The 115,343-nt window shown below is 73.3% G+C and carries 83 protein-coding genes, 2 tRNA genes and 3 pseudogenes (1 of these 88 cut by a window edge); 44 read left to right on the top strand and 44 right to left on the bottom strand.

From position 1 onward, the window contains the following. A protein-coding gene (locus OYE22_RS12460; protein ID WP_277320488.1) for a protein kinase crosses the window boundary here: on the bottom strand, window positions 1–1,743 show its 5' portion. Its footprint begins 603 nt before the window's first position; only the first 1,743 of its 2,346 coding nucleotides appear in the window; the start codon lies at window positions 1,741–1,743; the stop codon falls past the left edge of the window. Between the two features lie 570 nt (window positions 1,744–2,313). On the opposite strand from OYE22_RS12460, the pseudogene OYE22_RS12455 reads away from it, so the two are divergent. Beyond that, window positions 2,314–2,898, top strand: a pseudogene (locus OYE22_RS12455) (hypothetical protein); the annotation flags it as partial. A gap of 665 nt (window positions 2,899–3,563) precedes the next feature. Here OYE22_RS12455 and OYE22_RS12450 read toward each other — a convergent pair. After that, a complete protein-coding gene (locus tag OYE22_RS12450; RefSeq protein WP_277324107.1) occupies window positions 3,564–3,926 on the bottom strand; it encodes a MerR family transcriptional regulator in 363 nt (120 codons plus the stop codon). Between the two features lie 274 nt (window positions 3,927–4,200). Here OYE22_RS12450 and OYE22_RS12445 point away from each other — a divergent pair, with 274 nt between their 5' ends. After that, the gene (locus tag OYE22_RS12445) at window positions 4,201–5,541 is read left to right on the top strand and encodes an MFS transporter (protein WP_277320487.1); all 1,341 of its coding nucleotides are present in this window, start codon (window positions 4,201–4,203) and stop codon (window positions 5,539–5,541) included. A gap of 70 nt (window positions 5,542–5,611) precedes the next feature. Here OYE22_RS12445 and OYE22_RS12440 read toward each other — a convergent pair whose 3' ends face one another. Further along, window positions 5,612–6,793: an NAD(P)/FAD-dependent oxidoreductase gene (locus OYE22_RS12440; RefSeq protein ID WP_277320486.1), complete on the bottom strand. Its 1,182-nt coding sequence runs from the start codon at window positions 6,791–6,793 to the stop codon at window positions 5,612–5,614. Between the two features lie 279 nt (window positions 6,794–7,072). Here OYE22_RS12440 and OYE22_RS12435 point away from each other — a divergent pair, with 279 nt between their 5' ends. Then, window positions 7,073–7,711, top strand: coding sequence for a GNAT family protein (locus tag OYE22_RS12435; protein ID WP_277320485.1), 639 nt, complete (start codon window positions 7,073–7,075; stop codon window positions 7,709–7,711). Between the two features lie 68 nt (window positions 7,712–7,779). Here OYE22_RS12435 and OYE22_RS12430 read toward each other — a convergent pair whose 3' ends face one another. Beyond that, the gene (locus OYE22_RS12430) at window positions 7,780–8,457 is read right to left on the bottom strand and encodes a pyridoxal 5'-phosphate synthase (protein ID WP_277320484.1); all 678 of its coding nucleotides are present in this window, start codon (window positions 8,455–8,457) and stop codon (window positions 7,780–7,782) included. A 39-nt stretch (window positions 8,458–8,496) separates the two neighbouring features. Beyond that, window positions 8,497–9,378: a hypothetical protein gene (locus tag OYE22_RS12425; protein WP_277320483.1), complete on the bottom strand. Its 882-nt coding sequence runs from the start codon at window positions 9,376–9,378 to the stop codon at window positions 8,497–8,499. A 742-nt stretch (window positions 9,379–10,120) separates the two neighbouring features. On the opposite strand from OYE22_RS12425, the gene OYE22_RS12420 reads away from it, so the two are divergent. Beyond that, window positions 10,121–11,338, top strand: coding sequence for a S8 family peptidase (locus OYE22_RS12420; RefSeq protein ID WP_277320482.1), 1,218 nt, complete (start codon window positions 10,121–10,123; stop codon window positions 11,336–11,338). 729 nt (window positions 11,339–12,067) lie between these two features. On the opposite strand, the gene OYE22_RS12415 is transcribed toward OYE22_RS12420, so the two are convergent. Then, complete coding sequence (locus OYE22_RS12415) at window positions 12,068–12,715, bottom strand: TetR family transcriptional regulator (protein ID WP_277320481.1); 648 nt, start codon at window positions 12,713–12,715, stop codon at window positions 12,068–12,070. Window positions 12,716–13,138: 423 nt separating this feature from the next. On the opposite strand from OYE22_RS12415, the gene OYE22_RS12410 reads away from it, so the two are divergent. The 4 genes from OYE22_RS12410 to OYE22_RS12395 all read left to right on the top strand — a co-directional run bounded on the left by OYE22_RS12410 (window position 13,139) and on the right by OYE22_RS12395 (window position 17,424). Then, entirely contained in the window at window positions 13,139–13,954 is an 816-nt protein-coding gene (locus tag OYE22_RS12410) for a VOC family protein (protein ID WP_277320480.1), read from the top strand. 281 nt (window positions 13,955–14,235) lie between these two features. After that, window positions 14,236–14,523: a response regulator transcription factor gene (locus tag OYE22_RS12405; RefSeq protein ID WP_277320479.1), complete on the top strand. Its 288-nt coding sequence runs from the start codon at window positions 14,236–14,238 to the stop codon at window positions 14,521–14,523. A 971-nt stretch (window positions 14,524–15,494) separates the two neighbouring features. After that, a complete protein-coding gene (locus tag OYE22_RS12400) occupies window positions 15,495–16,463 on the top strand; it encodes an isocyanide synthase family protein (protein ID WP_277320478.1) in 969 nt (322 codons plus the stop codon). A 163-nt stretch (window positions 16,464–16,626) separates the two neighbouring features. After that, complete coding sequence (locus OYE22_RS12395) at window positions 16,627–17,424, top strand: class I SAM-dependent methyltransferase (protein WP_277320477.1); 798 nt, start codon at window positions 16,627–16,629, stop codon at window positions 17,422–17,424. A gap of 141 nt (window positions 17,425–17,565) precedes the next feature. On the opposite strand, the gene OYE22_RS12390 is transcribed toward OYE22_RS12395, so the two are convergent. Continuing rightward, window positions 17,566–18,048, bottom strand: a complete 483-nt coding sequence (locus tag OYE22_RS12390; RefSeq protein WP_277320476.1) for a MarR family transcriptional regulator — start codon at window positions 18,046–18,048, stop codon at window positions 17,566–17,568. A 265-nt stretch (window positions 18,049–18,313) separates the two neighbouring features. On the opposite strand from OYE22_RS12390, the gene OYE22_RS12385 reads away from it, so the two are divergent. From OYE22_RS12385 to OYE22_RS12375, 3 genes are all read left to right on the top strand, one after another. Continuing rightward, entirely contained in the window at window positions 18,314–18,973 is a 660-nt protein-coding gene (locus OYE22_RS12385; RefSeq protein ID WP_277320475.1) for a hypothetical protein, read from the top strand. 416 nt (window positions 18,974–19,389) lie between these two features. Next, window positions 19,390–22,203 (top strand): PQQ-binding-like beta-propeller repeat protein, encoded by a 2,814-nt coding sequence (locus OYE22_RS12380; protein WP_277320474.1) that lies wholly within the window; start codon window positions 19,390–19,392, stop codon window positions 22,201–22,203. Window positions 22,204–24,197: 1,994 nt separating this feature from the next. Then, window positions 24,198–24,821 (top strand): hypothetical protein, encoded by a 624-nt coding sequence (locus OYE22_RS12375; RefSeq protein WP_277320473.1) that lies wholly within the window; start codon window positions 24,198–24,200, stop codon window positions 24,819–24,821. A 163-nt stretch (window positions 24,822–24,984) separates the two neighbouring features. Here the strand turns inward: OYE22_RS12375 and OYE22_RS12370 are convergent, their stop codons facing one another. The 3 genes from OYE22_RS12370 to OYE22_RS12360 all read right to left on the bottom strand — a co-directional run bounded on the left by OYE22_RS12370 (window position 24,985) and on the right by OYE22_RS12360 (window position 28,775). After that, window positions 24,985–25,170, bottom strand: a complete 186-nt coding sequence (locus OYE22_RS12370; protein WP_277320472.1) for a hypothetical protein — start codon at window positions 25,168–25,170, stop codon at window positions 24,985–24,987. Window positions 25,171–25,383: 213 nt separating this feature from the next. Next, window positions 25,384–25,632: a hypothetical protein gene (locus tag OYE22_RS12365; RefSeq protein ID WP_277320471.1), complete on the bottom strand. Its 249-nt coding sequence runs from the start codon at window positions 25,630–25,632 to the stop codon at window positions 25,384–25,386. A 221-nt stretch (window positions 25,633–25,853) separates the two neighbouring features. Continuing rightward, window positions 25,854–28,775, bottom strand: coding sequence for a BTAD domain-containing putative transcriptional regulator (locus tag OYE22_RS12360; RefSeq protein ID WP_277320470.1), 2,922 nt, complete (start codon window positions 28,773–28,775; stop codon window positions 25,854–25,856). Between the two features lie 1,153 nt (window positions 28,776–29,928). Between OYE22_RS12360 and OYE22_RS12355 the strand changes: the two genes are divergently transcribed. The 3 genes from OYE22_RS12355 to OYE22_RS12345 all read left to right on the top strand — a co-directional run bounded on the left by OYE22_RS12355 (window position 29,929) and on the right by OYE22_RS12345 (window position 32,157). Next, window positions 29,929–30,435, top strand: a complete 507-nt coding sequence (locus OYE22_RS12355) for a hypothetical protein (RefSeq protein ID WP_277320469.1) — start codon at window positions 29,929–29,931, stop codon at window positions 30,433–30,435. Continuing rightward, window positions 30,428–30,901 carry a hypothetical protein gene (locus OYE22_RS12350; protein ID WP_277320468.1) on the top strand — a complete coding sequence of 158 codons (474 nt, stop codon included), beginning with the start codon at window positions 30,428–30,430 and terminating at the stop codon, window positions 30,899–30,901. Before OYE22_RS12355 ends, OYE22_RS12350 begins: the two co-directional genes overlap by 8 nt. 182 nt (window positions 30,902–31,083) lie before the next feature. Continuing rightward, window positions 31,084–32,157, top strand: a complete 1,074-nt coding sequence (locus tag OYE22_RS12345; protein ID WP_277320467.1) for a hypothetical protein — start codon at window positions 31,084–31,086, stop codon at window positions 32,155–32,157. 16 nt (window positions 32,158–32,173) lie between these two features. Here OYE22_RS12345 and OYE22_RS12340 read toward each other — a convergent pair whose 3' ends face one another. Then, window positions 32,174–35,173, bottom strand: a complete 3,000-nt coding sequence (locus tag OYE22_RS12340) for a BTAD domain-containing putative transcriptional regulator (RefSeq protein ID WP_277320466.1) — start codon at window positions 35,171–35,173, stop codon at window positions 32,174–32,176. A gap of 627 nt (window positions 35,174–35,800) precedes the next feature. On the opposite strand from OYE22_RS12340, the gene OYE22_RS12335 reads away from it, so the two are divergent. After that, entirely contained in the window at window positions 35,801–37,567 is a 1,767-nt protein-coding gene (locus OYE22_RS12335; protein WP_277320465.1) for an APC family permease, read from the top strand. A gap of 204 nt (window positions 37,568–37,771) precedes the next feature. On the opposite strand, the gene OYE22_RS12330 is transcribed toward OYE22_RS12335, so the two are convergent. Further along, window positions 37,772–39,280 carry a CehA/McbA family metallohydrolase gene (locus OYE22_RS12330; RefSeq protein ID WP_277320464.1) on the bottom strand — a complete coding sequence of 503 codons (1,509 nt, stop codon included), beginning with the start codon at window positions 39,278–39,280 and terminating at the stop codon, window positions 37,772–37,774. Window positions 39,281–39,587: 307 nt separating this feature from the next. On the opposite strand from OYE22_RS12330, the gene OYE22_RS12325 reads away from it, so the two are divergent. The 3 genes and pseudogenes from OYE22_RS12325 (at window position 39,588) to OYE22_RS12315 (ending at window position 44,532) form a co-directional block, all read left to right on the top strand. Next, complete coding sequence (locus tag OYE22_RS12325) at window positions 39,588–40,442, top strand: TIGR03619 family F420-dependent LLM class oxidoreductase (RefSeq protein WP_277320463.1); 855 nt, start codon at window positions 39,588–39,590, stop codon at window positions 40,440–40,442. A gap of 169 nt (window positions 40,443–40,611) precedes the next feature. Further along, window positions 40,612–43,530 (top strand): bifunctional FO biosynthesis protein CofGH, encoded by a 2,919-nt coding sequence (locus OYE22_RS12320; protein ID WP_277320462.1) that lies wholly within the window; start codon window positions 40,612–40,614, stop codon window positions 43,528–43,530. A gap of 136 nt (window positions 43,531–43,666) precedes the next feature. Further along, window positions 43,667–44,532, top strand: a pseudogene (locus OYE22_RS12315) (AraC family transcriptional regulator). A gap of 188 nt (window positions 44,533–44,720) precedes the next feature. Here OYE22_RS12315 and OYE22_RS12310 read toward each other — a convergent pair. Further along, complete coding sequence (locus OYE22_RS12310; protein WP_277320461.1) at window positions 44,721–45,749, bottom strand: endo alpha-1,4 polygalactosaminidase; 1,029 nt, start codon at window positions 45,747–45,749, stop codon at window positions 44,721–44,723. A 440-nt stretch (window positions 45,750–46,189) separates the two neighbouring features. Here OYE22_RS12310 and OYE22_RS12305 point away from each other — a divergent pair, with 440 nt between their 5' ends. Further along, the gene (locus tag OYE22_RS12305; RefSeq protein ID WP_277324106.1) at window positions 46,190–47,284 is read left to right on the top strand and encodes an ADP-ribosylglycohydrolase family protein; all 1,095 of its coding nucleotides are present in this window, start codon (window positions 46,190–46,192) and stop codon (window positions 47,282–47,284) included. Between the two features lie 44 nt (window positions 47,285–47,328). Here the strand turns inward: OYE22_RS12305 and OYE22_RS12300 are convergent, their stop codons facing one another. The 4 genes from OYE22_RS12300 to OYE22_RS12285 all read right to left on the bottom strand — a co-directional run bounded on the left by OYE22_RS12300 (window position 47,329) and on the right by OYE22_RS12285 (window position 52,078). Further along, window positions 47,329–48,519 (bottom strand): PLP-dependent aminotransferase family protein, encoded by a 1,191-nt coding sequence (locus OYE22_RS12300; protein ID WP_277320460.1) that lies wholly within the window; start codon window positions 48,517–48,519, stop codon window positions 47,329–47,331. A 642-nt stretch (window positions 48,520–49,161) separates the two neighbouring features. After that, on the bottom strand, window positions 49,162–49,371 hold the full coding sequence (locus OYE22_RS12295) for a DUF397 domain-containing protein (protein ID WP_277320459.1): 210 nt from the start codon (window positions 49,369–49,371) through the stop codon (window positions 49,162–49,164). Window positions 49,372–49,713: 342 nt separating this feature from the next. Beyond that, window positions 49,714–50,589 carry a helix-turn-helix transcriptional regulator gene (locus tag OYE22_RS12290; protein WP_277320458.1) on the bottom strand — a complete coding sequence of 292 codons (876 nt, stop codon included), beginning with the start codon at window positions 50,587–50,589 and terminating at the stop codon, window positions 49,714–49,716. Window positions 50,590–51,322: 733 nt separating this feature from the next. Then, window positions 51,323–52,078 (bottom strand): GPP34 family phosphoprotein, encoded by a 756-nt coding sequence (locus tag OYE22_RS12285; protein WP_277320457.1) that lies wholly within the window; start codon window positions 52,076–52,078, stop codon window positions 51,323–51,325. Window positions 52,079–52,491: 413 nt separating this feature from the next. Between OYE22_RS12285 and OYE22_RS12280 the strand changes: the two genes are divergently transcribed. Beyond that, window positions 52,492–55,623: a D-alanyl-D-alanine carboxypeptidase gene (locus OYE22_RS12280; RefSeq protein WP_277320456.1), complete on the top strand. Its 3,132-nt coding sequence runs from the start codon at window positions 52,492–52,494 to the stop codon at window positions 55,621–55,623. Window positions 55,624–56,181: 558 nt separating this feature from the next. Then, a complete protein-coding gene (locus OYE22_RS12275) occupies window positions 56,182–57,924 on the top strand; it encodes an MFS transporter (protein ID WP_348652208.1) in 1,743 nt (580 codons plus the stop codon). A 75-nt stretch (window positions 57,925–57,999) separates the two neighbouring features. Here OYE22_RS12275 and OYE22_RS12270 read toward each other — a convergent pair whose 3' ends face one another. The 3 genes from OYE22_RS12270 to OYE22_RS12260 form a co-directional block, all read right to left on the bottom strand. Then, window positions 58,000–59,181 carry a 4-hydroxybenzoate 3-monooxygenase gene (locus tag OYE22_RS12270; RefSeq protein WP_277320454.1) on the bottom strand — a complete coding sequence of 394 codons (1,182 nt, stop codon included), beginning with the start codon at window positions 59,179–59,181 and terminating at the stop codon, window positions 58,000–58,002. Between the two features lie 262 nt (window positions 59,182–59,443). Next, on the bottom strand, window positions 59,444–60,742 hold the full coding sequence (locus OYE22_RS12265; protein ID WP_277320453.1) for a glycosyltransferase: 1,299 nt from the start codon (window positions 60,740–60,742) through the stop codon (window positions 59,444–59,446). Window positions 60,743–60,749: 7 nt separating this feature from the next. Beyond that, window positions 60,750–61,523, bottom strand: a complete 774-nt coding sequence (locus OYE22_RS12260; protein WP_277320452.1) for a MerR family transcriptional regulator — start codon at window positions 61,521–61,523, stop codon at window positions 60,750–60,752. A 270-nt stretch (window positions 61,524–61,793) separates the two neighbouring features. Here OYE22_RS12260 and OYE22_RS12255 point away from each other — a divergent pair, with 270 nt between their 5' ends. Continuing rightward, window positions 61,794–62,225 carry an OsmC family protein gene (locus OYE22_RS12255; protein WP_277320451.1) on the top strand — a complete coding sequence of 144 codons (432 nt, stop codon included), beginning with the start codon at window positions 61,794–61,796 and terminating at the stop codon, window positions 62,223–62,225. 174 nt (window positions 62,226–62,399) lie between these two features. Here OYE22_RS12255 and recQ read toward each other — a convergent pair whose 3' ends face one another. From recQ to OYE22_RS12240, 3 genes are all read right to left on the bottom strand, one after another. Beyond that, a complete protein-coding gene (gene recQ / locus OYE22_RS12250; RefSeq protein ID WP_277320450.1) occupies window positions 62,400–64,709 on the bottom strand; it encodes a DNA helicase RecQ in 2,310 nt (769 codons plus the stop codon). A gap of 158 nt (window positions 64,710–64,867) precedes the next feature. Further along, window positions 64,868–66,037 carry a hypothetical protein gene (locus OYE22_RS12245; RefSeq protein ID WP_277320449.1) on the bottom strand — a complete coding sequence of 390 codons (1,170 nt, stop codon included), beginning with the start codon at window positions 66,035–66,037 and terminating at the stop codon, window positions 64,868–64,870. 352 nt (window positions 66,038–66,389) lie between these two features. Next, complete coding sequence (locus OYE22_RS12240; protein WP_277320448.1) at window positions 66,390–67,238, bottom strand: SAM-dependent methyltransferase; 849 nt, start codon at window positions 67,236–67,238, stop codon at window positions 66,390–66,392. 411 nt (window positions 67,239–67,649) lie between these two features. Here OYE22_RS12240 and OYE22_RS12235 point away from each other — a divergent pair, with 411 nt between their 5' ends. Together OYE22_RS12235 and OYE22_RS12230 are read left to right on the top strand one after the other, a co-directional pair. After that, window positions 67,650–67,805, top strand: a complete 156-nt coding sequence (locus OYE22_RS12235; protein ID WP_277320447.1) for a hypothetical protein — start codon at window positions 67,650–67,652, stop codon at window positions 67,803–67,805. Then, on the top strand, window positions 67,802–68,515 hold the full coding sequence (locus OYE22_RS12230; protein WP_277320446.1) for a class I SAM-dependent methyltransferase: 714 nt from the start codon (window positions 67,802–67,804) through the stop codon (window positions 68,513–68,515). Before OYE22_RS12235 ends, OYE22_RS12230 begins: the two co-directional genes overlap by 4 nt. Window positions 68,516–68,530: 15 nt before the next feature. On the opposite strand, the gene OYE22_RS12225 is transcribed toward OYE22_RS12230, so the two are convergent. Further along, window positions 68,531–68,953 (bottom strand): arsenate reductase ArsC, encoded by a 423-nt coding sequence (locus tag OYE22_RS12225; protein WP_277320445.1) that lies wholly within the window; start codon window positions 68,951–68,953, stop codon window positions 68,531–68,533. Window positions 68,954–69,156: 203 nt separating this feature from the next. Between OYE22_RS12225 and OYE22_RS12220 the strand changes: the two genes are divergently transcribed. Both OYE22_RS12220 and arsB read left to right on the top strand, forming a co-directional pair. Further along, a complete protein-coding gene (locus tag OYE22_RS12220; protein ID WP_277320444.1) occupies window positions 69,157–69,465 on the top strand; it encodes a metalloregulator ArsR/SmtB family transcription factor in 309 nt (102 codons plus the stop codon). Next, window positions 69,462–70,580, top strand: a complete 1,119-nt coding sequence (gene arsB / locus OYE22_RS12215) for an ACR3 family arsenite efflux transporter (RefSeq protein WP_277320443.1) — start codon at window positions 69,462–69,464, stop codon at window positions 70,578–70,580. The genes OYE22_RS12220 and arsB overlap by 4 nt, the downstream gene beginning before the upstream one ends. Before the next feature lie 116 nt (window positions 70,581–70,696). On the opposite strand, the gene OYE22_RS12210 is transcribed toward arsB, so the two are convergent. Beyond that, complete coding sequence (locus OYE22_RS12210) at window positions 70,697–71,833, bottom strand: methyltransferase domain-containing protein (RefSeq protein ID WP_277320442.1); 1,137 nt, start codon at window positions 71,831–71,833, stop codon at window positions 70,697–70,699. A 433-nt stretch (window positions 71,834–72,266) separates the two neighbouring features. Between OYE22_RS12210 and OYE22_RS12205 the strand changes: the two genes are divergently transcribed. Further along, entirely contained in the window at window positions 72,267–73,166 is a 900-nt protein-coding gene (locus tag OYE22_RS12205) for a hypothetical protein (RefSeq protein ID WP_277320441.1), read from the top strand. Beyond that, entirely contained in the window at window positions 73,163–75,121 is a 1,959-nt protein-coding gene (locus OYE22_RS12200; RefSeq protein WP_277320440.1) for a DUF3883 domain-containing protein, read from the top strand. The genes OYE22_RS12205 and OYE22_RS12200 overlap by 4 nt, the downstream gene beginning before the upstream one ends. A 207-nt stretch (window positions 75,122–75,328) precedes the next feature. On the opposite strand, the gene OYE22_RS12195 is transcribed toward OYE22_RS12200, so the two are convergent. Then, the gene (locus OYE22_RS12195; protein ID WP_277320439.1) at window positions 75,329–76,798 is read right to left on the bottom strand and encodes an ATP-binding protein; all 1,470 of its coding nucleotides are present in this window, start codon (window positions 76,796–76,798) and stop codon (window positions 75,329–75,331) included. 709 nt (window positions 76,799–77,507) lie between these two features. Here OYE22_RS12195 and OYE22_RS12190 point away from each other — a divergent pair. Then, window positions 77,508–78,140, top strand: a complete 633-nt coding sequence (locus OYE22_RS12190) for a hypothetical protein (protein ID WP_277320438.1) — start codon at window positions 77,508–77,510, stop codon at window positions 78,138–78,140. A gap of 367 nt (window positions 78,141–78,507) precedes the next feature. Here the strand turns inward: OYE22_RS12190 and OYE22_RS12185 are convergent. From OYE22_RS12185 to OYE22_RS12175, 3 genes are all read right to left on the bottom strand, one after another. Next, window positions 78,508–78,583, bottom strand: a tRNA-Arg gene (locus OYE22_RS12185). Window positions 78,584–78,762: 179 nt separating this feature from the next. After that, a complete protein-coding gene (locus OYE22_RS12180; RefSeq protein ID WP_277320437.1) occupies window positions 78,763–79,152 on the bottom strand; it encodes a DUF4190 domain-containing protein in 390 nt (129 codons plus the stop codon). A gap of 27 nt (window positions 79,153–79,179) precedes the next feature. Next, complete coding sequence (locus OYE22_RS12175; RefSeq protein WP_277320436.1) at window positions 79,180–79,338, bottom strand: hypothetical protein; 159 nt, start codon at window positions 79,336–79,338, stop codon at window positions 79,180–79,182. A 216-nt stretch (window positions 79,339–79,554) separates the two neighbouring features. On the opposite strand from OYE22_RS12175, the gene OYE22_RS12170 reads away from it, so the two are divergent. Then, window positions 79,555–80,241, top strand: a complete 687-nt coding sequence (locus OYE22_RS12170) for a TetR family transcriptional regulator (protein ID WP_277320435.1) — start codon at window positions 79,555–79,557, stop codon at window positions 80,239–80,241. Window positions 80,242–80,320: 79 nt separating this feature from the next. Here OYE22_RS12170 and OYE22_RS12165 read toward each other — a convergent pair whose 3' ends face one another. Continuing rightward, window positions 80,321–81,892, bottom strand: a complete 1,572-nt coding sequence (locus tag OYE22_RS12165; RefSeq protein WP_277320434.1) for a M6 family metalloprotease domain-containing protein — start codon at window positions 81,890–81,892, stop codon at window positions 80,321–80,323. 1,097 nt (window positions 81,893–82,989) lie between these two features. On the opposite strand from OYE22_RS12165, the gene OYE22_RS12160 reads away from it, so the two are divergent. Beyond that, window positions 82,990–83,670, top strand: coding sequence for a TetR/AcrR family transcriptional regulator (locus OYE22_RS12160; RefSeq protein WP_277320433.1), 681 nt, complete (start codon window positions 82,990–82,992; stop codon window positions 83,668–83,670). A 151-nt stretch (window positions 83,671–83,821) separates the two neighbouring features. After that, the gene (locus tag OYE22_RS12155; protein WP_277320432.1) at window positions 83,822–85,330 is read left to right on the top strand and encodes an MFS transporter; all 1,509 of its coding nucleotides are present in this window, start codon (window positions 83,822–83,824) and stop codon (window positions 85,328–85,330) included. Between the two features lie 421 nt (window positions 85,331–85,751). Here OYE22_RS12155 and OYE22_RS12150 read toward each other — a convergent pair whose 3' ends face one another. From OYE22_RS12150 to OYE22_RS12140, 3 genes are all read right to left on the bottom strand, one after another. Continuing rightward, a complete protein-coding gene (locus OYE22_RS12150; RefSeq protein WP_277320431.1) occupies window positions 85,752–86,255 on the bottom strand; it encodes a MarR family transcriptional regulator in 504 nt (167 codons plus the stop codon). A 485-nt stretch (window positions 86,256–86,740) separates the two neighbouring features. Continuing rightward, window positions 86,741–88,006: a questin oxidase family protein gene (locus tag OYE22_RS12145; RefSeq protein ID WP_277320430.1), complete on the bottom strand. Its 1,266-nt coding sequence runs from the start codon at window positions 88,004–88,006 to the stop codon at window positions 86,741–86,743. A gap of 249 nt (window positions 88,007–88,255) precedes the next feature. Continuing rightward, a complete protein-coding gene (locus OYE22_RS12140) occupies window positions 88,256–88,693 on the bottom strand; it encodes a hypothetical protein (protein ID WP_277320429.1) in 438 nt (145 codons plus the stop codon). A gap of 810 nt (window positions 88,694–89,503) precedes the next feature. Here OYE22_RS12140 and OYE22_RS12135 point away from each other — a divergent pair. After that, window positions 89,504–90,505: a sigma-70 family RNA polymerase sigma factor gene (locus OYE22_RS12135; protein ID WP_277320428.1), complete on the top strand. Its 1,002-nt coding sequence runs from the start codon at window positions 89,504–89,506 to the stop codon at window positions 90,503–90,505. Between the two features lie 156 nt (window positions 90,506–90,661). Continuing rightward, a pseudogene (locus OYE22_RS12130) lies at window positions 90,662–90,966 on the top strand (IS110 family transposase); the annotation flags it as partial. 166 nt (window positions 90,967–91,132) lie between these two features. Here the strand turns inward: OYE22_RS12130 and OYE22_RS12125 are convergent. Both OYE22_RS12125 and OYE22_RS12120 read right to left on the bottom strand, forming a co-directional pair. Continuing rightward, a complete protein-coding gene (locus OYE22_RS12125; RefSeq protein ID WP_277320427.1) occupies window positions 91,133–91,366 on the bottom strand; it encodes a hypothetical protein in 234 nt (77 codons plus the stop codon). 668 nt (window positions 91,367–92,034) lie between these two features. Then, window positions 92,035–93,375: a P1 family peptidase gene (locus OYE22_RS12120; protein ID WP_277320426.1), complete on the bottom strand. Its 1,341-nt coding sequence runs from the start codon at window positions 93,373–93,375 to the stop codon at window positions 92,035–92,037. 352 nt (window positions 93,376–93,727) lie between these two features. Between OYE22_RS12120 and OYE22_RS12115 the strand changes: the two genes are divergently transcribed. After that, window positions 93,728–94,279 (top strand): AMP-binding protein, encoded by a 552-nt coding sequence (locus tag OYE22_RS12115; protein WP_277320425.1) that lies wholly within the window; start codon window positions 93,728–93,730, stop codon window positions 94,277–94,279. A 171-nt stretch (window positions 94,280–94,450) separates the two neighbouring features. After that, the gene (locus tag OYE22_RS12110; RefSeq protein ID WP_277320424.1) at window positions 94,451–94,636 is read left to right on the top strand and encodes a hypothetical protein; all 186 of its coding nucleotides are present in this window, start codon (window positions 94,451–94,453) and stop codon (window positions 94,634–94,636) included. Window positions 94,637–94,742: 106 nt separating this feature from the next. Here the strand turns inward: OYE22_RS12110 and mscL are convergent, their stop codons facing one another. From mscL to OYE22_RS12080, 6 genes are all read right to left on the bottom strand, one after another. Continuing rightward, window positions 94,743–95,273 carry a large conductance mechanosensitive channel protein MscL gene (mscL, locus tag OYE22_RS12105; RefSeq protein WP_277320423.1) on the bottom strand — a complete coding sequence of 177 codons (531 nt, stop codon included), beginning with the start codon at window positions 95,271–95,273 and terminating at the stop codon, window positions 94,743–94,745. A gap of 114 nt (window positions 95,274–95,387) precedes the next feature. Further along, window positions 95,388–96,089 (bottom strand): hypothetical protein, encoded by a 702-nt coding sequence (locus OYE22_RS12100; protein WP_277320422.1) that lies wholly within the window; start codon window positions 96,087–96,089, stop codon window positions 95,388–95,390. A 339-nt stretch (window positions 96,090–96,428) separates the two neighbouring features. Then, complete coding sequence (locus OYE22_RS12095; protein WP_277320421.1) at window positions 96,429–97,310, bottom strand: S-methyl-5'-thioadenosine phosphorylase; 882 nt, start codon at window positions 97,308–97,310, stop codon at window positions 96,429–96,431. Window positions 97,311–97,798: 488 nt separating this feature from the next. Then, window positions 97,799–98,164, bottom strand: a complete 366-nt coding sequence (locus OYE22_RS12090; protein ID WP_277320420.1) for an FmdB family zinc ribbon protein — start codon at window positions 98,162–98,164, stop codon at window positions 97,799–97,801. Window positions 98,165–98,230: 66 nt separating this feature from the next. Continuing rightward, window positions 98,231–99,655 (bottom strand): MFS transporter, encoded by a 1,425-nt coding sequence (locus tag OYE22_RS12085; protein ID WP_277324105.1) that lies wholly within the window; start codon window positions 99,653–99,655, stop codon window positions 98,231–98,233. Window positions 99,656–99,955: 300 nt separating this feature from the next. After that, window positions 99,956–101,692: a potassium/proton antiporter gene (locus OYE22_RS12080; RefSeq protein WP_277324104.1), complete on the bottom strand. Its 1,737-nt coding sequence runs from the start codon at window positions 101,690–101,692 to the stop codon at window positions 99,956–99,958. Between the two features lie 339 nt (window positions 101,693–102,031). On the opposite strand from OYE22_RS12080, the gene OYE22_RS12075 reads away from it, so the two are divergent. Further along, a complete protein-coding gene (locus tag OYE22_RS12075; protein WP_277320419.1) occupies window positions 102,032–104,800 on the top strand; it encodes a penicillin acylase family protein in 2,769 nt (922 codons plus the stop codon). 206 nt (window positions 104,801–105,006) lie between these two features. Here OYE22_RS12075 and OYE22_RS12070 read toward each other — a convergent pair whose 3' ends face one another. Next, on the bottom strand, window positions 105,007–105,621 hold the full coding sequence (locus OYE22_RS12070; protein ID WP_277320418.1) for a 5-formyltetrahydrofolate cyclo-ligase: 615 nt from the start codon (window positions 105,619–105,621) through the stop codon (window positions 105,007–105,009). 100 nt (window positions 105,622–105,721) lie between these two features. Between OYE22_RS12070 and galU the strand changes: the two genes are divergently transcribed. The 7 genes from galU to OYE22_RS12035 all read left to right on the top strand — a co-directional run bounded on the left by galU (window position 105,722) and on the right by OYE22_RS12035 (window position 111,893). Beyond that, window positions 105,722–106,624: a UTP--glucose-1-phosphate uridylyltransferase GalU gene (galU, locus tag OYE22_RS12065; protein ID WP_277320417.1), complete on the top strand. Its 903-nt coding sequence runs from the start codon at window positions 105,722–105,724 to the stop codon at window positions 106,622–106,624. Window positions 106,625–106,628: 4 nt separating this feature from the next. Next, window positions 106,629–107,957: a gephyrin-like molybdotransferase Glp gene (glp, locus tag OYE22_RS12060; RefSeq protein ID WP_277320416.1), complete on the top strand. Its 1,329-nt coding sequence runs from the start codon at window positions 106,629–106,631 to the stop codon at window positions 107,955–107,957. Between the two features lie 184 nt (window positions 107,958–108,141). Next, window positions 108,142–108,627: a cyclic pyranopterin monophosphate synthase MoaC gene (moaC, locus tag OYE22_RS12055; protein ID WP_277320415.1), complete on the top strand. Its 486-nt coding sequence runs from the start codon at window positions 108,142–108,144 to the stop codon at window positions 108,625–108,627. Next, window positions 108,624–109,319, top strand: coding sequence for a MogA/MoaB family molybdenum cofactor biosynthesis protein (locus OYE22_RS12050; protein ID WP_277320414.1), 696 nt, complete (start codon window positions 108,624–108,626; stop codon window positions 109,317–109,319). Before moaC ends, OYE22_RS12050 begins: the two co-directional genes overlap by 4 nt. 14 nt (window positions 109,320–109,333) lie before the next feature. After that, on the top strand, window positions 109,334–109,939 hold the full coding sequence (locus OYE22_RS12045; RefSeq protein ID WP_277320413.1) for a GNAT family protein: 606 nt from the start codon (window positions 109,334–109,336) through the stop codon (window positions 109,937–109,939). Window positions 109,940–110,089: 150 nt separating this feature from the next. Beyond that, window positions 110,090–111,727, top strand: coding sequence for a gephyrin-like molybdotransferase receptor GlpR (gene glpR, locus OYE22_RS12040; RefSeq protein ID WP_277320412.1), 1,638 nt, complete (start codon window positions 110,090–110,092; stop codon window positions 111,725–111,727). Between the two features lie 92 nt (window positions 111,728–111,819). Continuing rightward, window positions 111,820–111,893, top strand: a tRNA-Ala gene (locus OYE22_RS12035). 257 nt (window positions 111,894–112,150) lie between these two features. Here OYE22_RS12035 and OYE22_RS12030 read toward each other — a convergent pair. Further along, entirely contained in the window at window positions 112,151–113,800 is a 1,650-nt protein-coding gene (locus OYE22_RS12030) for a hypothetical protein (RefSeq protein ID WP_277320411.1), read from the bottom strand. 98 nt (window positions 113,801–113,898) lie between these two features. After that, window positions 113,899–114,810 (bottom strand): hypothetical protein, encoded by a 912-nt coding sequence (locus OYE22_RS12025; RefSeq protein WP_277320410.1) that lies wholly within the window; start codon window positions 114,808–114,810, stop codon window positions 113,899–113,901. Between the last annotated feature and the right edge of the window lie 533 nt (window positions 114,811–115,343).

Genomic DNA, 115,343 nt, shown 5'->3' with positions numbered 1-115,343 from the left:
CTGGTGCGGGTGCAGCCGCCAGCCCGCGGGCAGCGCCGGGCGCCCGGCGTCGATGGGGGCGGCCGTGGGCGTCGGGGTGGCGGTGGGGCTCGCGGCCGTGCTGGGCGGGGCGCTGGCCGGGGGAGCGGGGGCGGCCTCGTCGTCGCTGAGCGGGCCCGTGAGGAGGAAGACGCCCGCCCCGACGACGAGCACCAGCGCGCCCAGCGCACCCACGGCGACGCGGGGCCGAACCCCGCCCCACGGCCCGCGCTTGGCCGCCGCCGCGCCGTCCGGGCTCGCACCGCCGGCCGCGCCGGCCCCCCGCGCCGTCATGGGCACGGCCGGCGGCAGCGCGCCGGGCAGCCCGCCCGCACGGCCCGCCCCGGCCGCCTCGCCCGCGCCGCTGGACGTCCCGTACCCGGCGGAGTGCGGCGGCAGCGGCGCGCCGGCCCGGTCGTACGGAGAAGCCGCCGGGCCGGCGGCCGGGTGCCGGGCGGCACCCTGGTCGACCGGGCCCTGCTGGCTCGGTTGACCGTGTTGACCGTGTTGGTCCTGCGGGTTGGGCTGGTGGGGCCGTGCGGGCTGGTGGGCCGGGTCGGTGGGGCGGGGCCGGTTGCCGAGCGCGGTGAGCTGTTGGGTGTCGTCTGACCTGGGCGGGCGCTGGGGTTGCGACGGCGACGGTGACGGCGGCCGGGGCTCGGCCGCGGCGTCGGGGGCGGGGTCGCCCGGTCGCAGCGCGCGGAGCTGGATGGTGTCCATCGCCGACGGCTTGTGGGGCCGGTTGCCGGGCCGCGACCGCTGTGGCTCCGGCGCCGCCGCCAGCGCGCGCAGCGCCTCCTCCGCCTGCTCGGCCCCGGGCCTGGCCGCCGGGTCCCGCGCCAACAGCCGGCCGATCAGCTCGGTCAGCGGCCCGGTCCGTACGGGTGGGTGCGGCGCGGAGTCGAGCATCGCCGCCACCGTCCGCGCCGGGGTCTCGCGACGGAACGGAAGCACGCCCTCCACCGCCGCGTACAGCACGACACCCAGCGCCCACAGGTCCGCCGGTGCCGCCAGCGCGGCGGGCTCGGCGCCCAGCCGCTCGGGGGCGACGAACTCCAGCGCGCTCACCGGGCCGTGCGCCGCCGGCCCGGCCGCGCCCGTGCCGGGGACCGCCGCGCCGGCCGGGTCGCCGAGCGCCGCGCGCCGCTGCTGGTCCACCGCGTGCACCATGCCGAAGTCGGACAGCACGATCCGACGTGCGCCGTCGCCCGCGCCCGGGGCCGCGCCGGGGGCGCTCGCCGGGGCCGCCGGGCGCTGGCGGCCGAAGAGGATGTTGCCGGGCTTCACGTCACCGTGCACGATGCCCGCGGCGTGCGCCGCCCGCAGTGCGCCGGCCACCGCGAGCCCCACGTGCGCGGCCTGCCGCACGCCGAGGGTGGCGCCGCGCAGCGTGGCCGCGAGCGACCCGCCGCGTACCAACTCCATCACCAGCCACGGCCGGTCCTCGACGGTGAGCACGTCGTGGACGGTGATGACGGACGGGTGCTCGATGCGGGCCGCCGCGCGCGCCGCCTGTCCGAGCAGCGCGTACGCCCGCGCGCGCTGCTCGGGCGAGAGCCCCGCGGGCAGCCGGGGCTCCTTGACCGCCACCTCGCGGCCCACGAGTTCGTCGCTGGCCTGCCATACGGTCCCCAGCGCGCCGTCGCCGAGGTGGTCGCCGAGCCGGTAGCGGCCGGCGAGCAGCCCCCGGCCGCGCAACGGCCCCGGCCCCCCGCCCCGCCCCACCGGCGGCTGCTCCCCGACATCGCGCCCTCCCCTCCGTGCGTCATGTCGTCCATCATCGCGCGATGTTGAGACGTACGGGACACAAGGGGGCAGTCGCGCGCGAGGGCCCCGGGCGCGGGGAGCGGGCGGGCGGCTGGGCGACCGGGGGAGGGGCGTGCGCACGGTCGGGCGTCGTCACGGAGCGTCGATGCCGTGTTGTGTCCTTAGCGCGGCTCGTTACGCGGGGGAGTCGGCTTCGCCCTCCGGTACGCTCCGTTGGATGCGAGCTGTGCGGAGGCACGAGGACGCGGAGCGGGTCGCGACGGCGGCCGTGGCGGCGCGCCCAGGTGCTGCTCGGACGGGGCGTGCGGCCCTCGCGCGGGCCGTTGTTCGACTCCCCGCGATGTGCGTCGCACAGTATGTACCACCCATACTCCTTGGCGCTGGAATATGTCCGAAGTGCTTGGTGAGGTGACTGTACGTCAACCATGCTGTCTCGTTGTGGGGTCACGTTCCGTGATCCCGGAGAGGCGCGAAGCGATGTGTCCACCGGTTCGGATGGTGTGAGCGGTGCAGGTGCTTCAGGTACAGATGGAGGTCCGGCCAGACCCGGCCGAGGTGGGAAGGGCGCGCCGCTGGGCGCGGTCCCGCCTCGTTCGCTCGGGGGTGGCCGTTGACGAGCCGTTGGCAGAGACGCTCGTCCTGTTGATCTCAGAGCTAGTGACCAACGCCGTGGTGCACACGGGCTGCCCCGCCGTGCTGCGGATGCTCTTCCCCGCGCAGTGCGCGGACCCCGCGAGCGGCGGCCAGGGCCGCGCCCCGGCCGCCGCGTACGACGGGGCGGGCCTGGACGCGGCCGACCCGGCGGCGGATACGCCCGACGTGGTGCTGGCCGGGGCCGGTGCCGGTGTCAGTGTCGGCGCCCGGCCCGCGGCGCCGGCCGACGGGGCGTACGGGGCCGACCCGACGCCCGCGCCGGCCACCGGCGTTGACCCGCCCGCGGTGGCGATGGTCCGGGTGGAGGTCGCCGACGCGAGCGCCTGCCCGCCGCGCCCCCGGTGCGCCGACGACGACGACACCAACGGGCGCGGCCTGGAGTTGGTGGACGGCCTCGCGGACCGCTGGGGTTGGCAGCCGGAGGGCAACGGCAAGAGCATCTGGTGCGAGGTGGACCGACAGGGCGTCGCCGCGCCGTCCACGGCGTACTCCGGCGCGGACCTGGCCGTCCAGCCCGCCGAGGCCGCCTCGGTCGTGTCACCCGGGCTGGTCGGCGGCTCGACCCGGAGCGAAGCGGGCGGTTCCGAGGTGCTGGGTCCGGCTCCGGCGGCTGCCGGGACCGTGGCGGCCACCGGCACCGTGGCTGCCACCGGGACCGTGGTCGCCTTCGAGCGCGCGGTGTCACTGGCGGGCGCGTGCGCCACCCGGCGCCGCGCCGCGCGCCAGATGTGAATCAATAAGTCCAGACCAGGTGTTGACGTGACGTATTCGATTGATCACCCTTAGGTGCAGCGATGCGCCGTGAGGGGACGCCGAGGGCCGCTCGCGCCCGGGTGCGGTGAAGCCCGCGGCCTGGTCCTTGGCGAGAGCGGATCGCGATTCGGCGCGCTTCCAGGGCGGTGGCGTCGGATGGGCTGGCGGTGCGCGGTGCCGTGCTCGGGGCGCGCACGAGCGCACCGCCAAGCCAAGTCCCCCGCTCGGCACGGCACGTGGCCCGCCCGGCCGGTCTCCCCGGCGTGGGCGGGCGCCGGGCGCTCGCCCGGGGGTCGGGCGGGTCCCGCCGTACGGGCCGCGCGGTAGGCCCCGCCGTACGCACGCCTGTCAACGCGCCGTACGGGCCCCGGTCAGGGAGCGTGGCCGGGAGCGGCCTCGATGACCTCGTCCAGCAGCCGCCGTGACGCCAGGAGTTCGGCGACCTGCTCGTCGATCCGGTCCCGCTCGCGCCGCAGCTCGTCGGCCAGCTCCGGCGTGCACGGCCGCAGCACCCCGTCCCGCTCGCACACGCTCGGCAGCAGCCGGCCGATGACGGCGGTGGTCAGGCCGGCGGCGAGGAGCGACCTGATGTAGCGCACGAGCCGTACGTCGTCCTCGGCGTACACCCGGTACCCGTTGCCGAGCCGGCGCGGCCTGAGCAGGCCCTGTTGCCCGTAGTACCGCAGCAGCCGCACGCTCACCCCGGTGCGCTCGGCGAGCTGGCCGATGCGCAACGGCGGACCCGGCTCCGCTGCCGGCTCCGCCTCCCCTGTCGGCTCCGGCTCCGGCTCCGCCGACGTCGGCGTCGGCTGCGGGCCGGGGGCCGTGGGGCGCGCCGTCGTCGGGGTGGTGGCGCCTGGGGGGTGCCGGTCATCGCGGGTCCTCACGCGCACGTGCGTCATGTGCTCTCCTCCTCCGCCCGGTCTGCGTCCAGTCTCTCCGGTCCCGTGCGCCACTTGGTCACACTGTCTTGAGCATGCCACCGATGGCAGGCTCTATCGTCGCTCCATGGCCTACCGCGAACTCGTCACTCGCCCCGTGCTGAACTGGTCTTTCGTCGCCCTGGCGGCTCGTACGCCGGTCGCCATGGCGCCGCTCGCCCTGGTGTTCCTGGTGCGGGAACGGCCCGGCGGCTACACGCTCGGCGCGGTCCTCGCCGCCGCGTACGTCGTCGGCGAGGTGGTGGGCGCCGTCGCCCTGGGCGCGCGGCTGAACTCCGCACGCGCGCGCCCCCACCTCGCGCTCGGCCTCGCCGTCGGCGCCGCCGCCTTCGCCGCGCTGGGGTGCGCGGCCTCGGCGCACCCGGTGCTGCTCGGCGCCCTCGCGGTGGTCGCCGGAGGCGCGCCGGCCGCCGCCCCCGGCGGGCTGCGCGCGCTGCTGACCAGCCTGTTGCCGGAGCGCCTCGGCACGCAGGCGCTCAGCATGGACGCCATCCTCACCTACGCGGTGTGGACGGCATCGCCCGCGTTGGCGACCGGGCTCGCGCTCGGCGTGCACCCGGCGCTGCCGCTGCTGCTCGCCGCGGCGCTCGCGGCGTGCGCCGCGGCCGGCCTCTGGGCGCTCCCGGCGGGTTGGGACGCGGACGAGAGCGACCGCGAGGGCGCGTCCATGCTGCGCACCCTGGCCGCCGCCTGGCCGGTGTACGTCACCGGCGCCGCGGCGCTCTCGCTGCTCGCGCTCGCCGAACTCGTCCTGCCAGCCCTGCTCGAACAGCGCGGCATCGCGGTCGGTTGGGCCGGACCGGTACTCGCCGGCTACTCGGTCGCCGCCGCCGTCGGCGCCTTCCTCTACGGGCTGCGCAGGTGGCCCGGGTCGCTGGGCACGCAGAGCCTCGTGCTGCTGCTCGCGGTCATCGCGTGCGTGGCGGGCGCGGCGGTGCTGCCCGGGCTCGCGCTGATCGCGGGCGCCATGCTGTTGGCGGGGCTGTTCCAGTCGGGGGTGCAGGTGGCGCGCAACCTGTCGTTGCGCGACGCCCTGCCGCAGAGCGCGCTTGCCGCCGGCTACTCGATGCTGTACGCGGCCGTCGGCCTCGGGTACGCGACGAGCGCGACCCTCTCCGGCGTCATACAGAACGCGACGTCGCCGAGCACGGCCGTCCTCGGCGGGGCCGGGTTCGCGCTGCTGCTCACCCTGGCCGTGTGGGTCGGCGAACGACGTTCGGCCGCCACGCGCCGCCGCGCGACCCGCGCCGACCAGACCGTCGCGACGGTCTTCGGCGCGGCGGCCTCCGGTGCGACGGCCTCCGGCGCCGCGGATGCCGGCGCCGCCGATGCCGGCGAGGCGGCCCCCGGCGTGGCGGGGCGCGCGGTGAGTGGTCCCGGGGCCGAGGGCGGGGCCGGCGGCGGGTGACGGCTGGGAGTGCGGGTGGGTGAGGTGCCGGGGGCGTCCGACGGTGCGTCGGGCCACCGAGGCGGGTCGGTTACCGCAGGTCGCGGGCGATCCGCTGGGCTATCCGGCGGGACTCGGTGGCCAGCTCCCTGAGCATGCCGCTGGCCGGGTTGGCGTAGCCCGTGAAATACAGGCCGGGGGCCGCCGCCAGGCGGCGCGCGCCGTGCGCGCGCGGGAGGCCCCGGGCGTCGAGGACGTCGAGGTGGCCCACGAGGTCGTCGAGGCCGGGGCGGTAGCCGGTGGCGGCGATGACCACCTCCGCGTCGACGCGGCTGCCGTCCACCAGCACCGGCTTGTCGCCGTCGAAGGACTCGACCGCGGCGACGATCTCGACCCGGCCCGCCCGCACCGCGCGGACCAGCCCGGTGTCCCGCACCGGGACGGCGCCGGCCCGGGCGCGCGAGTAGAGCCCGGGAACGCCGACCGACGTGGGGCGGGGCAGCCCGTGCTCGGCGAGGTCGGGCGCGCACAGCCGGGCCCGGACGGCCGACACGCGGTCGGCCACCGGCACCGGCAACTGGCGGGCCAGCACCGCCGACCGCTGCGCCGACCAGCCGAGACGGGACCGGCGCACGACGTGCGGCACGGTCCGCACCGCGAGCCTGACCCGGCCGGCGCCGCCATCGGCGAGGTCGGTGGCGATCTCGGCGCCCGAGTTGCCGGCGCCCACGACGAGGACGTCCTTGCCCTGGTACGGGCCGGCGTTGCGGTAGTCGGCCGCGTGCAGCAACTCCCCGGCGTACTCCGTACGGCCCGGCCAGTCGGGGAGGTGGGGGGTGCGGCTGTACCCGGTGGCGACGACGACCGCCCGCGCGGCCAGCTCGCGCCCGCCGCTGGCGTGCAGCACCCAGGGGTTCGGCGGGGTGTCGCCGTCCGCCGCCGCGCGGGCCACGCGCGCGACCTCGACGCCGGTGACGCACTCCAACCGGTGGTGCTCGACGTACTGCTCCAGGTACCGCACCAGGTCGTCGCGCCCCACCCAGCGGCCGTACCCGCGCGGGATGGGCAACCCCGGCAGCGCCGACATCCGCCGGGTCGTGTGCAACCGGAGCCGGTCGTAGTGCGCGCGCCAGGCCCCGGCCACGGCGTGGCTCCGCTCCAGGACGACCGCGCGCACGCCCCGTTCGCCGAGCGCGGCCGCCGCCGCGAGTCCGCCGGGGCCGCCGCCGATGACGTACACGGGGGTGTGGGGGGCGGGAGTTCTGTCGGCCATACGCGTGAGCGTAGTCGGATCATTGACGGGTTTCGGTCAAACCGGTACCGAATCGGTTGCGGAAGGATTACGGACCGCGACCCGCCCGCCGCCGACGGCACGTCGGGACCGGGGGCCGGGCACCGCCCTGACGGCCCGTTACGCCGCCACCCGGCGCGGCGGGCCTGGGCCGGGCGGAACGGCCGCCCCCGGTGGGCCCGGTTCCCCCTCGGCGGTGTTGAATGCGGAGGCGGACGGACAGGCGGCTGCGGGCGGGGCGGCGTGCGAAGGGAGACGCGGATGCTGGAGCCGGTCGAGTTGGAGATGTACGGGCTGGTGCTGCGCCCCTGGGAGGAACAGGACCTCCCCGCCATCGAGCGTGGCCTGGCCGATCCGGAATACCGCCGCTGGAGCGCCGTCAACTCGCCCGCGGCCTACCCGGACGGCGCGTGGGACTTCCTCCGCACCCGCACCGAGGGCTGGCGGCGCGGCGACATGACCTCCTTCGCGATCACGGACCTGACGACCTCCCAGGTGCTCGGCAGCGTCTACGCCGGCACGCTCGACCTCGACCACCGCAGCGCCCGGGTCGGCTACTGGGTACTGCCCGAGGCCCGAGGCCAACGGGTGGCCGCGCGCGGCCTGGAGACGATGACCCGCTGGCTGTTCCAACACGTCGGCCTGCACCGGCTCGAACTCGGGCACGCCGTGGGCAACGACGCCTCGTGCCGGGTGGCCGACCGCTGCGCCTACCGCGTCGAGGGCATCTTCCGCGGCGCCATGGTGGACCTGTCGCGCACGCCTCGGGACATCCACGTGCACGCCCGACTGGCCACCGACCTGCCGCCGTACCGCTTCGGCCAGACCGCCGTCCCCTCGGCCGCGGACGCCGCCCGCGCCCACACCCCCGCCTGGGCGGCGCCCCACCAGCAACCCTGACCGCGCCCCCGGCAACGCTGACCGCGCCCTCGGCCCTCGCCGACCCGCGCCCCGCGCACCCGGGCCCGTCAGGGCCAGAGCAACTCGCGGGTCCAGCCGTCGTCGGTCGCGCGGTAGCGCAGCCGTACGTGCCGGCGGTGTTCGTCGCCCTGGAAGAACTCGACCTCCTCCGGGTCCAGGACGTACAGCGTCCACGTCGGGGCCGGGGCGTCCGGCTCGCGCTGGGCGCGCTCCCAGGCGGTGTCCGAGGCCCGGTCCAACTCCTCGTACGCGTCGAGCACCTCGCTCTGCCGGCCGACCAGGGCCGCGGCGAGCGCGCCCGGGGAGCGCCGACGCAGGTCGGCGGCGCTCTCCTCGGGCCCGGCCGGCACCACGCGGCCGGCCACCCGCACCTGGCGCCCCACCTCGGGCCAGTAGAAGACCAGCGCCGCGTACGGTCTCGCGGCCAGGTCGCGGCCCTTGCGGCTGGTGCGGTGGGAGGCGAAGTGCCAGCCGTGCTCGTCCACGTCGTGCAGCATCACCACCCGCGCGGAGGGCCGGCCCTCGCCGTCGGCGGTCGCCAGCGTCATGGTGTGCGGCTCCCGCGCCCCGGCGTCGGCCGCCTCGCGCAGCCAGCGGTGGAACAGCGGGAGCGGCTCGGCCGGCGTCGCCTCCGGGTCGAAGTGCGGCAGCCGGTCCTCCCAGACCCGCAGGGTCCGCAGCAGTTCGCGGAAGGCCCGCTGGTCGTCGTCGCTCATCGAGGTCATCACCCCTCCATACTCGCCGCCGCCCGGCCCGCGCGCCGGCTACTCGCCCGGCGGCTCGTCCGGGCGGGGGCCGGTGCCGCTGGCCACCGGGCAACCGCCGTCCGGGTGCGCGACCGGGCGCGCGTCGGGCAGCGGGCGGGCCGCGGCTATGTACGTGCGGGCCAGGGCGACGACCACCGAGGCGTACGGCGTCTCGCGACGGGCCGCGGTGAAGTGGGCGGCGCGGCCCGGGCCGTCGGCGCGGTAGACGCGCACGGCCTGGTCGGTGGTCTCCACCCGGCGGACGTCCCGCCAGGGCGTGGCGCTGCCGTCCAGGAACAGGGTGTCGGCGGAGAGCGCGAAGCGCCCGTATCCGACCGTCCCGCCGCGCCCCAGGCGGTGCGCCGTGCGCGGCAGCTCGTCGGCCGTCGCCACCTCGGCTATGCGCACCGCGGCCTCACCGCTCACCGCATACACCACCTGACCGCCCCGGTCCCTCACCTCGGTCCAGTCGACGGCCTCGCCCGGTGCGCCGTGCGGCGCGTACGCCCCCTCGCGGAACGAGCTGACCCGCGCCTCGGACCAGGGCAGCGCGCGCACCTCCGCGCCGTGCGTGAGCACGAAGCCGTGCTCGAAGCAGTGGAAGACCACGGGCGGCGGCCCCTTGAACTCCTGCCAGACCCTGGTGCCGATCGGCACCACCACGCTGAGCACCAGCAACCCGACGCCGACGAACCGACCGACCGTGCCCATGTCCCGGTCGGAGGCCACGCTCGCGGCGGTCACGATCGCGCCCAGCAGGAACATGAGCATGCTCAGGGTGCAGCCGAGGCAGGCCACCCCGTCGCGCTCCGTCTTCGCGCTCCCGACGAAGCGGCCGAAGTCGCGCCGGTCCGCCATGACCCGTACGTCGCCTTCGGGTAACTCCTTCGCCAGCTTCATGCTCGCCCCCGTCCCGCACCTCGGCTACCGGTTGTGATGCCGCGAGTACAGCAACATGTATAGCGCGCCCCACTGACAACCGTGGCACGCCCGCCAAAAGCCCTGGCAGCACAGGCCCGTTGGGGCCGAGGGCCCGCCGGGGAACGGCCGTCGCGCGAGCCGCCGCCCCGGCACGACCTCACGCGCGACGGCGTGGGTCGCCCCCTGAAGTGGCCTGCGGCGCACACCTGTTGAGGCCGCGCGTCCTCATTCGCCGCGCGCCCCGTACGCCGCGCCCTCCGTGCTCACCCGCCACCCCCGACGCGTTCGGCTCTCCAGAATCACCCCCTGCCGCACCCCTCGCCCCCACCGCGATGGTGTCCGTCGGAATAACCGGCGTCACCGAATGGGCACATCTCCCGCCGACACGCGAAAGCCGTGTGAATGACGTCACCATGAAGTGCCGTACGCCGATGCGAAATTGGTACGTACTAGGGGCGCGGGGCGGCGTCGAAAGATCAACGAACGGGTTCAAACGGGACCGGCCGTTAAGATCATCCGGCGGCAATTCCCGGGCTATGTCCACTTTTTGGGGCATTCGATATTGCCGCGCCCTGACGGATGTGTAACAGGGCGATCGGGTTATTGAAATGACCATGGAGAACCGGGCAGAGTCTTTGCAGGCGCAGCGGAAATCGTCCCGCTGCCAAGCGTGATTGCAACAAATTCCCCCCACAGCACGCACGCGAAGGGTCAACTCTTCATGGCATCTCACAAGCGCATGAGCAACCGTCGTCTCGCCCTGGCGATAGGCGCCGCAGCCGCGGTCGCCGCCGGGGCGTTCGTGGCCGTTCCGGCCGGCGCCACCGACGCGCCCGCCGAGGGCACGGTCTACGGCGCGAACGCCAAGGGCGCCGTCGACGGCAGCTACATCGTCATGCTCAAGGGCGGCAAGAGCGTCAAGGCCGCCGACTCGGGCAAGGACCTGGCCAAGGAGTACGGCGGCAAGCTCTCGCGCAACTACGACTCGGCCATCAACGGCTTCTCGGCCAAGGGCCTGAGCGAGACCGAGGCCAAGCGCCTCGCCGCCGACCCGGCCGTGGACAAGGTCGTCCAGAACAAGACCTTCAAGGCCACCGGCACCCAGGACAACCCGCCGTCGTGGGGCCTGGACCGCATCGACCAGACCGACACGCAGGGCGACTCCACGTACACCTACCCGGACAGCGCTGGTGAGGGCGTCACCGCGTACGTCATCGACACCGGCGTGCGCGTCACGCACAAGGACTTCGAGGGCCGGGCCACGCACGGCTTCGACGCCGTGGACGGCGACGACTCGGCGGACGACGGCAACGGGCACGGCACGCACGTCGCCGGCACCATCGCCGGTGCGGACCACGGCGTGGCCAAGAAGGCCAAGATCGTGGCCGTGCGCGTGCTGGACGACCAGGGTTCGGGCACCACCGAGCAGGTCGTCGCGGGCATCGACTGGGTGACCGAGAACCACCAGGGCCCGTCCGTGGCCAACATGAGCCTGGGCGGCGGCGCCGACGAGGCGCTGGACGCGGCGGTGCAGAAGGCCATCGCGTCCGGCGTGACCTTCGGTGTCGCGGCCGGCAACGAGTCGACCGACGCCAGCCAGGGCTCGCCCGCGCGGGTCCCCGAGGCCATCACGGTCGCCTCCAGCACCGACGCCGACGAGCAGTCGAGCTTCTCCAACTACGGCGACATCGTCGACATCTACGCCCCGGGCTCGGACATCACCTCCGCCTGGAACACCGGCGACGACGCCACCAACACCATCTCGGGCACCTCGATGGCCACCCCGCACGTCGTGGGCGCGGCGGCCGTCTACCTGGGCGCCCACCAGGACGCCACGCCGGACGCGGTGGCGAAGGCGCTGACCGAGGGCGCGACCCCCGACAAGATCAGCAACCCGGGCGAGGGCACGCCGAACAAGCTGCTCAAGGTGGTCGAGTAAGCCACTGAGACGTTCCCCGTACGCCCGCTGCCCCGTGGCACGCACCGGGTCGGGCCGGCCCCGGGCCGGAGCGGCCACCGGGCGGGTCGGGCGGCGGACGAGGGGAACGACGACCGCGGTTGACCGCTTCGGATGAGACCGGGTCGGGCGTGGTGGCCGTCATGATGACGGTCCGCCGCGTCCGGCCCGGATTTCCGTGCGGTATGCGGCGCTTGGCGGGCCGAACTCGCGAGCGGCGCGTTTTCCGCTGCGAATAGCGCGCCCTTGTCCGCCCGTGTGCGCCCCCTATTTCCGCGTCGGGAGTTGTCTTCCGGTGCCACCTATCGCACCGTCGGAAACAACGAACGGGCGGGCGGATAACCGGGCTTGGTCGCGCGGACGGCGGTCGCCCGCATTCGGGCTCGGGGCGGTGGAAAGTCGTGTGTGTGCCGTCGGAGTTGGGTCGCCGGTTGAGCGCACCCTGCCGAGACGGTCCGTCATTCCGACGAGTCCGGGAATGGATGCGCGCGACGTTCCAGGAGCCGCGTGCGTATGGCGCGTCGGGTGCCCGGGGTCGTGGTGGCCCGTCGGGAGGCGCGCGGTAGGTGGCGCGCGGACGCGGGGCGCGCGCGGTGGCGCGCTGTGGGGGAGGGGCGGCGCCCTTGGTGGACGGGCGGCGCTGGGGGCGGGTCGGGGCCCGGGATGGGCCGAGGGTGCCCGGGAGGGCCCGGGAGGCGGGCCGCTGGGCCGCTACTTGGTCGGCTTGCGGCCCGTGACGCCCAAGTGGACCAGGAGGGCCAGGTTGGTCTTCAGCTCGCCCTGCTTGACGCCCGAACTCTGGAAGCCCTTCTGGTGTGCGGCGACGGCGGCGAGCATCGCCACCAGCGAGCCGGCCACGGCCGCGGGGCTCACGTCCTTGTCCACCTTGCCCTTGGCCTGGAGCTCCTTGACGGAGTCGGCCAGGGAACTGGTGACGGCGTTGATGAGCTTCGTGCGGATCTTGTAGAACCGCTTGTCGCCCTCGGCGGCACCCAGGTCCACGACCCGCAGGATGGCATCGTTTTTGCGCCAGAAGGAGAGGAAGCCATCCACAAGCTCCTCGGCCGACTGCCAGCCCGACTTCCCCGCCCAGGAGCGGCCCGCCACGAGGTCCGTGAGGCCGGCGCCCTCCTGTGCCGTCTCCTCGGCGATCTCAAGGACGGCGCCCTCGACGTCGGGAAAGTACTGGTAGAACGTCGCGGGTGAGGTTCCTGCCTTGCGCGCGACATCGATGACCTTGACGTTTCTGTACGGCGAGGAACTGAGCATCTCGCTGAGGCAGTCGAGCAGCTTCTGCCGCGTCGCCTGTCCGCGGCGCCCGGCCACTCGGCCGTCAACCGTGCGAACTTGTCCTGTCATGCCGTCAGCTTACCGAGGGGTGATCAGAGCGCGATCCGGCTGCCTGCAAATGGGGTGCGGCCCGATCGGTTCGAGGAAAGGCCAGTTCAAAGGGGGTGGAGCGGCTATGGGGCGGTCGGTGGGTGGTCCGTCTACCGTGCGCTGAGGATTCGGCCGGACGGATGATTCCTGTTATCAACAGCCTGTGGATAACGTCGGTGGATAACTCGTGCCCGGCTTGTGGAGACGGTGTGTGCGACGCTCCTTCGCCTGCTGTTCGCCCTCCGTACGCACGCCGCCCGGACCCCGCTCGCCTCCCTGCCGTAGAGGAGTCTCCTTCACCGGTCCGCGTCGCGGGGCGGGCGGGATGGGCGCTGCGCCGTTAGCGTGGCCGATAAGGCACTTGCCGAGTGTCGATCACTCTGTACGGGAGGACACCGAGCCATGGCCGTATTCCCGGAAGGTGTGCCCTGCTGGGTGGACGTGGCGCTGCCCGACGTCGCGGCGGGCAAGCGCTTCTACGGTGAGCTGCTCGGCTGGACCTTCGGGCCCGCCGCGCCCGACTACGGTTCGTACACGCAGGCGTTCCACGACGGCAGGAACGTCGCCGCCCTGGTGGCCAAGCCCGACGGGCGGATGCCCACCGTGTGGAACGTCTACCTGGCCACCGCCGACGCCGTCGGGACGGCGGGCAGGGCCCGCGCCGCGGGCGGCACGGTCATCATGGACCCGGTGCGGGTGGGCGACTTCGGCACGATGGCGGTGCTCGCCGACCCCGGCGGCGCGGTCTTCAACCTGTGGCAGGCCGGCAGCCACGCGGGCTTCGAGGAGCAGGGGCAGCCGGGCTCGTACGGCTGGGCGGAGGTCTACACGCGCGCGCCGGAGCGCGTCGACGCCTTCTACGAAGAGGTGTTCGGCCTGCGCGCCGAGGTGGACGACGAGGCGGGGCGGCCCGACTTCGTGCGCTGGGTCCCACGGGGCCGGCCGGCGGGGGCGCGGCACGCGGTGAGCGGCCGGGGCCTGATCAGCAGCGGCTATCCGGAGGAGATGCCGGCCCACTTCCTGACCTACTTCGTGGTCGAGGACTGTGACGCGGCGGTGGCCGCCACCGGGCGGCTCGGCGGCCGGGTCGCCATCGACCCGGTGACCACGCCGCACGGGCGCTCCGCGGTGGTCGTCGACAACCAGGGCGCGAGCTTCGCCGTCATCGACACCAGGACCCGCGGCGACGCCCCCCACCCGGAGGGCCCGCCCGCCTGAAACCACGCCCGCACGTCCGGGCTCGGTGAGCGGAGCCCGCGGGGTTGGTCGCCGCGTGCGGGTGGCGCGTCGCATCGGGGTGGTGGCGGTGGGCAACGACACAGGCGCACTACTCATCCTGGACTACGCCACTTTGATGAGGTATCTCCCCTCAAAGGGTGGGCATGGCGGGTGGCTTGGGTCACTCATCGCCCGCTGGCCCGCCTCGGTGAGAGGAACCTCTGTTCTCATGGGGGGTACGAGTAGTTGACCCGGTTTGGTTAGGTCTTAGGGGAGGCCACGTGCACTCACGGGGGCAATCGATCAGCACGGGTGAATGGGGACGGCACGGGAGGCCGGGGCGCTCGACTCCCGACTTCTCACTGTTGACCAAGCGGGAGGTGGAGGTCCTGCTGTTACTGGCCGACGGGGAATCCAATCGTTCGCTTGCTCGCCAGCTCAACATCGCCGAACGCACGGTGCGGGCCCATGTGACCAGCCTGACGCGCAAGCTGGGGGCTCGCTCACGCGTCGAGGCCGCGTTGATGGTCTACAACCACCGTAATGCGCTGACAGTGGAAGCGGCATAGCTCGTTTGGATCATGCCTGGTTGGGCATAGCCGTTGCGGCATAGCCACAACGGCTATGCCGCAAGAGGCAATAGCGGTGATCTCGATTTGGCGTACACAGTAGGCGTGGCAGAGCGACCTGCCGCCCGGGTCCGGCCCGGCGGCCACCCCCCACGTCGGTCCCGAGCCGATGGCGGGAACGCGGTGGCGGTGCGTGCGTCTTGACGCGGCGACCGGTCGCGCAGGGGGAAATTGGGGAGGGAGAGCCGAATGCGCGCTCTGACGCGTCGAGTGGCTATCGACGGGGTACCGTTCGCGGCTTTCGTAGGCGTTTACTGAACTCGACCGGATGCGCCGACGCCCCACGACGCGCGTCACCTCGGGGCCGGGTACGCCGCGCGCCGGAACGCGCCACCGACGGGGGGTGTGGCGCTGAGACGGTCCCCCGTGGCGCGGGTCGGCGGTGATGTCGGGCACGGTGGGGTCGATGGACCGTTCGGTACTGACATCGATGCCGAGCGCGGGCGTCGGTCGCGGCGACCGGCGGCGCGCCGCCGTGCGCGGGCGCTCGCGGCTCACCGTGTCGCGGTGTCGCACGCGTTCGGCCGCCCCGCCGCGCCCGCCCGGGCCGCGCGGCCGCCGCCGTCCCGGCAGGGCGCCGCCCCGCCCGGTCGGTGGCCCGTACCGATATGTCACGCCGTCACATGCGGACTGGAAGCGGCCGTTCCCGGCACGTCCGCTTTCGAAGTCCCGTTCCTGGTCAGTTCTTTCACCGTTCGCACCAGTTCACGATCCGCGATTCCCGGGTTCGCGCAGGCTCTATGGGCGCCCCGGGGCTTTCGGGTTGGAGTAGTCGAGCAACAAGGTCCGCACCACCCGGTCCGGCGCCACCACGCGCGTCGACTCCCGGGCGTCGGACAGGCGCACCGGTCTCGTACGAGGCCGGATGAGTCACTCCCATTTACCCCTTTATAAATAGGCAGGAGAGTGCGGTGACGCAGGTCAAGCAGCAGGCGACCAGCACCGAGATCCTCAACCACGTCTTCCGTTTCCGGCGGTTGATAGCCGGCCCCGACGGGGGCTGCGCGGAAAAGCCGTGCGACGCGTGCCGCGCCCCGCACGAGAAGAAGGTGCAGAAGTTCCTCGACGCGGGCGAACCTCTGCACTTCGTCATTCCGGCCTTCCCCGCCAAGTCGCCCAACGGGCAGAAGACGCTGGGCGCGCTGCCCGACATGGGTGAGCGCCTGGCCCTGGAATTCCTCCAGTCCTTCTGTGATCACCTGTCGCATTACCACGCTCCGGGCGCCCGGGTCACGATCTGCTCCGACGGCCACGTCTTCGCCGACGTCGTCGGGGTCACCGACGAGGACGCCACCAGCTACCGGTCCGAGCTGGAGGCGATGGTGCGCTCCTTCAACGGCTCGTCGATCGGCTTCTACGCGCTGGCCGACGCTTACCACAGCACCGATTACGACGTGATTCGCGACGAACTCATGGGCAAGTACGCCGAGTCGCTGGAGAGCCTCAAGCACCGCGCCACGCAGGACGAGCAGGTGCGCGGGATGTTCAACGGCATCCACCGCTTCATGTTCGAGGACCGCATCGCGGTGAGCGAGGGCAAGAGCCGCTCCAAGGTCCGCGAGGAGGCCAAGCCGATCGCCTGGGAGGTGATCCGGCGCTCCAACGCCTGGAGCCGCCTGGTCGCCGAGACGTACCCGGACGCGCTGCGCCTCTCGATCCACCCGCAGCCGGTGCACTCCGAGAAGATCGGATTCCACCTGGTCCGCACCCGGGACCGCTGGCTGACCCCGTGGCACGGGGTGGCCCTGGAGACCGGTGACGGGATGTTCCTGACGAAGCGCGCCCACGCCGAGGAACTCAAGGCGTCGCTGGTGTGGCGCGGCAACCGGCCCAGCCACTTCGTCGCGCCCCACCTGACCCTCCAGGAGGTCATGTCGTGACGGTGCCGCGCGGCTTCGCCGGCCTGTCCAGGGAGGAGTTCGCCGACGGCGCCCGCCGCTGGGGACCTCGGCGCGTCCAGATCCTCTGACCGCCCGCCGCCGGCGCCCCGCCGTGGCGCCCGCCCCGTACCGCCGCCTGGTCCCGTACCGCTGGAAGGTCCCGATGCCCGTCACCACTGATTACGCGTTCGACAACCAGGCCGCGCAGGCGCCGTCGCGGCTGGGGGCGCTGGAGGCCGCGTACGACCCGATCACCATCGCCCGCCTCGCCGAACTCGACCTCCCGGCGGGCGCCCGCTGCTGGGAGGTGGGCGCGGGTGGCGGCTCCATCGCCCACCACCTGGCCGACCTGGTGCGGCCCGGCGGTGGCAGCGTGCTGGCCACCGACATCGAGCCGGCGCTGACCACCCCGGCGGCCGGGTTGGAGACGCGCCAGCACGACGTGCGCGGGCCGCTGCCCTCCGCCGACCGGTACGACCTGATCCACGCCCGCCTGGTCCTCGGTCACCTGCCCGAGCGCCGGGAGATCCTGGCCACGCTGGTCGAGGCGCTCGCGCCGGGCGGCTGGCTCCTGATCGAGGAGTTCGACGCGACCTCGCTCCAGCGCCCGCTGACCGTGCCGAGCGCGGCGGACGCGAGCGTCATCGACCGGGTCGTGGACCTCACCCAGCGACTCCTGGTGGCCAGCGGTGCCGACCCGGCCTGGGGCAACGCGGTGCACGCCGCGCTGGCCGGCGTCGGGCTCACCGACGTGCACACCCGGGTGCACGCCGAGAGCTGGTCGGGCGGCGGCGCCGGCGCGCGGCTGATGGCCCACAACACCGCGCAACTGCGCGACCGGCTGCTGGCCGCCGGCGCCACGGAGGCCGAACTCGACCGGATGGGCGAGCTGTTGGCCGACCCGGCCGTGGCCGTCACCTCGTGGCCGCTGGTCTCCACCCGCGGGCGGCGCGCCGCCTGACCCGCACCCCGCCAGCGGGGCACCCCGCACCACGTGGGCGGGCCCGACCCGCCGGTCGGGCCCGCCCGCCGTCGTCCGGGGGTGCGGAGGTGGGCGGGGCGCCGTGGGGTGTCAGGGATTACGGGGTGGGCGTCAGGGGCGTCAGGAGTTACGGGCGGGCGCCAGGGGTGGCGGGGGCTGGACGGGCGGCGACTCGTCGCCGTGCCGGGCCCGCCAGCCGTTGGCCAGGACCTGCCGCAGGCCGCCCGCCAACGCCGCGTGCTGCTCCTCCGACAGGCCGGCGAGCAGCGGTTCCTCCGCCGCCCGCACCACCCCGTCGAGTTCGCCGAGCAGTTCCCGGCCACGGGCGGTGACGCGCAACTCGGCGGTGCGGCCCCGGCCGGCCGGCGACTCGCGGGCCACCGCGCCCGCCTTCTCCAACTGCCGCACCGTGGCCTGCATGCTCTGCGCGGTGACCCCGGCCCGGCGGGCGAGCGCGCTGTAGGACAGGCCGGGCTCGCGCGAGAGGTGGCCGAGCGCGCTCACGTGCCGCAACGAGAGCCCGCGCGCGCCCAGCGCGCTGTCGATCTCCTCGCGCATCAGCCGCCCCGCGGTGAGCAGCAGCATGCCCGTACGCGGCGTCATCGCCGTCGGCCCCAGCGCCGGCCCCGCCTCCGGTCCCGGCGCGGTTCCCGGTCCCGGCGCCGGTGGCGTGCGCGGATGCTCGACCGGGCTCTGCCTCACGTACTCCCGCCCTCCGCCGCCCGTGCCGGGCGGCCACTCGTCGGCCGGCCTCCAAGGGGGGCGGCCCGTCATCGGTCAGCGGCGCGAATGCTAGCCTCGATGTGAGTTTAAGGCAGACTGAAACAAGGGGTTGGCGCCGCGTCGGGCGCCGCCGGGAGGGCGTGCCATGACCAAGCTCCTGCTCAGCATCCACGTGCTGGTGGCCGTGATGTTCATCGGCCCCGTCACGGTGGCGGCCAGCCTGTTCCCCCGCTTCGCCCGGCAGGCCCTGCTGCCCGCCGGCGCCCCGGGCGCGGCGCCGGCGGTCGGGGACGCCGCCGGTCAGGCCGGTGCCACGGGCGAGAGCGCCGTCGGCGAGGTGGCCGCGACGGGCGAGGGCGGCCGGGAGGCGGCGGTGGCGGCCAGGACCGCCGAGAGCCCGGCCGGCGGCGCCGAGGCGGGGGCCGCGAGCACCGCCGACACCGTGCGCTCCATCGCCTCGGTGATGCTGCTGCACCGCATCAGCAGGGTCTACGCGGTGCTCAGCGTGGCCGTGCCGGCCTTCGGCCTGTTCACCGCGCAGCAGATGGGTGTGATGGGAGATGCCTGGCTGATCGCCTCGATGGTGCTGACCGTCGTCGCCGCGATCCTGCTGGGCATCGCCGTACTCGGTTACCAGGACGCCGTCGTGACCCTGCTCGACGACGAGGAGCGCGACGCGGGCGCGATGCGCGCCATGGCCGCCCGGCTGCCCAAGCTGGGCATGGTGACCGGTCTGTTCTCGCTGACCTGGGCCGTCGTCGTGGTCCTCATGGTCGTCCGGCCCGGCTCCACGACCGGCGCCTGACCCCGACCGGCGCCTGCCCCCTAGACCCCCGGCCCGCCGCTTCCATCCCCCGCGGAACCCGGCGGGCCGGGCCCTACCCCGGCCGCACCCCGACACCCCGGCCGCACCCCGACACCTCCGGCCGCGCCCCGGCCCCCCCCGGCTCCCTCCCGTTCCCCGCGCCGGCCGCCGCCCCGCCCCGCCGTCCGTCGCCGCGCGTGAGCGCCCGCGCGGGCGCAGGGCCCGCGCGGGCGCGGGGTGCGCGCCGGCGCCCGCCGCGCGCGGAGGTAGCCCCTCCACTTCCCGTACGGGCCCGCGCGGGGCCGCCCCCATGGGAGAGATCGTCACCGATCCGCCCGGGACACGGCGAATTGCCCCCGGGTTCGCACCCGACGCCTTCGCCAGAGAGAATGCGGGTTGCGTACCGCCGGTGGGCTATGTCGGTGAGACGCTGCAAGGGGTCGTACATTTCCGGCCCCCACGGGGAGGTGGCAGGCACAGTGGAGCAGCTCACGCAACAGGACCCGAGACGGATCGGCCCGTTCGAGGTCCTCGGGCGGCTCGGCGCGGGCGGCATGGGGCTCGTCTACCTGGCCCGCTCGGCCTCTGGCCGGCGGGTCGCGATCAAGACCGTACGGACCGAACTCGCCGAGGACCAGCTCTTCCGGGTCCGCTTCACGCGCGAGGTGGAGGCCGCCCGCGCGGTCAGCGGCTTCTACACCGCCGCCGTCGTGGACGCCGACCCACGGGCCGCCGTGCCGTGGCTGGCCACCGCCTACGTGCCCGCGCCTTCGCTGGAGGAAATAGTCAACGAGTGCGGGCCGCTCCCGGCCCAGGCGGTGCGCTGGCTGGCGGCCGGCATCGCCGAGGCACTCCAGTCCATCCATGGCGGCGGCCTCGTCCACCGCGACCTCAAGCCGTCGAACGTGCTGGTCGTGGAGGACGGGCCGCGCGTCATCGACTTCGGTATCGCCTCCGGGGTCTCCAACACCCGGCTGACGATGACCAACGTGGCCGTCGGCACCCCGGCGTACATGTCGCCCGAGCAGGCCCGCGACTCCCGCAGCGTCACCGGCGCCAGCGACGTCTTCTCGCTCGCCTCCACCCTGGTCTTCGCCGCGACCGGGCACGCCCCGTACCACGGCGCCAACCCCGTCGAGACCGTCTTCATGCTGCTGCGCGAGGGCCCGGACCTGACCGGCCTGCCGGATGAGCTGCGTCCGCTCATCGAGTCCTGCATGCAGATGACCGCCGACGACCGGCCGACCCCCGCCGACCTCCAGGCGCAACTGGCCCCGCACCTGTTCTCGGCCGGCGACGACAGCGGCACCGCCTCCGCCTGGCTGCCGCACAGCGCGGTCGCCCTCATCGAGGAGCGGCGCGGCGGCCGGACCTCCGGCGCCCGCGCCGGAGGCGGCCAGCACCAGGGCCGCCAAGGTGACGGGCCCGCCAGGTCCGACCGGCCCGCGTCGACCGGCCAGCCCGGCGGCGGCTCCGGTTGGGGCCCGGCCGCCGGGGGAGACCCGCGCGGCGGGCTCACCGGCCCCGCGCCCGGCGCCGGTCGGCACGCCGCCCCCAGCGCGGCGGGCGTCGGGCCACCGTCGGCCGTCGCGCCCTCCGCGCCCGCGCCGCCGGTCACGCCCGCGCCGGTGTCCGCCGGACCCGGCGCCTCCGCCCAGGTCTCGGCGCAGCCCCCGCTCTCGTCGCCCCCCTCGTCGGCCGCGTCCTGTCCGCCGCCCTCCGCGCCGCACGCCGGGCCACAGCGCCCGCTGGACGGCGCGGCGCCGGGCGCGAGCGGCGGGCCGGTACTCGGCGAGGGGCCCGACGGCTCCGTGCGACTGCCCGGCTCCCAGGTGCCGATCGGCCCGGGGCCGCGCGTCGCGGACGCCAGGAACGGGCGGGCCGCCCCCGACGGCGGCCCGGCCACCGGCTGGGTCAGGCCGCCCAGCGGCGGCCCCGGCGTGGGACACGGCGGCGCCCCGGGCGGCCACGCGGCCGGCCACGGCCACCCGCCCGGCCACCAGCCCGCCACCGGACACGGCCCCGCCACCGGCCACGGCCCCCGCGACGAGGCGGGCCACGAGGGCGACCCGGCGGGCGGCGGGCCGGGCCGCTGGCGGCCCTGGCGGTTCCGGATGTCCAACGACGTCTGGGGCACCCCGGCGGTCGCCGGAGACCTGCTGTACGTCACGTCCTTCGAGGTCCACGCGCTGGACACGGGCACCGGGCGGCGCGTCTTCAAGACCCGCGACGTGGCCTGGGCGATGGCCGTCTCGGGCGGGCGCATCCACGCCTCCGACGGCACCACGCTCTACGCGCTGGACGCGACCGACGGCGCCGAGCGGTGGCGGCTGGCCACCGACGGCTGGGTCTACTCGCTCGCGGTCGACCGGGGCACCGTCGTCACCGGCACCCGGGGCGGCGGCGTGCAGGCGTGGGAGGCGGCCAACGGCGAACTCCTGTGGGAGATGAGCGGCGCCCAGACGGACTTCGAGACCCCGGAGTCGGGCCCCGTCATCCACGGCGACACGGTCTACGTGTGGTCGGACGCGCGGCTGCGCGCCCTGGAGGCGCGCACCGGCGTCGAGCGCTGGTCGTATCCCGTCGGCGACGCCGCCTCCTGCGGCGGCGTGCCGGTCCGGCTGCTGCACGCCCCCGACGGCGTCGCCTACGTCGCCGCCGGCACCCGCGTGCTGGCCATCGACATCGTCCGTGGCGACGTGCGCTGGCGCTTCGAGGCGCCGGCCGTCTTCCTGAGCCCGCCCGCGTTCGCGCCGGGCGCCGCCGTCGCCGGTGGCGGCATCTACATCGCCGACTACCTGGGCACCGTCTACGCCCTGGACGCCGCCAACGGGCGCGACCGCTGGCGGATCGCCACCGAGCCCCGGCAGTCCATCGAACCCGTCCTGGTCGCCGCCGGCTCCGTGCACCTGGGCAGCGGCGGCGCCCTGTACACGCTGGACGCCGTGACCGGCACCCCGAAGTGGCGGTTCGCCGCGGGCGGCGAGGTCATCGGCGCCCCGGTCGTCGCCGACGGCCGGGTGCACTTCGGCTCGGCCGACCACTGCCTGTACACGGTCGACGCCACCGGCGGCCAACTCCGCTGGAAGCTCGCCACCGGCGGAGAGATCACCGGTTCGCCGGTGGCCGTCGCCGGCGTCGTCTACGCCTGCAGCAAGGACCGCTGCGTCTACGCGCTGGACGCCGCCAAGGGCACGGGCCTCTCCCGCTCTCCCGCCCGCCAGCCGTAACCCGCGCGCCGCCGCACACTCCGGGGCGCTCCCGGCGCGCCGCGCGCCGGCCCGGGGCCCGTGGGGGCGCCGGCCGAGCGCCGCCGTTGTCGCCCGCCCCTGGTCGGCCGTGCGCGGGCGCACGCCCCTTGGCCGCGCCCGTTCCTCGCACGGCCTGCCGTCGCCCGTACGGTTCGCCGCCCCGCCCGTACGCCTCGCCGCCCCCCGTTCCCCTGCTGTCCCTTGTGCGCCCCGTACGTCCTGTGTGCCCTGTGCGCCCTGTGCGTCTCGTCTGCGCTGTCGCACCAGGCCGACGGCCGGGGGCGGGGCCGGGGCCCGAACTCTCCGCGTACGGTCCGTCCTGACCCCGCCTGGGGCCTCGGCAGGTGGTCCCGTCAGGGGGTCTCGTTAGGGCGTCTCGTCGTCCTCGCGCCGGATGGGCTGCGGCAGCGTCCGCTCGGCGTCCGACTCGGGCGGGGCGCCCGGCCCGGGCCACGGCGCGGTCTCGGGCCCGCCCCGCGAGGGCTCGTCGCCGGTGTCGTAGGCGGGGTCGTATGTGGGTGCCGGGTCGGCCTCGCGGGCCTGGCCGGGGGCGTCCGGGGCGGGGGAGAGCTGGCCGGTGGGGGGGCTGGGCCGGGGCGGGGGTGTCGTCCGTGACCGGTGGCATCTCGATCGTCTTGTCCTCGCGCTCGGCCTCCGGGGCGGCGGGCCAGGTGACGCGGGGGGTGGGGGCGCTGCTCGCGCTGGCACCGGCCCCGGTCCCGGTCGCGTACGGCGGGCGCGCGCCGGCGCGCGCCCCGGGCCCCCGCGGCGCGGACTGGGGCCGCGGCGCGTACAGGTCCCGCGGGTACGCCTCCGGCTCGTGCGGGTCGCGCTGGAACGCCCCGGCCGCGTAGCCCGCGGGCAACGGCGGCTCGCCGTCCCGCGCGAGGCCGGGCCGCCGCTCGACGGGCCTGCCGTGCCCGGCACCGGAGCCCGCGCCCGTACCGGCGCCGGCCCCGTAGCCGCCGCCCGGGCCGCCGGCCGGTGGTGGCGGACCGCCGTACCCGCCCGGGCCGCCGTACCCGCCCGGCCCGCTGTATCCGCCCGGGCCGGCGGGCCCCGGACGCGCTCCGTATTCGCCATACTCGCCGTACCCGCCGTACGTCTCCTCCGCCCGCTCGCCGGTCAGCGCGTGCCGGCCCCGGCGCGCGGGGCGCCCGCTCATCAGGGCCGCCGCGATCAGCAGCAGTATCGAGCCACCGAGCGCGCCCGCGACCCCGAGGCCCAGGCCGTTGCCCTCGCCGTCCACCGTCAGGCTGCCGGCGGCCTGGCCCTGGCGGACCATCCACAGCACGGTGAAGCCCAGTGCCACCAGGCCACCCAGCGCGACCAGCGGCCGCGACCGCAGCACCAGGCCCACCAGCGCGATCAGCCCGGCGCAGGCCATGGGCAGGAACAGCGAGCGCAGCAGGCTCACCTCGACGCCGCGCCCGCCGTCGAGCCCGCCGAACAGGTCGTCCACCCGCACGTCGCGCCCGTGACGGCCGTCGTACCAGGCACGGAAGGGGCTCCGGACGACGGCCGTCGCTCCGATGAGAGCGATGAGGCTCCCGAAGACGTTGCGGACCATCCCCGACTCCTCGCCTGTCGCGTACGCGCTCTCCCTTTCGACGCTACGCCCGCCCCGGCGGGCCTGCCACGCGGGGAACACACTGGGTAACGGTGCGGGGGGAGTTGGTGAAGAGATGAATCAAAGGGGCGGGAGGGAACCGATCTCGGCCTCGGCGCGTGGTGGAATGCAGACCCGCCGCGGGTGATCACCCAGCGGTCCGGCACCGTCCGGACGGCGTCCCGCCACGCACTCCCGCCAGGTGCTGCGGCCGGGTTCACCCCGCACCCATTCGGGCCGGGCGCAGGGCCGACGCGGCCCTCCCCCGAGGGGGTCGGTGCCGTCGCTCCGTTGCTCTATGCTGGCGTGCACTCGTCAATAGGCATTTATTGGCTTGTAACGGTCTTTTCCACGGGGGTATTTCATGAATGTGCGTCGCCGACGGCACCTGCGGGTGGTCGCCATGGTCGCCGTCGTCTTTATCGCCCTGACCGGCGCCCGGCGCAGCGGGGGCGGCGGCTGCGACGACAACGACAGCAGCTCGTCGTCGTCCAGCGACGGCTTCGTCTCGGGCAGTTCGTCCGGCGGCAGTTCGTCGGGCGGCAGTTCGTCAGGTGACAGCTCATCCGGCGGCGACTACGGGGGCGGCTCGTACGGAGGCGGCTCCTACAGCGGCGGCTCGTACAACGGCGGCACGTCCTCCGGTTACGACTCCACCCCGACGCCGTCCCCCACCCCGACCGAGCCGACCTACGACGGTGACGTGACCGGCGAGACGAACGGCAGCAACTGCCGCTACGACCAGTCGACCAGCCAGCTCCAGTACGACGTCACGGTGCACAACCCGTCCACGGTCACGACGTACGACTACTCGGTCACCGTCAAGTGGGAGGCCAGCTCCAACAGCCAGACGCTGGGCACCGACTACGAGCGCGTCACGGTGGGCCCCGGCCAGTCCCAGACCGTCACGTTGTCGAGCTACCACACCTTCAGCGAGCAGACGTACTACACCTGCCAGGTGACGAGCGCGTCCAAGTCCGCGAGCTGAGGCGGGGTCGGCTCGTCGGAGCCGCGTGCGCGGCGGGGCGTGCGTGAACGACAAAGGCCGGCTGTTCACGGTCGGTTGGACGGCGCGGCCCCGACAACACAGACACATGCGACGGTGGAGCCTGCCCCTCGGGGTTGGACTCCGCCGTCGCAGCGCGTTGTGCTCAGGAAGCGTGGCCGTCCAGCGGTATCGCCGGAGGGGTGTCGCTGTCATGAGCCTGTACACCCGTCACGTGGCCATCCATCGGCGCGATGGTGGTGTGGCCATCGGCCACCGCGGAAGAACCGGCGAAGAGGACCGCGGCGGCGGCAAGGGCGAGTGTCGCACACGCCTTTCTGGTGTCACTCATGAGAGCTCCTTAAGCGGGGGTGAGTATGCCTCGTGACAGGAACGTAATGACGGCGGTGATTCTTTTTGATCAAGCGGCCAGAAGTGGCGTGAACCTTGGCCGATTTCGACTAGCGATCCTCATGGGTGCAGGGACCAGCCGCGTCGGCGCCCCCTCCGTGCCGACGATGCCGGTCCCTGCAGTTATCCCCCAGGAAAGATGTCGAGAAGCCGCCTAGCCCTGCGGCTCGGACGTGGCGTGCCCGTCGCCGAGGGCGACCGCGGGCGCTCCGGTGGCGTGACCGTCGCCCAGGGTGGTGGGCGCGCCGGTGGCGTGACCGTCCTGCGGCAGCACGGGCGCGGGCTTCTTCCACTTGTCCGGGCGGATGGGGGCGCCGGTGGCGTGCCCGTCCAGGGACCTGATGTCCGCCTCGGTAACGGTGTCGTCCTGTGGCTCTATCTGGGCAGTCTGGTTGTCAGTCATGGTGCGGGTCCTCCCGTTAGTCGTGCAGTGAAGGGGTCAGAAGTGCCCGCCCAGTCGCTCCCCCGTGGGCGGCCGGACGGGCATTCAGGGCCGTTCACCATAACGGTGTGGCCATCTGATCGACCCGCCTGCCCCCCGACGCGACGGATCGACGCCACAGAGACTGCCGTGCAGTGATAAACGATCGATGAACGGCCAGCGTAGGAGGGTATGGACCAGAACTACGCGGCGGCGGGAGAGAGGAGTTGACGCACGGCGTCCGCTTCCGCGGCGCCCAACTGGTCGAAAATCGCGAGCGCCTCATTCCAGCAGGCGTGCGCGCGACCAGGCTGCCCGATTGCGTCGAGTGACCGCCCGAGTACCGTCAGCACATTTCCGCGACGCCATTCGCCGCCGATGCCCCGCAAATACGAAAGCGCCTGTTCCGCATTGGTGGCGGCGTGCGCCGCCTCTCCGGCCGCGAGATATACCTCGGCGAGCCGGTACAACGTCATGCCTTCCCACAGGCGTTGCCGGTTCTCGCGGAATACCGTGAGCGCGTTGGTGAACTGCGTGAGCGCCATGTCCAACTGCCCGGCGTGCCGCAAGGCGAGGCCGTAGGCGTACAGGCCGTTGGCCAGGCGGAAGGTGACCCCGAGCTGTCGGTAGATGGTCAGCGCCTGCTCGGCGAGTCGAACCGCGCTGTCGGTGTTGCCCAGGGACACGTGGACCCGGGACAGGTTGCACAGCGCGCTCGCCTCACCGGGGCGGTTCTCGTCGGCCCGGAAGGCTTCGAGGGCACGCGTCAGGTACGCCTCGGCGTCGTCGTGCCGGCTGTGGTAAATCGCGATAATCCCGCGCTCGTTGGCCGCCTGACCGCAGGGCACCGGGTCGTTGCTGGCCACGCCGAGGAGCATGGCGTGCTGGGCTTCCTCGTCGGCCTTGTCGAACCGGCCCGAGAGACTGTGCGCGAACGTCAGCACCGTGCGGGCCCTGCCCTCGGCCCGGGTGTCCCCGGCTTGCTGGGCGGCCTGCAGGAGCACGGTGCCCGCCTGCAGGCACTGGTGTGAGTAGGTGCCCGACTCGGCCAGGTCGCGGGTGGCCTGAAGGAGGTCGACGGCCCGGCGCAGGGTGTCGCCGCCGGCGAGCTGGCGGGCCGTCGCCAGGATGCAGGTGGCCTCCGCGAACAGCCAGTCCAGCGCGGCCTCGCGGTCCGAGAAGGCCAGCCCCGGGTAGGTCGTGGGGGCCAGGTGGTCCACGACGCGGTCCCCGGGGCGCTCGATCGCGTACACCCGGGCCGCGGACGCCAGGTAGAAGTCCAGCAGCCGCGACATCGCGGCGGCGCGCTCCGACGGCGGCTGCTCGTCGCGCTCCGCGCAGGCGCGGGCGAACAGCCTCACCAGGTCGTGGTAGCGGTAGCGGCCCGGCGCGGCGGACTCCAGGAGTGACGCGTCGACCAGGGACTCGATCAGCTCCTCGGCGTCGTCCGGGTCCATGTCGAGCATCGCGGACGCGGCGGCCAGCGAGATGTCGGGACCGTCGGGCAGGCCCAGCAGGCGGAAGGCGCGCGCCTGCTGCGGCTCCAACTGGCCGTAGCCCAGCTCGAAGGTGGCCTTGACCGCGAGGTCGCCGGCGCGCAGCTCGTCCAGCCGGCGGCGCTCGTCGCCCAGCTTGCGGGCGAGCGCCGAGACCGTCCAGGTGCGGCGCGAGGCCAGCCGGGAGGCGGCGATGCGGATCGCCAGCGGCAGGAAGCCACAGGCGGCCACCACGTCCATGGCCGCGTCCCGCTCAGCGTTGACGCGCTCCGCACCCACGATGCGGGTGAAGAGCATGAGCGCCTCCTCGGGGCTCATGACGTCGAGGTCGACCAGGTGCGCGCTCTCCAGGTCGATCATGCGCGCGCGACTGGTGATCAGCGCGGCACAACCCTCGGCGCCGGGCAGCAGGGGGCGCACCTGCGCCGCGTCGCGCGCGTTGTCGAGGAGGGTGAGGACCTTGCGGCCGGCGAGCGTGGAGCGGTAGAGCGCGGCCCGGTCCTCCAGGGTGTCCGGGATGGCCTCGTCGGGCGTGCCCAGGGCGCGCAGGAAGGAGGCGAGGACGGCCTCCGGCTCCACGGCGGTGGGGCCGGCGCCCTGGAGGTCGATGTACAGCTGCCCGTCGGGGAAGTGGGCGCGTGCCGCGTGCGCCACGTGGACGGCGAGCGTGGTCTTGCCGACGCCGCCGATGCCCGCGACGGCGGAGACGGCCATCACGCGCCCCTCGGCCGTGGCGAGCTGGTCGCTCAGCTCCGTGACGAAGGCCGCGCGGCCCGTGAAGTCGGCGACGGTGGCCGGAAGCTGGGCGGGTCGCACGGTGGCGGGCTGTGAGGCGGACGAGGTGCCCGTCGGCATCGCGTTGAGGTTGGTGTCCGCCTGCAGGATGCGCTGCTGGAGTTCGGAGAGCTCGGGGCGTGGATCGACCCCGAGTTCGTCGGCGAGCAGCTTGCGGGTGTCGGCGTAGACGGCGAGCGCCTCCGCCTGCCGGCCGCTGCGGTACAGGGCCAGCATCAGCAGTTCGCGCAGTCGCTCGCGCAGCGGGTGGGCCGCCGTCAGCGCGGTGAGCTCGGAGATGGTCTCGGTGTGGTGGCCCAGTTCGAGGTCGAGGTCGAGGCGGGTCTCGACGAGGCTGAGGCGCCACTCCAGGAGCCGGGTGCGCTGGTTGTCGGCGTACGGGCCGGGCAGGCCGGCCAGCGGCTCGCCGTCCCACAGGTCCAGGGCCTGGCTGATCAGCTCGCGGGCCCGGGCCCGCTCGCCGCCCGCGCGCGCCTTCTCGGCCTGGCCCGCGAGCTGTTCCGCGCGGTCCACGTCGAGCGCCTCGGCGTGGACCTGTAGGGCGTACCCGCCGGATTCGCTGACCAGCGTGCTCGCGTCCGGCCCGAAGGACTTCCGTAGCCGCGACGCGTACGTGCGCAGCGTGGCGATCGCGGCGTCCGGGGGCTCGTGCCCCCACAGGCCGTCGATGAGCTCGGCAGCGGTGGCCGTCCGGCCATCGCGCAGCAGCAGGGCGGCGAGGAGGGCGCGTTGTTGCGGCGAGCCTGTGTTGAGCGGTACGTCGCCGCGCCAGGCCCGCACGGGGCCGAGCACGGTGAAGCGCAACTGGTGCGCTTGCCCCTGATCGTCGCCCATGGTCTCCCCTTGCCGAGTGTCTCCGCTTCGCACCGGTCAGTTTGCCTTGTCGGTGGCCTCCGCGTCAGTAGGGGCCGGGCCTCTGCACAAGGCCCGCAAGAGTTGGCCGATTCGCAATATCGGCGGGTTGGGCGGTGGGTCGGCGTGCGGTAGTTGATGCCACGGTCCCGGCAGGCCGGGGGGAGGGAACTCCGTTGATATCAACTAGTCTCCCGGCATCCGCGCATCGATGCGGATATACCACTACTTTCGATTCCATAGCGGAGCTTCGTCCCCGCGTGCTTCGCGGATGGGGCGCGCGAACGAGGGGTGTTCTCCGGCCAGTTGACCGCGTCTAAACCGAAGTCAACAGGCACATGAAGTGTCCCCCGTGACGCTTCCCCGCCCCGCATTTCGGCACCGTACGGGCTGTTCGAGGCCAACGCTACCGGCCGATCGACGTGTTGACGGGCGCGCCGCTAGCTCCGTGCGCCAGGTTCCGCATCCGGCCTGCGGGCCGGTGGGTTGAGGCGCGTGGTGCGGGTGGGGCGGCACGTCGTGCGGTACGTGTGCCGGTGCTCGAACGGGCCCGGTGACGCAGGGCGGACACGGGCCGGCCGGGGCGTTGGCCCGGCGCCCGGCCCGACGGCGCGGTGCGCGCCCGGGGCGCGTGCCGGGGCTTCGCGGTCGTGGGGGCGCGGGGCGGTGGCCGAGGCCGGCCGGGTCGCGGGTTCCGGTCGAGCAATTCCAAGATCGCCAGCCGGCGGCAATCGGTGCCGGTGTTCGCGAATGCGATGATCCCGGGAAACGGTCCGCGCGCGCCGTGTCGCATATGCCCATACAGCGTATACGCGTCACTCGCCGGACTATTTACTAGTGAAATTACCAGTGGATTCGGTGTCCGCTAAGTGCCGGTCCCTTTGCTGAGGGGTGGACCGCGTAGACGCGCACCGCCACTCCTGGCACGCTCACTTCCGAAGCGGCCCAAGGATCGCGGGGATTTATGAATCCGCGGGTCGCGGGGTCAGTAATTCCACTGGCTCTCGGCGAACGGGGGACCCGCCCGTGCCCACCGTCGCGGAGATGGGCACGGCGCGGGGTCGTCGTTGTCGGGGAGGCGGGACGGGGGCGCCTACTGGTTATCGCTGTTGTATGGATTGGTTGAGGTCAGTTGATGAGGCTCGTCGCGTACCGCAGTTCTGATGCGCCACTGCTCACGGGATATCGGCTACCGGGCGAGCTGTTGGGGGTGCGGCCGGCCGACTGGTCGGACGCGGCCGAACCGCACCGGATATCCGAGCCACGGGAGCGCCGCGACGAGCGGCTGTACGTCGTACGCGACACCGCGTACGTGCGCTATACGGAAATCGACTGGGCCAGTGGGCAGGCCCGGTTGGAGATCGGACCGCGCGCGGGGGAGGGGCGCGACGAATCGGGCGCCCGGGAGCACGGCGAACACGAGGGCGACCTGCTCGGCGCGCTCGTGGACGCCGCCGTGACGCATGGTCGTCGCGTCCTCAACCTGCGCCGCCTGCACGGCTGGGTCACGCCGGCGGCCCGCCCCCCGCTGGCGCCGCTGCGCGCGGCCGGGTTCGTCTGGGAGGCGGTGGTGCCGCGCGGGTGTTGGTACGCGGGCGCCGAGGTGGAGCGGGAGATCTGGGGGCTGGTCACCCATGGCTGAGCTCGTACGACTGGAACTGCCGGACGCCGTCCGGGGTTTGCGCCGACTGCCCGACAGCGGCCTCGGGTTCCTCGGCCTCGACCCGCTCACCCAGCACGACCAGTGGCTGCTGAACCGACTCACCAGCATGCGCGCCACGGTCTACGACACCGAGCGCGGCACCCTCGTCGGCTACGCGCCCAACCCCGCCAACCCGCGCCAGGCGCGGGTGGCGGTGGCCGCCGACGACAGCGCCGCCCTGACCGCGCTCCTGGACCTCATACGCTCGACGGCCGGCTACACCTCGTTCACCGCCGTCGCCTGCGCGCCGGACGCGGGTCTGCCCGCGCTGCTCGACTGCGGCTTCCGCGAGGTGGGCACGTTACGCGGGCACGTCCTCCGCGCCGGGGTCTACCTGGACGCCGACGTCTACTACGCCGCGGACGACGACCTACGCCCACACCCACGGACCGCTCTCCACGGCTGACGGCCGGCGCTGTCACCGGCTCCCCGAGACGGCACCACCCGGCCGCGTACGACTGACGACGGGCCGCCCGTGGCCACCGTCCGTGCGGCCGGGACTACCCCGCGCAGGCGAATCGCTTATCGGACGGTTAGCGTCATGCGACACCCTGGAGTTGTTAACGGGGGCTGAGCGGAGGGGGAGTCATGAAGCCGATCGAACCGGGTGAGACCCAGAGCGTGACGGTCATGCGGCTCTATCAGCATGCGGTGCGCGAGGGGGGCATCGAGCCGGGGCAGGCCGCCGAGCAACTTCAGGTCTCCGAGGACGAGGCCGCGGCCGCACTGGCTGAGCTGCGAGAACTCGGCCTGCTGCGGCGGCTCTCGGTCGCGCACACGCGTCTGGTGGCGATCAACCCACAGACGGCGGCGGCCGATCGGCTCGGCCCTCGGGAGCACTCGCTGCGCGAGGAGCAGTCCCGGCTGGCGCGGCAGCGGGCGGCGATCGAGGCGTTCATGCCCGTCCACCTGGAGGCCGCCATGGGGCAGTACCCCGCGGAGGGCGTGGAGGTGGTGGACGACCCCGAGCTGCTGCACAAGATGATCAGCGAGATGACCGCGGTGAGCCAGATCGAGGCGTGCGTGATCCAACCCTTCGGCATCCGCACCCAGGAGGAGGCGGACCTGGGACTGCCGAAGTACCTCAACCTGCTCGGCCGTGGCGTGCGACAGCGCACGCTGTGCCAGCACAGCGTGCGGTACAGCGCCACCACCAAGCAGGGGGTCGCGGAGCTGTGTGCCGCCGGGGCCGAGGTCCGCACGCTGGACGTGCTGCCGCCCCGGATGATCGTCATCGACGGCTCCCAGGCCATCCTGCCCGGCGCCGACCAGGCGGAACTCAGCGTGGTCGTCCGGAACTCGGCCGTCGCCCGCTACCTCACGAGCGTCTTCGACATCTTCTGGATGGCCGCGACCCCCTTCTCCGGCCTCGGCCAGGGCCCGCGCGACCGGGACATATCGCGGGACATCGACTCCGCCATCGTCAGGCTCCTCACCACGGGCGCCAAGGACGAGGTCATCGCGCGCCGGTTGGGCATATCCCTGCGCACCTGCCGCCGCCGCATCGCCAACCTCATGGACGACATCGGCGCCGACAGCCGCTTCCAGGCGGGTTACCTGGCCCGGCAGTACGAGGAGCGGCGGGCCGGCGCCGCGGGCCCGGGCGTGGGCTCGGCGGCGACGCTGCGCCGAGTACCGGGGCTGGCCGCCCGGGCGAGCTGAGTCCGGGCCCGCCGCGTCACGACGACACGGGGGTCGCGTGCGGGACGGTGGGTCGGGCCAGCGAGTCCAAAAGCTGCCGTACCTCCTGCTGTTCGGGGGAGTCGAGTCGCTCGTGCACGGCCAGCGCCGCGCTCCAGCACACGCGGGCCCGGTCGGTCTGGCCCAGCTCGGCGAGGGCCAGGCCGAGGGTGGTGAGAGTCATGGCCCAGCGCCTTTCCCCGCCGATGCAGCGGAGTTCGAGGGCGCGTTCGGCGTGGTGTACGGCCTCGGCTGGCTGTTGTTGGGCGAGGCGCACCTCGGCGAGTCGGGCGTGCGTCGAGCCCTCCCACAGCCGCTGCCGATGGGTGTGGAAGCACTCCCTGGCGCGGTTGAGGTAGTCCGTCGCCTCCTCGTGGCACCCGATCTGGGTCAGGGCGATGCCCATGGTGTACCAACTGTTGGCCACCCGGAGGACACCCCCGGAGCGCTCGTGGAGAGCGATGGACTCGTCCAGGAGCGCGAGCGCCTCCTCGGCGCGTCCGGTCGCCGCGTAGACGCGGGACATGTTGCTCAGCGAGTTGGCGACGCCCGGGAGGTTGTCGTCGGCGCGAAAGGCCGCCAACGCTGCCTGGAAGTGCGCTTCGGCCTCGTCGTAGTGATGCCGGTAGACGGCCACGATGCCGAGGTCGGTGTGTGCCTCGCACCGCGGGATCGGGTCGGCGACGCTGGTGGCCAGAGCCAGTGCCTGCCGGCACGCCTCGTCCGCGTCGTCGAGTCGGTTCAGCAACCGGTAGCTCAGTGACAGCAGCAGGCAGGCGCGGCCCTCCGCGCGGGCGTCCCCGGTCGTGCGCGCGGCGTCACGGCAGGCCAGCGCCGCGCGGTGGAAGGCGTTGGTCGCGGCCCCCGACTCCACCAGGTCCTTCGAGACGGTCAGCAGGTCGACGGCCTGGGATTGCCGTGCGCCGCCCAGGGACTGGTGAACCAGCGCGAGCAACCCGTCCGCCTCCGCGAACAGCCAGTCCGAGGCGGCTTCTTGGGTCGCGAAGACCAGCCCCTCGTGCCGCGTTGCCGCCACGTGGTCGGCCACCCGGTCCCCGGGCCTGCTGCGTGCGTACACCCCGCGCGCCGTGGCCAGGTAGAAGTCCAACAGGCGGGACAGGGCGGCCTCCCGGTGCTCCGCGGACTGGTCGGTCTCGGCGCGGGCTCGGGCGTAGAGGCGCACCAGGTCGTGGAAGCGGTAGCGGTCCGGCGTCGTGGCCTCCAGCAGGGACGCGTCCACCAGGGACTCGATGACCCCCTCCGCCGCCTGGCTGGGCAGGTCGAGGAGGGCGGCGGCGGCCGACAGGGAGATGTCCGGGGTGTCAGGCAGCCCGAGCAGGCAGAAGGCCCTGGCCTGGGCGGCGTCGAGCTGGGCGTAACCGACCTCGAAGCAGGCGGTCACGGCCAGGTCTCCGACGCGCAGCTCGTCCAACCTGCTCCGCTCGTCGGCGAGCTTGGTCGCCAGTGTGGCCACGCTCCAGCGGCGGCGGGTGGCCAGGCGGGAGGCGGCGATGCGGATGGCCAGCGGCAGATAGCCGCAGGCGGCCACGACCGCGGAGGCCGCCTGGTGGTCGTCGCCGATGCGCTCGGGACCCACGATGCGGGCGAAGAGGGTGTGGGACTCGGCCGGGGTCGTGACGTCCAGGTCGACCACCAGCGCCCCGTCCAGCGCGAGGTGGGCACGGCTGGTGACCAGCGCGGCGCACCCCTCCGCACCCGGCAGCAGCGGCCTGACCTGGCCCGCGTCGCGCGCGTTGTCCAACAGCGTGAGCACGCGCCGGCCGGCGAGCGTGCTGCGGTACAGGGCGGCCCGCTCCTGCACACCGGACGGGATGGCCTCGTACGGCACCCCGAGTGCGCGCAGGAAGGCGCCGAGTACGACCTCGGGCTCGGCCGGGCCCGGGCCCGCGCCCTGGAGGTCCACGTAGAGCTGCCCGTCGGGAAAGTGATGCCGGGCGGCGTGCGCGACGTGGACGGCCAGCGTTGTCTTGCCGACGCCGCCTATGCCCGCGACGGCCGCCACCGCCATGGCCGGGCCCTCGGCCGGGGCCAGGTGGCTGAGCAGCTCCGCTGCCAGTCGGGTGCGCCCGGTGAAGTCGGCAACCGCCGCCGGAAGCTGGGCGGGGCGGACCACCGCGTCCCGCCGCGTGGTGTTCTGCCGGTCCACCGGCGGTGTGAGCGCCGGATCGCCCCGCAGAATCCGCTGCTGCAACGCGGACAGCTCGGCCCTCGGGTCCACGCCCAACTCGTCGGCGAGCAGCCGGCGCGTGTCGGCGTACACCGCGAGCGCCTCCGCCTGCCGGCCGCAGCGGTACAGCGCCAGCATCAGCAGCTCCCGCAGCCGTTCCCGCAACGGATGCGCGGCGGTGAGCGCCGTCAACTCGGCGATGCAGTCGGCGGGGTGTCCCGTGGTGAGGTCCAGCTCCAGGCGGCTTTCCAGCAGTCCGACGCGCCACTCTTCCAGGCGGTTGCGCTGCGAGTCGGCGTACGGGCCCGGCACGCCGGCCAGGGTTTCGCCGTCCCACAGGTCAAGCGCCCGCTGGAGCGACTCCCTGGCACCGTGGTGGTCGCCCGCGGCGCTCGCCCGGTCGGCCAGGGTGCGTAACTCCTCGGCCCGGCCCAGGTCGACGGCGTCCGCCGCGATCCGCATCGCGTATCCGCCCGACTCGCTGGCCAGCACGTCCGCATCGGGCCCGAACGTCTTGCGTAGCCGAGAGGCGTGATTGCGCAACGCGGCGACCGCGGCGTCCGGTGGCTGGGTGCCCCACAGGTCGTCGATCAGCTCCGGTGCCGTCACCGTCCGCCCGCGGCGCAGCAACAGGGCCGCCAGCAGGGCCCGCCGCTGCGGCGGGCCCACGTCGAGCGGTTCGTCGCCGCGGTACACCCGCACCGGGCCCAGCACGCCGAACCGCAACAGACCAGCTCGGCTCGCGCGGTCCGGGTGTTGCTCGTCGGGATCCCGCCCCGACCCGTCCCACGGCCGATCCCCACCCGCCATGGCTCCCCTCCTCAGGCACAGACCAGCGAAGTGCGAGTCAGTTTGCCTTCTTCCGTTGCCCGACACGGCAGATAAATGGGGACTGCGGCCCCCGCCGCACGACCATGGCCCGAAACACACGGTAACCCTGTGGTTACGGATTCCGCTGGTGATTCGGGTCTTGTTTCGGCGGCGAATGTCACGCCGAGCGTCGGCGTGCGGCGTCGGCCGGCTCACGACAGGGGTGATCGAAAGGGGTGGCTGTGGCCCGTGGGGTGGGGGTCGCCGGCTCGGGGGGCGGGTGGTTGACATGTGGCGTGGCTCCTTGTGACGCAGGTGGGACCGGTTGTGACGGGTGCGTGGGCAGGGCGGGCTGGGGCGCTGGCGGTCGTCGGCTCGGATCGTGAGCGCGGGTGAACGGGGGGTTTACCGCGTGTGTGGCGGAAATTTTTGAATCCGGACAAACGGGGCGCGGATGCGATTCCCGTAGCAGGGGCAAAGCCGCGCGATGCCTCCGAAGCGCAGGAGCTCGTGACGATTCGCCGAGCATTTTCGGCCAAGATTCTGCTTTCTGGCTTCTCAATCAAGCTTCTGCGCCTGGAATTTGATCTTCCGGGTGCGGAAACAGCACGCCTTAACGTCCTGTTCATGGTTCAGGCAGATCCCCCACGGCCCCAGGCCGGAGACACGGTACGGAGCGTCGCCTCACGCTGGCCCCGGCCCGGCCGCCGCGCGCGGGCCGGCGCGAGCGGAGTCGCGCCCACCACCGGGATGCCCGCCGCCGAGGCCGTGCCCACCACCGGGGTGCCCGCCGCCGGCGCCGCTGCCGGGGCGGTCGCCCCAGCCGCCCCGCACACCGCGCCCGATCCACCCGACGCGCCCGTCCTGCCCGACTCGCCCGGCTCGGGCGGGCGCGGTGTGCGGGACAAGGGGCTGAGCGGCGGGTCCGTCGGGTTGCTCGGGAGCGCCGTGATCGGCGTCTCCACGGTCGCGCCCGTCTACTGCCTGACCTCCACCCTCGGGCCGACCGTCGGCGAGGTCGGGTTGCAGACGCCCGCCGTCTTCCTGGCCGGCTTCCTGCCGATGCTGCTCGTCGCCTTCGCCTACCGCGAGTTGAACCGCTCCGTCCCGGACTGTGGCACCTCCTTCACCTGGACGGTCAAGGCGTTCGGCCCCCGAGTGGGCTGGATGTGCGGTTGGGGGCTGGTGGTGGCCACGATCATCGTGCTCTCCAACCTCGCCGGAATAGCCACCTCCTTCTGCTACCTCCTGCTCGGCGAAGTCACCGGCAGCGCGGCCGTCGCCGACCTGGACGACAACACCGCCGTACACATCGCCACCTGTCTGGCCTTCATCGCCCTGGCGACCGCGATCAGCTACCGCGGCATGACCGCGACCAAGGGCGTCCAGTACGCGTTGGTCGGGCTGCAACTCGCCGTGCTCGTCCTGTTCGTGGCGCTGGCCATCGGCAAGGCGCGCACCGGTGACCTCCCGGGCTCCATCGGCTTCTCCTGGAGCTGGCTCAACCCCTTCGCGGTGCCGTCCTTCGCCACCTTCACCGCGGGCCTCTCGCTGTCCATCTTCATGTTCTGGGGCTGGGACGCCTGTCTGACCGTCAACGAGGAGACCTCGGGCAGCGACCGCACGCCGGGCCGGGCCGCGCTGCTGGCCATGGTCGTGCTCGTCGGCTCGTACCTGCTGACCGCCATCGCCGCGCAGATGTACGCCGGTGTCGGGGAGCGGGGCACCGGGCTCGGCAATCCCGACACCGCCGACAACGTCTTCGCCGCGCTCGCCGACCCGGTCCTCGGCTCGGCGCTCGGGGTGCTGCTGTTCGTGGCCGTCCTCGCCTCGGCCGCGGCCAGCCTGCAGACCACGTTCATCCCCGTGGCCCGCACGGTCCTCGCGATGAGCACGTACCAGGCGCTACCGCCCGCCCTGGCCCGCGTCCACCCGCGCCACCGCACGCCGGCCGTGGCGACCGTGGCCGCCGGTGTGGCCACCGGCCTCTTCTACGCCGTGATGAGCCTGGTCAGCGAGAACGTGCTGATCGACACGATCTACGCCCTCGGCCTCATGATCTGCTTCTACTACTCCATCACCGCCTTCGCCTGCGCCTGGTACTTCCGCCGCGACCTGCGCCGCTCCGCGCGCGACCTGATGTTCAAGGGCGTCGCCCCGGCCCTCGGCGGCCTGCTGCTCGCCGCCGTCTTCGGCAAGACGCTCTACGACATGGCCGACCCCTCCTACGGGAGCGGCAGCTCGGTCTTCGGGGTCGGCGGCGTCTTCGTCATCGGCGTCGGTCTGCTCCTGCTGGGGTTGGTGCTCATGACCGTGATGCATCGCCGCAGCCCGGCCTTCTTCCGTGGCGACGTCCTCACCCGCGCCACCCCGGCCCTGACCGTCCAGGACTGACCACGCCCGACCGGGCCCGACGGGACCCGACCCCGCCACGGCGGACGCTGTACCAGACCACCCCGCCGGCACGGCACCCCGCGCCGGAGCACGACCCCCGAGCACCGCGCCGGAACGCAACCCCGAGCACCGCGCCGGAGCACGACTCCCGAGCACGGTGCCGAAGCACAGCGCCCGAGCACCGCGCCGGAGGGCAGCCGCCCGTTAGTGGTCGCCGAGGAAGATCGGGTTGGTCATGGCGGCCATCGGACCGGGGACGCCGGACGTGCCGCCGTCCGCCGGGGCGTGCCGGACCTCGGCCCGGACGTACGCGGCGTACGAGGGCGTGGTCTGCCACTCGACGGTGCCCGAGCCCGACGCGGGCGTGGCCGTCGCGAACAGCTGGCCCTGGTCGGTGAGGAAGCGGACCGTGCCCTTCGCCGGGGCGCCCGATATCTCAAGGCGGACCGTGACCCGCTCGTCCCTGGGAGCCGACAGCCGGCCCCCTATGCCCGCGTGCCGCCCGCGCCCGTCGAGCGCCGTGAACGACAGGTTGATCGCCGTGGACTCCGCGATCCAGCTACGCCCCGCCCTGATGCCGGCCAGGACGGCCGGCCGGGACAGGTCGTCGGCGAGCACCACCGTCTGCGGCAGGCCCACCGTCTGGCCCTCCCGGTGGGCGTCGCTGTTGCCCATCGCCGGGAGCCAGGGCCTGCCGCCACGGACGGCCGCGACCAGGGCGTTGTCCCACTCGGCGATCGACACGTCGTCCTCAAGGGTGAACGGCCCGTTCCACACCTCGACCGCGTCCGCCTCGTTGAAGCCGAACTTCCAGTTGCAGCCGACGCAGGACGCGTGCGGGTGGGCCGGCACCACCAGGCCGTCGGCCTGCCGGATCTTGCGGGAGAAGCGGCCGAACGCGTTGTCCCTGGCCCGGTAGCGCCAGTCCACGAAGGTGCCCGGGTCCACGCCGAGCGCCAGCACGTGGCCGTTGCGCGTGGTGACCTCCTCACCGGTGAGGATCAGCAGGTCATCGCCCCACAGCCCGTCCCACGCGGCGTGCGCCGAGTGCGTGTTGTGCTCCGTGGTGGTGATGAAGTCGAGCCCGGCGGCGCGGGCGGCGGCCGCCACCTCACCCGGGGTGCGCTTGCCGTCCGAGTGCACCGTGTGCAGGTGGCTGTCGCCCCGGTACCAGGCGCGCCCGCGCCCCTTGGCGCGCTGCGGCGGGTAGACCGGGCGCGGGGTGCGCCCCCGTGGGCCGTGCCGCAGGGTGATCGTCACCTCGTAGCGCAGGCCCTGCGGCGCGACGGTGTACGGACCGAGCACGACGTGCCAGGTGCCGGCGCCCACCGGGCCCGGCAGATAGCCGGGTGTCGCCCGCTCCGCGCTGATGGTGAACTCCGTACGCGCCCCGCCCGACCAGCCACGGAAGCCGCGCCCGCCCAGCTCGGTGCCCCGCTCGTCGAAGATGCCGATGTCGCAGGCGTTGCCCTGGGTGCCGGCGGGCACGGTGGGCCTGTCGTAGGAGTACGCGACGTGGATCTCCCGGACACCGCTCGGCACCTCGATCGGCAGGTAGACGAAGTCCGGGGCGCCGGTCGGCAGTTCGCCGGTGACGCGCCGGCTCTGCTCGCCGCGCCCGTCCGCCGCCTGGGCGAAGGTCACGGTGGAGAGCGTGAGCGCGCTCGCCGCGCCGGTGGCGGCCGACGCCCTCAGCAGTGATCGACGGTCCATTTCCATCCCCCCATCAGCGGCCCGCGCCCTGCCCGAACGCAGGTCGCCGTCACCCGTCCAACCGGCCCGCGCGACGCCGTACCACCAGCGCCCCGCGTGCCCGTGCCCCACTCGCGCGACGGCGCACGAGGCAGCCGCCACCGCCGGCCGAACGGCCCCCGCCGCGCCTCGCGGCCGGGTCCCGAACTGCCGTGTGACAACCGTTGTACGCGTCTGTGACAGAGGCGGAAAGCCCTGTGGATAACCCGATGACGGTGAGAGAACATACGGGCAGCAAGCCCAGCCGACGCGGAGGTAACACCCGGCCATGCGTGTCTCCATCACCAGCATGCTCACCGACGAGACCATCGGCCCGCTCCGACTGGCACGCGAGCTGGAGGAGCGCGGGTTCGCCGGCCTCTACCTGCCCGAACACACCCACATCCCGGTGGACGCCGCCTCGCGGCTGCCCTCCGGCGAGCCCACGCCGCGCGCGTACGGCCGCACCCTCGACCCGTTCGTGGCGCTCGGTCAGGCCGCAGCCGTCACCGAGCGGATTGGCCTCGGCACCGGCGTCGCCCTGGTCGCCCAGCACGATCCGATCGACCTCGCCAAGCAGGTCGCCACCCTCGACTTCCTCTCCGGCGGCCGGTTCACCCTGGGCCTCGGCTTCGGCTGGCACGTGGAGGAGGCCGCCAGCCACGGCGTCGGCTGGTCCACCCGGCGTGAGCTGGTACGCGACCGGATGGCCCTGATGCAGGCGCTCTGGGCGCCGGAGCCGACCGGCCACGAGGGGGAGTTCGGTTCCGTACCGGCCAGCCATGCCCACCCCAAGCCGTCGCACGCGCCACGGGAGCGCGCCGGCGCGCCGCTGACCGGGCCGCGCACCCTGGTGGGCGGGGCGGCCGGCCCCAAGCTGTTCGCCCACATCACCGAGTACGCCGACGGCTGGCTGCCGCTCGGCGGCAAGGGCCTCGCCGAGACCCTGCCGAAGCTGCGCCAGGCGTGGACGGAGGCGGGCCGCCCGGGCGAACCGGAGGTGGTGCCGTACGCGGTGCTGCCCTCCGCGGGGAAGCTCGCGCACTTCGCTGACCTGGGCATCACCGAGGTCGTGTTGCAGACGCCGACCGGCGACGAGAACACCGTGTTGCGGGCGCTCGACGACTACGCGCAGTACCTGTGACCCCGTACGCGCCGTACCCGAGACCCCGTACGCGCAGTACCTGTGACCCCACCCGTCCCACGGTCGTCCCGCAGCGCGCGGGGTGGTCGCGCGCGGCGTCCCGGGGCCTGTGACATAGCCCGCAGCGATCTTCGGCGCCACTGTCGGAGGCCGCTCGTATCCTCAAGGAATGACGACGAGCGCAGAGGGACAAGGCTCCGAACGACAGCCGCAGCGGTCGCGGCAGGCGCGGCAGTCGCACCCGGCCACGCCCGATCACACCCCCGCTGAGCAGGCCGTACCGCGGCCGGCAGCGGACGCGGCAGCCTCGGCCGGCGCGCCGGCGACACCCGACGGGCCGCCCGCGCCGGCCACTTCGGACCCCACGGCCCCGCCGGTCGAAACCACCCCGCCCACCCCCGCCGACCCGACCGTCTCGTCAGCCTCCGCCGTCCCACTGCCCACCCCGGCCGTCCGGTCCGCCGCGCCCACCGCCAACGCCATGCGCCGCGCGCTGCGCCGGGCGCGCGACGGCGTGGCCCTGGACGTCGGCGAGGCCGCGGTGCTGCTCCAGGCGCGCGGCGCCGACCTGGACGACCTGTGCGCGTCCGCCGCGCGGGTGCGCGACGCGGGCCTGGCCGCCGCCGGCCGGCCCGGCGTCATCACGTACTCGCGCAGCGTCTTCATCCCCCTCACCCGGCTGTGCCGGGACAAGTGCCACTACTGCACCTTCGCCACCGTCCCGGGCAAGCTGCGCCGTGCCGGCCACGGGATGTACATGTCGCCGGACGAGGTGCTCGCCATCGCCCGCCGCGGCGCCGAAATGGGCTGCAAGGAAGCCCTGATCACGCTCGGCGACAAGCCCGAGGACCGCTGGCCGGAGGCGCGGGAGTGGCTGGAGGCGGAGGGGTACGACGACACGATCTCGTACGTGCGCGCCATGGCCATCCGCGTCCTGGAGGAGACCGGGCTGCTGCCGCACCTCAACCCCGGGGTCATGACCTGGACCGACTTCCAGCGGCTCAAGCCGGTCGCGCCGTCCATGGGGATGATGCTGGAGACCACGGCCGAGCGGCTGTGGAGCGAGCCGGGCCAGCCGCACTACGGCTCGCCCGACAAGGAGCCGGCGGTGCGGCTGCGGGTCCTGGAGGACGCGGGCCGCAGCTCCGTGCCGTTCACCAGCGGGCTGCTGATCGGCATCGGTGAGACGCCCGAGGAGCGCGCGGAGTCGCTGTTCGCGCTGCGCCGCGTCGCCCGCGCCTACCACGGCATCCAGGAACTCATCATCCAGAACTTCCGCGCCAAGCCCGACACGGCGATGCGCACCGCGCCGGACGCGGAACTGGACGACCTGGTCGCCACCGTCGCCGTCGCCCGGCACATCCTCGGCCCGTCCGTGAACCTCCAGGCCCCGCCCAACCTGGTGGACGGCGACGTGACGGGGCCGGCGGCCGGTGGCGCGTTCGCGCGGCTGATCGGCGCGGGCATCGACGACTGGGGCGGCGTCTCGCCGCTCACCCCCGACCACGTCAACCCCGAGCGCCCCTGGCCCCAGATCGACGCGCTCGCCGAGCACAGCGCCGCCGCCGGCTTCGAGCTGCGCGAACGCCTCGCTGTCTACCCGGACTTCGTCCAGCGCGGGGAGCCCTGGCTCGACCCCCGACTGCTCCCGCACGTCGGCGCGCTCGCCGACCCCGAGACCGGCCTGGCCCGCGCCGAGGCCGTGCCCACCGGGCTGCCGTGGCAGGAGCCCGACGAGGGCTTCGCGCTGCCCACCACCGGCACGGGCCGCACCGAACTGCACCGCACCATCGACACCGAGGGCCGCACCGGCGACCGACGGGCCGACTTCGACCACGTCTACGGCGACTGGGACGCGCTGCGCGAGGCAGCGGCGCCCGGCATGGTGCCCTCGCGGATCGACGGGGACGTGCGGGCCGCGCTGGCCGTGGCCGCCGACGACCCGACCCGGCTCACCGACGACGAGGCGCTGGCGCTGCTGCACGCGGACGGGGACGCGCTGGACGCGCTGTGCCGGGTGGCGGACGACCTGCGCCGCTCGGTGGTCGGCGACGACGTCACGTACATCGTCACGCGCAACATCAACTTCACCAACGTCTGCTACACCGGCTGCCGCTTCTGCGCCTTCGCCCAGCGCCGCACGGACGCCGACGCCTACACCCTCTCCCTGTCCCAGGTCGCCGACCGCGCCGAGCAGGCGTGGGAGGTGGGCGCGGTGGAGGTGTGCATGCAGGGCGGCATCCACCCGGACCTGCCGGGCACCGCCTACTTCGACATCGCGCGGGCGGTCAAGGAGCGCGTGCCGGGCATGCACGTGCACGCGTTCTCGCCGATGGAGGTCGTCAACGGCGCCTCGCGCACCGGCCTGTCCATCCGCGAGTGGCTGACCGCCGCGCGCGAGGCGGGGCTCGACTCCATCCCGGGCACGGCGGCCGAGATCCTCGACGACGAGGTGCGCTGGGTGCTCACCAAGGGCAAGCTGCCCACCGCCACCTGGGTCGAGGTCGTCTCCACCGCGCACGAGTTGGGCATGCGCTCCTCGTCCACGATGATGTACGGGCACGTGGACCAGCCCCGGCACTGGCTCGGCCACTTCCGTACGCTCGCCGGCATGCAGCGGGCCGCGCTCGAGAAGGGCGTCGCGGGCTTCACGGAGTTCGTGACCCTGCCCTTCATCCACACCAACGCCCCGGTCTACCTGGCCGGCATCGCCCGCCCCGGCCCCACCACCCGTGACAACCGGGCCGTCACGGCCATGGCCCGGCTGCTGCTGCACCCGTACATCCCCAACATCCAGACGAGTTGGGTCAAGCTGGGCACCGAGGGGGCGGCGGAGATGCTGCGCTCGGGCGCCAACGACCTGGGGGGAACGCTGATGGAGGAGACCATCTCCCGGATGGCGGGCTCGGGTTACGGCTCGTACCGCTCCATCCAGGACCTGGTCGCCATAGCGGAGGCGGCGGGCCGTCCGGCGCGGCCCAGGACGACGACGTACGGCCAGGTCCCGGCGGAGCGGCAGGCCGCCGCGCTGGCGTCCGACGGCCACCTGCCGGAGCTGCTGCCGGTGCTGGGGGACGGCGCGGTGTGACACACCAACGGCCCCGGTCGGGCCAGACCGACCTCCCGGGCCTGACCGAACCGACCCGACCGAACCGGGCACGGGAAGTCGGGTCCGTGGGGGTGCGGCCTTCCTAGCGTGGTGGGCGTAAGGGAAGGAGACCGAGGTGCTGGACCGGCTGAACCAGGCCCTGGAGCACGTCGAGGCACACCTCGACCAGCGGATCGAGCTGGCCGACCTGGCGCGGATCGCGGTGACGTCGGAGTACCACTTCCGGCGGCTGTTCTCCGCGCTGGCCGGGATGCCGCTGTCGGAGTACGTACGGCGCAGGCGGCTCACCGTCGCGGGGGCCGAGGTGCTCGCCGGGGAGCGGACGCTCCTGGAGATCGCGGTGCGTTACGGCTACGGCTCGGGGGAGGCGTTCGCGCGGGCCTTCCGTGCCGTGCACGGCGTGGGCCCGGGCGAGGCGCGGCGCGATGGCGCGCCGCTGTGTTCGCAGCCTCGGATCTCCTTCCGGCTGACCGTCGAGGGGAGTAGCAGCATGCGATATCGAGTGGTGGACAAGGAGCGGTTCCGCGTCGTGGGCAGGAGGGCCCGGGTGCCGCTCGTCCACGAGGGGTGAACCCGGCGATCGCGGAGTTCATCCGCGGCATCGACCAGGAGACGCTGGGGCGGATCACCGCCCTGTCCGACCAGGAGCCTCGGGGCGTGGTCGGGGTCAGCCACAACCTCGACCCGAGCCGGGCCGAGGGGACGGAGCTGGACTACTACCACGCCGCCGTGACCGGGGCCGAGGCGCCAGCGGATCTGGACGTGTTGGAGGTGCCCGCCGGTACCTGGGCCGTGTTCGACAGCGAGGGCCCGTTCCCGCTGACGCTCCAGCACCTGTGGCGGGACGTGTTCACCCAGTGGTTCCCGTCCAACCCGTACCAGAGCAGGCCGGGGCCCGAGATCCTGCGGACCCGCCTGTCGGAGGACGGGGCGCGGGCCGAGGCGGAGCTGTGGATTCCGGTGGAGCGCGTCCGGAGTTGACCGGGCGCGGGCGCGGGTGAGGCGGCGGGCGACGGGTGGGGCTCGGGTGCGGGTGGGGCAGGGGTGCGGGTGGGCGCCGACCAGGCCGTACCCGCCCGGCCCTGCCCGGTCCCCGCCCGTCCCCGCGCGATTCCGCCCGCCCCCTGCCCGTCCCTGTCCCGCCCACGCGGCTCCGCCGATCCGTCGGTTCAGGGCCGGCAGGGCACGCGGTGGGCGCCGGTGGGGGGCTCGTCCTTGATCAGGCCGTCGAAGCCGCGCGCGCGGTGCTGGCGGCAGGCCGAGCCTGCCCGCACCGAGCCCGCGTAGTCCACGGCGAAGACGGCCTTGCCCTCCTTGATGAACGGCAACAGCTCGTCGCACTCGTCGAACTGTGCGCACTCCTCGGGTAGCGCCCAGTCGAAGGCGTCGACCAGCCGGGCGGCCGAGCCCGGCTGGTCGTGGCCGTTCTTCAGGCCCACGGACAGGCCGCGCCGATGGGCCTGTTCGGCGACCTCGCGGTACCAGGAGAGCTGGTCCTCCAGAGTGATCGGGAACCCCGGGTCGTTGTCGACCGGGTTGTTCTGGTCGGGTTCCACGCCGTCACACCCCATCCGCCGGGCGAGGTCGAACCGGGCCCAGACGGTCTCGGCGAACAGGTGCCGCCGCGACCGCCGGATGTCCAGCCACCGCTCGCCCTCCCAACCGGTGTCCCAGCCGATCACCGAACCCGCGGCGGGCTGCCGCGGCCGGTTCGGCGCCCCACCCGCCGCGGCGGCGCGGTGGCCGGGGAAGCGGTGGGCGTCGGGCCGGTAGTCCTCGTACGCGCCGGTGTCGACGTAACAGATGACGATCGGGCGCGGCGTGCGGGCGTGCAGGGTGGCGATCTTCCCGGCGAGCGCGCCGGCCGGTACGGGGATCACCTCGCCGTCCGGGTAGCGCAGTTCGGACCCGGCGGGCGCGAGGTCGAACAGGTCGAGGTCGTACATCCGCCGGGGCGCCGACAGGTCGTACGGCTCGCTGATCTGCCAGTCCCAGTCGGCCGCGGCGCCCGGCCGGGGGCGCCACCAGTCGCCGGTGGCGGGCTGGCGGGTCGCCCCGCCGGTGGGCTCGCGCGCCTCCGCCGGCGGCTCGGTACTCTCGTGCGCCCCCTTAGAACGCTGCGCGCGCCCGCTCTCACCGCAACCCGCCAGCACGGACGCGACCAACACCAGCGCGACCGCCAAACCGCCAACCCTCATGGACTCCCCCGTGCCCCGTGCGTTCCCCCGGCGCGCGACGTTCCCGCCCGCGCGCCGCACGGGGCGATGCTAAGCGGCCCGACGCGGCTCGGCGGGCCGCGCTGTTCGCCTCGCGGACAGGTGCCGGAATGGCCGGACGTGCCCCGGTACGAGTCGGCGCGAGCCGGCGTGGTGCGGGGCACCGTTCGGGGGCCGCTCGGCGGGCGGGTGGTTCGATGGCGCGGGGCGGGCCGGGCTGGCCCGGTTCGGCGGTGGCGGCGAGGGGGTGTGGTGCTCGGCGCGGGGCGTCGCGATGATGTGGTTCACATTCGGCGACGGGCCGGAAGCGATCATTCATGGTCCATTACAGTGCTGAACCAGTTTGGGTGCTGCGCGAAGAGCTATAGAAACGAACTGAAAGGGGCGAGGTCGTGACCGCATCTGCCCGTGCGGCGTCCGCGATGTGGGGCCGCGCCGAGCAGCAGGACTTCCGTAGCCGGGTCCGCGGTTGTCTGCTCGGCGGCGCGATCGGCGATGCCCTGGGCGCCGGCATCGAGTTCGACTCGCTGGCCGCCATCCGCGAGGCGCACGGGCCCGACGGCGTCACGGACTTCGTCCCGGCCTACGGCCGGCGCGGCAGCGTCACCGACGACACCCAGATGACGCTGTTCACCGTGGACGGGCTGATCCGCGCCCAGGTCAGACGCGACACCGGCGCCTGGCACCCACCCACCGACGTGTACGCGGCCCACCGCCGCTGGTACGCCACCCAGCACGACTGGGGACCCGACGAGCGCAACCACAACGACGGCTGGCTCGCCCGCGAGGAGTGGCTGTACGCGCAGCGCGCCCCCGGCCGGGCCTGTCTGTCCGGCCTCGCCGACGGCCCGATGGGCACCCTGGACGCGCCGAAGAACCCCGACTCCAAGGGGTGTGGTGCGGTGATGCGCTCCGCGCCGTTCGGGCTGCTCGTCGGCTGGGAGCCGCAACTCGTCTTCCAGTTGGCCATCGAGTGCGCCGCGCAGAGCCACGGCCACCCCACCGGCTACCTCTCGGCGGGCGCGTTCGCCCTCATCGTGCACGGCCTCGCGCGCGGCGAGGCGCTGGACGGCGCCGTGCAGCGCTCGCTCGCCATGCTCGCCACCCGGCCCGGCCACGAGGAGACCTCCGACGCGCTCAAGCACGCGCTCGGCGCCGTACGCCAGGGGTTGCCGACGGCCGAGCGGGTCGAGTCGCTGGGGGAAGGGTGGACGGCCGAGGAGGCGCTGGCGATGGGCGTGTACTGCGCGCTGGTCGCCGAGGACATCCGGCACGGCCTGCTGCTCGCGGTCAACCACGGCGGCGACAGCGACTCGACTGGTTCCATCTGCGGCAACCTGCTCGGAGCCCTGCACGGCGAGACGGCCCTGCCGCCCGGCTGGCTGGCCGAGTTGGAGGGCCGTGGCACGATCCTGGAGCTGGCCGACGACTTCGCCATGGAGATGACCCAGGGACCCGCCCTGCACACCCCGGCCAAGTCGTCCCCCGCCTGGCTGGCCCGCTACCCGCGCGGCTGACCCGCGCGGGACCCGGCCGTGTGCGGGCGCAGCGCGCGGGCGCGCTACCGCAGCCCCTTGGCCAGCCGCTCCAGGCCGTCGGCTATCTCGTCCGGGGTGTGCGTCACGAACGAGAGCCGCAGCGTGGCCGGGTCGGGCTCGCCCGAGTAGAACGGCGCGCCCGGCACGTACGCCACATCGTGCGTGACCACCTCGCGCAGCGCCTCGGCGGCGTCTCGACCAGCGGGCAGCGCGGCCCAGACGAACATGCCGCCCTGCGGCCGGTTCCACCGCGAGCCATCGGGGAGCGCCTCCGGCAGCCCGGCGATCAGCGCGTCCCGGCGCTCGCGGTAGGCGCCGCGGACCCGGGCGAGGTGCGCGTCCAGGTCGTTGTCGGCGAGGTAGCGGGCGGCGGCGAGTTGGTTGACGGTCGGCGTGTGCAGGTCGGCGGCCTGCTTGGCGACGTTGCAGGCGCGCAGCAGCGGCGCGGGCGCGCGCAGCCACCCGAGGCGCAACCCGGGCGCCATGATCTTGGAGTAGCTGCTGATCAGCGCCGTGCGGTCGGCGGCGCCCGCGTCCCGCGCGAAGGCGGCGATCCACGGCACCGGCTCGCCCTCGAAGCGCAGTTCGCCGTACGGGTCGTCCTCGACCACCCACAGCCCGCGCCGCGCCGCGACCTCGGCGATCGCCCGGCGCCGGGCGGCGCTCAGGGTGCGTCCGGTGGGGTTCTGGAAGGTGGGCACCGTGTAGAGCAGCTTCGGCCGCTCCCGTACGACGGCCGTCTCCAGGGCCGCCGGGTCCAGGCCCTCCTCGTCCCCGGGGACCGCGACGATCCGCGCCCCGGCGAGCCCGAAGCACTGGAGCGCCGCGAGGTAGCAGGGGTCCTCCACCAGGACCACGTCGCCGGGGTCGAGCAGGGCGCTGGCGACCAGCGTCAGCGCCTGCTGTGAACCGGTGGTGATCAGCAGGTCGGCGGGGTCGGTCGGCAGGCCGCGAGCCGTCAGCCGATCGGCGGCCGCCGCGCGCAGCGCGGGGTCGCCCTCGGTGGTGGAGTACTGCAGCGCGCGCCGTGGCTCCTCGTCGAGTACGCGGCGGAAGGCGGCGGCGATGCCGTCGGTGTCGAAGAGTTCCGGCGCGGGCAGGCCACCCGCGAACGAGATGACCTCCGGCCGGGCGGTGAGTCGCAGGATCTCCCGCACCGGCGAACCGGCGACCGAGCCGACCCGGGCGGCGAGGCTGGGGGTGTTGGCGCGCATCGACTGCTCCTTGTCTCCCGGGTGCAGTCTACGGAGTAGATGGCCAGGTCAACCATCTGCGTGCACGCCTGTGCGCACATCCATGTGCCCGCCCATGTGTGGGTATGGGCGGATATCTGGTACCTGGTTGCCGCTTGTCGACCGGCAGTTGACCATCGTCGTTTGCCGGCAACGGTGTTCGGCGGCGGGGTCGCGCGGGTGGGAGCGGTGGGGAGGTGACGCGACGGCGCGGCGGCGGGTTGGCGCTCGGTGTGAACAGCCGCCGGGGAGGGGCGATGTGGGGTCGCCCCTCCGGGTGGCGGGGTGGCAGGGGGGGCGGACGGCAGCGAGCCCCCTCGGCAGGGACGGCGACCGGTCGAGAGGGCTCGTGTCGACGGCGCGTCAGCGAGCGCGACGCGTCGCCACCGTACGGAAGAACTCCGAGGTCACAGGCGCGGACCTCGGATGGTGCGACGATCCCCCGCGGCGAACCGCGGCTCACACGGTCTCGTAGCGGCTCGTGGGGATCGGGGTGGAGCCGAACCGGTCGGGGTTGCTGTGCGGTGGACCGGCACGGTTCCTGGGGTGGTCAGCGCGCTGACCGCTCGACGCGGCCGGGGTGGGCGCTGCCGGGAACTGCTCTGTGACGCGGGTGGCGGTAGATCAGGCGCCCTTGAAAGCGCCGTCGTTGACGCCCGCGATAAAGCTGTTCCACGACTCCGGGGAGAACGCCAGGGACGGGCCGCTCGGGTCCTTGGAGTCACGCACCGCGATAATCTCGGTGGCCGGGGACGCCACTTCCACGCACGCGCCGTTGCCTCCGGAGTGCGTGGACTTCTGCCAGGCGTGGGTTTCCCCGCGTCGAATAGCCATGTTTACTCCGATGTGTTTGCCGGATGGTTCTCGTCACCATTCGGGCGACGCGCTCGACGCTACTCGCCTCCATTGCCAGGGGAATGGGGCGTTCACTCGACCGGATGGCACATTCCCGGGCGCCCTTCCACGCGTGGGGCGCGACGGTGTAGCCTCCCTCCCCGCGTCGGCGCGCCGGGGGGTGAAAAGGCTCAACAAGGGCGAGATGGAACGGAGTTCGGCCCGCTCCGGCGCCGCGAGTGGCGGCGGTCCCGGGTGTGGGCCGCCGCGCGATGCCAGTCGGCGGGCCGACGGGAATGCCGTATCCGGCGCGGGCCGAAAAGGGCGTCGGGCGCGGCGCGTTTACTTCCCGGATTCGTGGTTTCGCGCGTGTTCCTGGGCGACCTTCGCGATGAACTCGCGGGTCTGGTCCACATTGAGCGCCTGGGCCCGCAGGTGCTCGTACATCATGCTGTAGCTCTGCACGTCGGAAAGCTTCTCCAGATACAGGTCGCTGGTGACGCCCTCCAGGTAGACGACGCTGGTGTCGGACTCGTCGGAGAATTCCAGAATGGAGAACTGGCCGCTCATGCCCGGGTGCGAGCCCAGGTCGAACGGCAGCGCCTGCACGGTCACGTGCGGCTCGTGGCTCATGCGGATCAGGTACTCCAACTGTTCCGCCATGATGCGCGAGTTGCCCACCAAGCGGCGCAGCGCCGACTCGTCCACCACCGCCCACAGGCGCAGCGGGCTGAGCGGGTCCGTGATCCGCTCCTGCCGGCGCATGCGCACCTGGACCCGTTGCGCGAGTTGCTCCGCCGTGCCCTCCGGAATCGCCCCGCCGATGACCGCCTCGGCGTACTCCGGGGTCTGGAGCAGCCCGGGAACCACCTGGGACTCGAAGACCCGCAGCGAGGCCGCGTCGTTCTCGAAGCCGATGTAGACGCTGTACGGGACGTCGCCGAAGGCGTTCCACCAGCCCTGCTGCCGCGAGTCCTTGGCCATTTGCATCAGCGACTCGACCAGGCGCTTGTCCTCGACCCGGTACGTGCGGCACAGGTCGCGCACATCGCGCTGGCTGATGCTGCGGCGGCCGTTCTCCAGTCGGCTGATCTTCGACTGGGAGACCATCAGCTCCTCGGCCACCTCCTCCGCCGTCATGCCCTTCTCCTGGCGGAGCCTGCGCAGTTCCTGGCCCAACCGGCGTCGCCTGACCGTGGGGCCCACACTGGATGTCACGGGAAGTGCACCTCCGGGTTCACTCTGCTGCCCGTTGCTGGGACCGTCTCCGTACGTACGGAGACCACTGCCGTTCAGCAGCCTGCCATCACTGATCGGGGCGGCGCTGGAAAATGCACACAGAGGGTCTTGATGCGGCCACGTTCGGCGATGCGCGGGCGTTCCGCCGGCGCGCGGGCGGGCGCGCGGGGTGGTGGAACGGCCGTACGTCACGGTGACCGTCCCCCACCCCGCGCGCTTTTCAGCGGCTCCCGAACCGGTCAGTGGAGCGCGGTGCGGTGCGCCCCGGCGAAGCGTGCTCGGCACGCCGCCCGGGCGGTGCTGGTGTGGTGCCGGTGGTACCAGAGGTACCCAAGTGCCGTGCGCTGGCCGGACGGCGCCGGGCGGCGTCGCCCGTGCGGTGCGGCACGGGTGGAGATGTCGTGCAGATGGTGCGAGCGGTGCCGAGCGTGCGCTCGGCACCGCGGGTCGTGCGGTCCTGTGCGGAGCACCGCTCGGAAGCGGTGCTCGTCGCGCTCAGGTTTTCGTGTAGCTGGTGGTGCCGAAGGTGCTGGCTGTTGCTGGTGGTGCTGGGCTGGGCCCGTGGTGCGTGGCGTCATGCCGGCCGAGGGGACGCCGTGGGGCGGTGGTTCGGCCGGCAGCGCGTCGGCTGGCGATGCGCCGGCCGGGCAGCGTCCTGCGCGGCAGCACATCGATGAAACGGTTTTTCCTCGCGCGCGACGCCGGACCACCGTCAGCGAGCGCCGACGCGGGCCATGCTCCCGCTGGCGGACGCCGACTGCGCCGGAACGCCCGCCGCGGCCTCCGCCGTCGGCCGGGCCCCGGCGACCTGCCGGCCGGTGGCCGGTGCTCGCCTTGGCTGAGCGGCGACGCCGTTCTGTACGTCCATCACGGCGTGCGCCACGAGCCCGCCCATCGGGTCGTGCCTGATCAGGTCCCGGAGCCGGGAGCGCGATGAACGCCCCTCGTTCCCCGGGTAGAGGTGCTTGCCGAGCCCGACCGCGTGGGCCAGGGCGGCAAGCGCCGCGGTCCGCGGGTCCGGCGGTACACCGGTGCGGATCGCGTTATCGAGTCGGGCCCTGATCTCCCGGCTGATCGCCGTCTCCGTCGCTTGGTAGCGCGTCGTCGGCAGCACCCCACACATCTGACCCGCCACGGCATGCACCATGCCGCACCGCTCCAGGTGCGTGAGATACGTCTGGCGCAGCCCCAGTCGGGGCCCGCCGATCCAGTGGACGGCGCGCACCGGACTGCCGCGTCGGCGCAGCAGTTCGAGCGCGGAGTCCAACGTCGGATCTCCGGTCGGCCGTGGTAGCACCACGGCTATACGATCCCCATCTGGGGCTATCCGTCCTGCCAGAGCCAGCTCTACTAGCTGGGCCCCGGCAAGGCCGAGGTCAAGCGACTGCGGCTGCGCTGTGGTGCCCGTGGCCGGGTCCAAAGCGAGCAGCAGAAGCTCCTCCGGAATTGTTCTGCGGCTCCTGCCCATCCATGCCTCCCCGCGTGGATGAATGACAGGGTGACCCCTCTCACATTGGTCTGTCGAGAGCGCGTGGGCACTTCGAGCGGGAACCGGTAGGTATGTCGTTCTCGTCTAGCAGGTGGGCGACGCCCCTTGGCGGAGCGGCCGTGCTGGCGCGCCGCGGCGACACAGGACACTGGATAGACGGTTGGGCGGCGGGGCGCGATGCCACGGGCAGTGGCGCGTCCCGCGCAACGTATTTCGAGGAGGCATCGGTGGCGGGCGAGTCCCCCGACAGGTCAGAGCAGCGAAAGTCATCGGGGGAGACCATCAGGGGCGAACGTGACCCGCGGCTCACCGACCGGCGCGAAGCGGAGGAGACTTCGGGCTCCGCTCCGGCGCGCGAGGGCGCCGCACGGACGGCCGCCAGGACGCCGGGCGTGAACGGCCGCGCGGAGGCGCCTGGCGGGGCCTCCAAGCCCTCCTCGGGCGCCTCGGGGCGCTCGGGTGGGCCCGGGCGTCGGTCCGGCGGCGACGGCACCGAGCGCGGCGCCTCCGGCGCGTCGGGGCGTCGCGGCGGCGCGAACGGCACCCGGACGGAAACGGAACCGGAATCCGATCAGCGCGAGCCCGCGGGCCGCGAGCGGTCCGGCGACCAGGCGACGGCCGTCTTCACGGCGATACGTCGCACCCCCGGCCAGGCGTCGGGCGAACCCGGCGCGTCGGGCGAGCCGCGTGGGGGCGCGGGCGGGGCCAAGGTCGGGGCCGTCGGCTCCGGTGGCCCGGGCAAGGTTCGCGACAGCGAATCGGACGCGGTGGACGAGGGCGCCGACGGCGCGCGGGACGAGGCGGACAACGACGGTACGTCGGGCTCGGCCGCCGATGGCGAGGACCGGGTGACCACCGTCCTGCGTACCGGCCCGCTGCCGACGCGACTCGGCGCCGACCGGTCCGCGACGGACGCGTCGCCTGTCCGCGACGGCGCCACGGACGGGGACGCGGACAGTGCCACGGACGGCGAGGGGGACGAGGGCCCAGACGGTGATTCCGCCGCCGCTTCCGGTTCGAGCGCCTCCGGCTCCGCGTCGGGCACTTCCCCGGCGTCGGACGCCGAGGAGGAGGACGCCGACGCGCCGGCGCCCTCCGCGACGGGTGACGACCCGGCCGTACCGGTCGGCGACGCCCGGTTGCGGGCCGCCGTCGCCGCCTGGGTGGCCAAGGCGGGCCCCGACGACCGGGAGGACGCGCCAGGTGACGGCGGGGCCGACGCCGGCCCCCGTACCGACTCCGCTACCCGCCCCGGCGGGGCCGGCGCCGGCGAGCGCGGCAAGGGCAAGAGCGGCGACAAGGGCGCGGGCGACTCGGCGGCGACCCCGGCCGGGACGGGAGCCGCCGCGAGCGGCTCGGCGGCCGACTCGTCGGACTCCGCGTCCGACGGTGATTCCGCATCGGGTTCCGCATCCGGCTCCGGCGGCGTCCCCGGGACGCCCGCCGACCGCGCCACGGCCGTGTTCGGCGCGGTGCACGGAGCCGCGGCGGCCCGCGCCGCCCGCGACGGCGCCACCGAAGGCGGCGGGCCCAAGCCCAGCGGCAGCAAGGGCAGTGGGACCAAGGACCGCGACGGCGAAGCCCCCGGCGGCAAGGACGCCGACAGCGAGGACGACACCAAGGACAGCGGGGACAGCGGGGACGGCGAGACCAGCGGCGCCAAGGGCGACGAGGCCGGCCGGACCCGCGCGACCGGTCGGGCCGCCGCTTCGGTGGACACCCCCACCTCCGTGTTCGGCACCCTCCGCCCCCGGGAGGCCGGCGCCGCGTCGGCCGGTGAGCGCGACAGCGCCCGCCCCGGCAAGGGCGAGAACAAGGGCGAGAGCAAGGGCACGAGCCAGTCCGCGGGCAAGGTCGGCAGCGAGGGCGACGGCCCGGACGAGGCCACGGACAAGGAGCCGGCGGGTGAGTCCGTCGACCGCCCGACGACCGCGTTCAAGGCGCTGCGCCCCTCCGACCTGCCGCGCGACACTGGCTCCACGCCGAGCGGCAAGGGCAAGGGCGCGGGCCGGGGTCAGGAGCCGGCGAGCGCCGAGCGGACCAGCCAGTTCGTGCCGCTGAAGTCCGCCGACGAGCGGCCGGCGAAGCCGGCGGCCGGCGCCCGGCCCGCCGCGGCGGCCGGCGCGGGGACGCCGACCGAGACCGAGCGCACGGCGCAGCAGCCCGTGCTGGACCTCCCGGCCGGCGCGGCCACCGGCGCCCCGGCGGCCGGCGAGTCCGCCAAGCCCGCCGGCCCGCCGGCGCCGCTCGACCTGTTGGCGCAGCTCACCAACACGCCGCCGCCCAAGCCGACGCTGGCCCGGACCATCGTGCGCCGGGTGAAGATCTGGACGCCGCTGGTGCTGGTCCTCGCGATCCTGTTCGGGGTCGCGCAGTCGCTGCGCCCGCTGCCGACGCCCGAGCTGAAGCTCACGGCGAACAGCTCCTTCTCCTTCGACGGCGCCAAGCCGACGATGCCGTGGCCCACCAAGGGGCAGGCCGTCGTGGACGTCGAGGGGCTCGGCAGCCTGGGCGCGTACGGGGAGCAGAAGCCCGCGCCGATCGCGAGCGTCGCGAAGGTGATGACCGCGTACGTGATCATGCGGGACCACCCGATGAAGGCGGGCTCCGACGGGCCCAAGATCAAGATCGACGCGAAGGCGGCGGCGGACGCCGGCAAGGACGCGGACGGCGAGTCCGTCGTCAAGGTGGACGAGGGCGCGCAGATCACCCAGCGGGAGGCGATCGAGAGCATCATGATCGCTTCCGCGAACAACATCGCGCGGCTCCTCGCCCGCTGGGACGCCGGGTCGGAGGCCGCGTTCGTCACGAAGATGAACGAGGCCGCCAAGGACCTGGGGATGAAGAACACCACGTACACCGACCCCAGCGGCCTGAACGCGACCACCGTCAGCACCGCCGTCGACCAGGTGAAGCTGGCCAAGAAGGCGATGGACGACCCGGTCTTCCGGGAGGTCGTCAAGATGCCGAACTACGAGGACAGCCGCGGTGACGTGCACGGCAACTGGAACCACCTGGTGCCGTTCAACGGCGTGGTGGGCATCAAGACCGGCACCACCACCAAGGCCGGCGGCAACCTGGTCTTCGCGGCCGAGAAGAAGATCGGCGGCACCACGCAGCTGATCATCGGCGCGGTGCTCTCGCAGTCGCCGGCCGAGCGCGACAACTCGATCCTCACCGGCGCCCTGGACGCCAGCAAGAAGCTGATCCTCAAGGCGCAGGACACCCTGCAGGCGCGCAAGGTGGTCAAGAAGGGTGACGTGGTCGGCGAGGTGGACGACGGGCTCGGCGGCAAGACGCCGGTCGTCGCGGTCAAGGACGTGACCGCGGTGGGCTGGCCCGGCCTGACGGTGAACCTGGACCTGACGGACGGTGGCGAGAAGCTGCCGCACACGCAGGACGCGGGCACCGAGATCGGCACCCTCACCGTCGGTGAGGGCCCCGGACAGGTGAAGGTCCCGGTCGCGCTGGGTGAGGACCTCGCCGAGCCGTCCTTCGGTACGAAGCTGCTCCGCGTCACCTGACCGGCCCGTTCTGACCCGCCACGCGCGGGATCAGCACACCGGCCGCGCGGCTTTCCGGCCACGCCGTCCGCTCCCGGCGGGCGGCGTGGCCGTACCCGACCGGTCGCGGCCACGCGCCCCGGGCCCGCGCCGGCGCCCGACGACCGGAATGTGTCCGCCCGGTGCGCGCGCCGTGGCCGACCCGCGCGCGGGGCGCCCGAACGCGGTGACCTTACGCACAGCCGGCCGGTGAAGAGTTGGCGAAAGCCGAGGTCACGCGCCGGTCCGGGAGGAGCGGGTGGTTCGGTCGTGCTAGCGTCGCCACGGTCCGGCCGGGCCTGTCATCGCACGCGCCTCATCGCGGACCAGTGCGAGACCATCGGGTGGCAGACCACCCCGAAGCGCGCTGAAGATGGGGGATGACCCTCGGGGCAGACGGGGAGAGCTGCAGTGACCACCGTTGATCCGGCGCGGACGGAACAGGAAGACGCGAGCGCCACGGGGCTGATACGCGTACCCGCACAGCGGCGGTCGGGGGAGGGCGAGGGCGGCTCGGTCGACACCCGGGAGCGGCCAGGCATGCTTCGCCGAATCGCCCTCGCACTGTGGCGCCCGGTCCCCGCCGCGCTGATCTTCGCCGGCCTGCTGCACCTGGTGTGGGTGCTGGTGGTGGCCAACAGCGGCGGCGACATGGCCGCCCAGGACGCGTGGGCCGAGTTCGCCCTCCAGCACCCCGGCTCGGCGTACAACCTGGCCTGGTACGGGGGCATGCACCCCGTCTCGTACAGCGTGATCTCGCCCTACCTGATGGCCGTGCTCGGGGTCCGCACCACGATGGTGATAGCGGGCACGCTCTCCGCGGGGCTCGTGGCGCTGCTCCTGGTGCGCAGCCGCGCGGTGCGCAAGCCGATGTGGGCCTCGCTGTACGCGGCGTTCGCGCTGGTCTGCAACGCCATATCGGGGCGCGTGACGTTCGGGCTCGGCACGATGTTCGGGCTCGCGGCGCTGGCCGTGATCTTCGCCTGGCCGACCCGGTGGCGCTCCACGCGGGCCCTGCACCGGGTCCTTCGCTGGCTGCTGGCCGCGCTGCTGGCGGCCCTGGCGACCATGGGCAGCCCGGTGGCCGGCCTCTTCGTGGGCATCGTGGCGGCGGCCCTGTGGCTGACCAAGCGGCGCTGGGCGGCGTACGCGCTCGGGGTCACGCCCACCATCGTGGTCGCCCTGTCCTGGTGGCTGTTCCCGTTCTCCGGCGAGCAGCCGATGACCTTCCCGTCGACGATCCTGCCGCTGCTGTCCGGCATCGGCGCCGTCGTCTTCTGCCCGAAGAGCTGGCGCACGGTGCGCTTCGTCGGCGGCCTGTACTCGCTCGCCGTCCTCCTCACCTGGCTGATCCCCTCGCAGATCGGCAGCAACATCACCCGGCTCGGCATGCTGTTCGGCGGCGTGGTGCTGGTCGCCGCGCTGTCGGAGTACACCCGGCCCCGCCGCGCGGAGCTGCTGCGCGCCGGCCGGCAGTGGACGGCGCTGGTGACCGCGCTGGTGGCGCTCACCGTGTGGCAGGGCTTCAAGTCGGGTGACGACATCGTCAACACCACCCCCTCCGCCGCCTGGGCCCGCGAGCTGGCCCCGATGCTGGACCAGCTCAAGCAGGTCAAGGCCAAGGAGCAGGGCCGGGTCGAGGTCGTGCCGGCCAAGAGCCACCGCGAGTCCTCGGCCCTGCTGCGCTACGTCAACCTGGCCCGTGGCTGGAACCGCCAGGCCGACCTGGAGCGCAACCCGATCTTCTACGACGACTCGCTCACCCCGCACAGCTACCGCGCCTGGCTCAACCGCTGGGCCGTGCACTACGTCGTCCTGCCGACCGGCAAGGTGGACACCGCGGGCGAGAAGGAGGCTGACCTGATCTTCGCCGGGCTGCCGTACCTGGACGAGATCTGGTCGAACGCGAGCTGGAAGCTGTTCAAGGTCAAGGACCCGACGCCGGTCGCCGAGCCGCCCGGCAAGCTGGTGAGCGCGGAGCCCGACCAGCTCACCCTCACCGTCAAGGAGCCGGGCCCGGTCCTCATCCGCGTCCCGTACTCGCCCTGGCTCGGCCTCGTGGACCGCAAGGGTGACCGCATCAAGGCGCCCAAGTCCGACGTCGACGGCGGCGCGCCGGTCAACGTCAACGGCTGTCTGACCAAGCGCGTCGTGGAGGCCAAGGACGGGCAGCCGGAGGACGAGTGGACGGTGCTGCACGCGCCGCACGCCGGGACGTACCGGATCGGCGCGCCCTACCAGTTCCCGCGCGGCACGCCCTGCCCCGACGACATGGCGGAGTAGGCGCCCCGGCCGAGCCCCGGCCCCACGCGGGCCGGGAACGGCGTACGGGCCGGGGACGGCGTACGGCGGGCGGTCTCAGTTCAGGCCGGTGAGGAACTCGCCGAAGAGCCGGCCGGCGGTCTCCGAGGCGAAGAGGCGCTCGAACTCGGCGCGCGCCAGGCGACGCCGGAACGCGCCGCGGTAGGAGGCGTCCCCGGCGTCGTGCACGAGGTCGGTGACCCACGTGGCGTACGCCTGGTAGTTCCACACGTGCCTCAGGCAGGTCGCGGAGTACGCGTCCAGCGGGCTCGGGTCCCGCTCCGTGGACCACGCCAGGATGGCCGTGGCCAGGACACCGGCGTCGTGCAGGGCCAGGTTCATGCCCTTGCCGCCCGTGGGCGGCACGATGTGCGCGGCGTCGCCGAGCAGGAACAGGCGGCCGTGGCGCATCGGCTCGTGGACGACGCCGCGCAGCGGCACCAGCGTCCGGCTGGTGATCGGCCCCCGGGCGGCGACCGGTTCCCCGAAGCGCGCCTCGATCTCGTCCCAGACGCGGTCGTCCGGCCACTCCTCGACGGCGGTGTCCAGCGGGCACTGGAGGTAGCAGCGGCTCGCCCCGGGGCCGCGCGGGAACTGGCTGGCGAAGCCCCGGTCGTGGATCGCCATCGTGGTCTGCCGACCGGCGGGGGCATCGGCCAGGACGGACAGCCAGGCGTAGCCGTGCTCGCGGGAGTAGCTGGTCAGCTCCCCGCTGGGGACGCTGGCCCGGCTGACGCCGTGCTCGCCGTCGCAGCCGGCGACGAGGTCGCAGCCGATGGTGCGGGTCACGCCCGCCCCGTCCCGGTAGCGCACGCGCGGCCGGGGCCCCGCGAGGTCCGCCAGCTTCACGTCCTCGGCCTCGAAGCGCAGGTCACCGCCGTCGCCGACGAACACGTCGACGAGGTTGCGCACGAGCACCTGTTGGGGGCACAGCCGGCCGTCGGCGTGGCCGTCGGTCGCGTACCTGAAGGGCCGTGGCTCGCCGTCGACGCGGAAGTGCAGCACCGGCTCCAGGGGGACGCCGCCGACGACCCGGTCCGCCAGGCCCCACGCGCGGAACATGCGTACGGCACGCGAGTCGATGACCCCCGCGCGCTGCCGCTGCTCGACGTACGCGCGGTCGCGCCGTTCCAGTACGACGCAGTCGACGCCGCCGCGCAGCAGGAAGGTGCCGAGCGTCAGGCCGGCGACGCCCGCGCCCACGATGACGACGGTGGTGTTCTCGTCCGGCACGGACATGGCCGCTGCTCCTTGGTTGCGGGGACCTGGGCGAGCCGGTGGCGCGCTCGCAGCCGCGCCCTCGACACACATTCTCCAGCGCGGTGGCCGGCCGGGAGAAGAGCGCGCCCCCGGCCGTCCGCCGACGCCCCCCGCCGGCGGGCGACCCCCGCTCCGCCCGCCGGCGCCCCGGCTTATTCCGTGCCGGCCCCGCCCCCCGGTCACGGACCCTTCCGGTCACCGATCCCCACCCCCGGCCGGCCCGCCCCCCGGACCCGGCCCGCTACCCGCTCGCCGCCGCGAGCGCGCCCACCGCGCGGAGCACCGCGCCCGCCCCGTCCTCGGCGGCCATCTCGCGCGCCAGCCGCTCCGCGCCGGAGCGCGGCGCCGGCTCCCGTACGGCCGTGGTGATCGCCGCGGCGAGGCGCTCGGCCGTCAGCTCCGCGAACGGGATCGGGGGCGTGGCCGCGCCGTTGGCCGCCAGGCGCCGGGCCCAGAACGGCTGGTCGGCCAGGACGGGCACCGGCACCGTCGGCACGCCGGCGCGGGCCGCGGCCGCCGCGGTGCCGGCCCCCGCGTGCTGGACCACGGCGGCCACGTGGGGGAAGAGCAGGGCGTGCGGCACGTCGCCGACGGTCAGCACGTCGTCGCCGTGCGCGGCCAGGCCCGCCCAGCCCGCCTGCACCACGCCCCGCACACCGGCCTCGCGCAGCGCCCGCGCGGCCAGTTCGCTCAGCCGCTCGCCGGCGCCGCCGCCCATGCTGCCGAAGCCGATGAACACCGGCGGCGGGCCGGCCGCGAGGAAGTCCGCGAGTTCGGCCGGGAGCGCGGCGTCGGCGGGCAGGTGCGGCCACCAGTTGCCGGTGACCTCAAGCCCCGTCCGCCAGTCCCGTGGCCGGGGCACCAGCGCCTGGCTGAACCCGTGCAGCACGGGCCACCGGTCCGCCTCCCGGGCCTCGCGCACGGCGCGCGCCGTCGCCGCCGGCAGCCCGAGCCGGCTCCGCAGGTCGCGGGCGGCGTCCGCGTGGATGCGGTCCACGACGCGCAGCGCGAGCCGCCCCGCGGTGCGGTTGCCCCACCGGCCAAGCGACCGGGTGCCGCCGACGACCGGCGGGAAGTCCCCGGTGGGCGCGGTCGGCTGGAGGTACAGGCCGAGGCTTGGCACCTCCAGCGCCTCGGCGATGTGCCAGCCGAGCGGGGCGGTGGTGGTGGACAGGAACAGCAGGTCGGTGCCGGGCTCCGCGGCGTCGGCCATGCCCTGGCCGAGCCGCCCGACGAAGGTGGCCGCGGTCCGCAACAGCGCCCGCCGCCCCCGCGGCGCCGAGCCCCCGGCCGCGTCCCCACCCCCGCCCGTGCCCCCGCCCGTGCCACCGTCCGTGCCTCCGCCCCCGTCCCCGCCCGTGCCCCCGCGCGGGTCGGCCGGCAGCGGGCGGAAGGCCAGGCCGGCGTCGGCCGCCGCCCGCGCGTACGGCTCGTGCGTGGCGAGCGTGACCTCGTGGCCCGCCGCGCGCAGCCTGGCGCCGACGCCGGTGTACGGGACGACGTCGCCGCGCGAACCGGCGGCCATGATCAGGATCTTCATCGCCGCGTCACCCCCGCCGGCGCCCGGCGTTGGCCCGCACCGCCGCGTGCAGGAACTCGGCGAGCCCGGGGCGCTGCTCGTTCGGCGGCACGACCAGCGCGAACGCCCGGGCGTCGGCCAGGTAGTCGTCGGCGATGCGGCAGTGCGTCTCGGGCGGGCACGGCGCGAACCACTGGGCGATGTGCTGCCGGTGCTCCTCGGCCAGCTCCAGCGCCAGTTCCCCGTCGGGCGCGACCCCCTGGTCGAACGCGTCGAGCAGCCGCTTCCGCCACCCGGCCGCCTCCGCCATCAGTTGGCGCCAGTCCTCCTTGGTGTGCGCGGCGGCGCGGGCCATCGCCTGCTGGTAACCCTCGTTCGCGCCCCACTTCAGGTGGGCCTCGGTGGCGTAACTCAGGTCGAACGCCACCTCGCCGAACACCTCGAAGCGCTCGCGCGGGGAGAGTTGGACGCCCGTACGCCGTACCTCCATGGCGCGCTCGGCGACCTCGACCAGCCGCCGCAACGCGTCGATCTGCGCGGTGAGTTCGCGGTGTCGGGTGCGCAGCGCGTCGAGCGCGTTGGCCTGCGGGTCGCGCAGGATGGCGGCGATCTCGTCGAGGGGGAAGCCGAGTTCGCGGTAGAAGAGGATCTGTTGGAGGCGGGCCAGGTCGGCGTCGCCGTAGAGCCGGTAGCCGGCGGGGCTGCGCTCGCTCGGCGTCAGCAGCCCCGCCTTGTCGTAGTGATGCAGGGTGCGCACCGTGACCCCCGCGAAGCCGGCGACCTGCCCGACTGAGTAGCTCATGGATGTGACCTCCCGTTCGGGGAGATCCTGGAGCCTGACGCGAGGTGAGGGTCAACCGGGCCCCGCACCCGCCCCACCGGGCCACGTGCCGCACCCGCCCCATCGGGCCACGTGCCGCACCCGCCCGCCGCGCATCCGTCACCCGGGCGCGGGCACGCCGTACGCCAGTCGTCGCCCGATCGCCGGCCGAAGCAACCCCGTCCGACACCACCGCCCGCCTAAGCTGAGCGGCGCACACCGCTTTTACGCTGAGAACCCGGGAGCACCCGCATGGCAACGACGCGCACTGCCCAGACGCACTGGGAAGGCAACCTGCTGGAGGGCAAGGGCACCGTGGCCCTGGAATCCTCCAAGATCGGCACGTACGACGTGAGCTGGCCCTCCCGCGCGGAGGAGCCGGCTGGCCGCACCAGCCCCGAGGAACTGATCGCGGCGGCGCACTCCTCCTGCTACTCGATGGCCTTCTCGCACGGCCTCGCCGGCAAGGGCTTCACCGTCGAGTCGGTGGACACCCGGGCCGACGTCACGTTCCAGCCTGGCGAGGGCATCACGGGCATCGTGCTGACCGTCAAGGCCCGCGTGCCCGGCCTGTCCGAGGAGGACTTCCAGGCCGCGGCGGCGGACGCCAAGGCCAACTGCCCGGTCAGCCAGGCGCTGGCCGGCGTCAAGAACATCACGCTCCAGGCCGAACTGCTGGCCTGACGCACCCCGCGGCCCCGGGCGCGCCTCGCACCGCCCCCGGTCCGCACACCACGACCCGGCCGGGCCCGGCCGCCGCCCTCGACGGGGGGCGGCATCCACCGGGCCCGGCCGGGTCGCGTCGTACGCCGCCCGGGCCGGCCCCGGCCCGGACCCCGCGTCGGGCGCTCGCGCCCGCTACGCGCCCTCGTCCCAGAACGGCGGCTCCGGCTCGGGCTCCTCGTCCGGCCAGTCGTAGAGCGACTCGGCTGCCGCCGCGCGGGGCCCCGCGCCACTCCCGGTCGGGCCGGTGGCCGGGCCGCCCGCCGTCCGGCCACCGCGCGGAGCCGCCGCGCGCCCGGTCCGGGCCGGCGCCCCGGCCCCCGCCCCGGCGCTGTCACCGGCACCACCGTCCGCACCGGCACCGGCACCGGCACTGGCACCAGCGCCGCCGCCGGCCGGGAGGGTGCCGTCGGCACGCAGCTCGGCCAGCACGTCGAGGATCGGCTGCCCGTACTTGGCCAGCTTGTTCTCGCCGACGCCGGAGATCGTGCCCAGCTCGCCGAGCGTGCTCGGGGCGCTCGCGGCGATCTCCTGCAGCGTCGCGTTCTGGAAGATCACGTACGCCGGGACGCCCTGCTCCTTGGCGATCGCCGTCCGCCAGGTCCGCAGCCGCTCGAAGACCGGCACCAACGGCTCCGGCAGGTCCACCGCCGCCGCCCGCCGCGAGCCGCCGCCACCGCCCTTGGCCTCGGCCCTGGGCGCGCGCTTGGCCGGCTCCGGGTCGCGCCGCAGTGGCACCTTGCGCTGGCCGCCGAGCACGTCACCGCTGGTGTCGGTGAGCACCAGCGTGCCGTACTCGCCCTCGACCGCCAGCAGTCGCTGGGCCAGCAACTGCCGTGCCACGCCCCGCCACTCGGCCTCGCGCAGGTCGGCGCCGATGCCGAAGACCGACAGCGCGTCGTGGTCGTGCTGGATCACCTTGGCGGTCTTCTTGCCGAGCAGGATGTCCACGATCTGCCCGACGCCGAACTTCTGTCGCCGCTCGCGTTGCAACCGCACGATCGTGGACAGGAACTTCTGCGCGGCGACCGTGCCGTCCCAGGAGTCGGGCGGGGTCAGACAGGTGTCGCAGTTGCCGCACGGCGTGGACTTCTGCCCGAAGTAGGCCAGCAGGTGCACCCGGCGGCACTCGACCGTCTCGCACAGCGCGAGCATCGCGTCCAGGTGGCTGCCGAGCCGGCGCCGGTGGGCGGCGTCGCCCTCGGAGCCGTCGATCATCTTCCGCTGCTGGACCACGTCCTGGTACCCGTAGGCGAGCCAGGCCGTGGACGGCAGCCCGTCGCGCCCGGCGCGGCCGGTCTCCTGGTAGTAGCCCTCGACGGACTTGGGCAGGTCGAGGTGGGCGACGAACCGCACGTCCGGCTTGTCGATGCCCATCCCGAACGCGATGGTGGCGACCATGACCACGCCGTCCTCGCGCAGGAACCTGGCCTGGTTGGCGGCGCGCACCCGCGCGTCGAGCCCCGCGTGGTACGGCAGCGCGTCGATGCCGCTGCGCACCAGGAACTCGGCGGTCTTCTCGACCGAGCCGCGCGAGAGGCAGTAGACGATGCCCGCGTCGCCCGGGTGCTCGCTCCGCAGCAGCGCCAGGAGCTGCTTCTTCGGCTCGTTCTTCGGCGCGATGCGGTACTGGATGTTGGGCCGGTCGAAGCTGGCCACGAAGTGCCGGGCGTCCTTGAGGTTCAGCCGTACGGCGATCTCCTCGTGGGTGGCCTCGGTGGCCGTCGCGGTCAGCGCGATGCGCGGCACCGTGGGCCAGCGCTCGTGCAGGGCGGACAGGGCCAGGTAGTCGGGCCGGAAGTCGTGGCCCCACTGGGCGACGCAGTGCGCCTCGTCGATCGCGAACAGCGAGATCTGGCCACGGTCGAGCAGCCGCAGCGTGGACTCCGTACGCAGCCGCTCGGGGGCCAGGTAGAGCAGGTCGATCTCGCCGGCGAGGAACGACGCCTCGACCACCTGCCGCTCCTCGAAGTCCTGCGTGGAGTTGAGGAAGCCGGCGCGCACGCCGAGCGCGCGCAACGCGTCGACCTGGTCCTGCATGAGGGCGATCAGCGGCGAGACGACCACGCCGACGCCGCCGCGCACGAGCGCGGGGATCTGGTAGCACAGCGACTTTCCGCCACCGGTCGGCATCAGCACGAGCGCGTCGCCGCCGCCGACGACGTGCTCGATGATCTCCTCCTGCTGGCCGCGGAAGGCGTCGTAGCCGAAGACCCGACGCAGCGTGCGCACGGCCGCCGACTCGTCCCCGCCGTCCCCCGCGCCCACGGACCCGGCCGTCGCGCGATCTCTGTCCGCCTGCCCCGCGGCCGGCGCGGCGGCGGCGCCCGTGGGGCCGCCGGAGCCGCCGGACGGGCCGGGCGAGCCGGGGGCGTCGGTCGCGTCGAGGGCCTCGGACGCCGCGGAGACGTCGCCGAGGTCGTGATCGAGGGGAGGGGGAGTCATTCGGCAATTCTATGGGGGCCCGCGACGCCCCGTACGGGCCGTTCCCGGCACGGGAGATCATCGGGCCGACCCCGCCCGCTGGCGCACGCCCGGCGCGCGGGCCACGCCGCCGCGTACGCCGGGCCGGCCGGGGAGCCGGCGCGGGTGGTGGGCCCGGTTCAGCGCTCGGCGAACCGCTGGCTCACCGCGTCGAAGACCTCCCGGGCCGCGCGGCCGAGGTGCGGGCCGGCGAGCCAGGTGTGCGCGGTGGAACCGATCGCGCTGTTGGAGACCAGCATGGTGACCCCGTCCCGGCTCACGAACCAGCCACCGCCGGAGGCCCCGCCGGTCATCGTGCAGCCGACGCGGTACAGGGCGGGCGCGCCACCCGCGGCGGCCAGGCGCCCGGGCGGGCCGGCACAGCGGAACATCCGCGCCCCGTCGTACGGCGGCGCCGCCGGGTAACCGTACGCGCTGACCCCGCTGATCCGCCCGGCGGGCGGCGCCCCGAACCAGATCGGGATCGCCGCGCCCACCGTCTCCTCCAGCGAGGCCCCGCCCCGCTCGGGCCGCACGTGCAGCACGGCGAAGTCGTACGCCGAACCCCGCTCGTCCCCCGTACCGCCGTACCGCAGCCACCCGTCCGAGGTCTGCGACCAGTCGGCCCACCACACCCCGTACGGGCTGACCTGCGCCGGCGGCGCGTCGGCCAGTCGCTCGGCGGGGTGGCCCCGGTCGTTGTACGCGGGCACGAACACGATGTTGCGCATCCAGGTGCCCCGCGCCCCGCCGTGCACGCAGTGGCCGGCGGTCCACACCAGGTTGGACGCGCCCGGGTGCGCCGGGTCCCGCACCACGGTGCCCGAGCAGACCGTGGGCCCCTCCGGGCGGTCGAAGAAGACCTTGCCGACCGGCGCCATGTTCCGGTGGTACGGGCGCGGCACCTGGCGCGCCGGCACCGGCTCCGGCACCCGGTCGGTGCCACCCCGGGCGCCGCCGGCGGTCGCGTGCGGGGGCTGTCGCGCCCGGGCCATCCGGTCGGGCTGCCACAGCTCGTCGGCCGGTGGCCGCGCGAACGCGCCCCCACGGGAGCCACCGCCCGCGCCGTCCCCGCCCCGTCCGTCGCCGTCGCGGCCCGCCCCGACGCGCCCGGGCCCGGCGCCGTCGGGCGATGCCCGATCGGGCCGGGGCGACGGTTGCGGGGTGTCGTCGGGGGGCCGCTGGCCGGAGGTGGCCGACGGGGTGGCCGACGGGGCGCCCGCCCGGTCCTCACCGCCGACCGTGCAGGCGCCGAGCGCCAGCGCGACCGCCGCCACCGCAGCGACGACCGCGGCCCGTACCGATCGCATGACACGGCCCCCCGTTCCCTCGGTACGGCGCCCGCCGCGCCCCGCCCGCCTCCGATCCTGCCCACTCGCCCGCCACCCGCACCCCACGGCAACCCGGTACCGCGCTTTGGCGAATTGGCGACTTGTTGCGTCGGCGGATGGGGACAGGGCGGTGGCTTGGGGACGTGACGGGGAGGTCCGGGCGGATCGAAGGATCGAAGGGTTGCAGTCTTGAAGGATCGAAGGGTGGTGGATCGGGGGAGGCGGGGCGCGGCGGATCGGCCGTACGGAACGCCCGCCGGCCCCTCGCCCGACCCGCCGACTCGTCGCCCGGCTCCCCAGCTCTCGGCTCGTCGTCCCGGACGTCCCGGTCCTAGACCCAGGCCCGCATCACGTGGCCGCCCGCCTCCCGCAGCGCCTCGGCCGCCGCGCTGTCCGGCGCGTACCGCCGGGCCAGGTCGCTGAAGGACGCGTTCACCGTCTCCGCGAAGCCCCAGGAGCGGAGGCGGTCGGCGAGTTCGGCGGGGTCGAAGGAGCTGTGGAAGGGCTCGCCCTGCCGCGCGGCCCACTCCGCCCGCCGCTCGTGCAGGGCGCGCTGCTCGGGGCTCAGGGCGCTCGCGGGCTCGCCGTAGTCGAAGACCACCTCCGTGCCGGCCGGCAGCGACGCGATGAAGCCGAACGTGGCGGCGATCGCCTCGGCCGTCAGGTACGGCACGACGCCCAGGCACATGAAGAACGCCGGCCGCTCGGCGTCGAACCCGGCCGCCGCGAGACCCTCGGCCAGGTTGGACGCCTCGAAGTCGATGGGGGCGAACGTCAGCTCGTCGGGCACCGTGATCCCGGCGTCCAGCAGTCGCCGGCGCTTCCACTCGTGCGTGGCCGGGTGGTCGACCTCGAAGACCCGCACCCCGGAGGCCGCGTGCGGATTGCGGTACCCGAACGTGTCGAGCCCGGCCCCGAGCACGACGACCTGCCGCACGGCGCGCTCGCGCACCGCGTCGGCCAACGCGTCCTCGGCACAGCGCGAGCGCGCGGCGACGCTCACCCGCAGCGGCTCGCGGCCCGGTTCGAAGGCCATCGCGCACAGCGGGTCGTCGGCGTAGTCACCCAGGATCGCCACCGCGAACGGGTCGGCGAAGACGGCCCCGCCGTCCAACTCCTGGTGCGCCGCCCGCAGCGCGGCGGCGCCCCGAGCGGTGAGACTCGGCTGCCCAACCTGCATGAAGTCCTCCCACGTGGTGGTAACCGGACATCCCATCGTGACAGCGGCCGGCGCGCGGTCGCCACGACGCCATCAGACCAGACCACTGCGGCACCGGGCGACGGTTAGGGGGTCGAACGCCCAGGACAGGGACGGTCGTTGGCCGACGGGTAGGGGCGAGAGCGGGTACGGGTGCGCCGACCGCTGGCCCCCTCGGGCGAAGCCCACTCGCAGCCCACCGCACGCACCGCCTGGCGCACCGCCGTACCTCAGCGTCGTGCGCGTCAGCGTCGTACGCGTCGCAGCACGCGTCGCCCGGCGCGGTCGCGGGTGCGTGGGCCGCTGTCGGGGGAATCCGGACCGCCCGGGATGTGTTGAAGCCCAGGAACGGTCCGCCACCGATCTGGCGACCAGCGCCGCACGGGAGGGCCGATGGCCATCGTGGAGACCACGCCGGACGGCGCGGCGAGCCAGCGCGTGACCGAGGCCCCGCGCGACCGTGGCGACGCGTGCTTCCCCGCCCGCTCGCGGGCCAGGATGCGGGCACGGGGCGAGGTGGCCGACCGGGCCGGCGGGTGGACCGGGTGACCGAGACGCCCGACCTGTGGCACCACTACGGCCGCGGGCGCGCGACCTCGGAACGCGCCGTTCCGGCCGCCTTCCACTGGACCTGGGACCAGGGGCGGGGCCAGGACGCCGGACCGGGGGCGGAGGTGCTGGGCGACCTGACCGGGCTGTACGTGGCCGACCTGGGGGCCGGGTCCGCGCGGCACGCCGCTCATCTGGCGCACCACCACCGGCCCGCCCGCGTCGACGCGGTGGACGCCTCCGCCGCCCAACACGCCCTGGCCACCGACCTGTACGCCCACCTCGCGCCACGGCTGTGCCTCGTCCACGCCGACGTGGTGGCCCGGTTGCGCGCGACGCCCGCCGCGTACGACGTGCTCTACAGCGTCTTCGGCGCGCTCGACTTCACCGATCCGCGCGACCTGCTGCCCGTGGCAGCGGCGGCCCTGCGCCCCGGCGGGCGGCTGGTGTTCGCCACCCTGGCTCGGCACGTCACCGGCGAGCCGGCCGCGGCCGAACTCGTGCCGGCGCGCGTTCCGGCCCGTACGCCCGACGGGCGGCCGGCCACCCTGTTCCGCTGGGTGCTCCGCCCGTACCGGTGGGCGACGCTGCTGGAGGTGGCGGGGCTGGTCGACGTCGCGGTGGAGTCGCTCCCGTCCGCCGGGCAGGGCCCGTCCGCCGTCGACACCCTGCTGGTGAGCGCCGCGCGCCCGCGCCGCGCGACCCGCTGACCTCTCCCGCCCCGGCTAACCACGCCCCTGAGTCGGCCCCGGGGCGATCTCCGCTATCAGGTCCTCGACCAGGGTCCTGATCGCGTCCCGGATCGGGCGGACGGCCTCGATGCCCTGGCCGGCGGGGTCGTCCAGTGTCCAGTCCAGGTAGCGCTTGCCGGGGAAGACCGGGCAGGCGTCGCCGCAGCCCATCGTGACGCAGACGTCGGAGGCCCGGACCGCGTCCACGGTCAGCACCTTGGGGGTTTCGGCGGAGATGTCGACGCCTACCTCGCGCATGGCCTCGACGGCGGCGGGGTGCACGGCCGTGCTGGGGCGCGAGCCGGCCGAGCGGACCTCCACCCGGTCTCCGGCCAGGTGGGTCAGCCAGGCGGCGGCCATCTGCGACCGGCCGGCGTTGTGCACGCAGACGAACAGGACGGAGGGCTTCTCGGGCATGGGGGCTCTCTTTCTGGACTCGCGACGGAACGCGAGCGACGACGGGCGTGGCCGGTGTCGCGGGTGTCGCGGGCGTCATCGGCCTCGTGGGCGTGGTGGCCGACAGCGCCCGGCGGCCTCGGTGCCCCGCTGCCGCGAGGCGCCAACGACGGCGATGGCGACGGCGATGGCATCAGCGGCTACTGATGTGAAAGTATCAGCCCATGATGACGTCAGTCGACACTGATCTGATGCGGGTGCTGGCCGACCCGCTCAGGCTGCGAATCGTGACCCTCCTGGCCCGCGAGACGCTGTGCACGACGCACCTGGTGGCGGAGACCGGAGCCCGGCAGACGAACCTCTCCAACCATCTGCGCGTGCTGCGCGAGGCGGGGGTGGTGGACACCGAGCCGTGTGGCCGGTTCACCTACTACCGGCTGCGGCCCGAGCGCCTCGCCCAACTCGCGGGTCACTTCGCCGAGCTGGCCGAATCCGCCCGTGCCGCCGCCGACAACAAGCGAGCCTGCCCGTGAACCGCGCCGCACCGGTCGACGTCGTGTCGCCGTCAGCGGGTCAGGAGACCTCGGTCGTCGCGAAGCTCTCCACCCTCGACCGCTTCCTGGCCGTGTGGATCGTGCTGGCCATGGCCCTCGGGCTGGGGCTCGGGCGGGCGGTCCCGGGGTTGGACGACGCGCTCGCCAAGGTCGAGATCGGCGGGGTCTCGCTGCCGATCGCCGTGGGCCTGCTGGTCATGATGTACCCGGTCCTGGCCAAGGTCCGCTACGACCGGCTGGACGCGGTCACCGGCGACCGGCGGCTGATGGTCTCCTCGCTGGTGATCAACTGGCTCGTGGGGCCCGCGGTCATGTTCGCGCTGGCCTGGATCTTCCTGCCCGACCTGCCCGAGTACCGGACCGGCCTGATCATCGTCGGCCTCGCCCGCTGCATCGCCATGGTCATCATCTGGAACGACCTGGCCTGCGGCGACCGGGAGGCCGCCGCCGTGCTGGTGGCGCTGAACTCCGTCTTCCAGGTCATCGCCTTCGGCCTGCTGGGCTGGCTCTACCTGGACCTGCTGCCGGGCTGGCTCGGCCTGGGCGACGGCGAGCACCTCGACATCTCGATGTGGAAGATCGCCCTCAACGTGCTGGTCTTCCTCGGTGTCCCGCTGCTGGCCGGCTTCCTCACCCGTCACCTGGGCGAGCGGCGCATGGGGCGCGAGTCGTACGAGGCCCGCGTGCTGCCCGCGATCGGGCCGTGGGCGCTGTACGGGCTGCTGTTCACGATCGTGATCCTGTTCGCCCTCCAGGGGGAGACGATCACCTCCCAACCGCTGGACGTGGCCCGGATCGCGGTGCCGCTGCTGGTGTACTTCGCGCTGATGTGGGCCGGCAGCTTCCTGCTGGGCAAGGCGATCGGGCTGGCGTACGACCGGACCGTGACGCTGGCGTTCACCGCCGCCGGCAACAACTTCGAGCTCGCCATCGCCGTCGCCATCGCCACCTTCGGCGTCACCTCGGGCCAGGCCCTCTCCGGCGTCGTCGGCCCGCTGATCGAGGTGCCCGTCCTGATCGGCCTGGTGTACGTCTCCCTCGCCTGGCGGGCGAAGTTCGCCCCCACGGCGCAGGTCACGGCGGCCGAGCGCTGAGGTGGCCGAGCGTTGAGGTGGCCGAGTGCTGATCAGGCACGGCCCAGGCCGCGTCTGGCCCGGCCCCGGGGACGGCCGCCCCGGGGCCGGGCCGGACGCCCGCGCCACCCCGGGCGTCAGCGAGGCGCCTCCGCCCCCTCAGGCCCGGTCGCCTCGTCCGGCCCGCCAGACCCGTCCGTCCCGCTCGCGCTGCCGGCCCCGCCCGTCCCGTCGGGTTCGCCGCCCCCGCCACCCGGTGCGCCGCCGGGATCAGGAGCGGCGGAGGGGCAGGGGGCGAACGCGCCGCGGTGCACCGTCTTGTCGCCCGTGACGTCGAAGTGCGCGGCGAAGCGGGTCCGGCCGAGCATGTCGGCGGTGTTGCCGCACACCGGGGTCGGCCGGCCCGTGGCGAACCGGTGCCGGTCGTCGAGGTCGAAGGCGTGCGGGTGCCCCTCCAGGGTGCCTCGGTAGACGGCCGTCTGGCCGTAGTCCTCGCACCCGTCCTCCAGGGGCAGCTTGAACGCCCGTACCGTGAGCGCGGAGAAGTTCACGTACCCGATCTTGCGCGCGATCTCCGGGTGCGAGACGGGCACCGGGCACCGGTCGATGACCCGCACGTCGGCGCAGCCCGAACGGGCCATGAGGCGGCGGAAGTCCCGTTCGTACAGCGCGCCGCTCAGACACTCGCCCAGCAGTTCCGGGTCCTCCATGAGGGACGCGGGGATGCGCCGGTCGGCGAAGATCTCGCAGAAGTGCAACTCGCCGCCGGGCCGCAGGACGCGGAAGATCTCCTCGAACAGGCGCGGCTTGTAGGGGGAGAGGTTGACCACGCGGTTGGCGACCACCACGTCCACGGAGCCGTCCGCGATGCCCGCCGTGCTGAGGTCCTCCAGGTAGCCGTTGCGGAAGTCGACGTTGGCGTAGCCGAACCGTTCGGCGTGGTGGCCCAGGTGCCGGCGAGCCACCTCCAGTTGGTCCTCCGCCATGTCCACCCCGATCACCCGCCCGGTGGGTCCGGTGAGTTGGGCCAGCACGTAGGCGTCGCGCCCGCTCCCGCACCCCAGGTCGAGCACCGTGGCGCCGGTGAGGGCCGCGGGGATCGGTGAGCCGCGCCCGTGGAACCGGTCCACCACCTCCCCGTGCACCCGCCGCAGGGCCGCCGCGACGTGCGGCGGGGGCGGCGCCGTGCGGCAGCCGGGTGCGGAGCGGCCCGCGGGGGACGGAGGGTTCCCGCCGCCGCACTCCTGGACGTACGCGGCCGTGGTGGTCGACATGGCTCTCCTCGAACGCGGCAGCGGCCCCTGCCTGGTGGACGGGGCCCGACGGATCCGTACGTGACGACACTTTTACGCTCCGTACACACCTGAGGGCGTGGCGACGGGTCGGAGAGGCCGCGGGGCCCCACCGAGCGTTGACCGTCGCCGCGGCGCGGAGACCTCCGCCTCACACCCCAACGGCGCGCCCCAATGTTGACAGGTGTCGAATAAGCCCGCCTAGCGGACCGGCCACCTCGTCCCCGGGCAAGGGGACAACCAGCCACTTGGCCGCCCCTGGCGGGCCGCCCACCCGCCCCGCCTCCACACCCCCCGACCGGGTGGGCGACCCCGCCAGGGAGCGTGGAGGACATGTGAAGGTCGGGCGTTATCGTCTGCACGTCACCCACATCTGGGCTGGCCTGAGTGGGCGAACGGGAGGGGCGGGGCGTCGATGGGGAAGAAGATCGAGGAACTCGACGTACAGGTCGACGAGCTGGCGCTGTCGCTGGTCGGATGGCAGGTCGAGAACGTACGCGCGCGGCTCGTGACGGAGAGCTTCGACGGCACCCACTTCCAGGAGATCGCCGTGTCGGGCACGGCCCGCTTCCTGCGCGAGGACTGGACCGACCGCTTCTCGGCGGACGAGGACGACGACTACCCGCCCACGCTGCTGCTCGGGTTGAGCCCGGTGGAACGGCCCGAAGCGGTCAGCTACACGCCCGCCCTGCTGGAGACGATCAGGAAGGCCGGCAAGCGGCCGGTGCGCTTCTCCCAGACCAGCAGCACCTGGGAGACCTCCCAGCGCGTGGGGCCCGAGCAGATCGCGCTCCAGGTGACCTCCTTCGACGTCGGCGAGACCGACCTCGACCTGACCTGGCCCGGGACGAGGAGCAAGCCGCTGCCCGTCGAGCTGATGGACGAGACGGTCCACGAGGCCGTGCGGCTCAGGCCCACCACCTGTGACGCCACGATCGTCGGCGCCAAGGACGAGGCGACCCTTCAGGTGCGCGTCGGCGGGTTCGCGGAGTTCACAACGGCCAGGGAACTGCTGACCGACCTCGTCGCCATGGAGCCCTGGCGCGGCGAGGCCCCCGAGGACGAGAGCGACGTCGAGGACGAGTGCCCCTTCGAGGTCCCGCTGCCCGCGCTCGCCGTCGAGGTGCTGGACGACAGCGACTTCCTGCTCGACAAGCGCGAGACGCCGCTGTACGGGCGGGTGCCGGTCGGCGAGGGCGGCGCGGTGCCGTCGCGTCAGCCGCGCTGGATCGTCCAACTCCCCTTCCACCTGGACGACCTGTCCGGCAAGCCCACCCGCGTCGTGGTCCGCGTCCTGGACGCGGAGGACCTGTGACCGCCCTGCCGACGGCCGTCGCCGCCCTGCGCGACACCCTCGTACGCGAACACCGGCAGGCGCCCGGACTCTTCCGCGAGATCGCCCGGATGGAAGGGTTGCTGGCCGACACCTACCGGGACCGGGTGCCGTACGAACTGCTCCAGAACTCCGACGACGCCGGCGCCCGCACCGTACTCGTCGAGGACCTGGGGGACGGCCGGTTCCGCTGGGCCAACGACGGACGCCCGCTGGACGCGGCGGACGTCGAAGCGCTGTGCCGCAGCGCCAACTCCACCAAGACGCGCGGTGGCGACTCGATCGGCTACCGGGGGATCGGCTTCAAGTCGCTGGCGGCCATCGCCCACCGGATCGACGTCCAGTCGGCGGGCGTGCGCTTCGCGTTCGACCGGGCGGCCGCCGCGGCGCTGCTCGGCGAGGCCGACGCGAGCGCGGTGCCGCTGATCCGGATACCCACCGAGGTGCACGCCGACGCGCCGGTCGCCGGCGTCACGTTCACCGTCACCTGCGGCCGGCGACCTGGCGACCCGCCGACCCCGTCGGGCGGCGCGGCGACTCCGCCGGCCAGCACGGGGGCCCCGTCGGGCAGCACGGCGTCCCCCGGGGCGATCGACCCGCTCAGCGCGCTGTTCCTCCGCAACGTGACGCGCGTCCGCACCCCCGCGACGACGGGGCCGGCGTCGGGAACGGGCGCCGGAAGCGCCGGCGCGGGCCAAGGAGCCCCGGCGGCCCCGCAGGACATCCACATCGAACGCGACGCCGCGCGGGTCGTGCTCCGCGTCGACGGCGCCGAGGCGGCGTTCGCCCTGCTGCGCCACGGTACGGCGACCGTCGCGGTGCCCCTCGACGCCCGCGCCCTCGCCATGACCGGCGTACGGGGCCGGCTGGCCTGTTTCCTGCCGCTCCAGGACGAGGTGGGGCTGCCGGTCATCGTCTCCGGCGACCTCCTCACCGACCCTTCCCGCACCCACGCGGTGACGGCGGACGCGTCGACCCGCCAGGTCCTGGCCGACGCGGCCCACGCCATCGCGCGGCGGCTGCGCACACCGGGTGACCCGACGTTCGAGCGGCTGTGGCAGTTGGTCCTGGACGGCGAGGACCTGCGCGGCGTGCTGATCTCCGGCACGGCCTCCGCCGGCAAGCTCCTCGTCTCCGCGCTGCGCGAGGAGATGACCGCCCACCGCCCGCCGTTCGCCCACTCCCCGCTCCCGCTGGAGCCACCGGACGTGCGGGTCATCTTCCCCGACGGCGCCCCACAGGCCCTGTACGCGTCGCACCACCAGTCCGCCGCCCGGGCGCTGAAGGCGGTGCTCGGCCTGCGGAGCGTCGACTTTACGGCCACCCTCGCCGACCTGGACCCCACCCTGCTGTCCGACCCGCTCCGCGCGCGCCTGGCCGCCCACTTCCAGGAACTGGCCCGCACCCACGGCCGCCGGCTCACCGAGACCGAGAGCCGACTCGTCCAGGAGGCCAGCCCCCGGGAAGAGTCGCCCACCGCCCCGCCGCCCACGGTCCCGCCGCCCACCGAGGAAATCCGCGTCACGAAGGCGGCCCCCGCCGCGGACAACTCCCTGGCGTCCGTACTGAAACGGTGGCGGGCGGCCGAACTGGCGACGAAGGAGTACCTCAACCACCTCGGCTGGACGCTCCGCGACGTCAGCGCCCAGAACGTCGGCTACGACCTGGAGGGCACCGACCCACGCGGCGAGCCGGTACGCGTCGAGGTCAAGAAGGTGGACCGACCCGACGCCCGGTTCGCCATGACCAACAACGAGATGTCCCTCATGCTGACGCAGCCAGGCGGCTACCTCCTGGCCATCGTCGTCGGCGACGGCCGCCACGCCCAACTCCTCCTCCTCGACCCCTCCCAGGCCGACCTCCCCAAGGAACGCGTCTGCCGCCGCTGGGACTGGGAGTTCACCGACTGGTCCCGGTTCGCGAGGGTGGCGGGGTGAGCGTGGGCTTGAAGGAGCCGCCGCCCTGGGGGCCCGGCCCCCGGGCGGCGATCGGCGACCGTGCGGTGGCCGGTGATCACGTGCGCCGGGTGTCGCGGGGCGTTGCGAAGCTGGCTGGCTGATCGCCGCCGTTGGTGTCAGGCGCCGGATCCGGCGTGATGTTTCGCCGTTTTCGCAGGCCAGCCGCTTGACACAGGCTAGCTCGTCTCAGTCGCCGTGGTAGAGGCGAACTGGATCGATCAGCTGGATGGCGGGGTCGTTCTCGGCGAGGTGGCGCAGTTCAGGTGTGAAGCCGGTGCCGCTGTAGCACTGCAGCCGGGTGACGTCGGTGGCGGTGCCGCGCGCGGTGAGGAGAGCACGGATGTGCTGGAGACGTTCGAGGTGGCTCTTTCCCATGACGTCGTTCCATTTGGCTTCGCCGATGGCGAGCAGCGTTTCGCGGCCGCTGTCCGTCTCGCCATGGACCGCGACGTCGACCTCGTGGCTGGTCTTCGCGGCAGGATCGTTGACGGTCCCGCTGGCGACCCTTGTGACCTGCCCGCCATGGGTTGCGGGGGATGCGTGCCAGCGGGCCCATTCGCGGCAGACCTGTTCGAAGTGCGGGCCGACGACCTTGCTGCGGAAGGTGGACTGGGCGCGGCGCCAGACGGCGGGGGCGCGCCCGGGGCGCTCCAAGTCGCCCCAGGCGGGGCGCATGACCGAGTGGTAGAAGGCGATGAGAGGTTCGGCGATGCGGTAGGCGGAGCGGTTGCGGCGGAAGGCGTCGGCCTCGTGGGTGATCATGCCGACGTCCTGGAGGACGCTGAGCGGGTGGGCGAGGTCGGTGGACTTGCGGCCGAGGTAGTCGGCGATGCCGCCGCGTGCGGTGTTTCCGGCGGCGATGGCGGCCAGGACGGAGTGGTAGAGCGCGGTGTCGTGGAGTTCGGGTTCCTCTGCGAGCAGGTAGCGGGCCTCGCGGAAGAGCGGACGGGCGGGATTGAGGACGGCGCGGGTGACCCAGGCGTCGAAGTCGTCGGGTCCGGCGGGGGTGTCGCCCTGGGTGAACTCGCGGCGGTAGGCGGGGGTGCCGCCGACGATGGCGTGGGTGAGCAGTGCGGTGCGCGGGTCGGTGATCTCCCAGAACTCGGCGGCGAGGCGGAAGTCCAGGGTGGAGACGACGAGTTCCAGGCCGGCGCGGCCGCGCAGCGGGGCGTTGCCGGCGAGGAGTCCGCCCATGAAGGACAGGGCGGAGCCGCATAGCAGGAGCCGCACAGGGGTGTTGGTGTGCTGGGCGGCGGGGTCGAGGGCGCGCTGGATGATCGAGGGGAGCGCGGGGGAGGCCTTGGCGAGGAAGGGGAACTCGTCGATGACCGCGATGGTGGGGCCACCCCTGTCGGCGATGCGCATGAGCTCGGTGACGGCCTCGTCCCAGTGGGCGAAGCGGAACGGGGTGGGCTGGTCGCGATGGCGGGCGAGGGCTTCGCCGAACTGGCGCAGGGCGTCGGTTTCGGTGGTCTCGGTGGCGGTGAACATGAAGCCGCCGCTTGCACGAGTGACGGCGTCCAGGAGGAAGGTCTTGCCCTGGCGGCGGCGGCCGGAGACCACGCCGAGGGTGGCGCGCGGGCTGGGCAGGGCGGCGAAGCGGGTCAGCTCGGCCCACTCGAAGTCGCGGTCGAACATCTCGGCGGGTTTGTCCACGGCACCTCCATATGGATAGGTGCGCTTATTATATCTGGACTTATTCGAGAGTGCTTAGCGCGTCCGGCGTCGGCCAGGGCGCGCGCCGCATCGGCGGGCTGCCAGTCGCGGTGTCACACCGCGTGCAGTTCCCCACTGCATGCCGCCAGTACCGCGCGACCCATGCCCGCCTCGGGAGCGGGCGGCGGCCCGCCCCTGAGCGGCTTCGCGACGCGCCGTGTCGGTGGGCGGGATGGCACACACCGTGTCCATGGCCTCGTCGAGCAGGTCGGCAACGGTCCGCGGGCCGCGCGGACGCGGCACGACTCATTGGCGGTGCTGCATTTCTGTGAGGATCCAGCGATTTGTGCTTGATCCGCCGACTGTTCAAGCCGCTCTAGCATTTTCTTCGCCCGGCTCACGTCTTTGTGTGCCATTGGCACCGGGCTTGCGTCCGGGTAGCCTGCCGCTAGCCATGCGGACCCGGGCTGAAGTGCTGGGTCTGACAGCAACCCGCCATTGACCATGCGAACGAGCATGTAGCTCAGACGACACGTCGATTGACAGGGTTCCCCATTACTTGTGGCGGTATCGGCGCGTGCTTGGGCTGGTGCTGCTTCTGAGACGTGACGTGAGACAGGAAATGATTCATTCGTTCATCGCGCACACGAGTCCGGGGCGGAGCAGAGTATTCGCCCTTGTCAAAGGCTCCCGCGACGAGTTGGAGGCGGTGACCACACTGGGAGCGGGTGATCTCCATCTGACCGGGGAACTGGTCGATGCGCTCAACTGCTTCCTGGCCGACCGCGACGAGACTGCTCTCGGGTCGGTGCTGGATCGAGTCCCGAAGCCTGTGCGCATGGCCGCGCAGCGATATCTCAAGGACAAGTGCGCACCGGTGCCTGGAGCCTTCACCGGTTTCGGCCCGATCGATGTAGTTCGCCCTGCTGTCTACTTCAGCGACATCGATGATGAACTCGAGGAGTACCTTGAGGGCGCGTACATGATCGGGCTCGGCATTCGCATGTCGAACGAGCGCGGCAGCGATGGAGACGTCGATTGGGTCTTGCAATTGCTCAGCGACGAGGTCTCCGTGCCAGCCAGCGCCGAGCCTCGCACGTGGGCGCTTCCCGCAGAAGCGAAGCTCCTGCAGACCTGGACGAGTAAGCGGCTGACTGGCGGCATCGGCCCCGTTCGTAGCGCGCTCAATGTGGCGGAGGATGCGAGCGCCGAGGGGCGTTGGGTAAGGATCCATACGTTGCTTCACAGCGACCGTGATGTCGATTTCGAGGGCAACGGATCCTCGGAATTCGTCGTCGACGTCTTCGATGCGCCCATCCCGCTGCAACACTTGGATGAGTAGGCCAGCCGTACTACCGCGCCCAACGGCCGTTGGGCGCGGTAGTACGGCTGGCACCGTCGCGGGAGGCCGGCGCGGTTCAGCGAGCAGGTCCTGCGGGCTGCCTACCTTCGACCTCCAAAGCCCGCACAGTGGCTGAGTCGGCGTCGGGCCTGCCGCTGACTACGACGTCGCTCAACATCGCCCCAAAGTGCCAGGGCAGTAGTACCTCGCAGGGCGTGACGAAACTGCTCAAAGCCTCTGCGGCTTGGTAGACGCGAAGTTGCCCGGAGTCACTTATCGTGTCGTTTCCGCCTCGTTCCCAGCAGGTACGAAACGACCCTCCGCGGCACTCGCGGAGGGTCGATGTGTCCCATTACCTGGCACGTTCTGGTGCCCCCGGCAGGATTCGAACCTGCGACACCCGCTTTAGGAGAGCGGTGCTCTATCCCCTGAGCTACGGAGGCGGGGCTTGCGTGTCCCCGTTGGTCTCGGGCCGAGAGTGCGGGCGCCACGCGGTTGGGCCGTCGGTGAGGGCGGCCCAGGACAGGGTAGCGGATGGGGGTGCCGGCGCGGTGGGGCGGGCCGTGAGGGGAGGCAGGCGCCTGTTGGTGCGCGTGCCGCTCGCGCACCCGTACGCCCCCGGCTAACCCCCGAACTGCCAGGTCACCGTGTCGTTCGCGGCGAGCAGGGAGAACAGGACGACCAGGTCGGCGACGCCCAGGGTGAGGCCGAGGAAGGCGCGGCCCTTGCGGTGGGTGCCGCGGAGGAGGGCGAGGGTGGCCAGGGCGATGGCGCACGGGCCGAAGACCAGGTTGAAGACGAGCAGGCCGACGAGACCGAGTACGAAGGCGGCCACCGCCATGCCGTCGGCGTCGCGTGGGCGGTCGGCGTGTCGGGTGGTGGTGGTCGGTGCGGTGGTCGTCGGTGGGGTGGCGGCGCTGGAGGCGGAGTGGCTGGAGCCGGAGTGGGGGGTGGGGCGGTTGTCGGCCGGGCTGGTGGTGGTCCGCTGGTGGTCTCGGGTGAGGACACCCATGGTGAACTCCTCTCGCTTCAGGGGCGGTCAGTGCTGCCTGGCGCGCGTGCGGCGTTCGCGGAGGGAGAAGACGAGCAGCCAGCCGGCGATGGCGGTGGCCGCGATGAGGAAGACCGGCAGCGAGGTGTGGGCTGCCGCGCCGACCACGAGGCTCATGAGGAGGAAGAGTGCGACGAGGAAAAGCATGGGACGGCCTTTCTCGGTCGGGGTCGGTGTCTGAGGTCAGAGTCGGTGGTCCAGGGGCGGAGGTGGGCGCGGTCCGGGTGACCGACGAGGCCGGTGTGGCCGGTGTGCGGTCAGGGAAAGCGCGCACCATGGTTCAGTGAACATTTGGAATGACGACTGTTCACTGACTTCAGTGTACGGTGGCCAAAGCGGGAGAACGGTTGTTTACTGAATGACATGAGTCACACGGTCGGGGTCAGGCAGGCCCAGAAGCAGAAGACCCGGCAGGCACTCCTGGACGCGGGGTTGCGGCTGCTTGAGGAGCAGAGTCTGAGCAGCCTCGGCCTGCGCGAGGTGACCCGCCTGGTGGGCGTGGCGCCGGCCGCCTTCTACCGGCACTTCCGTGACATGGCCGACCTCGGAGTGGCGCTGGTGGAGGAGGCGTTGGGCAGCCTGCACGACATGATCCGCGCCATACTCGCCGAGCAGAACGGCGACGAGGAACGGATCGAGGGCACCGTCGACGCGGTGGCGCGTCACGTGCGCGCGTACCCCGCCCACGTACGGTTCATCGCGCGCGAGCGGCACGGCGGGGTACGCCCCGTACGGGAGGCCATCGCGGCGGAGTTGGGCCGCTTCGTCGACGAGGTGGCCGCCGCGTTCGCCCTCCAACTGGAGGCGGACGGTTGGAGCGCCGAGGACATTCGGATGCTGGCCGAGTTGTACGTGGACCACATGGTGATGACCGCCGCGGCGTTCCTTGAGGCGGCCCCGGACCGTTCCGCCGCCGCGGACGCCGACGCCTCCGACGACCCCGCCGAGGCCGATCGCGCGGCGGCTGCCGCGGAGGCCAGGATCGCCGCCACCGCCCGCAGCCAGCTGCGCATCATCAGTCTGGGGCGGCAGCATTGGCGTGATGCGTGACGTCTGGTGCATGGTGCGTGACGTCCGACGCTGACGTCTGATGTCTGACGTCTGGCGCGTAGTGCGTGGTGATGGGGGCTCAACTCGTCGCGCCGCGGCGGGTGATCCTGATGGCGTAGTCGCCGCTGCGGGTGTGGTCGGTGACGGTGATGCTGACGCGTACGCCGTGCCGGTTGTCGGTGAAGGTCTGACCCGGCGTGAACGTCGCGTCGCTGAGGCCCGCGTGCACGTTGGGGAGCCGGGTGCAGCCCTGCGCGCCGGCGGTCGGCCCGTTGGGCGGGGGCGCGGCCCCGGGCGGCCGATGGGGGTGGCGCGGATCGGTGCCGTGCGTGCTGTCCATGACGGTGACCGGGCCCTGCCCCGAGTCCTTATGGACGTCGACCCAGTAGATGAGGACGCCCGGTCGGCACACGGCGGCGTCGTTGCCCCCGCGCATCCGCGCCTCCATGACGTACCCGCCACGGCGCGACACGGGGAGGAAGACCACCTTCGTGCCGCCGGGGCGGGCGAGCGGGGTCAGGGTGTGCCGGGATATTCCGGCTCGGGCGGTCGCGTCGGGACTCTCGGTAGCGCACGCGACCTGCCGCGCGCCGAGCCAGCCCAGCTTCCACTTGTGCCAGCCGAGTATGTCGTTGTTGGCGCCCCAGTCTTCCGACATCAGGTCCCAGTGCCCGGCGCGGTCCGCGCCCGACGCCGTGTAGAGGTCGGGCAGGCCGAAGGAGTGGTTGTTCTCGTGCGGCAGCACGCGGTAGCCGGTCTCGCGCAGGCTGCCGGTGCCGTCGTCCTGGCGGCTGTAGACGAACGAGACGTTGGACAGGCGCACGCCGTCGGCGCGCGGCGCGCGATCGTTGTCCGCGAACGTCACCGAGAGCACCGTGTGCGCCGCCGGCGGCCCCGCGTTCGGCGTGACCAGGACGTTGACCAGGTCGTATCGCCCGAAGTCCACACGCTCGTCGGCCGCGGCCACGATGTCCTTGAGCAGCCGCTGATAACCGGGCTCGTACGGGCTGCCGCGGTCGATGCCGTACGCGGTGAAGGGGCGCGGCATCCGGAGCCAGTGGCGGATCGGTGTGGCGGGCCGGTAGTCGAGCCGCCCGTACGAACCGCGGGTGAACCAGCGTGAGGTCTGCGGGAAGAACTCCGCGAACCGCTGTCGCGCCGTGCCCTCGCCGGGCGTGTCCGGGAAGTCGATCATGAGGGTGAGCGCGTGCACCGTGCCTGTGCTGCGCGCGTAGCCGTCCTTGGTCGGTATGCCCTCGGACAGGTGGGCGTCGCCGTGTGTCGACAGGGTGCAGGGGAGGTCGGCGGCGTCGGCGCCGGTGGTGTCGGCTTCGGGGTCGTTCTGGCCGTCGGGGCGCGGGTCCGTCTGGCCGCGCCCCGTGGCCGCGCCGTCGGGCCCGGTCCGGGTCGTCGCGCCGTCTCCGTTCCCGGTCCTGTCCGTGTCCCCGTTCACGTTCCCGTTTCTGTCCGTGTCGCCGTCCCCGTCCCCGTCTGTCGGTCGCTCGTCGCGTCGGCCGGTGAGGTTGTCGCCCGTTCCGCTCTCGTGTGAGCGGGTGTCGGCCTGGTCGGACGCGGTGCTGTCCCACTCGGCCGGGGCCGGTGGGTGGTCCGGGGGCGCGGCGGTCGGGTCGTCGGTGGCCGTGGGTGCCACAGATATGAGGGCGACGAAGGCGGCGGCCGCGACGAGCGCGACACGGGGCGCCCTGCGGTCTCGTACTCGTCCCTGACCCGCAGATATGTGACCCGAGCGGGCGGGTTTCCGGGCCCGGGGGGTTGCCGGTGTGGCGGGGCGAGCGGGGGAGGCCGGCGTGCGCGGGTTGGCCTGCGCCTGGTGCGGAGTCTGGAAGGTCCGGGGTGTCCGCGACGTTCGGGGTGCCTGGGCGGGGTCGCGGGGGGCGCGGTGGTGCGAGGTGGGGGGTGTGGGGCGTGCGCCGGGGCGAGGGCCGTCGGATATGGGCGGTCGCGCCCGATCGGGGCCCTGGTCGTCGGGAGGGTTGCTGTCGCCTGGCCGTTGGTGCCGCATGCCGGACCCACCTTCGCGGCCGGGGCAGCCGGTCGGGTGCGGTGGCTGCGCTGTGCGACCACCATCCCGAGCGCGCGAGCGCGCCGCGCGTCGGATGCGCCCGTCCGCGCGCAATCTGTACGCCGCTCGGGTGTCGCGACGGGCTGTGGGGTGTGGCGCGGCGGGCGCTGGCCGGGGCGGGGCCTCTGCCCGTCGGGAGCGGTACGCGGGCCCGCTTCGTACGCCACACGGACCCCGTACGTCCCCCGCATTCCGCCGGGAACGGTCTTTCCCGGGCCGCGCTTCGCGTCGAGGTGTGCCCATGACCTGCGGATACGTGGCTCTACAGGTTTACGGCGACCCCGCCTTTCGAGCGTGTGTTCCAGTTCACATCGAGTCGCGAAATATCCGGGGAGGGGCTCCCCGTTTAACCGGGTGACTTCAGAAACGGGGACAGGTTCCCCGGTACGAGGACTTGAGACCTAGGTCCCAAGGATCGTCCGGGGGCGGGAAGTGACGGAGCGGCACGGGGGGCCGGAGGGCGCGCGCGGCGCGTCCGTTGGTGCCCGCGTCGCACGACCACACGACCGAGGAACCGCGGAAGTCGGCGGCGGCCGCAGGCACCGCAGCAGTGTCGCTGCGGAGCCGCGTGGCGACCGTGCCAGCAGCGTGCGTCGGCGTGACAGAAGAGCAGAAACCGTGACGAGCGGGGGCCCGAGCCTCCGGCCATCGAAGGGAGAGCGGTCGTGACCGCCACCAGCTCCGCGAAGGTCTCGCAGCCCCGGTTGCGCGCGGACGCGTTGCGCAACCGGGAGCGGATCATCGCGGCGGCGCGCGAGGTCTTCGTCGAGCACGGGGCCGACGTCCCTCTCGATGAAATCGCTCGACGGGCTGGGGTCGGGAATGCCACGCTCTATCGGCACTTCGCGGACCGTGGCGAGCTGATACACCACGTCGCGCTCTCCGTCATGGATCACATAGCCGACCAGGCGGAGGCGGCGAGGGTCGAGGAGCCGGACGCCTTCGAGGCGCTGCGGCGCTTCGTACACCAGGCGGCCGGGATGGGAGCGCTGTGCCCACTGATGTCACACACCGCTGACAAGGAACATCCTGAGTTGGTTGCCGCCCGACACCGCCTCAACTGCGGCATTGAAGCCCTGATGAGGGATGCCCGCGAGAGCGGTCAGCTACGGACCGACATAGACGTCGGTGACCTGATGGTCGCCGTCACCCAACTCACGCGACCGCTTCCTGGCCTGGGGGCCACGCCCCGGGGTCGCGGTTCCGGGTGTGGGGTGAGCTGCGTGGACTTCGATCAGTTCGTCCACCGGCACCTGCAGTTGTTCCTGGACGGCCTCGCGACGCCGGCCCGCTCCGTACTCCCCGGCGCGGCAGCAACCATGGAGGACCTGCGCCCCACGACCTGAGCACCTGACCTGACGTTTCTCTTCTCTTACCGCGCCGCAGACAGTCACCACAGGCGCGCTTTTGCCACCATCCGGGCCCTGCATGCCTCCCGCGTCGCCGGCCCGCCGAGTCCCCGATCTTTCACTCCCGTATCGCTAGGTAGGCCCACTCATGCCAGAAATGGCCAAGCAAGCTGACCCACGGCGCTGGAAAGCGCTGATCTTCATCGCCCTCGCCCAACTGATGGTCGTGCTCGACGCGACGATCGTGAACATCGCGCTCCCCTCGGCGCAGGAGTCCCTGAACATTTCCGAGGGCAACAAGCAGTGGGTCATCACCGCCTACGCCCTCGCCTTCGGTGGTCTGCTCCTCTTCGGTGGACGCCTGGCTGACCTGTGGGGACGTCGTCAGACGTTCATCATCGGCCTGCTCGGCTTCGCCGCCGCCTCCGCCCTCGGTGGCGCCGCGGTCAACACCGGCATGCTGCTCGGCGCCCGCGCCCTGCAGGGTGTGTTCGGCGCACTGCTCGCCCCCGCGGCCCTGTCGCTGCTGGCGGTCATGTTCACCGACCCGAAGGAGCGGGCCAAGGCGTTCGGCGTCTTCGGTGCCATCGCCGGTGGTGGCGGTGCGGTCGGTCTGATCCTGGGTGGTGTGCTCACCGAGTACATGGACTGGCGCTGGACGTTCTACGTGAACATCCCGTTCGCCGCCGTCGCCGTGGCCGGCGCCATCCTGGTCATCAGCGAGCCCAGCGACAGCCGTAACCCCTCCAAGCTCGACATACCCGGCGTGGTGCTCGCCACCACGGGTCTGGTCTCGCTGGTCTACGGCTTCACCCGGGCCGAGGAGGACGGCTGGACCGCGGGCGCCACCATCGGCCTGTTCATCGCCGCCGTGGTGCTGCTCGCCGCGTTCGTCGTGGTCGAGGGCCGGGTCAAGAACCCGCTGCTTCCGCTGCGCGTGCTCACCGAGCGCAACCGTGCCGGCGTCTACATGTCGCTGGGCCTCGCGGTCATCGGCATGTTCGGCCTGTTCCTCTTCCTCACCTACTACCTGCAGATCGTCAAGGACTACAGCCCGGTCACGACCGGCCTCGCGTTCCTGCCGATGATCGCCACGATGATCACCGGGTCGACCCAGATCGGCGCCCGCCTGATGACCCGCGTTCCCCCGCGGCTGCTCATGGGCCCCGGCTTCCTGGTCGCCGCCCTCGGTATGGGGCTGCTCACCCAGCTCGACACCGACAGCTCCTACGCCGGGCTGATCCTGCCGGCCATGCTGCTGCTCGGCCTGGGTATGGGTACCGCGTTCATGCCGGCGATGAGCCTGGCGACGCACGGCGTGCAGCCGCGTGACGCGGGCATCGCCTCCGCGATGGTGAACACCTCGCAGCAGGTCGGCGGCGCCATCGGCACCGCGCTGCTCAACACGATCGCGGCCAGCGCCACCACCGAGTACTTCAAGGACCACGCGCAGGGCGCCACGTCGGCGAAGAGCCTGCAGCTCACGGCCCTCGTCGAGGGGTACACGACCGCCATCACCTGGGCCGTCGTCATCCTCCTCGTGGCCTCGGCGATCGCCTTCACGTTCGTCAACACCGGGCCGCAGAGTGGCCACGGTGCCGCCGCCACCGGCGATGGCGCGGAGGACGACGTCCCGGTGCCGGTGATGGCCCACTGACCCAACTCACCGCCCTACCGGTGCCGAGCAAGGCGCTCGGGTGGGAGTGGATGGACAGCGGCTGCCGCGCCCGATGCGCGGCAGCCAGGCAGGGGGCCCCCGCCGTTGGACACGTTTGGCGACAGTGTCCGGCGGCGGGGGCCCCGCCGCGTGTCCGCACGGCACGGCCGGTCGGCCGGACGGCGCCGGTCGGCGCCGGTCGGCCAGCTTGGCGGAGCGCCGCTGGCCGGTGCTGACGGCGGTCGGTCCCGGGTGGTGGGCCTACGGCCTACGCGGCGGGCGCAGGGCGGCAGTGAGGGTGCGGGGGAGGTGCGATGTGGTGGGGGGTGACGGTGTGGTGAGGGTGCCCCGCGCGGTGCGCGGAACGTCGGAGCGCGAAGGCGCGGGGGAGCGAAGGTGTGAGGCGCGAGGGTAAGGGGTTTCAGCGCAGCCAGGGGAGGTCGGCGCGGCCACACTCAGGCTGGAGGCCCTTGGCGATGGCGCGGCAGATCTCGCCGAGTTGGCTGACCTGTTCGGCCGAGAGGCGATCGAAGATCGCGTGACGGACCGCCTCGACGTGCCCGGGCGCGGACTTGCTGAGCACCTCGTAGCCCTCGTCGGTGAGCACGGCGTTCTGGCCGCGCTTGTCGGAGGCGCAGTCCTCGCGCCGGACCCAGCCGTACTTCTCCAGCCGGGATACGGCGTGCGAGAGGCGCGAGCGGGTGATCTTCGCGCTCCGTGCCAGTTCGGTCATCCGCATCCGCCGCCGTGGCGCGCGTTCGAGCAGCACCATCAGGCCGTAGTAGGTGTGCGGCATGCCGGCGTCGCGCTGCAACTGACGGTCGAGGTGGTCCTCAAGAAGCGTGGAGGCGTGCATGTACGCCTGCCAGGTCTGCTGCTCCTCATCGGTGAGCCAGCGCGGCTCGGGCTGGGGTCCACTCGTCATGACAACCACTGTTTCATTCCGGAAGCTCTTCTTGAAGTTTAAACAAGTGCGAGTTGCAGCCATTCCCCGAGCGTGACGGGCCACCCGGTTCCCGGTACGGAGGGTCACCCCGCCTCGCGCCGGCGCTCCCGGCGCGGGCGCGCGCAGGGCGAAGTCCGGCCCACCTGACGCGGTACGTCAGGTGGCCGGGGCAGCTCAGTGCATGGTCCACCAATCGACGGTGCCCGCACGGTCTTTTGATCATCTCCGCACGCGTGGAAGGGACTCTCTTGACGCTTGTGTTGGCCGAGAACGTTCGTTTGGGCGCCGTGTCGTTCCGCCGGACGTTCGCCGGCTGCCGTCCGGTGGGCGCCTCGCGGGCGTTCTGGGGCGGGGCGGTGTGGCGTCATCGGCGGCGGCCCCGTCGGCCCCGTGCGCGCTCGCTGAACCTGACCGAAAGGCATCGTGCGGCCCGTATGCGCCCACACGCGGCGCGAGGGCGTGGGTCAGCGGGGCGCGTCGATCATGGACTGGGCGTGCAGGGCCGCCGCGAGCGCGCGGGCGTCACCATCCGGTGCGGCGGCCGCCACGTCCATGGCGGTGTCCGCGAACTTGATCACGTGCTCGTCCCCGTGCGCCGCGGCCTGCGCGAACACCTCGTCGGGCGTCATGCTCGCGGCCTGCTGGGCCTGGGCCGTCGGGGCCGACAGCCTTTCCGCGGCCCGGTCGTCCGCGGCCTGGTCGTCTGCGGGGTGCTGCTGGGCGGGGTGGTGCTCTGCCGGGCGGTCGCCGGCGAAGTGGGGCGCGGGCCGTGGTGCCGCGGGCCCGTAGATCATCATGAGCGCGGCCACGGGCGGCCACACGGCGCATAGCGAGGGCGCCCACAGCGCGCGGGGCAGCGCGGGCAGCGTGCGCAGCACCGCGTTGGGCGCGGTGGCGGCGTGCACGAGCATAATCGGTTCGCCGTGGCCGTGGGTGGCGTACCGGTGGGTGCCGGCCCGTACGAGCCGGCTGAGCTGCGCGTACGCCAGGTCGGGGTCGTCTGGTACGTGCAGCGCGCCCATTGCCTGCTGCCAGCCGGGGACGGTGGGTACGCGGGCCAGCCGGTCGCGGATGCCGCCGCTCTGGTCGGCCAGACGGGGGAGCGCTGCGAGCGCTGCCGCCGGGGTCGCAGCGCCGCCTACGTCCACCGCGCCCGGCAGCGGCTGGTGGCGGGCGGCCCAGTAGCCGAGGGCCTCGGCGAGTTCGGTCAGGCGTGGGCCGCTCGGGGCGGGCGAGGTGTGGGAGGCGGTGGGGGCGTGTGTCGCCGGCGAGCCTGCTGCGGTGTCGGGGGTCGTGTGGGCGGTGTGCGTGGCGTGCGCGGCCCGTTCGGCGTCGAGCAGGGTACGGACCGCGTGCCCGACCCGGATCACACCATGGGTGGCGGAGGCGAGGATTCCGGGCAGAAGGCGGGGCCACCACACTGTCAGAACCTCGCGCCAGGGCCGCTCGGCCAGTTGGCGGGCGAAGTAGTCGGCCCAGTCCGTGAGGTGCCGGGGGTCGCCGAGCGCCTGCCGCCAGGTGGTCTCGGTGATGGGGGAGACCCGGCGCGGCCGGTCCTCCAGCTTGCTGTCGTAGTAGTCGAGCCAGCGGTGCACGGTGGCCGACTGCCCGCGCCTGACCAGTGCCTCCACCGCCATGGGCGCGTGGTTGGACAGCCAATCCTCGCGCTCGGGGCCGGTGCTGTGCAGTCGTTCGAGAGCTTCGTCGAGGATGCCGCTCGTGTCGTCCATGGGCGCACGCTAGGCAGCCGCGCCGTGACCCGGAACGGTCGCGAGGACCAACCACGTCTAGTCCCTGCGGCCGGCGACCATGGACCTGGGCCCTGGCTCTCTTGACGCGTGGTGCGCGGCGCGTGGTGCGGGACGCGTGGGGGTGATGCGTGATGCGGGACGTGTGATGCCGGGGTGTGGCGGTCCACGCGACGGCGGGTGTGGGCGTGGGGGCGGTGGTGCGGTGGTGTGGTCGGTCGCGGCGGCTGGTCAGCGTGCTCGGTTGCGGAAGACGTACAGGGCGCAGATGCCCATGATCGCGCCGAGTAGCAGGCCCATCATGGACGCCTTGAACACGGTTGCGCCGCTGAGCCCGTACAGGAATCCGAAGGCGCAACCGAAGGCCACCGCGTACGCGAGCGTCTTCACCTCGGTGATCATCGAACCCTGGCGGCGCCCGATGGCGTAGCAGACAGCGAAACAGACGGCCGCCGCGATCAGTCCGACGATCGTGGACTTGCCCGCCGACGAGCCGCCGTCGTGTTCCAGGAAGCCGACGTAAGCGCCGAAGAACAGGCCCAGCGCGAGCGGGATGGACCAGGCGTAGGTGTGGTGTTCGACGTACCGCGCCGTCGCGCCCGGCTTGCGCGGGCGCGCGTGCCGGGGGCCGTGTGCGTGAGGTTGCGGATGCGTGTGGCTGTGCGTCATGACGGGACCCCTCTCTCTCGTCACCCCGGGCTGTCTCTCTCGTCACCCCTGGCCGTCACCCCTGGTCGATCGGCAGGGCACACCCTCCACAGCACACCCGGTCGCGGCGCCCGGCAACTCGATCAGCCGGTTGGTCTACTGTGACCTGCGAAGACGGTCATCCGGTGGGTGGCTCACCGCGGGGCGGCGCGCGGCATGCGGCCGCTGGCGGGACCTCGGTGTGGCGGGGTTTCGGTGTAGCGGGGGAGCGGGGTGCGCCGGCGCGGGGTTGTGCGGGGTGGCGGTTGAGTGGTGAGAGCGGGCCGAACCTGGTTACTCGTGCAGGCGACCGGGCCCTGACGGTCTGGGGGGACCGATGGGGCGCGGGCCGGCCGGGCCGCGCGGGGCCGACTCCTGTCCGGTGCCGCCACCTGGGCTTTCCATCGCCGGGCGGCCGGCGGGCTGAGCAACCAGATGGCGATGTATGCCGTCTACAGGGTAGGAGCGTGGACGCGGACGACGCCGCTCGGGAGCGTGGAACGCGGCGACGGACGTGATGGCCGTCTCACGGGCGCGGCGTGGGCCGGCAGTCGGACAAGCGTGGGGGCCGCCTCCGGTACCCAGCCTGACCTGCGCTTCCCGATGATCCACTGACATGTGGCCTCCCTTGCGGCGGGACAGGGTACTGCATGATCACGAAAATTGCGGCGCCGGCCGGGAATTCTGTCCGGTTTCCGCTCGTTGTTTCCATCGGACGGGGTACTTGCAGGGTCCAGACCCTCTATCCCGACCAGCCCGATCCCGCGACCCACTCATCGCAAGGGAGCACGCATGGCAACCCGTGCCGTCGCCCGTCGTCAGGCCACCAACACCGGTTCTGACGGGGCAAGCAGCGTTCGCGCCGTAGGCGGGGAGATCGCCGACCGCGACCTGGTCGGCATGTACCTGGACGAGATCGCACGTACGCCGTTGCTCGACGCGGCCAAGGAAGTCGAGCTGTCCCAGGCCATCGAGGCTGGGGTGTACGCCCAGCAGATCCTCGACGGCGAGGTGGACGAGGCCGAGGCAGGCGGCGCGAGCCGCGCGGAGCTGGAGGCACTCGCCGCCGAGGGCGCCCGGGCGAAGGACGTGTTCATCCGCTCCAACCTGCGCCTCGTGGTAGCGGTCGCGCGCCGGTACCCGCGCAGCGGCCTGCCCCTCCTCGACCTGATCCAGGAGGGCAACGCGGGCCTGGTGCGTGCGGTGGAGAAGTTCGACTACGCCAAGGGCTTCAAGTTCTCGACGTACGCGACCTGGTGGATTCGGCAGGCCATCACGCGCTCCATCGCCGATCAGTCGCGCACCATCCGGCTCCCCGTCCACCTGGTCGAGGAGTTGGGCCGCATCCGTCGGGTGCAGCGCGAGTTCAACCGGGAGAACGGGCGCGATCCGGAGCACGCGGAGATCGCCGCCGAACTGGGCTCCACCCCGGCGCGGGTCGCGGACGTGCTCGACTGGGCCCGTGACCCGGTGAGCCTCAACATGTCGGTGGACGACGAGGGCGAGACCCAGTTCGGTGACCTGCTCGAGGACACCTCGGCGGAGTCCCCGGAGCAGTCGGTCCTGGTGATGCTGCGCCGCGAGGGCCTTGAGGACCTGATCGGCCGGCTCGACGAGCGCACCGCCTCGATCATCAAGGCGCGCTACGGCATGGAGGACGGCCGCGAGCGCACCCTGACCGAGGTCGGTAAGCAGCACGGACTGACCCGCGAGCGCATCCGACAGATCGAGAAGCACGCCCTGCTCGAACTGAAGAAGATGGCCCGCGACACGGGCTTCGACGCGGCGGCGTAGCACGCCACGACGCTGAGGTCGGGCGACGCCCGACCTCAGCGCCCCCAAGACCAGAGCCCCGGTGCCACTCCCCCCCCGCACCGGGGCTCTGCCCTGTTTGGGGGCTTCCCCCTCGCCCCTGTTACCGCCAAGCTGCAGGACACCACGGAACGGGCGCTGGTCGTGGTCGACCAGCCCGCATCGATCGGGGCCCTGTCGCTGGCGGCCGTACGGGACATCGGCTGCCGGCGAAGCGGCCCGGGTCGCAAACCGGCTGCATGACCTGCTGACCCACATCCGTCCGTCGCTGGAGCGGGTGCTGAGGCCGCGGTTGCGACACCCGGCCGTCCCCACCCTGTTTGGAACGGTTCGTATCCCGGGCCCAGATACGCAAGGTCGGCCGTCGGTGACTTATCACCTTGCTGCGGCCGAAGGCGCCGAGGATGGCCGAGCGGCTGGTTGAAGAGATCTTCGCCGCTGTGGGCGACCCGGCCTCCCGGGCCTATTACGACAAGAAGAGCGCTCAGGGCGAGCGCCACACCCAGGCCCTGCTCTGCCTCGCCCGCCGGTCCTGTTCGAGCTGCTCCGCCATGAACCTTCAACGGGCCCCAACCGGCTGTGGCGGGGGGAGGAGCCCAGACCGCTCGATCAGTCCTCGGGCTGAAGCCGGTGACGAGCGGCCTCAAGCCGCTGGTCATAGTCAGGCGCGAACAGCTCGGGAAGGGCCTTGTCGAGTGTTCCGGCGATTCGATGGAGCGGTGCCCAGACCGCTGGATCGTCGACAACGCGACTGAGGTCCGTCATCTGGAGCTTCTCCAGCCAGTGCGACAGCACCAGGGCTTCGTCACTCGTGAGCTTGATCGTGACCTGGCTATCACTCATGCACACCCCTACGGCTCGGCCTGCCTTGACCGCACGAACCTACTGACCTTGGACCTTGACCAAACACATAGGAGCACCCCCTTTCATGGCCGCATGGCCTGCGCCCACGTCGGCGCCGCTCTCGGCGGGCGGCGCCGTCCGCCCGCGTCGCTTGAGCTCGTTCGCGCCGCGTTTCCGGCCACGCTCTCGCCTCGGGCTGCGCCGGGTCGCCATCCGACGCCTGAGACTGCCGATCGAGAGCACTCCCTGACACCCCGTCCGCCGCCGCTCCTCGACGGCCCCGTCCGCCGCCGGGCTATTCCCTCGCCTCCTGTTACGAACCGGACAGCATCGCGCAGCTCAGGCAACCGGGCGGAGCCCGGTCAACTCCCGGTCGACTCAGGTGACCCCGCGCAAGCCAGGGCGCTCCGCGCGGTTCGCGCACCCTGCGCAGAACAGGGTCAGGGCCACGGCCAGAGCCGGAGCCACGGCCAGAGCCGCCAGAGTCAGCAGTCAACAGCCACAGCACGGCTGTACCGGACACCGGGCAAGGCCGAGACTCGCCCGCCAGCCCGCCAGCCCGCCAGCCCGCCAGCCCGCCAGCCCGCCAGCCCGCCAGCCCGCCAGCCCGCCAGCCCGCCAGCCCGCCAGCCGGCGCCGCTGTCGAGCACCCGCCGCACCGGGCTGGCTCAGGGCGCTGGCGCGGCGTACAGGTCCCGGTAGGCAGGGAAGACGCCGCCTGGACCGTCCACGCTCTCGGCCGCGAGTATCGCGTCCACCACTGCCCGCATGAGTACGTCCGCCCCGGCGGTGAACACCTCGTTGAGGGCCCCCGCCGCCGCGTGCACCCCGAAAGCCGGGTCCGAGGCCAGGTCCCAGGTCGGGTCCGCGGACTGTGGGCCCGAATCCGAATCCGAATCCGGATCCGAACCCGAAGCCGAGCCCCAACCCGAACCCGAAGCCGGGCCCATGGTCGCGCCGGTGGCGGCCTGGCGCAGCAACGGCCGTTCGCCGGTGGCCAGCGCGAACACGGTGTCCCCGTCGGAGAGCAGGTGCACCGGCCGTACGGCGCGGGCCAGCCCGTCGTGCGCGGTGCCCGCCAGCTTCTGGGCCTGGGCGCGGGTCAGCGTCGCGTCCGTGGCCACGACGGCGAGCGTGGTGTTCAGCGGTGGCCGTACGGAAGCGGCCGAGCGTCGTTCGGACTCCTCCCGCGCTTCCCGAAGCCGCCGCTGGGCCTCGACATGCCGCTCGTGCGGCACCGCCTCACCCAGCGGCGCGTCCACCCCGTGCCTCCCATAGTGATCACCATCGGTGCCTCCGGCGCCGACTTGGTCATGCGGTTCGAAGAGGGTGCCGTACAAGCGGCCCGTTGTCGGGTCGATCGGCAGGCCAGACGCGTTCACCGCGACGAGCGCGGCGACCGTGATGCCGGAGGGCAGCACCACGCTCGCGGTGCCGATGCCGCCCTTGAGGCCGCCAGCCACCGCTCCGGTGCCCGCTCCCACGTTGCCGCGCGCGCAGACCGCCCCGTCCCCGTGGTGGGCAGCCGCAGCGGCGGCCTCCCGGCCGAGCGCGGCGTCGGGGCGGGCACGCCAGTCGCCGCCGCGGCCGAGGTCGAACAGCGCGGCTGCCGGGACGACCGGTACCACCTGGACCGGCTCCGGGCCGACCCGGAATCCACGGCCCCGCTCCTCAAGCCACGCCATCACTCCGGACGCCGCGTCCAGGCCGAAGGCGCTGCCCCCGGTCAGGACGATGGCCTCCACCTGCTGCACCAGGTTCCGCGGATCGAGCGCGTCGGTCTCTCGGGTGCCGGGCCCGCCACCTCGTACGTCCACCGCGGCCACCGCGCCGCCCGGCGGGGTGAGGACGACGGTGGTGCCGCTCAGCCAGCCCTCGCCCTGTCGCTGGGCGTGGCCCACCCGGAGACCCCGGACGTCCGTCAGGGCGTTCCGCGGGCCTGGCCGGGGGCCGCCTCCCGCCGCTGTCGCGTTGCTCGAACCGGTTCCGGCGTCGTCAGCGTCCACCATGGGGCCATGCCTATCACGCGGCTCGCACCGGGCCGGTGGGGCGACGGAGCGAAGCGGGTGCGGGGCGGGGACGGGGCGGTAGCCGGATCGGTGGGCCGTGGCGAGGCGCCCCGCTCGGGGTGATCTGGCGCGGCGCGTCGGGCGAGCGGCTGGGCTCGGCCACGGTGCGGCGGAGGTAGCGTGGCGGGCGGCGACCAGCGGGTCGTTGGCGGGCCCGAGCCGCCCGCCGGTGGGCCGTGGACGGGGCGCCGACGGGGTGAGCGAGGCCGGCCTAGCCGTCGAAAACCGCCTCTGACGTGCGCGTATAGCGTTCGTTGATCGGACGTCAACGCCAGCCCGCCACGCTGTTCTCATGTTCGCCGTATCTGACACCACCGCATCAGCCACCGCCACCACCCTCTCCGCCGCCGTGACCACGCCGGCGGCCGTATCGGGTGGCTCGGGGGAACCGGTGGCGTTGCGTTGGGTCGGCGAGCAGGGGCGGGCCGAGGAGTTCACCCACACGCAACTCCTCGACCAGGCGACCCGCGCGTCAAGCATGCTGACCGAGCTTGGCGTGTGCTCCGGTGACCAGGTGGCCGTCATGCTGCCCCTGGTGCCGGAGTCGGTCGTCACGACGCTCGCCTGTGGCCGACTCGACGCGTCCCGTGTCTCGCTGCCCATGAGGGAACCGGTGGGGGCACTGCGCGAGCGGATCAGGGAGTCCGGTGCACGCGTGCTGATCACCGTGGATGGGGTGCTGCGGGATGGGCGGGCGTACGGGTTGAAGACCGCCCTCGACCGGGCGCTGATGGGATGTCCCGAGGTGGAGGCCGTGCTGGTCGTGCATCGACTGGGGCTTCCGGTCCGTTGGGTTGCGGGCCGGGACCACTGGTGGCACGAGAAGCTGGCCGCCACTCGGTAGACCGAGGGCCACACCAGAGGGGCAGGTACGGGTGATCCTGCCCCGCCGCGTTCTGCGGCTGCCGGTTGGGGGACCGGCAGCCGCGACGCGGTCGCCGCCGAGCATCGCTCCGGCACGGGGGACCGGAGCGATGCTCGGCGCCATGCCGCGCGGCGGACGTACCCTGGGGGCATGAGCACCGCCCCCGCCTCTGAACCGCGCGATCCGGCTTCCGCGCTGATCTTCGACGACCCGTTGGCGCAACAGTCCTCGGACGATACGGACCAGGGATGGGGCGAGCGGACTCCGAGGGCGGGCGAGGGCGGCTCGGCCGACTTGGCCCGCTTCCTCGACGAGAAGCCGCCCCACCACCTGTAAGAGGACCCGGGTCGGTGGGGCGGCTTCGCCGCTGCCGCCGTCGGCCGCCCAGAGAGGGCGCTCCCGACCTCGCCGGACAGCGCGCGGCAGCGGCGGAACGCGGCGCCTAGCGCTCGGTCGGCGCCGGCCCCGACTCCGAACCACCGTCGGCCTGACCGGCGGAGGCCGGTCCACCGCGCTGCGCGACCAGCACGTCGCGGATCTCGCGCAGCAGCTCCACCTCGCTGGCCTCCGCCTCGGCGTGCTCCACCTCGGCCTGCTTGTCCCGGGCCGCCTTCCGCGCCAGGTAGCGCGACATGGGCAGCATCATCAGGAAGTACACGACCGCGGCCGTGATCAGGAACGTCAGGGTGGCGCTGAGCACGGTGCCCCACATGATGGGGACACCGCTGACCACGTCGCCCGCCTCGTTCGTCTTGCACGGGCCCTTGAGACAGGAGCTGTACCTGTCGAGGTCCTTGGTGCCGAACGCGCCGACAAGCGGGTTGATGACGCCCTTCACCACCGAGTTCACGACGTTGGTGAACGCGGCACCGATGACGACGGCTACCGCCAGGTCGATGACGTTGCCGCGCATCAGGAAGGCTTTGAAGCCCTCCAGGACGCTCTGCTTCTCGTCGGTCGCCGAACTGCTCACGGCCGTGCCTCTTTCCACTATCGGATTTCCAGATTCCGCAACTTATGGCACGGTGCGGCAGCGCTGTCCAATCCGCCCACCCGATTCCGTGAGTTGACAGCACACGAGCGCGAATCATCGCCGCACCACCGCCAACCGCGCGGCGAGACCCGTGCCGACCAAGGCCGTCGCGGTCTCCCGGGGGACGGAGAGCACCACGAGCGCACCCTCGCCAGGAGCGGTCTCGCGTGCCGGCGGCACGTCGACCACGCGAGCGGCATGCGCGATCACGCGCGGGCCCGCGGGCGGGCCGTCATCGGCGGCGGCTTCCCGCTCGGCCGGCCGGTCCCGGGGCGCGGCATCGGCCGCGGCCGACCCGTGTGCCCCGTGGGTCCCGTCGATTCCGCCCGAGCCATCGGCCGCGCCAACGGCTGATGCGGGCGCCGGCCCGGCCGCGAGCGAGCCGGTCCAGCCGGCGTCGGGCGCGGTGGCCAGCACATCCACGAGGTCGCCCCGGCGCAGCAGCCGTACGACCCCGGCGTCGGCGATCCGCACCGCCGCCACGCGCCGGTCGTCCGTCGGGCGCCCGCGCTCGTCGCCGGGCGGGTCGGTGGGGCGAGCCGGGGGAGGCAACGCCGGCGGTGCGCCACGTACGTCGCCGGTGTGGGGAGTGCCGGGCGGGGTGGGGGAGGGAGCCGAGGAGGGCGAGTACTTGTCGTCCGTGGGGTTCGCCGCGACCGCCGAGGCCAGCGCCGCCACCGCCAACAGGGCGAGGGCCGCCCTGCGTCGTCGCTTGCGGAGCACGTGGTGCAGCCGATGCCAGCGTGTCTGGCGCACGCGCACCGGCTCGAACAGGGGTAACCCGCGCGGCGCGGGGGCGGCCCGGCCGCGCCCAGGCGCGGCGTCCGGTGAGCCACCCGGGCCGGCCACGGGAGTCGGCGGTTGCCGCGCCGAGTCGGCGCGGGGGACTGTGGAAGGGTCGTACGCGGACATGACGAACACCACCTGCCGTGCGGAGTCGGGGCCCTGTGGCCTGCACACCCCACGGTGCACGCGTTCGGAGGATCGCGTGAGCGGCTGTGGACGGCCGCTGGGCTGTGGATAACTCCGTCACCCACTACCGCCCCGCGCCAGCCCAAACCCGACTGGGCCAACCCAACCCCAGCCCGGCGAGGGCTACGGCAGCTCGATGCCCAGGTCGCGCCCCTCGTGGGCGCGAGCGCAGACGCAGTCGCGTTCGGTCGGGTCGGGGAGGGCGGCCACCGCGTCGAAGAGGACGTCGCGCAGCCGGTCCAGGTTGTTCGCGAAGACCCGCATGACCTCCTCGTGGGAGACGCCGTCGCCCGCCTCCGTGCCCGCGTCCAGGTCGGTGACCAGGGTCAGCGACGTGTAGCACAGCTCCAGTTCGCGGGCGAGCACGGCCTCCGGGTGGCCGGTCATGCCCACCACCGACCAGCCCTGCGCCGCGTGCCAGCGCGACTCCGCGCGGGTCGAGAAGCGCGGGCCCTCGATGACGACGAGCGTGCCGCCGTCCACCGGCTCCCAGTCGCGCCCGCGCGCCGCCTTGAGCGCCGCGAGGCGCCCCTGCGGACAGTACGGGTCGGCGAACGTCACGTGCACCACGTTGGGCCGGGGCCCGCCGTCGGGGAGGGGCTCGCCGTCGAAGTACGTCTGCGCCCGCGCCTTCGTACGGTCCACGATCTGGTCAGGGACGAGGAGGGTGCCCGGTCCGTACTCCGGGCGCAGCCCGCCGACCGCGCACGGGCCGAGCACCTGGCGCACGCCGACGGAGCGCAGGGCCCACAGGTTGGCGCGGTAGTTGATGCGGTGCGGCGGCAGGTGGTGCTTGCGGCCGTGGCGCGGCAGGAAGGCGACGCGTCGGCCGGCCACCTCGCCGAGGAACAGCGAGTCGCTGGGGGCGCCGTAGGGCGTGTCCACGGTGTTCTCGGTCACGTCGTCGAGGAAGGAGTAGAACCCCGACCCGCCGATCACCCCGATCTCCGCCTGGGGCGCGGGCTTCGGTGCTACCGACGGTGCTGTGGTCTGCGTCTCGGCCATGCGGGTCACCCTAATGGCGTCGCGCGCGGCCCGTGCGTACCGGGCCACCCGCGAACGCGGAGCGCGCGCCCGCGCACCGGCCCGCACGACCACCCGTACGCCACCCGCGCGACCACCCGTACGCCACCCGCGACCACCCGTGCGCCACGCGACCTGCGCCAACCCGCACGCCCCAACACCCGTTTCCCGACCGCTCCCGTTCACGACGGAGACCCCGACCGCTCCCCGTACACGACGAAGCCCCTGGCCAGCCTCCGGAGAGGCGGGCCAGGGGCCACGAAAAAAGAAAGGGGTAGCGACCTCGGATGACCGCGACAACGACGCGGCAGTCACCGCGCCGCGACAGTCGCCACGACCACGACCACGACTACGACCGCGACCACGCACCGCGCCCAGGACCACGGCCGCGCCAACGACAGCGGCAGTCGAGCGGCCGGGCCGGCGCCGGACGGCAGCCGGGACCGGAACCGGGACCGGGTAGCGGCGCCTTAGGCGGCCGTGGAGCCCTTGGCCGCCGCGGGCTTGCTGGTGCTCGACGTGCTCGTGCTGCTCGACGAGGAGGTCGAGGACGACGACGAGTCGGACGACGAAGACGAGGACGAGGAGCCCGACGAAGCGGACGAGTCCGAACCGCTCTTCGTGGACTTCGACGAGCCCGGGGTGCTGCTGGAGGAGGCGCTGCGGCTGTCGGTCCGGTAGAAGCCGGAGCCCTTGAACACGACGCCGACCGCGGAGAACACCTTCCGCAGGCGTCCCTTGCAGCTCGGGCACTCCGTGAGCGCCTCGTCGCTGAACTTCTGCACCGCTTCAAGGCCCTCGCCGCAGGCGGTGCACTGGTACTGATAGGTCGGCACGTGATCCTCCTGGCACTCTCACTCAATGAGTGCTAACGACGATCCATAGTGCAGCATTCCGCGGCGTCAGTCCACCGTGACGGCCTCGCGGTGACCGACCCCACGTGTGGAGCCGCTCACCACCGGGCCCGTGGACGGGGTGGCGAGGCGCCCGCGGAGCAGTACCAGGGTCGTCAGCGCGAGCCCCGTACCGGCCAGCGGGACCACGAACCCGGCGCTCGGCCCGAAGCCGTCGGCGAGCTGGCCCGCGGCGGTCGCGGCGCCGGCCTGGCCGAGCGCCACCGCGCCGGTGAGCCAGGTGAACGCCTCGGTGCGCGCGGTCGCCGGAACGAGCGCGTCCACCAGCGTGTACCCGGTGATCAGCGCCGGCGCGATGCACAGCCCGACCAGCAGCCCGAGCGCGCCGAGCAGCGGCACGGCGTGCACCGCCCACAGCGCGGAGGTGGCCAGGGTGAGCAGCGGATAGGCGATCAGCAGCCGTTGCTGCGGGCTGCGCCGCCAGCTCAGGGCGCCGCAGACGATGCCGGCCACCATGTTGCCGGCGGCGAAGACGCCGTACAGGACGCCGTTGATGCCGGGCTGGCCGATCTCCTCGGTGAAGGCTGTCAGCGAGACCTGGAGGCCGCCGAAGACGGAACCGATGCCGAGGAAGACCACGGCGAGCACCCGCACGCCCGGCACACCGAGGGCGGAGGTGGCCGGCCGGTGCGCGCCGCTCTCCTCGCGTCGCGGACCGGGCGCGCCCGCGCCCCCCGCGCCCACGGTCCCCGTACCCCCGGCTTCCGCGCCCCCGGCTCCCGCGCTCGCCCGACGCGCTCCCCAGCGCGCGGTGCGCGCCGGCGTACGCGGGCGGCTCGGCGCGGGCTGGGTGCGGCGCTGGGCCGCGAACAGCAGGCCGCCGACGAGCGTCAGGGACGCCTCGGCGAGCAGCCCCGCGGCCGGGTGCGCGCCGGTGCACAGGGCGGTGGTGAGCACCGGGCCGATCACGAACGTGAACTCGTCCGTCACCGACTCGAAGGCCGCCGCCGTCGTCTGGAGCGATGCCCGGCCGCCGCTCGACGCCCCCGCCCCGCCGTCGCCGAGCAGCGCCGCCCAGCGGGCCCGGACCATGGGCCCGACCTGGGGAACCGAGGCGCCGGCCGGCACCGCGGCCACGAACAGCGCCCACAGGGGCGCGCCGCCGAGCGCGAGCACGGTCAGCAGCGTGACCGAGGCGGCGTGCGTGAGCACGCCGGGGACCAGCACGGCCGCCTGCCCGAAGCGGTCCGCGAGCTTGCCGCCCTGCGGCGCGAAGACCGCCATCGAGACGCCGGCCGTGGCCGACACGGCGCCGGCGATGCCGTAGGAGCCGCTGGTGTGCTGGATGAGCAGGACGATGCCGATGGTGAGCATCGCGAACGGCTGTCGGGCCGCGAAACCTGGCAGCACGAACGACCAGGCGCCGGGCGTGCGCAGCAACTGTCGGTAGCCGGGCTTGCCCGCGGCGTAGATCGGACCGGGTGCGGATCGATCGGCGCCGCGGGAGCCGCGTGCGGTGCGTCGGGTCGGGCCCGCCTCGACGGGTTCGGCCGCTGGGGACCCGTCGGCCGGATCAGGGGAGACCGTGGGCTCCACGGCCTGGCCTTTCCACCGCCTGGTAGCGCTCCGTGGGGTATCACGAGGCGCCGAGAGCTGTCCTCTCGCGCATGACCGTGGTAGATACCGGACGGGCCGCCGTGCGGTCGCGCCAGCTCTGCGTCAGGCAGAGTTGGTCGGTTATTGCCTATCTGCACTTATGTTATCGGCACACTTTTACGGCGCGTCCCGGCTGTGATCAAGCTCATCCCGGTGCCGCTCGCCGACCGCCGCGCCCGCGCTGCGGGTGGCGCCGTGCGCCGGCCGCTCGGGGCCCGTGGCGGCGCCGTGCCCGCGCCCCGTACCGGCCGTACGAGCCGTGTCGGCCGTACGCCCCGAGCCCTGCGCCCGGGGGCCGCCCCGTGCGCGGCCCGCCCCGGCGCGCGCGCCCGCGCGGGGCCTCGGGCGGTGGCGTTGCCAGAGCCAGGGCGGCCAGATCGCCGGGGGTCCGGGGCGCCGCGTCGACTCCGTCGGCCGCGCGTCGTCGCCGCCCGTGCCGAGCCAGTCGGCCAGCTTGCCGCCCTGGCTGACCGCTCGCAGCCGCCGCTCGGCCGCGTCCCGTACCGGGTCGGTGGTCACCACGAGGAGTTCGTCGCCGCTGCGCAGCACGGTCGTCGGGCCCGGCACGAAGCTCGTGCCGTCGCGCACGATCAGCGTCACGGCGGCGCCGGCCGGCAGCCGCAGCTCGCTGACCTCGACACCGTGCATGCGCGAGCCCTTGGGGATGGCCAGCGACAGCAGGTGGCCGCTCAGCCGCTCCAGCGGCGCCGACTCCACGCCCAGGTCGGCGGCCAGTTCGGAGTCGCCGAGCCGTAGCCGCCTGGCCAGCCAGGGCAGTGTCGGGCCCTGCACCAGGGTGTAGACGATCACCAGCACGAACACGATGTTGAAGACCCGCTGGCTCTCCGGCACCTCGGCGACCATGGGGATCGTGGCCAGCACGATGGGCACCGCGCCGCGCAGCCCGGCCCAGGACAGCAGCGCCTTCTCCTGCCACGGGGTGCGGAACGGCGCGGTGCTGACCAGCACCGAGACCGGTCGCGCCACGGCCGTCAGGATCAGGCCCACCACCAGGGCCGGCACGATGTCGTCGCCCAGCTCGTGCGGCGTGACCAGCAGGCCGAGCAGGACGAACATGCCGATCTGGGCGATCCAGCCGAGCCCCTCGGCGAACCCGCGCGTCGCCGGCCAGTGCGGCAGCCGCGCGTTGCCCATCACGAGCGAGGCCAGGTAGACCGCGAGGAACCCGGAGCCGTGCGCCAGCGCACCGCCGGCGTACGCGGCGACCGCGATGGCCAGCACCGCGATCGGGTACAGGCCGGAGGCGGGCAACGCGACGTGGCGCAGCCCGTACGAGCCGAGCAGGCCCACGGCGAGGCCGATCGCCGCGCCGATGGCCAGTTCCAGGGCGATCTCGCCGACCAGGACGTACCAGTGCTCGATCGGTCCGGTCGTCGAGAACGCGACGACCAGGATCACGACGGGGGCGTCGTTGAAGCCGGACTCGGCCTCCAGGGCGCCGGTGAGCTTGCTGGGCAGTGGCACCTTGCGCAGCACCGAGAAGACGGCCGCCGCGTCGGTCGAGGAGACCACGGCTCCTATGATCAGCGACTGCTTCCAGTCGAGCCCGACCAGGTAGTGGGCGCCGGTCGCGGTGACCCCCACGCTCACCGCGACGCCGACCGTGGAGAGCATGGCGGCCACCGGCAGGGCGGGCTTGACCTCGCGCCACTTGGTGCCGAGACCGCCCTCGGCCAGGATGACCACCAGCGCCGCGTAGCCGATGACCTGGGTCAGTTCGGCATCGTCGAAGACGACGCCGACCAGGCCGTCCTGGCCTATGGCGACGCCGATGCCGAGGTAGATGAGCAGGCTTGGCAGCCCGCTGCGGGATGACATGCGCACTGCGGCCACGGCGACCAGCAGCACCAGTGCGCACATCAGCAGGAGTTCGTTGAGGTGGTGAACAGTCAGGGGCCGACCCTTTCGCGCGGTTTTCGACCGAAGTGCTCGACCTCGGTCGACCGGAACTTCATTGCCTTACCTAACATTTTACGGGTTCTTAACGCCTGTGATCGAGGTGGGGGCAGCGCCGACCGATTCCGCCGTGATCGTTCACGTCGATCCCGGCGGTCGCGGCGACCGCCGGGGACGCCTGATCGCCGGCCACTGACTCCGCGTAGGGGAGCCGCCCGCGCTCCGGCTACGGTTGCTCCAGCACTCCAGGTCCACCCTGCCCCTCGAAGGACAGCGATGCCCTCCCGCGAAGAACCGACCGCCCCTTCCGGAAAGAAGAAAAGGAAGAGGCGGCGCGCCCGTCTGATCGTGATTGCAGTCGTGCTGGCGCTCGTCGCGGGTGTCGGCTATGGCGTGTTCTGGAGCATCAGTACGGTGCGCGCCTCGTTCCCCGAGACCACCGGCTCGATCCAGCTCGACGGCATGTCATCCCCGGTCCAGGTCAAGCGCGACGGCAACGGCATCCCGCAGTTGTACGCGGACACCGCCGAAGACCTCTTCCGCGCCCAGGGCTTCGTGCAGGCCCAGGACCGGTTCTGGGAGATGGACGTACGACGGCACCTGACGGCCGGTCGGCTGTCCGAGATGTTCGGCTCCGACCAGGTCGAGACCGACGCGTTCCTGCGGACCCTCGGCTGGCGCGAGACCGCGCAGCGCGAGTGGGACACCAAGCTGTCGGCCGCGACCAAGAAGTACCTCACGGCGTACACCGCGGGCGTCAACGCCTACCTTGAGGACCACGAGGGCAAGGAGCTGTCCGTCGAGTACGCGGCGCTCAGCTTCGAGAACGACTACAAGCCGCAGAAGTGGAGCCCGGTCGACTCGGTCGCCTGGCTCAAGGCCATGGCCTGGGACCTGCGCGGCAACATGCAGGACGAGATCGACCGCTCGCTGGCCACCAGCCGGCTCAGCGCCCGGCAGATCGAGGACCTGTACCCGGCGTACCCGCACGACCGCAACCGGCCGATCGTGGACCGTGGCGCGGTGAACCCGCTGACCAAGGAGTTCGACCCCAAGGGCGAGGAGCAGCCGACCGGGGTCGACGCGCCCGCCACCGGCGCAGACTCGGGCATGGGTCAGGGCCTGCGCAGCGGCCTGTCCTCGCTGTCCAAGACGCTGGACGAGATCCCGGCGCTGCTCGGACCGAGCGGCAACGGCATCGGCTCCAACTCGTGGGTGGTCGCCGGCGAGCACACCACCACCGGCAAGCCGCTGCTGGCCAACGACCCGCACCTGGCCCCGCAGATGCCCTCGCTCTGGTACCAGATGGGCCTGCACTGCAACCGGGTCAGCGCCAAGTGCCCGTACGACGTGGCCGGGTACACCTTCTCCGGCATGCCGGGCGTGGTCATCGGCCACAACGCGGACATCGCCTGGGGCATGACGAACCTGGGCGCCGACGTCTCCGACCTGTACCTGGAGAAGGTCACCACCGACGGCTACCTGTACGACGGCAAGCAGCGGCCCTTCACCACCCGCAAGGAGACCATCAAGGTCGCCGGCGGCAAGGACCGCACCATCACCGTCCGCTCGACCAGGAACGGGCCGATCGTCTCGGACCGCGAGGACGAGTTGGAGACGGTCGGCAAGAAGGCGCCGGTCGGCGACGCGGCCCCGGACCGTGGCGACGGCTACGCCGTGTCGCTGCGCTGGACCGCCCTCGACCCGTCCAACACGATGGACGCGGTGTTCAAGCTCAACCGGGCGCGCAACTTCACCGAGTTCCGCGCCGCCGCCGCCGACTTCGCCGTGCCCTCGCAGAACCTCATCTACGCGGACACCGAGGGCAACATCGGCTACCAGGCGCCCGGCAAGATCCCCACCCGAGGCGAGGACAAGAACGGCAAGCCGATCGACGGCCGCTACCCGGCGCCGGGCTGGGACTCCAGCTACAAGTGGACCGGCTACATCCCGCAGAAGGCTCTGCCGTACGAGTACAACCCCAAGCGCGGCTACATCGTGACCGCCAACCAGGCCGTCGTCGACCAGGAGCGCTACCCGTACCTGCTGACCAACGACTGGGGCTACGGCGCGCGCAGCAAGCGCATCACCGACCTCATCGAGTCGAAGATCAAGGACGGCGGCAAGATCTCGACCGACGACATGCAGACCCTGCAGATGGACAACACCAGCGAGATCGCCAAGGTGCTGACCCCGTACCTGCTCAAGATCAAGATCAGGGACGGGTACGTCCGCGAGGCGCAGGAGCTGCTGGAGGGCTGGGACTACACGCAGGACTCCGACTCGGCCGCCGCCGCGTACTTCAACGCCGTCTGGCGCAACACGCTCAAGCTCGCCTTCGGCAACAAGCTGCCCAAGGAACTGCGGGTCAAGGACCAGTGCCTGCGGGTGCGGCCCGCCGACGAGACCGGGCCCGTCGAGGACCTGGACGACGACAGCGACCTGATCACCGAGTGCGGCGAGCGCGACAAGGACGCGGCCCAGCCGGACGGCGGCGACCGCTGGTACGAGGTCGTGCGCGGCCTGCTCAAGCAGCCGGACAACGACTGGTGGCACACGAACGGCAACCAGACCAACCGCGCCACCGACAACCGCGACGAGCTGCTGGCCCGGGCCATGAAGGACGCCCGGTACGAGCTGACCTCCAAGCTGGGCAAGGACATCAACACCTGGAGCTGGGGCCGACTGCACCAGCTCACGCTGAAGAACCAGACCCTGGGCACCAAGGGCCCCGGCTTCGTCCAGTGGATGCTCAACCGCGGCCCCTGGAACCTCAGCGGCGGCGAGGCGGCCGTCAACGCCACCGGCTGGAACGCGGCGGGCGGCTACGAGGTGGTCTGGGTCCCCTCCATGCGGATGGTGGTCAACCTCGACAACCTCGACAAGTCCCGCTGGATCAATCTGACCGGTGCCTCTGGCCACGCGTACCACGAGCACTACGACGACCAGACCAACAAGTGGGTCAAGGGCGAGATGCTCGACTGGGCCTTCAGCGACAAGGCCGTGGACGAGGCGACGGAGGACAAGTTGGCCCTGACGCCGTAGGCGCCCGGGGCCCCGACCCGGCCCAGGGCCGGGGACCGGGCCCCGCGCCAGGGGCCGCACGCCCGACGTGACGAGCGCCGGTGAGACTGGTTTCGGCCAGCCTCACCGGCGCTCTCGCGTGCGCGCCCGGCTCAGCGCCCGGGCGCTCAGCGCTCCGGCGTCCGACACTTCGGCGCCCAGCGCTCCGGCACCCGGTGCTCCGGCGTTCAGCACTCCGGCGGGCGGAACCGGCGCACGCCCTCCGGCGTCACCACGGCGTGGACCGCCCGGTCGTGCGGGTCCCGTGGCACCCGCTCCACCACCTCGTGCGCGTACAGCAGCACCACCAGGGCCGGCCGCGCGCCCGCGATCTCCAGGCGGGCCAGCACCCGGTCGTAGCTGCCGCCGCCGCGCCCGAGCCGCACCCCGCGCCCGTCCACGGCGAGCCCGGGCAGCAACACCGTGTCGGCCGCGAGCACCGCCTCGGGCCCAAGACGTGGGCCGGTCGGCTCCCGCAGGCTGATCTTGCCGGGGTGCGCCACCTCGGCCAGGTGCTCGGTGCCCGCGTACTCCGCCCAGTCCAGGTCGTTGTCCGGCAGCAACACCGGCAGCAGCACCCGCACCCCGCGCTCGCGCAACGCGTCGAGCAACGCGCCGGTCCCCGGTTCGCTGCCCACCGAGACGTACGCCGCGACGGTGCGCGCCGCGCCCAACTCGGGCAACTCCAGCGCGTGCCGCACAAAACCAGCCAGTGTTTCCTCGACGTCATCTGCGGTCAACCTGGACCTCATCGTCAGGAGATCTCGCCGCAACGCCCGCTTACTACCGTCGGCCCAGGTCATGACACGTATAAACCCCTCGTGTGTGCTGCTCTTGTGACGCCTCGGGTCATATTCGGCGGACCAGCATGATCTACGCAAAACCACCGGTAAGGTGCTCCGCATGACTCCATCGCGCCCTCGGATCAGCAAGGCTGTCATCCCCGCCGCCGGCCTCGGGACCCGCTTCCTCCCGGCCACCAAGGCCACCCCCAAGGAGATGCTGCCGGTCGTCGACAAGCCCGCGATTCAGTACGTGGTCGAAGAGGCGGTCACCGCCGGGCTCTCCGACGTCCTCATGGTCACCGGCCGCAACAAGCGCCCCCTGGAAGACCACTTCGACCGCAACTACGAACTCGAAGAGGCCCTGCGCCGCAAGAAGGACGAGTCCCGGCTCGCCCGCGTCCAGGAGTCCAGCGACCTGGCGACCATGCACTACGTCCGCCAGGGCGACCCCCGGGGTCTGGGCCACGCCGTGCTGTGCGCCGCGCCGCACGTGGGCGACCAGCCCTTCGCCGTACTCCTGGGCGACGACCTGATCGACCCCAGGGACCCGCTGCTCGCGCGCATGATCGAGACGCAGGAGACGCACGGCGGCAGCGTCGTGGCCCTCATGGAGGTGGACCCGGCGCAGATCCACCTCTACGGCTGCGCCGCCGTCAAGACCACCGACGCCGAGGACGTCGTACGCGTCACCGACCTGGTCGAGAAGCCGGACGCGGCCGACGCCCCCAGCAACCTCGCCATCATCGGCCGCTACGTGCTCGACCCCGCCGTCTTCGACGTGCTGCGCACCACCGAGCCCGGCCGTGGTGGCGAGATCCAGCTCACCGACGCCCTGCAGACCCTCGCGGCCGACGAGACCGTCGGCGGCCCGGTGCACGGCGTCGTCTTCCAGGGCCGCCGCTACGACACCGGCGACCGTGGTGATTACCTGCGTGCCATTGTCAGACTCGCGTGCGAGCGTGAGGATCTGGGTCCGGACTTCCGTGCCTGGCTTCACCGTTACGTCACCGAGGAGATGTAGCCCGTTGAGTAGCACCGCCGAACCGGCCACCAGCAGACCCGAGCGGACCTGGCTGGTGTCCGAGCACCTCGACGACGTCCTCGGCCGACTGCGCCCGCTGGACCCGATCGAGCTGCACCTCCTCGAAGCGCAGGGCTGCGTCCTGGTGGAGGACGTCACCGTGCCGGTGGCCCTGCCGCCCTTCGACAACAGCTCGATGGACGGCTATGCCGTGCGGGTGGCCGACGTGGCCGCCGCCAGCGAGGAGTTCCCGGCGGTCCTGACCGTCATCGGCGACATCGCGGCCGGCAGCGGCGAGCCGCCCCGCGTCGGCCCCGGCGAGGCCGCCCGCATCATGACGGGGGCCCCGCTGCCGCCCGGCGCCGAGGCGGTCGTGCCCGTGGAGTGGACCGACGGCGGCAGCGGCGGGGGCCCGGCCAGCGCCATGCTCGCGCACAGCGCGGCCCCCGAGGGCGCCGGCGGCGAGGTCCGGGTGCACCGGCCGGCCACCGCGCGGGCGCACGTGCGCGCCCGGGGCAGCGACGTCGGGGCGGGCGAACTGGCTCTGCGCGCCGGCACGGTGCTCGGCGCCCCGCAGATCAGCCTGCTGGCCGCCATCGGCCGCGCCACGGTCCGGGTCCGGCCCCGCCCGCGCGTGGTCGTCCTCTCCACCGGCAGCGAACTCGTCCCGCCTGGCGAGCCGCTGGGCCCCGGTCAGATCTACGACTCCAACAGCTTCGCCCTCGCCGCCGCAGCCCGCGACGCGGGCGCCATCGCCTACCGCGTCGGCGCGGTCACCGACGACGCCGCCACGCTGCGCGCCACCATCGAGGACCAACTCATCCGCGCCGACCTCCTCGTCACCACCGGCGGCGTCAGCGTCGGCGCGTACGACGTGGTCAAGGAGGCGCTGACGGGCCTGGGCGACGACGCCGACGGCGTGCGGTTCCGCAAGCTGGCGATGCAGCCGGGCAAGCCGCAGGGGTTCGGCTTCGTCGGCGAGGGCGGCCGGGACCGCGCCCCGCTGCTCGCCCTGCCCGGCAACCCGGTCAGCGCGTACGTCTCCTTCGAGCTGTTCGTACGCCCCGCCATCCGCACCCTGATGGGCGTGGAGCCCGTGCACCGCACGGTGGTCAGCGCGGTCTGCCCGGAGGGCGTGGCCAGCTCGCTGCCGGGGCGCCGCCAGTTCCTGCGCGGGCGCTACGACGCGGACGAGAACGCCGTCACCCCCGTCGGCGGCTCCGGCTCCCACCTGGTCAAGGCGCTCGCGCACGCCAACGCGCTGATCGTGCTGCCCGAGGAGACCACGTCGCTGGAGCCGGGCGGCACGGTGGACGTCGTCCTGCTGGACTGACGGTCGGGCTGACCGCTGGTCAGACCGCTGGACTGGCACCGAGCGCGCCGCACGGGACGCGCGGGGGCGGCGCGGAACCGGGGCGCGGGGCGCGCGTTTCCGGGCGGCGCACCGTGGGTGGTTGCCGCGCTGACCGCGGGGCACGGCCGGTACGGTTGCTGCCCTAGGACCGACCGGGAGAACCATGAGCAGCGCCCAGGACCACCTCACCCACCTCGACGACGCGGGCGCGGCACGCATGGTCGACGTCTCGGCGAAGGACGTCACCGCGCGTACCGCCACCGCCAGCGGGCGGGTGCTCGTCTCGCCGCGCGTGGTCGAACTCCTGCGCGGCGACGGCGTGCCCAAGGGCGACGCCCTGGCCACCGCCCGGATCGCCGGCATCATGGGAGCCAAACGCACCCCGGAGCTGATCCCGCTCTGTCATCCGCTGGCCGTCTCCGGCGTCAAGGTGGACCTGTCGGTCGCCGACGACGCGGTGGTCATCCGCGCCAGGGTGAAGACGACGGACCGTACGGGCGTGGAGATGGAGGCCCTGACGGCCGTCACCGTCGCGGCGCTGACCGTGATCGACATGGTCAAGGCCGTCGACAAGGCGGCGGTCATCACGGACGTCAGGGTCGAGGAGAAGTCCGGCGGAGCCTCCGGCGACTGGAGCCGCACCTCATGACGACCCCCTCGCCCGCGGGCCCACTTCCCGAGCCACCCGCCCAGCGCCCGCCGGCCGACCGGCCGCGCTACCGCGCCCTGGTGGTCACCGCCTCCCAGCGCGCCGCCGCCGGCGTCTACCCCGACAAGGGCGGCCCGCTGCTGGCCGACGGGCTGTCCGCGCTGGGCTTCCTGGTCGAGGGGCCGCTCGTGGTGCCGGACGGCGAGCCGGTCGGCACGGCCCTGCGGGAGGCGGTGGCCGCCGCGTACGACGTGGTCGTCACCACCGGGGGCACCGGCATCTCGCCCACCGACCGCACACCCGAGATGACGCGCGCCGTCCTCGACTACGAGATCCCGGGCATCCCGGAGGCGCTGCGGGCCGAGGGCCTGGCGAAGGTGCCGACGGCCGCGCTGTCCCGGGGGCTCGCGGGGGTGGCCGGCACCACCCTGATCATCAACCTGCCCGGCTCGTCGGGCGGGGTCCGGGACGGCCTCGCGGTGCTGGGCCGACTGCTGGTGCACGCCGTGGACCAGCTCCGGGGCGGCGACCACGCACGCCCCGCCGGGGCCGCGCACCCCGCCGCGCCGGGCGAGCCGAGCGGACTGACCGGGCAGCCGGCGCCCGCCGCCCCCGCCGGGCCGCCCGCACCGGACGCACAGAGCCGCCCCGTGGGAGGCGCCCCCGACGAGTCGGCCGGGAGCCCGCGCTGAACGCGTGCTGGCCGGTGGCGCTGGTGGACGGTCCCACGACCCTCCGCCCGATAAGGCTGCGCGACCAGCGCGCCTGGCGCGAGGTCAACCGCCGCAACCGCGAGTGGCTGCGCCCCTGGGAGGCGACGATCCCGCCGCCGCCCCCCGGCGGCCCGGTCGCCCAGCGGCCCACCTACCGGCAGATGGTCCGTCACCTGCGGGCCGAGGCGCACGCGGGGCGGATGCTGCCCTTCGTCGTCGACTACCAGGGCCGGCTGGCCGGTCAGTTGACGGTGGCCGGGATCACCTGGGGTTCCATGTGTTCCGGCCACATCGGCTACTGGGTGGACAAGGCGGTCGCCGGGCGCGGCGTCATGCCGACCGCGGTGGCGCTCGCCGTCGACCACTGCTTCCGCTCGGTCGGGCTGCACCGGGTGGAGGTCTGCATCCGTCCGGAGAACATCCCGAGCCGTCGCGTGGTGGAGAAGCTCGGGTTCCGCGAGGAGGGGTTGCGGCCCCGGTACCTGCACATCGACGGCGCGTGGCGGGACCACCTGGTCTTCGCGCTGACCGTGGAGGAGGTGCCGGACGGGCTGCTGAGCCGCTGGCACCGGATGAGCCCCGGTGCCTCACCGATATAGAAGAGACATTCGATAACGGCCACACTTTGAACACATTTGCCGGTAAGTCGTCGCACCAATCGCAAAAAAAGCTTGAGATATGAGCCAGATCGTGCGACACACCGCGCCAATTGGCGGATCGGCCCGCTCCGCTCCCTCTACCGTGTCACCGTGAGCAGCAGTGGCCTCATCTACGCAGTCATCGTCGGGGCCTGGGCCGCCTACCTGGTGCCCATGTGGCTCCGCCGGCAGGACGAACTCAACGACGCCCGTCCCACGGAGCGCTTCAGCACCGCCATCCGGCTGCTGTCCGGCCGAGCGGCCATGGAGCGGCGCTACACCAAGGGGCTGGACGCCGGGGAACTGCCCGAGGCCGCATCCGACGATGCCCACACGCCGGACGGCGCGGCGGCCGGCGCCACCTTGGCCCCGCACGCGCCCGACCGCGCGCCGGTCGGGGTAGGCGGCCCGGACGACGAGACCGACATCGTCGACGTACGGGCCTTCGCCCATCCCGCGACGATGACCGTCACCGTCACCGACGCCCTGCTCGCGGACCCGGCCGAACGCCCACCCGCGGGGCCCGACGGCGCCGCCCCGGCGGCCGGGCCGACCGCGACGAGCGAGGCGCACGACTCCGGGCGACGGGAGGCTGGCGCTGGCGCCGGCGCGGACGGGGGCGCCGGGGAGCGCACCCGGCGCGCCAAGGTACTGGCCCGGCGCCGGCGCACCACGGTGCTCCTCTTCCTCGCCTTCACCGTCGGCTCGATCGTCGCCGCCGTCGGCGGCGTCGCCTTCCTGTGGGCCCCGGTAGCACCGGCCGTGCTGCTCAGCGCGTACATCGTCTACCTGCGGGTGCAGGAACGCCGCCGCTTCGCCTTCACCATGGACCAGCGCCGCGCCGAGCTGGCCGCCCAGCGGCTGCGCGAGCAGCGGGGGCGCCCGGCACCCGGCCCGGCCAGGGCGGGCGCGGCGGGCGCCCAGCCCGGCGACGGCCCCGCCGACGGCCCGGCTCCCGACCGCGGCCCCGGCGCCGACCGCGGGCCCGACCGCCCGACCCCGCCCCGCCCCACCGCCGACCGTTCCGCCGGCGACCGCCCCCGCCCCGAGCGGCGGGGGCCGGCCCGCCCCAGCGCTGGCATGCCCCGCCAGCCGGGCAGCGGCAGCGACCAGGCCCGCCGCCCGGCACCCGGCGACGAAGCGGCCGGGCAGCCGACGTACGAGGGCGAGCGCGGCCCGAAGCGACCGCACGGCGCGGACCCGGCCCCGCGCCTCCACGACGGCGACCCCACCCGGCGCCCCACACCGGGCGCCGGCCCGGCCCGGCGCACCGGCGCGCCGGCTGGTCGCCCCGCGCCCGACGACCGGCGCGAGGGCGCGGCGCCCGTGGTGCCGTCCGAGGCGGCGCGCTCCGCGCACGCGGCCGACCGCAGGGCTCTGGTCGAACAGACCGACCACGCGGAGTGGGTGGACGAGCGGGAGCGCGAGCGCGGCGGCGCGGCCGGCCAGAGCTGGGACCCGGTCCCGGTGCCGCTGCCCACCTACGTCACCGCCCCGGTGGCCCCCCGCGCCACCACCGACGCGGACCTCGGCGCCCCCGACAACTGGAGCCCGTCCCGCTCCAGCGCCGCCGAACCCACCGACGGGCCCACCGCACCGGCCGACCCCGTGGACCCCACCCCCGTCGACCCGACCCAGCCCCCCGCCCAGCCCGGCACCGGCTCGCACCGCCCGACCCGCGACCGGGGGCGCACGCCACTGTTCGACCAGTACGCCGACGAGTCCCGCCCCCGAGCCGCCAACGAGTGACACCCGCCACGCGCGTCACGACCGTCGTTGACCAGCGCGGGAGCGGATTTCCGAGCACCCCGAGAGGGATGCTAGAGTTTCACTCGTTGCAAGGGCCTGTGGCGCAGACTGGTAGCGCACCTCGTTCGCATCGAGGGGGTCAGGGGTTCAAATCCCCTCAGGTCCACCGCAGGGCCGTTCGCGGGTTAGCCCGGGAACGGTTCGCGAGATCCCGATCAGACGGTCACCGTCGGGTCGGGATCTCGCCGTTTCAGGTGTAGTTAGTACGCAAGTCTGCCCACCTGCTCGCTGGGGCGACGCCCTTCGGGCGGCGGGTCGGGATCGGCGGTGGAGATGCGGGCATGCCGCGGGGACCGCGGGCGTGGGGCCGTGTGCCTGCGGTCTCGTGGCTCGTCGATCTGCAGATGTGGTCCGGCCAGCCGGTCACGGGCTGCGGCCTATGGCACCGCCAGTGGGCTCGGACGCTCCCGGACCCGCCGGGTAGGGGATGAGGACTTCGTCGGCCTCCAGGTCGAGGACCGTGCGGGCGCTGTCCTTGCTGGCCCTGCGGAAGCGTTCCAACTCGATGATGTTCTCGACCATCACCGTGATCGCCGCCAGGAGGCTCTGGGCGACCCTCCCGCGGGGCTGCCGCTTCTCACGGGCGTGCAGGGCCGCGTCGACCGATTTGAGGCGTCCGTTCCCTCCTTCGATGTGGGATCGCAGCGTCTGGTAGGCCAGGGCCCAGGACGTGCTCTGCCAGGGCAGGTCCTGCCTCATGCGCGGCATCACGTGCACCTGCACCGTGACGGAGGACTGGTCACAACACTTGGGTCGTTCCCCGAAGGGCACTTTCGGGACCGTGACCTTCGGCCGACCCGCGGGGTGGGCCATGCGACTGCGGGGATCCTCGAGGTCGATGACGGCCGGAGCCTGTGTGCTCTTGCGCGAGCTGCGCTGTTCCCGCTCCGCGGCCCAGGCGCAGTTGAGCTTCGCCGCAGGGCAGGAGTAGCGCTCGTTGCCCCGATCGTCCGCCGTGGCCTTGCGGACGAGCGCGTAGGACTCGACCTCTCGGAGCTGCTCCCGCAGCGGGATGCGCTCCCGCTCGTTCTTGGCGTTCCGGATGCGTTGGTAGAGGTCGAGCAGGGGGCGGGGCGTCCAGGGGCAGAAGAGGCGCCCCGCTTTGGCGATGGCGTCTTGGTGGTGACCCTCGAAGCCGACCTGGTCCTTGGTGAGGTCGAGCACGGGCATGAAGCCGAGGGCGCGCAGGGGCTGGTGGAAGTCCTGGGGGTAGAGCTTGGTGTAGGCACGATCGGCTGCGGCGAAGCCGCGCACGTGGGTGAAGCGGGAAAGGATCATGCTGACGTAGTGGGCATGACGTCCCATGTCCCTCTGCGGCGTGTGCAGGACCATGCCGAGGGTCAGCTGCGGGTAGCGCCCGGCCCGTCCGGGATCCGCGTGGGCGGCGATGGCCAGTGTGGCGCTGTAACCGAACTCCTTGTCCCCGCCGCCCTTGTAGTGCCAGTTGGCGCTCACCTCGAGGGAGGAACGCTTGCGCGTGTGGGGGCGGGCCCAACTCGGCACGGCCGTCGTGTCGATGGCGATGTCACCGTGCCAGTGGCGCATCAGTCCCTTGGCGAAGGCGATGCGGACCGGTGTGGTGACCAGCCTGTTGGCGAGCTCTTCGAGACGGCGCAGTGCGGGCTCGCACGCGGGGCCGTTCCAGGCAGCGGCGACCTTGCGGCCCTCGGCCCGGGGCATACGGCTGCGCCGCTCGTGCGGGACTGGGTCGAGAATTTTCACCAGGCGGCTCCACGCCCGGTGGAAGCGGTTGTACAGGGCGTTGACCGCGTCCTGGTCTTCGATGTCGCAGGTGGGCACGCCAAGTTCGGTGCGCAGACGGTCGCTGATGCCGAAGGTGATGGTTTCAAAGGCGTCGTCGAGGTTGGTGCTCGCCTTCTCGTAGCAGGCGCAGACGAGTCCCAGCAGCACCAGACCCACGGGGTACCCCCGAGGCCCGGGGAGGGTTGCGAAGCGCTCTTCCAACTCCTCCACGATGCCGCTGCGCCGCAGGACGAGGTGCAGCTTTCGCACACGACCGTCGTCCAGCTTGGACGGCTCCGGTGAATGCGGGTACGGGCGTCTCGGACGCCCTTTGCCGGCCTGGTACCGAGGGTCGTCCGCCGGGGTCCTCATGCCCAACCCCGGAGCATGCGCCTGGTTGTCTCCTCGGTGAGCTTCGGCACCCAGATCCGGTACGGGGCGAGCCCCGCGGTCGAGTTCATGCCGGCCGCCGCGGCGACCACGTCCTCCGGAACGCGTTGCCGCAGCAGCTCGACGATCCACGAGCTGCGGAGCCGGGCCAGTTTCAGCTCGGGCAGGCCGGTAGATCCGTCCTGGATGCGCTTCACCCAGTTAGTGACCCCGTTCTTGGGCTCCGGCGTTTGACGCTGCGGCAGGAAGAGGTAACCGTCGCCCGCGGAGCGGGCACGGTCGGCGAGGACCTGCTCCCACATGGCGCGGCAGACGACGAGGCGGTCACTGCCGGGGACGGCGACCACGACGGTTTCGGAAGGCAGCACGGTGACGTGGGTCCCGCGGGCGGCGAGGACCTCCCGGCGCGAAAGACCGCAGCCCGCGCCCAGCGCGAGAAGAGCGAGGGCGCTGCCGCCGTGCGTGCTGAGCGGCGGCAGGCCCCGCGCCCACATCAAGAACCGAGCAAGCTCGGGGGGCGTGTACGGAGCGGGGCGTTGCCGGGAGGCGCGCAGCTTCGGGGCGGATTGCTGACCGGTCTCGAGCCACAGGAGCGCTTCCCGAACCCGCAGGAGGATGCTGCGGTACGTCTGCAGGGTGCTGCCCCTGAGCCCGGGACGCGTGACCAGGTACCGGGTGATCGTTTCGGGGGCGAGCCAGGTCAGCGGATCGCGGGCGAGACCGGCGCGCTCGGCAAACGTCGCGAGGCCGGACAGGACCAGCATCAGCTTCGGCACCGTGTAGGGGACCGAATCGCATGTCGCAGCGGCCACCATGCGGACGCCGTCGGCGACCAGGGGCCATTCCGTCGGCTCTTCCAGCGGGCGGTAGCCGAGAATCGCGCCGCTCACATCCCTCTCCAAAGGAACACACCACGAGACGTGGCTACACAAGTAGCCACCTTTGTCGTGAGTGTGCACTTCGACCGTCAGGAGCGCATCCTCATGACCGGAGGACGGGGCCGCAGTGTGGCACCGCGGGAACTGGCCACGGACCCGGAGAACTGGCCCGACGCGGTGATCCCCGATCACCCCCAGGCCAGGGTGGTCCAAGTCATCGCGAGGTCGTTGGCCAGGCACGTCAACCAAGAGGGTCTCGGTCTCCGCCGCGTCGCTGCACTCAGCGGAGTGAATCGACAGGCCATCGCGAACTTGTTGGTCGGCGACAGTTGGCCCGACGTGGCCACGCTGAGCCGGTTGGAGGACGGACTCGGAATCGGTCTGTACCCAGGTTCGTCGGGGCCGGGGTCTCGACATTGCTGAACCTCCCGCTCGCCGGCGCTTCTGTACGCAGGCAGGGTGAAATCGGCCCAGCACGCCCTCCGAGTGGCCCAGTGGTGGGTTACGCTCCGAGGGCATGCTGAAGCCCGTTGCAGGTCTCACGT

The organism is Streptomyces sp. 71268 (assembly GCF_029392895.1).
Classification (GTDB): Bacteria; Actinomycetota; Actinomycetes; order Streptomycetales; family Streptomycetaceae; genus Streptomyces.
The sequence above is the reverse complement of the archived record's forward strand: the minus strand, read 5'-3'. Positions and strand labels throughout refer to the sequence as shown.

Bases quoted from the DNA above. Each gene is read 5' to 3' on its own strand.
- OYE22_RS12295 (WP_277320459.1), bottom strand. From the start codon at position 49,371: ATGGCTATTCGACGCGGGGAAACCCACGCCTGGCAGAAGTCCACGCAC.
- galU (WP_277320417.1), top strand. From the start codon at position 105,722: ATGACTCCATCGCGCCCTCGGATCAGCAAGGCTGTCATCCCCGCCGCC.
- OYE22_RS12340 (WP_277320466.1), bottom strand. From the start codon at position 35,173: ATGGCGGGTGGGGATCGGCCGTGGGACGGGTCGGGGCGGGATCCCGAC.
- OYE22_RS12430 (WP_277320484.1), bottom strand. From the start codon at position 8,457: ATGACCTCGATGAGCGACGACGACCAGCGGGCCTTCCGCGAACTGCTG.
- OYE22_RS12050 (WP_277320414.1), top strand. From the start codon at position 108,624: ATGACGACCCCCTCGCCCGCGGGCCCACTTCCCGAGCCACCCGCCCAG.
- OYE22_RS12360 (WP_277320470.1), bottom strand. From the start codon at position 28,775: ATGGGCGACGATCAGGGGCAAGCGCACCAGTTGCGCTTCACCGTGCTC.
- OYE22_RS12310 (WP_277320461.1), bottom strand. From the start codon at position 45,749: ATGAGGGTTGGCGGTTTGGCGGTCGCGCTGGTGTTGGTCGCGTCCGTG.
- OYE22_RS12075 (WP_277320419.1), top strand. From the start codon at position 102,032: ATGCCCTCCCGCGAAGAACCGACCGCCCCTTCCGGAAAGAAGAAAAGG.
- OYE22_RS12385 (WP_277320475.1), top strand. From the start codon at position 18,314: ATGACCAAGCTCCTGCTCAGCATCCACGTGCTGGTGGCCGTGATGTTC.
- OYE22_RS12365 (WP_277320471.1), bottom strand. From the start codon at position 25,632: ATGACTGACAACCAGACTGCCCAGATAGAGCCACAGGACGACACCGTT.
- OYE22_RS12420 (WP_277320482.1), top strand. From the start codon at position 10,121: ATGGCATCTCACAAGCGCATGAGCAACCGTCGTCTCGCCCTGGCGATA.
- OYE22_RS12445 (WP_277320487.1), top strand. From the start codon at position 4,201: ATGGCCTACCGCGAACTCGTCACTCGCCCCGTGCTGAACTGGTCTTTC.
- recQ (WP_277320450.1), bottom strand. From the start codon at position 64,709: ATGACTCCCCCTCCCCTCGATCACGACCTCGGCGACGTCTCCGCGGCG.
- OYE22_RS12210 (WP_277320442.1), bottom strand. From the start codon at position 71,833: ATGTCGACCACCACGGCCGCGTACGTCCAGGAGTGCGGCGGCGGGAAC.
- OYE22_RS12330 (WP_277320464.1), bottom strand. From the start codon at position 39,280: ATGGACCGTCGATCACTGCTGAGGGCGTCGGCCGCCACCGGCGCGGCG.
- OYE22_RS12235 (WP_277320447.1), top strand. From the start codon at position 67,650: ATGGCCATCGTGGAGACCACGCCGGACGGCGCGGCGAGCCAGCGCGTG.
- moaC (WP_277320415.1), top strand. From the start codon at position 108,142: ATGAGCAGCGCCCAGGACCACCTCACCCACCTCGACGACGCGGGCGCG.
- OYE22_RS12135 (WP_277320428.1), top strand. From the start codon at position 89,504: ATGGCAACCCGTGCCGTCGCCCGTCGTCAGGCCACCAACACCGGTTCT.
- OYE22_RS12285 (WP_277320457.1), bottom strand. From the start codon at position 52,078: ATGGGCAGGAGCCGCAGAACAATTCCGGAGGAGCTTCTGCTGCTCGCT.
- OYE22_RS12325 (WP_277320463.1), top strand. From the start codon at position 39,588: ATGCGTGTCTCCATCACCAGCATGCTCACCGACGAGACCATCGGCCCG.
- OYE22_RS12120 (WP_277320426.1), bottom strand. From the start codon at position 93,375: ATGGTGGACGCTGACGACGCCGGAACCGGTTCGAGCAACGCGACAGCG.
- OYE22_RS12355 (WP_277320469.1), top strand. From the start codon at position 29,929: ATGAGGCTCGTCGCGTACCGCAGTTCTGATGCGCCACTGCTCACGGGA.
- OYE22_RS12170 (WP_277320435.1), top strand. From the start codon at position 79,555: ATGAGTCACACGGTCGGGGTCAGGCAGGCCCAGAAGCAGAAGACCCGG.
- OYE22_RS12275 (WP_348652208.1), top strand. From the start codon at position 56,182: ATGCTTCGCCGAATCGCCCTCGCACTGTGGCGCCCGGTCCCCGCCGCG.
- OYE22_RS12415 (WP_277320481.1), bottom strand. From the start codon at position 12,715: ATGACAGGACAAGTTCGCACGGTTGACGGCCGAGTGGCCGGGCGCCGC.
- OYE22_RS12335 (WP_277320465.1), top strand. From the start codon at position 35,801: ATGGTTCAGGCAGATCCCCCACGGCCCCAGGCCGGAGACACGGTACGG.
- OYE22_RS12245 (WP_277320449.1), bottom strand. From the start codon at position 66,037: ATGCGATCGGTACGGGCCGCGGTCGTCGCTGCGGTGGCGGCGGTCGCG.
- OYE22_RS12150 (WP_277320431.1), bottom strand. From the start codon at position 86,255: ATGACGAGTGGACCCCAGCCCGAGCCGCGCTGGCTCACCGATGAGGAG.
- OYE22_RS12305 (WP_277324106.1), top strand. From the start codon at position 46,190: ATGTGGGGCCGCGCCGAGCAGCAGGACTTCCGTAGCCGGGTCCGCGGT.
- OYE22_RS12140 (WP_277320429.1), bottom strand. From the start codon at position 88,693: ATGACGCACAGCCACACGCATCCGCAACCTCACGCACACGGCCCCCGG.
- OYE22_RS12125 (WP_277320427.1), bottom strand. From the start codon at position 91,366: ATGAGTGATAGCCAGGTCACGATCAAGCTCACGAGTGACGAAGCCCTG.
- OYE22_RS12375 (WP_277320473.1), top strand. From the start codon at position 24,198: ATGAATGTGCGTCGCCGACGGCACCTGCGGGTGGTCGCCATGGTCGCC.
- OYE22_RS12145 (WP_277320430.1), bottom strand. From the start codon at position 88,006: ATGGACGACACGAGCGGCATCCTCGACGAAGCTCTCGAACGACTGCAC.
- OYE22_RS12115 (WP_277320425.1), top strand. From the start codon at position 93,728: ATGTTCGCCGTATCTGACACCACCGCATCAGCCACCGCCACCACCCTC.
- OYE22_RS12425 (WP_277320483.1), bottom strand. From the start codon at position 9,378: ATGAAGCTGGCGAAGGAGTTACCCGAAGGCGACGTACGGGTCATGGCG.
- OYE22_RS12205 (WP_277320441.1), top strand. From the start codon at position 72,267: ATGGGGAAGAAGATCGAGGAACTCGACGTACAGGTCGACGAGCTGGCG.
- OYE22_RS12095 (WP_277320421.1), bottom strand. From the start codon at position 97,310: ATGGCCGAGACGCAGACCACAGCACCGTCGGTAGCACCGAAGCCCGCG.
- OYE22_RS12435 (WP_277320485.1), top strand. From the start codon at position 7,073: ATGCTGGAGCCGGTCGAGTTGGAGATGTACGGGCTGGTGCTGCGCCCC.
- OYE22_RS12260 (WP_277320452.1), bottom strand. From the start codon at position 61,523: ATGAGCTACTCAGTCGGGCAGGTCGCCGGCTTCGCGGGGGTCACGGTG.
- OYE22_RS12175 (WP_277320436.1), bottom strand. From the start codon at position 79,338: ATGCTTTTCCTCGTCGCACTCTTCCTCCTCATGAGCCTCGTGGTCGGC.
- OYE22_RS12320 (WP_277320462.1), top strand. From the start codon at position 40,612: ATGACGACGAGCGCAGAGGGACAAGGCTCCGAACGACAGCCGCAGCGG.
- OYE22_RS12240 (WP_277320448.1), bottom strand. From the start codon at position 67,238: ATGCAGGTTGGGCAGCCGAGTCTCACCGCTCGGGGCGCCGCCGCGCTG.
- OYE22_RS12110 (WP_277320424.1), top strand. From the start codon at position 94,451: ATGAGCACCGCCCCCGCCTCTGAACCGCGCGATCCGGCTTCCGCGCTG.
- OYE22_RS12390 (WP_277320476.1), bottom strand. From the start codon at position 18,048: ATGACGCCGCGTACGGGCATGCTGCTGCTCACCGCGGGGCGGCTGATG.
- OYE22_RS12255 (WP_277320451.1), top strand. From the start codon at position 61,794: ATGGCAACGACGCGCACTGCCCAGACGCACTGGGAAGGCAACCTGCTG.
- OYE22_RS12395 (WP_277320477.1), top strand. From the start codon at position 16,627: ATGCCCGTCACCACTGATTACGCGTTCGACAACCAGGCCGCGCAGGCG.
- OYE22_RS12300 (WP_277320460.1), bottom strand. From the start codon at position 48,519: ATGCGCGCCAACACCCCCAGCCTCGCCGCCCGGGTCGGCTCGGTCGCC.
- OYE22_RS12270 (WP_277320454.1), bottom strand. From the start codon at position 59,181: ATGTCCGTGCCGGACGAGAACACCACCGTCGTCATCGTGGGCGCGGGC.
- OYE22_RS12155 (WP_277320432.1), top strand. From the start codon at position 83,822: ATGCCAGAAATGGCCAAGCAAGCTGACCCACGGCGCTGGAAAGCGCTG.
- OYE22_RS12070 (WP_277320418.1), bottom strand. From the start codon at position 105,621: ATGACCTGGGCCGACGGTAGTAAGCGGGCGTTGCGGCGAGATCTCCTG.
- OYE22_RS12440 (WP_277320486.1), bottom strand. From the start codon at position 6,793: ATGGCCGACAGAACTCCCGCCCCCCACACCCCCGTGTACGTCATCGGC.
- OYE22_RS12350 (WP_277320468.1), top strand. From the start codon at position 30,428: ATGGCTGAGCTCGTACGACTGGAACTGCCGGACGCCGTCCGGGGTTTG.
- OYE22_RS12380 (WP_277320474.1), top strand. From the start codon at position 19,390: ATGTCGGTGAGACGCTGCAAGGGGTCGTACATTTCCGGCCCCCACGGG.
- OYE22_RS12345 (WP_277320467.1), top strand. From the start codon at position 31,084: ATGAAGCCGATCGAACCGGGTGAGACCCAGAGCGTGACGGTCATGCGG.
- OYE22_RS12220 (WP_277320444.1), top strand. From the start codon at position 69,157: ATGATGACGTCAGTCGACACTGATCTGATGCGGGTGCTGGCCGACCCG.
- OYE22_RS12410 (WP_277320480.1), top strand. From the start codon at position 13,139: ATGGCCGTATTCCCGGAAGGTGTGCCCTGCTGGGTGGACGTGGCGCTG.
- OYE22_RS12225 (WP_277320445.1), bottom strand. From the start codon at position 68,953: ATGCCCGAGAAGCCCTCCGTCCTGTTCGTCTGCGTGCACAACGCCGGC.
- OYE22_RS12180 (WP_277320437.1), bottom strand. From the start codon at position 79,152: ATGGGTGTCCTCACCCGAGACCACCAGCGGACCACCACCAGCCCGGCC.
- OYE22_RS12370 (WP_277320472.1), bottom strand. From the start codon at position 25,170: ATGAGTGACACCAGAAAGGCGTGTGCGACACTCGCCCTTGCCGCCGCC.
- OYE22_RS12265 (WP_277320453.1), bottom strand. From the start codon at position 60,742: ATGAAGATCCTGATCATGGCCGCCGGTTCGCGCGGCGACGTCGTCCCG.